Source organism: Pectobacterium quasiaquaticum (genome assembly GCF_014946775.2).
GTDB classification, from domain to species: domain Bacteria; phylum Pseudomonadota; class Gammaproteobacteria; order Enterobacterales; family Enterobacteriaceae; genus Pectobacterium; species Pectobacterium aquaticum.
Map to the genome: position 1 here is coordinate 4,090,092 of NZ_CP065177.1, position 115,343 is coordinate 4,205,434.

General features: G+C 51.9%; 99 protein-coding genes, 4 tRNA genes and 1 pseudogene (1 of these 104 only partly in view). 25 read left to right on the forward strand and 79 right to left on the reverse strand.

Features of this window, described 5'->3' with window-relative positions:
- Nucleotides 1-499 carry the end of a sensor histidine kinase gene (locus IG609_RS18725; protein ID WP_193399211.1) on the forward strand. Its footprint begins 1,220 nt before the window's first position, so the window shows 499 of its 1,719 coding nt (coding positions 1,221-1,719); the start codon falls outside the window, past its left edge; the stop codon is at nucleotides 497-499.
- Between the two features lie 115 nt (nucleotides 500-614).
- On the opposite strand, the gene asd is transcribed toward IG609_RS18725, so the two are convergent.
- A complete protein-coding gene (asd, locus tag IG609_RS18730) occupies nucleotides 615-1,718 on the reverse strand; it encodes an aspartate-semialdehyde dehydrogenase (protein ID WP_193399212.1) in 1,104 nt (367 codons plus the stop codon).
- 298 nt (nucleotides 1,719-2,016) lie between these two features.
- Here asd and IG609_RS18735 point away from each other — a divergent pair, with 298 nt between their 5' ends.
- Complete coding sequence (locus IG609_RS18735; RefSeq protein WP_014916905.1) at nucleotides 2,017-2,610, forward strand: YhgN family NAAT transporter; 594 nt, start codon at nucleotides 2,017-2,019, stop codon at nucleotides 2,608-2,610.
- Between the two features lie 375 nt (nucleotides 2,611-2,985).
- Here IG609_RS18735 and IG609_RS18740 read toward each other — a convergent pair whose 3' ends face one another.
- Entirely contained in the window at nucleotides 2,986-4,362 is a 1,377-nt protein-coding gene (locus IG609_RS18740) for a GntP family permease (RefSeq protein ID WP_193399213.1), read from the reverse strand.
- A gap of 158 nt (nucleotides 4,363-4,520) precedes the next feature.
- Between IG609_RS18740 and IG609_RS18745 the strand changes: the two genes are divergently transcribed.
- Nucleotides 4,521-5,033 carry a gluconokinase gene (locus tag IG609_RS18745; protein ID WP_193399214.1) on the forward strand — a complete coding sequence of 171 codons (513 nt, stop codon included), beginning with the start codon at nucleotides 4,521-4,523 and terminating at the stop codon, nucleotides 5,031-5,033.
- A 9-nt stretch (nucleotides 5,034-5,042) separates the two neighbouring features.
- Here the strand turns inward: IG609_RS18745 and gntR are convergent, their stop codons facing one another.
- The 5 genes from gntR to glpA form a co-directional block, all read right to left on the reverse strand.
- Nucleotides 5,043-6,038 carry a gluconate operon transcriptional repressor GntR gene (gene gntR / locus IG609_RS18750; RefSeq protein ID WP_193399215.1) on the reverse strand — a complete coding sequence of 332 codons (996 nt, stop codon included), beginning with the start codon at nucleotides 6,036-6,038 and terminating at the stop codon, nucleotides 5,043-5,045.
- 160 nt (nucleotides 6,039-6,198) lie between these two features.
- Nucleotides 6,199-6,894: a pirin family protein gene (locus IG609_RS18755; RefSeq protein ID WP_193399216.1), complete on the reverse strand. Its 696-nt coding sequence runs from the start codon at nucleotides 6,892-6,894 to the stop codon at nucleotides 6,199-6,201.
- Between the two features lie 366 nt (nucleotides 6,895-7,260).
- The gene (gene glpC / locus IG609_RS18760) at nucleotides 7,261-8,472 is read right to left on the reverse strand and encodes an anaerobic glycerol-3-phosphate dehydrogenase subunit GlpC (protein WP_193399217.1); all 1,212 of its coding nucleotides are present in this window, start codon (nucleotides 8,470-8,472) and stop codon (nucleotides 7,261-7,263) included.
- Nucleotides 8,469-9,731: a glycerol-3-phosphate dehydrogenase subunit GlpB gene (gene glpB / locus IG609_RS18765; RefSeq protein WP_193399218.1), complete on the reverse strand. Its 1,263-nt coding sequence runs from the start codon at nucleotides 9,729-9,731 to the stop codon at nucleotides 8,469-8,471. Before glpB ends, glpC begins: the two co-directional genes overlap by 4 nt.
- The gene (gene glpA / locus IG609_RS18770; protein ID WP_404825804.1) at nucleotides 9,721-11,391 is read right to left on the reverse strand and encodes an anaerobic glycerol-3-phosphate dehydrogenase subunit A; all 1,671 of its coding nucleotides are present in this window, start codon (nucleotides 11,389-11,391) and stop codon (nucleotides 9,721-9,723) included. The genes glpB and glpA overlap by 11 nt, the downstream gene beginning before the upstream one ends.
- Before the next feature lie 503 nt (nucleotides 11,392-11,894).
- Here glpA and glpT point away from each other — a divergent pair.
- Nucleotides 11,895-13,244, forward strand: coding sequence for a glycerol-3-phosphate transporter (gene glpT / locus IG609_RS18775; protein WP_116156411.1), 1,350 nt, complete (start codon nucleotides 11,895-11,897; stop codon nucleotides 13,242-13,244).
- Between the two features lie 85 nt (nucleotides 13,245-13,329).
- Here the strand turns inward: glpT and yigL are convergent, their stop codons facing one another.
- Together yigL and pldB are read right to left on the reverse strand one after the other, a co-directional pair.
- Nucleotides 13,330-14,130 carry a sugar/pyridoxal phosphate phosphatase YigL gene (gene yigL, locus IG609_RS18780; RefSeq protein WP_010294521.1) on the reverse strand — a complete coding sequence of 267 codons (801 nt, stop codon included), beginning with the start codon at nucleotides 14,128-14,130 and terminating at the stop codon, nucleotides 13,330-13,332.
- 102 nt (nucleotides 14,131-14,232) lie between these two features.
- Complete coding sequence (gene pldB / locus IG609_RS18785; protein WP_193399219.1) at nucleotides 14,233-15,270, reverse strand: lysophospholipase L2; 1,038 nt, start codon at nucleotides 15,268-15,270, stop codon at nucleotides 14,233-14,235.
- Nucleotides 15,271-15,400: 130 nt separating this feature from the next.
- Here pldB and rhtB point away from each other — a divergent pair, with 130 nt between their 5' ends.
- A complete protein-coding gene (rhtB, locus tag IG609_RS18790) occupies nucleotides 15,401-16,021 on the forward strand; it encodes a homoserine/homoserine lactone efflux protein (protein ID WP_102116914.1) in 621 nt (206 codons plus the stop codon).
- A 56-nt stretch (nucleotides 16,022-16,077) separates the two neighbouring features.
- On the opposite strand, the gene rhtC is transcribed toward rhtB, so the two are convergent.
- The 3 genes from rhtC to pldA all read right to left on the reverse strand — a co-directional run bounded on the left by rhtC (nucleotide 16,078) and on the right by pldA (nucleotide 19,592).
- The gene (gene rhtC, locus IG609_RS18795; RefSeq protein ID WP_193399220.1) at nucleotides 16,078-16,701 is read right to left on the reverse strand and encodes a threonine export protein RhtC; all 624 of its coding nucleotides are present in this window, start codon (nucleotides 16,699-16,701) and stop codon (nucleotides 16,078-16,080) included.
- Between the two features lie 43 nt (nucleotides 16,702-16,744).
- A complete protein-coding gene (recQ, locus tag IG609_RS18800) occupies nucleotides 16,745-18,574 on the reverse strand; it encodes an ATP-dependent DNA helicase RecQ (RefSeq protein ID WP_193399221.1) in 1,830 nt (609 codons plus the stop codon).
- 133 nt (nucleotides 18,575-18,707) lie between these two features.
- Nucleotides 18,708-19,592 carry a phospholipase A gene (gene pldA, locus IG609_RS18805; RefSeq protein WP_193399222.1) on the reverse strand — a complete coding sequence of 295 codons (885 nt, stop codon included), beginning with the start codon at nucleotides 19,590-19,592 and terminating at the stop codon, nucleotides 18,708-18,710.
- A gap of 251 nt (nucleotides 19,593-19,843) precedes the next feature.
- On the opposite strand from pldA, the gene IG609_RS18810 reads away from it, so the two are divergent.
- Together IG609_RS18810 and rarD are read left to right on the forward strand one after the other, a co-directional pair.
- Complete coding sequence (locus tag IG609_RS18810) at nucleotides 19,844-20,332, forward strand: thioesterase family protein (RefSeq protein ID WP_193399223.1); 489 nt, start codon at nucleotides 19,844-19,846, stop codon at nucleotides 20,330-20,332.
- 98 nt (nucleotides 20,333-20,430) lie between these two features.
- Nucleotides 20,431-21,360: an EamA family transporter RarD gene (gene rarD, locus IG609_RS18815; protein ID WP_193399224.1), complete on the forward strand. Its 930-nt coding sequence runs from the start codon at nucleotides 20,431-20,433 to the stop codon at nucleotides 21,358-21,360.
- Here rarD and IG609_RS18820 read toward each other — a convergent pair.
- From IG609_RS18820 to lptM, 9 genes and pseudogenes are all read right to left on the reverse strand, one after another.
- Nucleotides 21,329-21,433: pseudogene (locus IG609_RS18820) on the reverse strand (AbrB family transcriptional regulator); the annotation flags it as partial. The gene rarD and the pseudogene IG609_RS18820 sit on opposite strands and share 32 nt — an antisense overlap.
- 218 nt (nucleotides 21,434-21,651) lie before the next feature.
- On the reverse strand, nucleotides 21,652-22,602 hold the full coding sequence (gene corA / locus IG609_RS18825; RefSeq protein ID WP_193399225.1) for a magnesium/cobalt transporter CorA: 951 nt from the start codon (nucleotides 22,600-22,602) through the stop codon (nucleotides 21,652-21,654).
- 166 nt (nucleotides 22,603-22,768) lie between these two features.
- The gene (gene ysgD, locus IG609_RS20680) at nucleotides 22,769-22,825 is read right to left on the reverse strand and encodes a YsgD/CorL family protein (RefSeq protein ID WP_349984122.1); all 57 of its coding nucleotides are present in this window, start codon (nucleotides 22,823-22,825) and stop codon (nucleotides 22,769-22,771) included.
- 312 nt (nucleotides 22,826-23,137) lie between these two features.
- Nucleotides 23,138-25,300, reverse strand: coding sequence for a DNA helicase II (gene uvrD, locus IG609_RS18830; protein WP_193399226.1), 2,163 nt, complete (start codon nucleotides 25,298-25,300; stop codon nucleotides 23,138-23,140).
- Nucleotides 25,301-25,380: 80 nt separating this feature from the next.
- Nucleotides 25,381-26,097, reverse strand: coding sequence for a 5-amino-6-(5-phospho-D-ribitylamino)uracil phosphatase YigB (gene yigB, locus IG609_RS18835; RefSeq protein WP_193399227.1), 717 nt, complete (start codon nucleotides 26,095-26,097; stop codon nucleotides 25,381-25,383).
- Nucleotides 26,097-27,032 (reverse strand): tyrosine recombinase XerC, encoded by a 936-nt coding sequence (gene xerC, locus IG609_RS18840; RefSeq protein ID WP_193399228.1) that lies wholly within the window; start codon nucleotides 27,030-27,032, stop codon nucleotides 26,097-26,099. The genes yigB and xerC overlap by 1 nt, the downstream gene beginning before the upstream one ends.
- Nucleotides 27,029-27,733, reverse strand: a complete 705-nt coding sequence (locus tag IG609_RS18845; protein WP_193399229.1) for a DUF484 domain-containing protein — start codon at nucleotides 27,731-27,733, stop codon at nucleotides 27,029-27,031. The genes xerC and IG609_RS18845 overlap by 4 nt, the downstream gene beginning before the upstream one ends.
- On the reverse strand, nucleotides 27,730-28,554 hold the full coding sequence (dapF, locus tag IG609_RS18850; RefSeq protein ID WP_193399230.1) for a diaminopimelate epimerase: 825 nt from the start codon (nucleotides 28,552-28,554) through the stop codon (nucleotides 27,730-27,732). Before dapF ends, IG609_RS18845 begins: the two co-directional genes overlap by 4 nt.
- Before the next feature lie 77 nt (nucleotides 28,555-28,631).
- Nucleotides 28,632-28,799 (reverse strand): LPS translocon maturation chaperone LptM, encoded by a 168-nt coding sequence (lptM, locus tag IG609_RS18855; RefSeq protein ID WP_284070732.1) that lies wholly within the window; start codon nucleotides 28,797-28,799, stop codon nucleotides 28,632-28,634.
- 77 nt (nucleotides 28,800-28,876) lie between these two features.
- On the opposite strand from lptM, the gene cyaY reads away from it, so the two are divergent.
- Nucleotides 28,877-29,197, forward strand: a complete 321-nt coding sequence (cyaY, locus tag IG609_RS18860) for an iron donor protein CyaY (RefSeq protein ID WP_193399231.1) — start codon at nucleotides 28,877-28,879, stop codon at nucleotides 29,195-29,197.
- A 33-nt stretch (nucleotides 29,198-29,230) separates the two neighbouring features.
- Here cyaY and IG609_RS18865 read toward each other — a convergent pair whose 3' ends face one another.
- Nucleotides 29,231-30,403, reverse strand: coding sequence for an MFS transporter (locus IG609_RS18865; protein ID WP_193399232.1), 1,173 nt, complete (start codon nucleotides 30,401-30,403; stop codon nucleotides 29,231-29,233).
- A 45-nt stretch (nucleotides 30,404-30,448) separates the two neighbouring features.
- Nucleotides 30,449-33,007: a class I adenylate cyclase gene (locus IG609_RS18870; protein WP_193399233.1), complete on the reverse strand. Its 2,559-nt coding sequence runs from the start codon at nucleotides 33,005-33,007 to the stop codon at nucleotides 30,449-30,451.
- A 332-nt stretch (nucleotides 33,008-33,339) separates the two neighbouring features.
- Here IG609_RS18870 and hemC point away from each other — a divergent pair, with 332 nt between their 5' ends.
- The 4 genes from hemC to hemY are packed head-to-tail and all read left to right on the forward strand — an operon-like array spanning nucleotide 33,340 to nucleotide 37,362.
- Nucleotides 33,340-34,281 carry a hydroxymethylbilane synthase gene (gene hemC / locus IG609_RS18875; protein ID WP_193399234.1) on the forward strand — a complete coding sequence of 314 codons (942 nt, stop codon included), beginning with the start codon at nucleotides 33,340-33,342 and terminating at the stop codon, nucleotides 34,279-34,281.
- The gene (gene hemD / locus IG609_RS18880) at nucleotides 34,278-35,018 is read left to right on the forward strand and encodes a uroporphyrinogen-III synthase (RefSeq protein ID WP_039466161.1); all 741 of its coding nucleotides are present in this window, start codon (nucleotides 34,278-34,280) and stop codon (nucleotides 35,016-35,018) included. The genes hemC and hemD overlap by 4 nt, the downstream gene beginning before the upstream one ends.
- Before the next feature lie 23 nt (nucleotides 35,019-35,041).
- The gene (hemX, locus tag IG609_RS18885) at nucleotides 35,042-36,166 is read left to right on the forward strand and encodes a uroporphyrinogen-III C-methyltransferase (RefSeq protein ID WP_193399235.1); all 1,125 of its coding nucleotides are present in this window, start codon (nucleotides 35,042-35,044) and stop codon (nucleotides 36,164-36,166) included.
- Between the two features lie 2 nt (nucleotides 36,167-36,168).
- Nucleotides 36,169-37,362 (forward strand): protoheme IX biogenesis protein HemY, encoded by a 1,194-nt coding sequence (hemY, locus tag IG609_RS18890; protein ID WP_180787087.1) that lies wholly within the window; start codon nucleotides 36,169-36,171, stop codon nucleotides 37,360-37,362.
- A 682-nt stretch (nucleotides 37,363-38,044) separates the two neighbouring features.
- Here hemY and IG609_RS18895 read toward each other — a convergent pair.
- The 6 genes from IG609_RS18895 to purB all read right to left on the reverse strand — a co-directional run bounded on the left by IG609_RS18895 (nucleotide 38,045) and on the right by purB (nucleotide 43,585).
- Nucleotides 38,045-39,202, reverse strand: a complete 1,158-nt coding sequence (locus tag IG609_RS18895; RefSeq protein ID WP_193399236.1) for a M20 peptidase aminoacylase family protein — start codon at nucleotides 39,200-39,202, stop codon at nucleotides 38,045-38,047.
- 77 nt (nucleotides 39,203-39,279) lie between these two features.
- Complete coding sequence (locus IG609_RS18900) at nucleotides 39,280-40,041, reverse strand: amino acid ABC transporter ATP-binding protein (RefSeq protein ID WP_193399237.1); 762 nt, start codon at nucleotides 40,039-40,041, stop codon at nucleotides 39,280-39,282.
- Between the two features lie 9 nt (nucleotides 40,042-40,050).
- A complete protein-coding gene (locus IG609_RS18905; protein ID WP_011095665.1) occupies nucleotides 40,051-40,722 on the reverse strand; it encodes an amino acid ABC transporter permease in 672 nt (223 codons plus the stop codon).
- A gap of 158 nt (nucleotides 40,723-40,880) precedes the next feature.
- Complete coding sequence (locus IG609_RS18910) at nucleotides 40,881-41,672, reverse strand: amino acid ABC transporter substrate-binding protein (RefSeq protein ID WP_110163395.1); 792 nt, start codon at nucleotides 41,670-41,672, stop codon at nucleotides 40,881-40,883.
- A complete protein-coding gene (locus IG609_RS18915; protein WP_193399238.1) occupies nucleotides 41,669-42,211 on the reverse strand; it encodes a GNAT family N-acetyltransferase in 543 nt (180 codons plus the stop codon). The genes IG609_RS18910 and IG609_RS18915 overlap by 4 nt, the downstream gene beginning before the upstream one ends.
- A 9-nt stretch (nucleotides 42,212-42,220) precedes the next feature.
- Nucleotides 42,221-43,585, reverse strand: a complete 1,365-nt coding sequence (gene purB, locus IG609_RS18920) for an adenylosuccinate lyase (protein ID WP_193399239.1) — start codon at nucleotides 43,583-43,585, stop codon at nucleotides 42,221-42,223.
- Nucleotides 43,586-43,831: 246 nt separating this feature from the next.
- Between purB and IG609_RS18925 the strand changes: the two genes are divergently transcribed.
- Nucleotides 43,832-45,139: a histidine-type phosphatase gene (locus IG609_RS18925; RefSeq protein ID WP_193399240.1), complete on the forward strand. Its 1,308-nt coding sequence runs from the start codon at nucleotides 43,832-43,834 to the stop codon at nucleotides 45,137-45,139.
- Nucleotides 45,140-45,259: 120 nt separating this feature from the next.
- Here IG609_RS18925 and IG609_RS18930 read toward each other — a convergent pair.
- The 17 genes from IG609_RS18930 to trxA all read right to left on the reverse strand — a co-directional run bounded on the left by IG609_RS18930 (nucleotide 45,260) and on the right by trxA (nucleotide 60,542).
- A tRNA-Pro gene (locus tag IG609_RS18930) sits at nucleotides 45,260-45,336 on the reverse strand.
- A 43-nt stretch (nucleotides 45,337-45,379) separates the two neighbouring features.
- Nucleotides 45,380-45,466: transfer RNA gene (locus IG609_RS18935), tRNA-Leu, on the reverse strand.
- Nucleotides 45,467-45,515: 49 nt separating this feature from the next.
- Nucleotides 45,516-45,591: transfer RNA gene (locus tag IG609_RS18940), tRNA-His, on the reverse strand.
- Nucleotides 45,592-45,713: 122 nt separating this feature from the next.
- Nucleotides 45,714-45,790: transfer RNA gene (locus IG609_RS18945), tRNA-Arg, on the reverse strand.
- A gap of 177 nt (nucleotides 45,791-45,967) precedes the next feature.
- Nucleotides 45,968-46,717, reverse strand: coding sequence for a lipopolysaccharide N-acetylmannosaminouronosyltransferase (wecG, locus tag IG609_RS18950; RefSeq protein WP_193400683.1), 750 nt, complete (start codon nucleotides 46,715-46,717; stop codon nucleotides 45,968-45,970).
- Complete coding sequence (wzyE, locus tag IG609_RS18955) at nucleotides 46,714-48,102, reverse strand: ECA oligosaccharide polymerase (RefSeq protein ID WP_193400681.1); 1,389 nt, start codon at nucleotides 48,100-48,102, stop codon at nucleotides 46,714-46,716. Before wzyE ends, wecG begins: the two co-directional genes overlap by 4 nt.
- Nucleotides 48,099-49,184, reverse strand: coding sequence for a TDP-N-acetylfucosamine:lipid II N-acetylfucosaminyltransferase (locus IG609_RS18960; protein ID WP_193399243.1), 1,086 nt, complete (start codon nucleotides 49,182-49,184; stop codon nucleotides 48,099-48,101). Before IG609_RS18960 ends, wzyE begins: the two co-directional genes overlap by 4 nt.
- Complete coding sequence (wzxE, locus tag IG609_RS18965) at nucleotides 49,181-50,431, reverse strand: lipid III flippase WzxE (protein WP_193399244.1); 1,251 nt, start codon at nucleotides 50,429-50,431, stop codon at nucleotides 49,181-49,183. The genes IG609_RS18960 and wzxE overlap by 4 nt, the downstream gene beginning before the upstream one ends.
- Nucleotide 50,432: 1 nt before the next feature.
- Nucleotides 50,433-51,563 carry a dTDP-4-amino-4,6-dideoxygalactose transaminase gene (gene rffA / locus IG609_RS18970; RefSeq protein WP_193399245.1) on the reverse strand — a complete coding sequence of 377 codons (1,131 nt, stop codon included), beginning with the start codon at nucleotides 51,561-51,563 and terminating at the stop codon, nucleotides 50,433-50,435.
- 4 nt (nucleotides 51,564-51,567) lie between these two features.
- Nucleotides 51,568-52,299, reverse strand: coding sequence for a dTDP-4-amino-4,6-dideoxy-D-galactose acyltransferase (wecD, locus tag IG609_RS18975; RefSeq protein ID WP_193400183.1), 732 nt, complete (start codon nucleotides 52,297-52,299; stop codon nucleotides 51,568-51,570).
- Between the two features lie 72 nt (nucleotides 52,300-52,371).
- Nucleotides 52,372-53,445 (reverse strand): dTDP-glucose 4,6-dehydratase, encoded by a 1,074-nt coding sequence (rffG, locus tag IG609_RS18980; RefSeq protein ID WP_189644263.1) that lies wholly within the window; start codon nucleotides 53,443-53,445, stop codon nucleotides 52,372-52,374.
- Nucleotides 53,436-54,698: a UDP-N-acetyl-D-mannosamine dehydrogenase gene (wecC, locus tag IG609_RS18985; protein ID WP_193399247.1), complete on the reverse strand. Its 1,263-nt coding sequence runs from the start codon at nucleotides 54,696-54,698 to the stop codon at nucleotides 53,436-53,438. The genes rffG and wecC overlap by 10 nt, the downstream gene beginning before the upstream one ends.
- Before the next feature lie 48 nt (nucleotides 54,699-54,746).
- Nucleotides 54,747-55,877 carry a non-hydrolyzing UDP-N-acetylglucosamine 2-epimerase gene (gene wecB, locus IG609_RS18990; RefSeq protein WP_193399248.1) on the reverse strand — a complete coding sequence of 377 codons (1,131 nt, stop codon included), beginning with the start codon at nucleotides 55,875-55,877 and terminating at the stop codon, nucleotides 54,747-54,749.
- A 56-nt stretch (nucleotides 55,878-55,933) separates the two neighbouring features.
- Nucleotides 55,934-56,980, reverse strand: a complete 1,047-nt coding sequence (wzzE, locus tag IG609_RS18995; RefSeq protein WP_193399249.1) for an ECA polysaccharide chain length modulation protein — start codon at nucleotides 56,978-56,980, stop codon at nucleotides 55,934-55,936.
- Between the two features lie 21 nt (nucleotides 56,981-57,001).
- Nucleotides 57,002-58,099, reverse strand: coding sequence for a UDP-N-acetylglucosamine--undecaprenyl-phosphate N-acetylglucosaminephosphotransferase (wecA, locus tag IG609_RS19000; protein ID WP_193399250.1), 1,098 nt, complete (start codon nucleotides 58,097-58,099; stop codon nucleotides 57,002-57,004).
- Nucleotides 58,100-58,442: 343 nt separating this feature from the next.
- Complete coding sequence (rho, locus tag IG609_RS19005) at nucleotides 58,443-59,702, reverse strand: transcription termination factor Rho (protein WP_010283881.1); 1,260 nt, start codon at nucleotides 59,700-59,702, stop codon at nucleotides 58,443-58,445.
- Between the two features lie 513 nt (nucleotides 59,703-60,215).
- Nucleotides 60,216-60,542, reverse strand: a complete 327-nt coding sequence (gene trxA / locus IG609_RS19010) for a thioredoxin TrxA (RefSeq protein ID WP_010283883.1) — start codon at nucleotides 60,540-60,542, stop codon at nucleotides 60,216-60,218.
- Between the two features lie 118 nt (nucleotides 60,543-60,660).
- On the opposite strand from trxA, the gene rhlB reads away from it, so the two are divergent.
- Both rhlB and ppx read left to right on the forward strand, forming a co-directional pair.
- Nucleotides 60,661-61,950 (forward strand): ATP-dependent RNA helicase RhlB, encoded by a 1,290-nt coding sequence (gene rhlB / locus IG609_RS19015; protein ID WP_193399251.1) that lies wholly within the window; start codon nucleotides 60,661-60,663, stop codon nucleotides 61,948-61,950.
- 6 nt (nucleotides 61,951-61,956) lie between these two features.
- Nucleotides 61,957-63,453 (forward strand): exopolyphosphatase, encoded by a 1,497-nt coding sequence (gene ppx, locus IG609_RS19020; protein WP_193399252.1) that lies wholly within the window; start codon nucleotides 61,957-61,959, stop codon nucleotides 63,451-63,453.
- A 21-nt stretch (nucleotides 63,454-63,474) separates the two neighbouring features.
- Here the strand turns inward: ppx and rep are convergent, their stop codons facing one another.
- The gene (rep, locus tag IG609_RS19025; RefSeq protein ID WP_193399253.1) at nucleotides 63,475-65,496 is read right to left on the reverse strand and encodes a DNA helicase Rep; all 2,022 of its coding nucleotides are present in this window, start codon (nucleotides 65,494-65,496) and stop codon (nucleotides 63,475-63,477) included.
- Nucleotides 65,497-65,656: 160 nt separating this feature from the next.
- On the opposite strand from rep, the gene ppiC reads away from it, so the two are divergent.
- Complete coding sequence (gene ppiC / locus IG609_RS19030; protein WP_010294655.1) at nucleotides 65,657-65,938, forward strand: peptidylprolyl isomerase PpiC; 282 nt, start codon at nucleotides 65,657-65,659, stop codon at nucleotides 65,936-65,938.
- A 93-nt stretch (nucleotides 65,939-66,031) separates the two neighbouring features.
- On the opposite strand, the gene putA is transcribed toward ppiC, so the two are convergent.
- Nucleotides 66,032-70,000, reverse strand: a complete 3,969-nt coding sequence (gene putA / locus IG609_RS19035) for a trifunctional transcriptional regulator/proline dehydrogenase/L-glutamate gamma-semialdehyde dehydrogenase (RefSeq protein WP_193400678.1) — start codon at nucleotides 69,998-70,000, stop codon at nucleotides 66,032-66,034.
- A gap of 196 nt (nucleotides 70,001-70,196) precedes the next feature.
- Between putA and putP the strand changes: the two genes are divergently transcribed.
- A complete protein-coding gene (putP, locus tag IG609_RS19040; RefSeq protein WP_193399255.1) occupies nucleotides 70,197-71,681 on the forward strand; it encodes a sodium/proline symporter PutP in 1,485 nt (494 codons plus the stop codon).
- A 113-nt stretch (nucleotides 71,682-71,794) separates the two neighbouring features.
- On the opposite strand, the gene ilvC is transcribed toward putP, so the two are convergent.
- On the reverse strand, nucleotides 71,795-73,273 hold the full coding sequence (gene ilvC / locus IG609_RS19045; protein ID WP_180787063.1) for a ketol-acid reductoisomerase: 1,479 nt from the start codon (nucleotides 73,271-73,273) through the stop codon (nucleotides 71,795-71,797).
- A gap of 167 nt (nucleotides 73,274-73,440) precedes the next feature.
- Here ilvC and ilvY point away from each other — a divergent pair, with 167 nt between their 5' ends.
- Nucleotides 73,441-74,331 carry an HTH-type transcriptional activator IlvY gene (gene ilvY, locus IG609_RS19050; RefSeq protein WP_014916961.1) on the forward strand — a complete coding sequence of 297 codons (891 nt, stop codon included), beginning with the start codon at nucleotides 73,441-73,443 and terminating at the stop codon, nucleotides 74,329-74,331.
- Nucleotides 74,328-75,128 (forward strand): lysozyme inhibitor LprI family protein, encoded by an 801-nt coding sequence (locus IG609_RS19055; protein WP_193400676.1) that lies wholly within the window; start codon nucleotides 74,328-74,330, stop codon nucleotides 75,126-75,128. The genes ilvY and IG609_RS19055 overlap by 4 nt, the downstream gene beginning before the upstream one ends.
- 18 nt (nucleotides 75,129-75,146) lie before the next feature.
- On the opposite strand, the gene IG609_RS19060 is transcribed toward IG609_RS19055, so the two are convergent.
- From IG609_RS19060 to ilvL, 11 genes are all read right to left on the reverse strand, one after another.
- On the reverse strand, nucleotides 75,147-75,890 hold the full coding sequence (locus tag IG609_RS19060) for a DUF2461 domain-containing protein (RefSeq protein ID WP_039277737.1): 744 nt from the start codon (nucleotides 75,888-75,890) through the stop codon (nucleotides 75,147-75,149).
- Nucleotides 75,891-75,992: 102 nt separating this feature from the next.
- Complete coding sequence (locus IG609_RS19065) at nucleotides 75,993-76,433, reverse strand: lysozyme inhibitor LprI family protein (protein WP_193399258.1); 441 nt, start codon at nucleotides 76,431-76,433, stop codon at nucleotides 75,993-75,995.
- Complete coding sequence (locus IG609_RS19070; RefSeq protein ID WP_193399259.1) at nucleotides 76,430-77,020, reverse strand: lysozyme family protein; 591 nt, start codon at nucleotides 77,018-77,020, stop codon at nucleotides 76,430-76,432. The genes IG609_RS19065 and IG609_RS19070 overlap by 4 nt, the downstream gene beginning before the upstream one ends.
- A 140-nt stretch (nucleotides 77,021-77,160) precedes the next feature.
- Nucleotides 77,161-77,640: an Hcp family type VI secretion system effector gene (locus tag IG609_RS19075; protein ID WP_193400191.1), complete on the reverse strand. Its 480-nt coding sequence runs from the start codon at nucleotides 77,638-77,640 to the stop codon at nucleotides 77,161-77,163.
- Nucleotides 77,641-77,668: 28 nt separating this feature from the next.
- Entirely contained in the window at nucleotides 77,669-77,878 is a 210-nt protein-coding gene (locus tag IG609_RS19080) for a hypothetical protein (RefSeq protein ID WP_193400673.1), read from the reverse strand.
- Nucleotides 77,879-78,188: 310 nt separating this feature from the next.
- Complete coding sequence (ilvA, locus tag IG609_RS19085) at nucleotides 78,189-79,733, reverse strand: threonine ammonia-lyase, biosynthetic (RefSeq protein WP_193399261.1); 1,545 nt, start codon at nucleotides 79,731-79,733, stop codon at nucleotides 78,189-78,191.
- A gap of 5 nt (nucleotides 79,734-79,738) precedes the next feature.
- The gene (gene ilvD, locus IG609_RS19090) at nucleotides 79,739-81,589 is read right to left on the reverse strand and encodes a dihydroxy-acid dehydratase (protein ID WP_193399262.1); all 1,851 of its coding nucleotides are present in this window, start codon (nucleotides 81,587-81,589) and stop codon (nucleotides 79,739-79,741) included.
- A gap of 73 nt (nucleotides 81,590-81,662) precedes the next feature.
- Nucleotides 81,663-82,589 carry a branched-chain amino acid transaminase gene (locus IG609_RS19095; protein WP_193400671.1) on the reverse strand — a complete coding sequence of 309 codons (927 nt, stop codon included), beginning with the start codon at nucleotides 82,587-82,589 and terminating at the stop codon, nucleotides 81,663-81,665.
- 24 nt (nucleotides 82,590-82,613) lie between these two features.
- Complete coding sequence (gene ilvM, locus IG609_RS19100) at nucleotides 82,614-82,874, reverse strand: acetolactate synthase 2 small subunit (protein WP_010294673.1); 261 nt, start codon at nucleotides 82,872-82,874, stop codon at nucleotides 82,614-82,616.
- A 77-nt stretch (nucleotides 82,875-82,951) separates the two neighbouring features.
- The gene (ilvG, locus tag IG609_RS19105) at nucleotides 82,952-84,598 is read right to left on the reverse strand and encodes an acetolactate synthase 2 catalytic subunit (RefSeq protein ID WP_193399264.1); all 1,647 of its coding nucleotides are present in this window, start codon (nucleotides 84,596-84,598) and stop codon (nucleotides 82,952-82,954) included.
- Between the two features lie 140 nt (nucleotides 84,599-84,738).
- The gene (gene ilvL / locus IG609_RS19110; RefSeq protein ID WP_071531109.1) at nucleotides 84,739-84,837 is read right to left on the reverse strand and encodes an ilv operon leader peptide; all 99 of its coding nucleotides are present in this window, start codon (nucleotides 84,835-84,837) and stop codon (nucleotides 84,739-84,741) included.
- 407 nt (nucleotides 84,838-85,244) lie between these two features.
- Here ilvL and IG609_RS19115 point away from each other — a divergent pair, with 407 nt between their 5' ends.
- On the forward strand, nucleotides 85,245-86,771 hold the full coding sequence (locus IG609_RS19115) for a YifB family Mg chelatase-like AAA ATPase (protein ID WP_193399265.1): 1,527 nt from the start codon (nucleotides 85,245-85,247) through the stop codon (nucleotides 86,769-86,771).
- Nucleotides 86,772-86,950: 179 nt separating this feature from the next.
- Here IG609_RS19115 and fre read toward each other — a convergent pair whose 3' ends face one another.
- Together fre and ubiD are read right to left on the reverse strand one after the other, a co-directional pair.
- Nucleotides 86,951-87,652 carry an NAD(P)H-flavin reductase gene (gene fre / locus IG609_RS19120; RefSeq protein ID WP_102116967.1) on the reverse strand — a complete coding sequence of 234 codons (702 nt, stop codon included), beginning with the start codon at nucleotides 87,650-87,652 and terminating at the stop codon, nucleotides 86,951-86,953.
- Between the two features lie 52 nt (nucleotides 87,653-87,704).
- Nucleotides 87,705-89,201 (reverse strand): 4-hydroxy-3-polyprenylbenzoate decarboxylase, encoded by a 1,497-nt coding sequence (gene ubiD / locus IG609_RS19125; RefSeq protein ID WP_193399266.1) that lies wholly within the window; start codon nucleotides 89,199-89,201, stop codon nucleotides 87,705-87,707.
- A 200-nt stretch (nucleotides 89,202-89,401) separates the two neighbouring features.
- Between ubiD and rfaH the strand changes: the two genes are divergently transcribed.
- The gene (gene rfaH / locus IG609_RS19130; RefSeq protein WP_193399267.1) at nucleotides 89,402-89,890 is read left to right on the forward strand and encodes a transcription/translation regulatory transformer protein RfaH; all 489 of its coding nucleotides are present in this window, start codon (nucleotides 89,402-89,404) and stop codon (nucleotides 89,888-89,890) included.
- 96 nt (nucleotides 89,891-89,986) lie between these two features.
- Here the strand turns inward: rfaH and hemB are convergent, their stop codons facing one another.
- The 12 genes from hemB to argC form a co-directional block, all read right to left on the reverse strand.
- On the reverse strand, nucleotides 89,987-91,009 hold the full coding sequence (gene hemB, locus IG609_RS19135) for a porphobilinogen synthase (RefSeq protein WP_193399268.1): 1,023 nt from the start codon (nucleotides 91,007-91,009) through the stop codon (nucleotides 89,987-89,989).
- A gap of 17 nt (nucleotides 91,010-91,026) precedes the next feature.
- Complete coding sequence (tatD, locus tag IG609_RS19140) at nucleotides 91,027-91,809, reverse strand: 3'-5' ssDNA/RNA exonuclease TatD (protein WP_193399269.1); 783 nt, start codon at nucleotides 91,807-91,809, stop codon at nucleotides 91,027-91,029.
- Nucleotides 91,810-91,887: 78 nt separating this feature from the next.
- Nucleotides 91,888-92,640: a Sec-independent protein translocase subunit TatC gene (gene tatC, locus IG609_RS19145; protein WP_193399270.1), complete on the reverse strand. Its 753-nt coding sequence runs from the start codon at nucleotides 92,638-92,640 to the stop codon at nucleotides 91,888-91,890.
- Nucleotides 92,641-92,643: 3 nt separating this feature from the next.
- Complete coding sequence (gene tatB, locus IG609_RS19150) at nucleotides 92,644-93,240, reverse strand: Sec-independent protein translocase protein TatB (RefSeq protein WP_193399271.1); 597 nt, start codon at nucleotides 93,238-93,240, stop codon at nucleotides 92,644-92,646.
- Between the two features lie 3 nt (nucleotides 93,241-93,243).
- Nucleotides 93,244-93,504, reverse strand: a complete 261-nt coding sequence (tatA, locus tag IG609_RS19155; protein WP_193399272.1) for a Sec-independent protein translocase subunit TatA — start codon at nucleotides 93,502-93,504, stop codon at nucleotides 93,244-93,246.
- An 82-nt stretch (nucleotides 93,505-93,586) separates the two neighbouring features.
- On the reverse strand, nucleotides 93,587-95,227 hold the full coding sequence (gene ubiB / locus IG609_RS19160; protein WP_193400669.1) for a ubiquinone biosynthesis regulatory protein kinase UbiB: 1,641 nt from the start codon (nucleotides 95,225-95,227) through the stop codon (nucleotides 93,587-93,589).
- Entirely contained in the window at nucleotides 95,224-95,865 is a 642-nt protein-coding gene (gene ubiJ / locus IG609_RS19165) for a ubiquinone biosynthesis protein UbiJ (RefSeq protein WP_193399274.1), read from the reverse strand. The genes ubiB and ubiJ overlap by 4 nt, the downstream gene beginning before the upstream one ends.
- 12 nt (nucleotides 95,866-95,877) lie before the next feature.
- Nucleotides 95,878-96,633, reverse strand: coding sequence for a bifunctional demethylmenaquinone methyltransferase/2-methoxy-6-polyprenyl-1,4-benzoquinol methylase UbiE (ubiE, locus tag IG609_RS19170; RefSeq protein WP_102116977.1), 756 nt, complete (start codon nucleotides 96,631-96,633; stop codon nucleotides 95,878-95,880).
- Nucleotides 96,634-96,820: 187 nt separating this feature from the next.
- Nucleotides 96,821-98,380, reverse strand: coding sequence for a DNA recombination protein RmuC (gene rmuC, locus IG609_RS19175; protein WP_193399275.1), 1,560 nt, complete (start codon nucleotides 98,378-98,380; stop codon nucleotides 96,821-96,823).
- A gap of 220 nt (nucleotides 98,381-98,600) precedes the next feature.
- Nucleotides 98,601-99,974 (reverse strand): argininosuccinate lyase, encoded by a 1,374-nt coding sequence (gene argH, locus IG609_RS19180; RefSeq protein WP_039278778.1) that lies wholly within the window; start codon nucleotides 99,972-99,974, stop codon nucleotides 98,601-98,603.
- 61 nt (nucleotides 99,975-100,035) lie between these two features.
- Nucleotides 100,036-100,809, reverse strand: coding sequence for an acetylglutamate kinase (gene argB, locus IG609_RS19185; RefSeq protein WP_039278775.1), 774 nt, complete (start codon nucleotides 100,807-100,809; stop codon nucleotides 100,036-100,038).
- Between the two features lie 37 nt (nucleotides 100,810-100,846).
- Complete coding sequence (gene argC, locus IG609_RS19190; protein ID WP_193399277.1) at nucleotides 100,847-101,851, reverse strand: N-acetyl-gamma-glutamyl-phosphate reductase; 1,005 nt, start codon at nucleotides 101,849-101,851, stop codon at nucleotides 100,847-100,849.
- Nucleotides 101,852-102,053: 202 nt separating this feature from the next.
- On the opposite strand from argC, the gene argE reads away from it, so the two are divergent.
- Complete coding sequence (gene argE, locus IG609_RS19195) at nucleotides 102,054-103,205, forward strand: acetylornithine deacetylase (protein WP_131526237.1); 1,152 nt, start codon at nucleotides 102,054-102,056, stop codon at nucleotides 103,203-103,205.
- A 54-nt stretch (nucleotides 103,206-103,259) separates the two neighbouring features.
- Complete coding sequence (locus IG609_RS19200) at nucleotides 103,260-103,973, forward strand: GntR family transcriptional regulator (RefSeq protein ID WP_193400207.1); 714 nt, start codon at nucleotides 103,260-103,262, stop codon at nucleotides 103,971-103,973.
- 3 nt (nucleotides 103,974-103,976) lie between these two features.
- Here IG609_RS19200 and IG609_RS19205 read toward each other — a convergent pair whose 3' ends face one another.
- Genes IG609_RS19205 through IG609_RS19220 form a run of 4 tightly spaced genes read right to left on the reverse strand, consistent with a single transcriptional unit; the run spans nucleotide 103,977 to nucleotide 108,546 of the window.
- Nucleotides 103,977-106,106 (reverse strand): ATP-binding cassette domain-containing protein, encoded by a 2,130-nt coding sequence (locus IG609_RS19205; RefSeq protein WP_193400667.1) that lies wholly within the window; start codon nucleotides 106,104-106,106, stop codon nucleotides 103,977-103,979.
- The gene (locus IG609_RS19210) at nucleotides 106,103-107,200 is read right to left on the reverse strand and encodes a HesA/MoeB/ThiF family protein (protein ID WP_226373217.1); all 1,098 of its coding nucleotides are present in this window, start codon (nucleotides 107,198-107,200) and stop codon (nucleotides 106,103-106,105) included. The genes IG609_RS19205 and IG609_RS19210 overlap by 4 nt, the downstream gene beginning before the upstream one ends.
- The gene (locus IG609_RS19215; protein ID WP_193400211.1) at nucleotides 107,175-108,302 is read right to left on the reverse strand and encodes a ThiF family adenylyltransferase; all 1,128 of its coding nucleotides are present in this window, start codon (nucleotides 108,300-108,302) and stop codon (nucleotides 107,175-107,177) included. The genes IG609_RS19210 and IG609_RS19215 overlap by 26 nt, the downstream gene beginning before the upstream one ends.
- A 49-nt stretch (nucleotides 108,303-108,351) precedes the next feature.
- Nucleotides 108,352-108,546, reverse strand: coding sequence for a hypothetical protein (locus IG609_RS19220; protein ID WP_072036076.1), 195 nt, complete (start codon nucleotides 108,544-108,546; stop codon nucleotides 108,352-108,354).
- A 378-nt stretch (nucleotides 108,547-108,924) separates the two neighbouring features.
- On the opposite strand from IG609_RS19220, the gene rdrA reads away from it, so the two are divergent.
- Nucleotides 108,925-111,288 (forward strand): antiviral RADAR system adenosine triphosphatase RdrA, encoded by a 2,364-nt coding sequence (rdrA, locus tag IG609_RS19225; protein WP_193400213.1) that lies wholly within the window; start codon nucleotides 108,925-108,927, stop codon nucleotides 111,286-111,288.
- Between the two features lie 2 nt (nucleotides 111,289-111,290).
- Nucleotides 111,291-113,840, forward strand: coding sequence for an antiviral RADAR system adenosine deaminase RdrB (gene rdrB / locus IG609_RS19230; protein ID WP_193400214.1), 2,550 nt, complete (start codon nucleotides 111,291-111,293; stop codon nucleotides 113,838-113,840).
- Between the two features lie 97 nt (nucleotides 113,841-113,937).
- Here rdrB and IG609_RS19235 read toward each other — a convergent pair whose 3' ends face one another.
- Nucleotides 113,938-115,137 (reverse strand): starvation-sensing protein RspA, encoded by a 1,200-nt coding sequence (locus IG609_RS19235; protein WP_193400664.1) that lies wholly within the window; start codon nucleotides 115,135-115,137, stop codon nucleotides 113,938-113,940.
- Nucleotides 115,138-115,343: the final 206 nt, after the last annotated feature.

Sequence of the window (115,343 nt, forward strand, 5' to 3'; positions counted from 1 at the left end):
GCTGTCCCTATCGACGTTTTTCCGTAAAAACCTCAAGCGCAGCAACGATGAAGTGTCGCTCAATGACGAGTTGGAGCACGTTAACGCCTATCTCGAAATCGAGAAAGCGCGCTTTGCCGATCACCTGACGGTAGAAATCTCGCTACCGGAGGCGCTGCGTGAGGCACGGTTACCCGCGTTTTCCCTGCAACCGATTGTCGAAAATGCGATTAAGCACGGTACTTCGCAGATGATTGAACACGGACACATCCACATCAGCGGACGCCTGCACGCCAACACGCTGGAACTGTCAGTAGAAGATAACGCAGGCACCTATCAGCCCCGCAGCGGCGGCGATGGGCTAGGCATGAATCTGGTCGACCGCCGTATCAAAGCACGCTACGGCAACCGCTATGGCATCACGGTGGTCAGCGAAGCGGATAAATTTACCCGTGTCGAAGTGCGCGTCCCGCTGATCTCACCCCGTCAGGCATTGGAGCAGTTGGATAGCGTGGCGTGATGGAGAGAACGTCAGATACCGTAATAAGAAGAGTGTCAGGCCCGTCATTGAAATGTGGCGCAACATCGACCGATGTTGCGCCAGAAAAGTAGAAGAACGATAGCAAGATAACTAACTACAGCAGGATGCGCAGCATACGGCGCAGCGGTTCAGCAGCTCCCCACAGCAGCTGATCGCCGACCGTGAAGGCGGACAGGTATTCCGGCCCCATGTTCAGCTTACGCAGACGACCCACCGGCGTGGAGAGCGTGCCCGTTACCGCAGCAGGCGTCAGCTCACGCATAGTGATATCGCGATCGTTCGGCACCACTTTCACCCAGTCATTGTGGGTTGCAAGCAGTTGTTCGATTTCCGACAGCGCCACGTCTTTTTTCAGTTTGATGGTGAACGCCTGGCTGTGGCAGCGCAGGGCGCCAACGCGGACGCAGAGGCCGTCGACAGGAATGACGCTACTGGTGCTCAGAATCTTGTTGGTTTCCGCCTGACCTTTCCACTCTTCGCGGCTCTGGCCATTATCCAACTGTTTGTCGATCCACGGAATCAGGCTACCTGCCAACGGCACGCCGAAGTTATCCGTCGGCAGCGAACCGCTACGGGTCAACGCGGTCACTTTACGTTCGATATCCAGAATCGCAGAGGCCGGATCCTGTAACTCTTTCGCCACTTCACCATGCAGCGCACCCATCTGGGTCAGCAGCTCACGCATATGGCGCGCACCACCGCCAGAAGCCGCCTGATACGTCGCAGCAGAAACCCACTCCACCAGGTTGTTCGCAAACAGGCCGCCCAATGACATCAGCATCAGGCTGACAGTACAGTTGCCGCCGGCAAAGGTTTTGATGCCTTTATCCAGACCCTGCTGAATCACACCGTGGTTAACCGGATCCAGAATAATAATCGCGTCATCTTTCATACGCAGTGAGGACGCGGCGTCGATCCAATAACCCTGCCAGCCACTTTCACGCAGCTTTGGGTAAACTTCATTGGTATAATCACCGCCCTGACAGGTAATGATGATGTCCAGCGCGCGCAGTGCTTCAATATTATAAGCATCCTGCAACACGCCTTGATGACCACCCAGCGCGGGTGCAGGCTCGCCATGCTGAGAGGTCGAAAAGAATACCGGGTGAATCACATCAAAGTCGCGTTCTTCGACCATGCGCTGCATGAGAACCGAGCCGACCATACCGCGCCAGCCAATAAAACCAACATTTTTCATGGTAACTGTCCTGCTTTGGGGGTAACAAAAAGAATTCTGGCTAACGTCGATAGCGCTTAGTGATTGCTGACTCAGTGATCTGCCGCAGAGGCTTGCGCGTGTCGTGTCGTAAACCCGTAAATAATTGTGTCGTTCAGCCTTACAAAATGTACATCAAGTCGCAAGTGAATTTATTCGATAGTACGCCGTTTTTCAGCAGTCATTCTAATATCATCAACCTGGCACAGGATAATCACGTTGGTCAGTCCATGAAGATGGCCCCGGTCAGGAAACAAGGTTTTGGGAGTAACAAACCAACATGACAGAAATGATCTCCGCAACAGTGCTGCTGTTGCTCATTATGGATCCACTCGGCAATCTGCCGATTTTCATGTCCGTACTCAAGCACCTCGACCCTAAACGCCGACGTGTAGTGCTGATCCGTGAAATGCTAATTGCACTCGGGCTGATGCTGATCTTCCTGTTCGCCGGTGAACGCATTCTGGCATTCCTGAATCTTCGCACCGAAACCGTGTCGATTTCCGGCGGTATCGTGCTGTTCCTCATCGCGATTCGTATGATTTTCCCTTCGCAGGAAGGCAATAGCAGCGGTCTGCCAGCCGGCGAAGAGCCGTTTCTGGTGCCCATGGCAATTCCACTGGTAGCGGGGCCGTCGATCCTCGCGGCGCTGATGCTGCTGTCTCACCAGTATCCCAACCAGCTACCTCACCTGACGCTGGCGCTGTTTATCGCCTGGACGATTTCATTCATCATCCTGCTGATGTCGGATGTGTTCTTGCGCTTGCTGGGTGAGAAAGGCGTGAGTGCGCTGGAGAAATTGATGGGATTGATTCTGGTCATGCTATCGACGCAGATGTTCCTCGATGGCGTGCGTGCTTATATGAAGTTATAGCAGCTCCGTTTCCCCCTGTGTCTTATGCATAAATGTGCAAATTAGTGTGGGGGTTGACGTTATCTGGCGTAAAAATTATGCAGCGATGGGCATGACCACCGAGTGAGCGGCAAGGACGCCGCGAAAGGCTGTGCCGCGCCGAGAGCGCGTCACAGTCGGCTCGAAAAGTGGTCATGAACGCCGATGGCACCGCGTAGCGGCATAATTTAGCCAGAAGCCTGGGGTCATGGGCCGAGCGGCGTTTGAGCCGCCCCATGTCGGGCGCGTGCTACGAAGTAGCATGAAAATAACGACATTATCGCGCACGAAACCGTCTCTTGGTCGGCATAAAAATGTGACTAAAAGCCTCCCTCCGCAAGGAGGGGGCTAAACACATCAGAGAAGAATACTTCCCACTAACGCTATCAGGAACGCGATGGTGCCGAGCAGCGTTTCCATCACCGTCCAGGTTTTCAGGGTCGTTTTCTCATCCATTTCAAGGAAACGACTGACTAGCCAGAAACCCGAGTCGTTCACATGCGACAGCACGGTCGCCCCGCCCGCAATCGCCACTACGATAAAGCACAGGTCAAACTGGCTTAATCCTGTGGTCGCCGCCACTGTGGGCGCCATCAGCGCTGCCGTCGTCGTCAGTGCCACCGTTGCAGAACCCTGCGCTACACGCAGTGCCATCGACACCACAAATGCAGCAACGATAACAGGCATGCCCGTATCTGCCAGTGCACCGGATAGCGCGTTGCCAATTCCGCTGGCACGCAGAACACCACCGAACATGCCACCTGCGCCAGTTACCAGAATAATGGCGCAAATTGGCCCTAATGCCCCATCACAAATTTTTTCCAGATGCGCTCGGCTTTTGCTGCCGCTAAAGACCATCAAAGCAAAAAACACCGTGATCAGTAACGCAACAGGGGTTTTCCCTAGCATACGCAAGAACTGAACAACACCGTTATCACCGCTCACTATTCCCATCACCGTTAGCGTATTCAGCCCGGTATCGAGAAAAATCAGCACTAATGGCAGCAGCAGAATACTCAACACCACGGAAAAGCGCGGTGGTTTAACAGCGGTATCCGTTTCAACCGCAGACAAGAAGCTTGCAGGCAGTTTGATGTCGAATTTTTTACCGGCGTACAACCCATAGAGGTAGCCGCCGAAATACCAGGTCGGTAGCGCGATGAGGCCCCCGATAATCACCAGCAGGCCGATGTTGGCGCCTAACAATTCACTCGCAGCAACGGGGCCGGGATGTGGGGGTACCAAGGCGTGCATAGCGGCAAACGCGCCCGCCGCAGGAAACGCATATTTTAGCGTCGAGCCACCGAAGCGCTTTGCCACGCTGAAAATAATCGGCAGCATAACAACCAGACCGGCATCAAAAAAGATCGGGAAGCCGAACAGCAGAGAAGCGACCCCTAGCGCAAAAGGTGCACGATGTTCGCCAAATTTATTAATCAGCGTATCCGCCAGCACATTCGCGCCGCCGGTCACCTCTAACAGGCGGCCAATCATTGCCCCTAGTCCAACCAGCAGGGCAACGGATGCCAGCGTACTACCGAAACCACTCAGCAGCGTCGGCACAATCTTTTCGTAAGGTGTTTTTGTTACCAATGCTGTTACCAGACTGACGAGTGTCAGCGCCAGGAACGCATGGATTTTAAAGCGCATAATCAGCACCAATAACAGTGCGACTGCACCAGCGGCAATGGTCAACAACACACTGGCGCTATAGGCGGAGGTGATTTCTGTCATCGTTAATAATCTCTTTAGGGCACTCGGTCTGGGTTGGCTAATTGTTTGTGAGGTGTATCACATCATCATTTGATACCGGTAACATGATACGGGTAACATGTTAAAGTATGGAACCATTAAGTATCATTTAATTTACAGTTTGGGATAGAGATCAAATTATGTCAGGTCGAAGCATTATTCTGATGGGCGTATCAGGCAGTGGAAAATCCTCAGTTGGCGCTGAACTTGGCCGCGCCATTCAGGCAAAATTTATTGACGGCGACGATCTGCACCCGCGCGCGAATATCCAGAAAATGGCCAGCGGCACGCCGTTGAATGACGACGACCGCGCACCATGGCTGGAGCGACTCAGCGATGTTGCCTACAGCCTGGCGCACAAAAACGAGACCGGCATCATCGTCTGTTCCGCGCTGAAAAAGCGTTACCGCGACCGCCTGCGCGAAGGCAACGAAAAGATGGTGTTTATCTATTTGAAAGGTAGCTTTGAGCTGGTTCTGGAGCGTCACAAAGCCAGAGCAGGCCACTTCATGCCGACAGAACTACTGAAAAGCCAGTTCGATGCGCTGGAAGAACCGGATAGCGATGAGCCGGATGTCCTGAAAGTCGATATTGACGGCACCCGGGAAGACGTCGTGCAGCGCTGCGTTGACGCACTGCGCGCGGCAGGCTAACGCAGCGGCTTAGAGGCTTTCGCCGTCCAGCACGGTAAAGCCGACATCGACCCTCTCCTGCGTCACTGGCTCGCCCCGCAGACGAGCCAGCAGTTGTTCGGTGCCGACGCGTCCCATATATTCACGCGGTGTCAGTACGCTAGCCAGCTTCGGCACCATCGCCTGACCAATGTCGTGCCCGTGGAAACCGGCTACGCCAATGTCATCCGGCACGCGCAGCCCCTGCCGCTGGCATTCGAACATCGCGCCGACGGCTAAGTCATCATTGGTGCAAAACACGCTGTCGACCTGCGGGTATTCCGCCTGCGTCTGCCGCAGCAGTTCGCCACCAAGCGAATAGGAAGACGCCCGCTCACTCATCACGCAATAGCTCTTGAGCCCGCTTTCCCACATCGCTTGCTCGTAGCCCTGACTGCGCATAATCGTACGCTCATCCTGACGCGCACCGAGATAGACGATATGACGATGCCCCAGCGCGACCATACGCAGCGTCATCTGTCGAGCGGCTTCAACGTTATCAAACCCGACAGCCATATCCAGACAGGGCGAGACGGAATCCATCAGTTCGACGACCGGAATACCAGCAACGTCCAGCATCTGGCGCGTTCGCGGCGTGTGGGTACGTTCAGCCAGAATAAGCCCATCGATGTGATACGACAGCAGGGAAGTCAGACGCTGTTCTTCTCTGTCAGGATGATAGCCATAATGCGCCAGCATGGTCTGGTAGCCGTGCGCTTCCGCCGTGCGTTCAATCCCGCGCAAGACTTCGGCGAAAACCTGATTGGTTAATGACGGCAGCAGTACGCCAATCGCTCGGCTGGTGGAGCTGGCGAGCATATTCGGCGCGAGGTTGGGGATATAGCCCAGCTCATCCAATGCAATAGCGATCTTTTCCTGCAACGCGGCGGATACCTGAGCGGGATTACGCAAATAACGGCTTACCGTCATTTTGGTAATACCCACGCGGTCAGCAACGTCCTGGAGAACGGGTCTTTTTTTCTTCATCGTCGACTAAAATGCCTGAAAAACAGTAATCTAAGTCTAACAAAAAAAGCATTAAGAAAGTAAAGACTGAGGGCAGAATCTGAATGATGTAATCAGGTCGTGATAAATAAAAAGCCCGCGTCCTTTCCTACGCGGGCTTCTTCACTTTTTTCATTCGCCATCATACTGGCGGCAGATCAAACAGCAGGATTTCGCTGTCCTCGCTGGCGTGTACGGAGATCGCCGTTTCGTCCCACACTGCAAACGCATCGCTAGCTTCCGCTTTCTGGCCGTTAATCTCTACCGTACCGCGCACCACCTGAATCCAGACGCGGCGACCGGCCTGAATCTGGTACACCGATTGCTCCTGCGCTTTCAGCGCCCAGCGCCACAGCGTCATGTCCTGAAAGACTTTCAGCGAGCCTTCACGCGCATCCGGGGACAGCACCAGTTGACGCCCTTGCTGCACATCAAAGCGTTTCTGCTCGTAGCGCGGCGTCAGCCCGGTTTTTTCTGGGATAATCCAGATTTGATACAGGTGCAACGGTTCGTCTTTGCTGGCATTGTATTCAGAGTGGCGAATACCCGTGCCCGCGCTCATAATCTGGAACTCGCCCGCTGGCACCTGCTCTTTATTTCCCATGCTGTCCTGATGTTCAACCGCACCGGACAATACATAGGTCAGAATTTCCATATCTTTATGCGGATGCGTGCCAAAACCCTGACCGCCTTCGATAACGTCTTCATTAATCACGCGCAGTGCCGAAAACCCCATGAAATCAGGATCGTAATAATCGGCAAATGAGAATGTGTGCCAGCTGTCAAGCCAGCCGTGATTCGCATGTCCGCGATCTTGCGCTTGACGTAAATAGATCATGTTATTTCCTCCCGCGTTTTTGATAAGGAAAGTGTAACGGGCGGCGATAAATAAGATAGCGCAAAAAACTCACCGCTCTGTTCGAAAAATCAGAACGGGATGACGGGCTGGAAGGAAATTGCAAAAAAAAAGCCAGCACCCGAGCTGGCTAAATAATACTGGAAGCAATGTGAGCAATGTCGTGCCTTCACAGGGAAACCGGATCGTCATGAACACCATCAATAACTAATACAGGCGCATGGCATCGTTCCCCAGAATGCACGACAATAATAATCATTATCATTCGCACTTGTAAAGTGCTTTTTGCGATAAGTTCTTATTCTCAATACGAACTGAGTGACAGCCCGTTTTGCTCCCTGCCACCTTTTACTCTGGCTGCGCCAATGCCCTTGCCAGCAGGGTGATCGGGTGTTCACACTTTTTACTGGTCGACATCTCAATCTGCCATTTACAGGTTTCGCAGTCCGTCACCACGATATCAACTCCGCTCTCTTCAATCTGCTGAAACAGCGGTGCGCCAATACCTTGCGACGTGGCGTAATTCTCTTTCTTGAAGCCGTAGGTACCCGCAATGCCGCAGCACTGGGAATCCAACATCACCAGCTCAAGACCGGGGATGCGTTGCAGCAGCGCCAGGGTATACGCCGTCCAGCCCATTCGTTCCAGATGGCAAGGCGTGTGATACGCCACCCGCAGCGGCAATTTACCCAGAGGCAGCGTTCGTCCTTCTTCTTCCAGCAGGCGATAGAGCTGGCGCGTCACCAGTTCGACACCATCGCGCACATGGCCGTTATCCACGCCCAGCAAATGTGGATACTCGTCCCGCAGCGTGAACGTACAACTGGATGACGTCGCGACCACCGGCAGGGATTTCTGATTAATCGCCTCATCCAGCGATTTGATATTCGCGTGCGCCTGCTTTCTGGCCTTGTCGTGAAAACCATTGGCGATCAGCGGCACGCCGCAGCATTTCTCTTTATTCAGCAACTGGACGCCAATACCCATCGCGTTAAAAACCTGAACCAGATCTTTACCTAGCTGTGGATGGTTGTAGTTCACATAGCAGCCGTGGAAGTAAGCGATCTGCTCATCATAGGCCTGCTGTTTTGCTGCCTGTTGGCGATACCAGCGCCGGAAGGTGCCGAACGAGTATTTCGGCAACTGGCGACGATGGTCGATTTTCAACGCTTTATCCAGCAGTTGGCGCACGGGTTTCAGGCTGGTCGCCGTATTCACCAGCGGCGCAAACGGCGTGGCAATCGACCCCATGAGATCGGTATGGCTCAGAATCGCATCGCGCAGCGTCGGCTTGTGGGTGCTGTGCGTCCCCTTTGCGCGCTGAATAATGTCGCCAATTTTGACATCCGACGGGCACGCGACCTCACAACGTTTGCAGTTGGTACAGTATTTCAGCGCATCATCATACAGCGCCGGATCTTTGCGCCGCAGGCGTTCGCCGTCCGGCCCAGCCTGCTTCGGGCCAGGATAAAGCGGGTTCACGCGCGAAACCGGACAGTACGTGGTACAGACCGTACACTTGATGCAATCTTCAAAACTGTTATCGCTAAGCAGGCTCATGGGTTGCCCTCCTTCAAAATCTGTTCGGCAACATAAAGTGCGCTGAGCAAGGAAACCCCCGCTCCACATCCCTGCACAATCGGGTCGAAGCCTTCCAGCACCGCGCCAATCGCGTACAGATTGTTGACCGTTTCGCCCCCAATGCGCGGATGCAGGTGTTCGTCGACAATTGCGCCAAATTGCATATAAGGCTGTGGCGCAAACACATCCTGCTGGCTCCAGCCCTCGCGCTGGTCAGCGAATCGAACGTCCAGCCCAAAGACCGGTTCGGTCACCCGATCAAACTGCGTCACCAGCCCATTACTGAAAAAGCTGCCGCTCGCCAGCACCGTGTGCTTCGCCCGCAGCGGAATATCGCGATGGTGGTGGCTATGAATCGCAATCTCTTGCGGCGACAGCGAGGCGCGCACTGCACGATCGCCCGGCATCACCATGCCACCCAGTTGGCGAAAGCGCTGCGACAGCGCCTGATGCAAACGTAACCCGAGTAATGACGGCGGCAATGTCGGCAATAGCAGCACCGGTTTACCTAACGCATCAGCAAGTTCATTGATGATTTCAGGGCTGTCCAAGCCCAGACAGGCTGGCATGATGATGGCATCGTTACCGTGAGCCAGAAGCGACAATTCCTCCAGCAGCGCCGAGCGATTTTCCGGTCGGTCGAGCACGCGGGCGATATTGACCGCACGGAATTCGCTGGGGTTATGACGCAATCGATCCAGCACGGGCAGCTTGAGTTCATCACTGCGTGCCGCGATCCCCTGCGTCTGCAGCGTGCCGGCCACAATACGGGACTGAAAATCCAGAAAACCTTCGATACCCGCAATCAGCGGATTGTCGCCAAAGCGGGAATCCGGCAGACCACGCGTGACGCCATCGACCGGGCTCAGCCAGCAGGCGCGAAACTTACCTAGCGGCGTCATGCGCCAGTGGTTCTGGTGATGATTGCCTTGCAGGGTGATATTGCTGCGTTCCAGCAATGCTTCAATCTGTGGCAACAGGGCCGCCACTGCCGTCGCGCCCATACGGGAATAAGGATGATGAGGAGCCTGACGCGCCAACTCATCCAGCGCATCGAGCGGCTGGCTCACGGGCTGCCCGTCAGGGAGATGGGAAAGTAAATCCAGCGCACCGGAAGAAAAATGCAGCGCATTCTGCCCCGCGCTGACAATCGCACAGCGTTTTCCCTGCTCCGCTAAGCGAATGCCGCAGGTCAATCCCGCCAGCCCGCCGCCGATAATCACAACGTCATAGCGCATGACGATCCTCCTGACTGTCGCTGGCCGTCAGGCCGCACAATCCCTGATAAATCCAACTGGTAAACTCGCTTTCGCGCAGCGCATTGCCCCACGCAACTGGGCGAATCCCTTTCCAGCGTTCGTTCAAAAACTGGCTGAGCTGCGTGAGCGACTGCTCCGGCGTCGCGGTGCCCAGACGGCACAGCAGACCCGCCGCACGACAGGCACAGAGTTCACCCTGACAGGTGCCCATACCCACGCGGGTGCGCCGACGTAAATCAATCAGGTTATTCACCTGTAACGATTCCACGGCGTAGCGTACTTCCCCCGCCGTCACCGCCTCACATTCGCACACCAGACTGCGGTCCAGACGCTCACCGGACAGCATTCGCTCGGCACGTTCACCGTGACGATAAATCGCCGAACCGCGCAGCGGTGCAGAGAGCGGTTTTGCCGCAGGATAAGCTGACAGAGCGTGAGGAGCGGTTCTCACCTCATCCAGCGACTCAGAGCCGGGCAGCGGCGTCTGTGCCGTTGAGCAGGCCACCTCATGACCCAGCTTTTTGCAGATGGAGTCAGTCACCCATTCCGCCATCAGGCGGTAGGTCATCAGCTTGCCGCCGGTGATGGTAATAAATCCTTCCAGCCCGTCGCGGCTGGCATGGTCGAGCAGCACAATGCCGCGACTCACGCTGCGTCCGCTGGGGTCGCTATCGCTGGCAACCAGCGGTCGAACGCCCGCATAGGCGCGTAGAATGCGCGTACTCGCCAACGTCGGCGCTAGCATCGAGCCTTCCCGCATCAGCGTTTCCACCTCAGCAGGCGTCACGAGCATATTGTCGATTTGATCGTAATCGATGTGGGTTGAGGTGGTGCCAATCAGCGAAATGGTATCGCCCGGCACCAGAATGTCGGCGTCCGCCGGTTTACGGCAGCGGTTGATCACCATGTTGTTGATGCGGTGCCCAAGAATCAACAGCGCGCCTTTTGCTGGGAACATGCGCACACGCAGATCGGCATATTCCGCAATGTGTTGCCCCCAAATACCGCCCGCGTTGACCACCACCTGTGCATAAATTTCTGTTTCTACACCTTTTTTATGGTCGAAAACGCGCACGCCGGTAATACGATCGCCATTGCGAATCAGCCCGATGACCTCGTGATAGGTCAACACTTCCGCGCCGTTCTCGCAGGCATCGATCATGTTGGCCGCCGTCAGGCGAAAAGGATCGACCGAACCATCCGGCACGCGCACCGCGCCAATCAGCGTCGGATTTGCTGCCGGTTCCAGTCGTAACGCTTCCTGCGGGTCCAACGCCTGCGCGCGAATTCCCGCCTGCTGACAGGCGGTAATAAACTGCGCCTGCCAACCGAGATCGTCTTCTGGCAAGGTGATAAACAGACCGTCGGTAGGCTCAATACAGTGGCGAGCTATCCGCCGGAGAATCTGGTTTTCTTCAATACATTCGCGGGCAGACTCGCCATCGGTTACTGCATAGCGGGCACCGCTGTGTAATAAGCCGTGATTACGCCCGGTCGCGCCGGTCGCAATGTCATAACGTTCAAGCAGCAGGCAGCGCAGTCCACGCAGGGCACAGTCTCGTGCCGTACCCGCTCCCGTCGCACCACCGCCGATGACAACCACGTCAGTTTCACGCCAGTTCCCCGTATTTTGCATCATGTTCTCGCTCCAGGCGGATGGTATCCCCGTCATACTTCAAGCTGCTTGTGCGTTGGCCGCCCTTACTCACCCCAGTCACTTACCTGAGTAAGCTCCTGGGGATTCGCGCGGTTGCCGCGTTACAAGGCCATAAATGGGCCTTGCCCTAAAGGGTCAACGCAGAGCGTTGTTCAAAACGCTAACGTTTTGTCACGCAGCTCGAATTATTTAGGGCGTATATGTTGCTATTGGGACACAGAAAGAAGGGTTAATGTTTGATAAAGAGCAAAAACGAGCACAAAACGAAAATCAATGGGTGTATAAAAACAATAAGTGTGATTTTCATCACTAAAACCACACTGTGGAATTTTCCAATTCTGTTAACATGAGCGCAAAAATCGTCACAGTTTCATAAAAGTGTAACATTAGCGTCATGAATCACACTCATTTGTACGCTAGCCCCATACAATATCGTTCGTAATAGAACAAAAAAGCTCTCGTTTTTTTTCGCATTGGAGATATCTATGCTGAGTATTTTTAGGCCTGCCGCCCACCAGCCACGCGTGTCGCAAGAACACGTCGATCCGCTCTATCGCCGCCTGCGCTGGCAGATTTTCATGGGGATCTTTTTTGGCTACGCCGCCTACTATCTGGTACGTAAAAACTTCACACTAGCCATGCCTTATCTGATTGAACAAGGCTTCTCGCGCGGTGACCTTGGGTTCGCGCTGTCGGGTATTTCCATCGCCTACGGCTTTTCCAAATTCATCATGGGTTCGGTATCTGACCGCTCCAACCCACGTGTATTCCTACCTGCGGGTCTAATTCTGGCAGCAGCCGTCATGTTATTCATGGGCTTCGTACCCTGGGCAACCTCTAGCATTGCTGTCATGTTCGTCCTGCTGTTCTTGTGCGGTTGGTTCCAAGGGATGGGCTGGCCACCGTGTGGACGCACCATGGTTCACTGGTGGTCACAAAAAGAACGCGGCAGTATCGTGTCCGTATGGAACTGTGCTCACAACGTCGGCGGTGGGCTTCCGCCTCTGCTGTTCCTGTTGGGTATGGCCTGGTTTAACGACTGGAAAGCCGCACTCTACATGCCGGCCTTCGCCGCTATTCTGGTTGCGCTTATCGCATTTGCACTGATGCGTGACACACCGCAATCCTGCGGTCTGCCACCGATTGAAGAATACAAAAACGATTATCCTGCTGATTACAATGAAAAAGCGGAAGAAGAACTGACGGCTAAGCAGATCTTCATGCAGTACGTTTTCCCGAACAAACTGCTATGGTACATCGCGATCGCCAACGTTTTCGTTTACCTGCTGCGTTACGGCATCCTCGACTGGTCCCCGACCTATCTGAAAGAAGTTAAACACTTCGCACTGGATAAATCTTCCTGGGCTTACTTCCTGTACGAATACGCGGGTATTCCGGGCACGCTGCTGTGCGGCTGGATGTCCGACAAGGTCTTCAAAGGCAACCGTGGTGCAACGGGCGTGTTCTTCATGACGCTGGTGACAATAGCCACCATCGTTTACTGGATGAACCCAGCCGGCAACCCGGGTGTGGACATGGCCTGTATGATCGTTATCGGCTTCCTGATTTACGGCCCAGTCATGCTGATTGGTCTGCATGCACTGGAACTGGCACCGAAAAAAGCAGCAGGTACCGCAGCGGGCTTCACCGGCCTGTTCGGTTACCTCGGTGGTTCCGTTGCCGCTAGCGCCATCGTCGGCTACACCGTTGACTTCTTCGGTTGGGACGGTGGCTTCATGGTGATGATCGGCGGCAGCATTCTGGCGGTACTTCTGTTGGTTGTTGTTATGCTGAATGAGAAAAAACATAAAGCAGAGTTAGCCAGTCGCGCCTAACCCACTCTTGTAGCATCCCTCTGGCGGCGTCATGATGACGCCGCCTTCGTTTGTGCCATAAATCACAGCACAACCTCAGCGCTGATTACTTCAGAAACAGTTCACGCAGGTAATTCGGCACCGCGCTGTCCGCGTTAGAGCCAATCACTTCGCGATCCGGCAACATATCTTTCAGGCGCTGATGCGCGTTCTGCATCACGCAACCTTTACCCGCCATCGACAGCATTTCGTAGTCGTTCATGCCATCACCAAACGCCACACACTCTTTGAGCGAGAAGCCGATAATCTTCGCCACTTGTTCCAGCGCATGGCCTTTAGACACGCCGCCCGCCATCACTTCCAGACAGGTAAGCGTCGAAAAGCTCACGTTAACGCGGTCGCCCCAGCGCGCATTGATCGCTTCTTCCAGCGGTAACAGCTGTTCATGGGAATCACAGGTAAAGAACACCTTGCTGACGCCATCGGTTTCGAGCAGTGCAGGCTCGAACAGCTTGTATTTAAAGATCGACTCTTTGAAGAAGCGCTCTTCTTCCGCGCGCGGACGGTTCATAAACCACTCATCATCGCGGTAAACGTGCGTCAGCATATCGGGGTTATTGTGTACGACGCTGTAGAGGTCGCGGGCGATATCCTGATCCAGGTTGTGGCTGAAAATCAGCTCGCCCTGTGAGTTGTGCACGCGCGCACCATTCGAGGTAATCATAAACGCGCTGATGCCGAGGTTATCGCGGATCTGCGCAACATCCATGTGATGCCGTCCGGTCGCAAACACAAAGTGAATCCCTTTTTCCGTCAGCAGCCTGAGGGTTTCTTTCGCATACGGGGACAGCGAGTGGTCAGGTGACAGCAGTGTGCCATCTAAATCGGAAGCAACGACATGGTACATAGCGATGAGATCTCACTTCTGGTGTGTTGTGGCGGCACGCGCCGCAAAAAATTAACGAGGTTGCTGGCAGCGTCCGTTGAACGGCGTGCCAACAGTCTAAAATTAATGATAACGCGCAAAGTGCGCCAGAATCAGCGTAAATGCCTGAGCGCGGAGGTGATCCGTTTCAAAGAGAATCTCATGCCGCGCACCGGGGATAACCTGCAAAACACCGTTTGAATTGGCGTTACCGCTCTGTGCCAGTGCCTGACAAAACGCATTCTGGCTGCGGTTATCCACCACGCGCTCTTCTCCCGCCTGTAACAGTAGAAGCGGCGTGGTGACGGCACTGGCCTGAGCCAGTAGCTGTTTCCCCGCCTGTATCGCCTCGCGCACCCAATGATAGGTGGGGCCGCCGATGCGTAAATCCGGCGAATCCGCATAAAAGCGAATGCCACGCTGGTAGCGTTCACGGCTGTGCGTCAGCACATTCATCCGGTAAGGCAAAGGACGCCACTGTCCGGTGCCGATGGCGTAATAATCACGTATCGCTGGGCGACGCTCCGCCCAATCGACGATCCAACCAGCAACGCAGTGAGGAAGCGGCAAACGAATACCAAACATCGGCGCACACAGCGCCACGGCATCAAACGTGTCAGGTTGGCGAATCAAAAGCTGCGCCAGAATCGCGCCCCCCATTGAATGCGCTAAGGCAAATCGGCGGGTATAGTGTTTCGGGCCAATATGCTGCTGACACAGCGTTTCGGCATCATCGACATAATCACTAAAGCGCAGCACGTGTCCACGGTGGCCGTCTTGCAATACTCGCCCCGACCGCCCTTGCCCACGGTGATCCATGATGAGTACATCATAGCCGCTATGAAAGAGGTCATAAGCCACTTCGCTATATTTGACATAGCTTTCGATACGGCCTGAAAAGACAACGACAATCTTGTCGTGCTGGGGCGCGGTAAAGCGAACAAACCGGATCGGTACATCATCAACGCCAGAGAATTCGCCCTCTTCGCGCTGACGCCAGAAATCCAGTAATTCTCTGGTAGCAAAAGCAGCAAACTGCGCTTCTCGCGTTAACAGGTTCGAGGTTAACCCTTCAGGCGTTAACCGTTCCGACGTAAACAACGTGTTGTGGCGTTGAATCATCACACCTCTCCGGTGACGCGGGAAAACAAAGCTAGCGGAAGAACATGACAAGCAGTGGAGCACAAGCGTATTGTGACATAAAAAACAGACAGACTCTCGTAATACAGAACGTGATTCAGGGGCATGCTTCATGACATTGGACTGGTGGTTAACTTACTTACTCACAACGCTTATTCTCAGCCTGTCGCCCGGCTCTGGTGCCATCAACACCATGAGCACCGGAATTAGCCACGGCTATCGCGGCGCGGCAGCTTCAATCTGTGGTTTACAGGTCGGGCTGGCGATTCATATCGTGCTGGTCGGCATTGGGCTAGGCGCGTTGCTTAACCAGTCAGTACTGGCTTTCGATGTATTGAAATGGCTGGGCGCGGCGTATCTGATCTGGCTGGGGATTCAGCAATGGCGCGCCGCAGGCGCACTTGACCTTCAGGCGATCGCCAGCGCCATGCCGCGTCGTAGGCTCTTTAAACGTGCGGTGCTGGTGAATCTGACCAACCCGAAGAGCATCGTGTTTCTGGCGGCGCTGTTCCCGCAATTCATTATTCCCCACCAGCCGCAGGCCGCACAGTATCTAGTGTTGGGCGTCACCACCATTGTGGTCGATATTATCGTGATGATTGGTTACGCCACGCTAGCCACGCGCATCGCCGGATGGCTGAAAGGCCCACGGCAGATGAAGACGCTCAACCGGATATTTGGTTCACTGTTCGTGCTGGTTGGCGCGTTACTCGCCACCGCGAGAAAGGCCTGATTAAGGCAGTGCGCCGTATCGGCTAGCGGTGCACGCCTATCATTCTGAGGGAAAGGTTAACGAGAGAAAATCAGGTGCAGGCCGAACCCGGTAAACAGCACGCCCGCCACACCATCCACCCATTTCGCCAGACGCTGATAGCCACGACGCATTGCCGGTAGGGCGAAAACCATCGCGACCAGACTGAACCAGATCAGCGTTTCAATCGAGATCAATGCGAACAGCCCCCAGCGAGCACCGCTGCCGACGCTGTCGCCGACAAACAACGAGAACACGCTGCCGAAATAGACCAGCGCCTTCGGATTCGCCAGATTCGTCAATAGTCCACGCATGAAGGTTTTGCCGCGCTGAGGCAGTACCACCGCCTTCTCCTGGGTGATTTCAATCTGTGCTTTACTGCGCGCAGAGCACAGCATCTGCCAGCCCATCCAGCACAGGTACAACCCGCCGCCGACGGTAACTGCCGTATGGAGCCAGGCCATTTTTTGCAATAGCAGGTGCAGTCCCAGCAGCGCGATAGCCGCCCAAACCATCACGCCCAGAGAAATACCTAACACGCCCATCATCGCTTCACGGCGGGAACGGCTGGCCGCAGTCTGTGAAACGAAAAAGAAATCCGGCCCCGGGCTCATCAGCGCAATGAAATGCACCAGCGCCACCGTCATAAATAACATCAGCATGTGGGTTTTCCTGTTTTTTTAATGCAGTCAGACAAGACGAGCATCACTCGTCATCATTATTATCGACATGATCGCGAATCATGTTCATGAAAGGCGCACCGAAACGTTCGAGTTTACGGTGTCCAACCCCGTTGATATTCAACAACTCACCGGCGGTGATCGGCATCAGCTCCGTCATCTCCAGTAGCGTGGCATCACTGAACACTACGTAAGGCGGAATATTGTCTTCATCCGCGATGGATTTACGCAGTTTGCGCAATTTGGCAAACAGCTTGCGGTCGTAATTTCCACCGTAAGATTTCTGATTCGCGCGAGGCTTCAGGTTAATCACACGCGGCACGGCAAGCTGTAACGGCATTTCCCCCCGTAACACGGGGCGCGCAGATTCGGTAAGCTGTACAGCGGAATGCATTGTGATGTTCTGGTTCAGCAAGCCCAGATGAATCAACTGGCGCAGCACGCTAACCCAATGCTCCTGCGATTTATCTTTACCAATGCCATAAACCGGTAGTTTGTCATGGCCGAAGTCACGGATACGTTGGTTATTCGCCCCGCGCAGCACCTCGACGACATACCCTAAACCGAAGCGCTGCCCGACCCGATACACGCAGGAGAGCGCCTTTTGCGCTTCGACCAACCCGTCATAGCGCTTTGGCGGATCGAGACAAATATCACAGTTGCCGCAGGCCTCTTGGCGTCCTTCACCGAAATAGTTCAGCAGCACCAGACGGCGGCAGGTCTGCGCTTCGGCAAATGCGCCCATCGCATTGAGCTTATGACGCTCGATATCCAACTGCGGCCCAGCCGGTTTTTCTTCTAGGCAGCGGCGTAGCCACGCCATATCCGCCGGATCGTAGAACAGCGCAGCTTCGGCGGCGAGGCCATCACGCCCAGCTCGCCCCGTTTCCTGATAGTAGGATTCGATGTTGCGCGGAATATCAAAATGCACCACGAACCGCACGTTAGGTTTGTTGATGCCCATACCAAAGGCGACGGTCGCGACCACCACCTGGAGATCGTCACGCAGGAACGCTTCCTGTACCTGTGCACGTCGCTCGTTATCCAATCCAGCGTGATAAGCGCCTGCGCTCAGCCCACGGGCCTGCAAGCGTGCGCTAATGTCCTCCACGCGGGAGCGGCTATTGCAGTAGATGATGCCGCTTTTTCCACGCTGCCCCTGCACGAACATCCAGAGCTGGTCGAGCGGCTTGAACTTTTCCACCAGCGTGTAGCGAATATTCGGGCGATCAAAGCTGCTGATCTGAATCAGCGGCGACTGGAGATCCAACAGGCGAACGATATCGTTACGCGTGGCCTCGTCGGCGGTAGCGGTCAGCGCAATAAAAGAAAGATGAGGGAAACGCTGTTTAATCTGCCCCAGCGCCCGGTATTCAGGGCGGAAATCGTGCCCCCATTGGGAAATGCAATGCGCTTCATCCACCGCGATCAGGGAAATCTGCCAATGGGCAAGATGATCGAGGAAGCTGTCCGTCGTCAGGCGTTCAGGCGCAATATAAAGCAGCTTGATTTGACCGGTACGACAACCCGCCATCACCTCAAGCTGCTGCTCGCGCGTCTGCGTAGAATTCAGGCAGGCTGCCGAAACGCCGTAAGCCTGAAGCTGATCGACCTGATCTTTCATCAGTGAAATCAACGGAGACACCACCAGCGTCAGCCCGTCCATTACCAGCGCAGGGATTTGATAGCACAGCGATTTGCCGCCGCCTGTCGGCATGATAACCAGACAGTCCTGCCCACTGAGCGTCGCGCTGATAATTTCCTGCTGACCCGGTCGGAATTGCTGGTAGCCGAACGTGTCCCGCAGAACCTGAACCGCCAGCGCTTCCTTATTCAATACTTCCGCCGTAGACACGCCGTCCCCAATTCAATGAAATCAAACAGGCGCTATTTTCAGCGTCGTTAGGTAAAACTGCAATCGTTAGTTTGGTAAAACGACAAGGGTTAAAACGACAATCGCTAAAACACCAGTCACTGAAACACGATCGTTAGAACATGTCGTTCAGCGTCACACCAACGCCAAAGCGGGTCTGACGGTGGTTGTAATCAATCAGGGATTCGCCATAGCCGCTAAACACCTTGGTGTAGAAACGGACATGACGCGTCAGCGGGTAGCTCCAGCCCAACTCACCGCCGCCGTAGCCGCTGTTCCAGTTATAGCGCCCTTCTGCGCTAAACACGCTGTCGCCCCACACATAGCCGACGCGTAAGCGGTAATGACCCATGTATTTGGTGATATCAGGGTTATCGTCCTCACTATCGGAGAAACGCACCCACGGCTTCACATCAACCTGCCAGTTGCCGTTCTGCGCCATCAGGCGCGCATAAGCGCGATTCCAACTGCGCGACGTCGGTTCAGAACGGCCGTTAGACTGGTGGTTAAAGCCCATTTCCACATCCCGCAGCGTCCAGCCCGCGAAGGTGTAGTTCGTCGCCCAGCCCAAAAAGATCTGCGGCTCATAGTTGGTTTCACGGAACGGAGAAGACTCACTCTTATTAGACAACTGCCACCACGAGCGCTGCGTATAGGACGCCCCCAGCAACGAGTTATCACCCAGAATGCCACGCCAGATCGGGAACCCCAAACTCAACTGGTAATGCACTTCATCTTTACGTGCTTCTTCACCCCAGTTATAGCTCTGTATCGCCGTTTTATTGATGTTACTGGTATAGGTATACAGTATGTAGTTGCTCTCGTAAGGATAGAGAACAAACGGGGTATTATGCTCTTCTAACAGGCTGGCAATAATGCTGCCACGTACCGCAGGTTGATTTGGCGCAGGCGCGTTTGTTACGTCTTCCGCATGAGCCTGAGCCTGAGCCTGAGCCTGAGCCATCAGTAATGCTGCCAGTACGAATCCTATTTTACGCATTCATTTTCTCCGACATTTTTTGTACGACGTCCGTTTTAACCGACGCTCGTTTTAACCAATGAGTGATGAGTATTTCCCCACGCAAGCCGGCCATTCTACACAGTTCAACGACGTTTGAATTATCGTTCTCCCGTTTCTTGGCCTTTTCTGGCAAGAAACAAAATCAATGCATAAAATAAACATCCACATAACGCAAATGCATCAAATAAACCACATTTAATGTGTATCTCTTATCAGAGCGGGAAACAACTATGGCTGACGTACCATCATTTCAGGGAACCACACTAACCAGAGAAACCGTGCGCCAGCTCGTTGGCGAGATTTTCATTTACAAGATGCCATTCAACATCGAATTAGGTCTTGAATTACAGCAGTTTGAAGCCGACAAAGCCATCTTGACGTTCGCTCGGCAAGATAAGCTCATCGGCAATGCGGCACAAAAGATTCTGCATGGCGGCGTGATTGCTGCCGGGCTGGACGTTGCAGCCGGATTGGTCTGCGTCGGCAACACGCTGCTGCGTCATGAGACGATCAGCGATCAGGAATTCCACCACCGCCTCGCCCGCATGGGAACGATTGATATGCGGGTAGATTATCTGCGGCCGGGCTATGGAGAACACTTCACCATTACCAGCACGCTGCTGCGCGGTGGCAATAAAATCGCCGTCGCCCGTGCCGAATTGCATAACGAACAGGGTTCGCATTTAGCCAGCGCCACCGCAACCTATATTGTCGGGTAACCTTTACGTTAGAAAAAATTGTCATCAACACTTTACGTGAAAGCGCTCACAGTTTTGGGTAGACTTAGTGTTTTCCCGCCGTCCTTATCGAGTCACCCATGAACGCGCAACAAACCCGTGAGGGGATCTTTTTCGCCCTCGCCGCGTATTTTATTTGGGGAATTGCTCCCGTTTACTTCAAGCTACTTGAGCACGTTCCACCCAATGAAATACTGATGCACCGTATTATCTGGTCATTCTTCTTTATGTTGATCCTCCTGACGGTCGGTCAGAAATGGCGTCAGGTGAGCCTTGCCTGCCGCAACGTCAAGCATCTGTTTTTGTTGGCATTAACGGCGGTGCTTATCGGCGGTAACTGGCTGTTGTACATCTGGGCGGTCAATAATCATCACATGCTGGAAGCCAGTTTGGGGTATTTCATCAACCCGCTGGTCAACGTCATGCTGGGTATGATCTTTCTGGGCGAACGCTTCCGCCGTCTGCAATGGCTGGCTGTGCTGCTCGCCGTGACTGGCGTACTGGTTCAACTGTGGACGTTTGGCTCGCTGCCCGTTATCGCGCTCGGACTGGCATTCAGCTTCGCATTATATGGCCTGCTGCGTAAGAAGATTGGTATCGACGGGCAAACCGGCATGCTGATCGAAACGCTGTGGCTGCTGCCAATAGCGGTCATTTATCTGTTTTTTGTTGCCGACACACCAAGCAGCCACCTGACAGCCAATCCCTGGTCGTTGAACCTGCTGCTGCTCTCGGCGGGCATCGTCACCACCGTGCCGTTGCTGTTTTTCACCTCAGCGGCGATGCGCCTGCGCCTGTCAACGCTAGGCTTCTTCCAGTATCTCGGCCCTACCATCATGTTCATACTGGCAGTGGTGTTCTACGGTGAAACATTCAGCAGCGACAAACTGATTACTTTTGCCTTCATCTGGGGTGCGCTGGCGCTGTTTATTCTGGATGCACTTTATACACAGCGTAAGCTACGGCACACGCCAAATACAGTTTCCCAGCCTCAACACGACGGGAAATAAAGCGCGATAAGATCGGGCTGAACAACAGTGTCGAAAACAGCCACAGCGTCTGTATGGCGATGACAAATGCCAATAGTCCGAGACATGCCTTTCATGCACACGACCTGTATTTAGTAATAGAAAGTAATAATAGAAAGTAAGAACAGAAAGACTCTCCGCCATTCTAAACAAGGTGGCCGGAGAATGAACTGGTGCGGAAGAACAAACAAGAATAGCAAGCCGGAGAACGATAAGAGGAAGGACCATCAACGCGCCTGACGGGTCACTCCCATCAGACGCATTCGGACAGGTTTAGAGCCAGTTCTTACGTTTGAAGTAGAGGTACGGCGCCAGTCCAGCGAGAATCATCAGCACAATCGCGCCCGGATAGCCAAACGACCACTTCAGTTCCGGCATAAATTCAAAGTTCATCCCGTAGCTGGACGCCACCAGCGTCGGTGGCAGGAATACCACGGAGACCACCGAGAAGATCTTGATAATCCGGCTCTGTTCGATATTGATGAAGCCCATCGCCGCCTGCATCAGGAAGTTAACCTTCTGGAACAGGGATTCGTTGTGCGGCAGCAGAGATTCGATATCGCGTAAAATTTCACGTGCCTGCTCCAACTGGCCGGATGGCAAGCGGGCTTTACGCACTAGGAAGTTCAGCGCACGTTGGGTATCCATCAGACACAGGCGCACTTTCCAGCCCACGTCTTCCAGCTCCGCCAGCGTGGACAGCGCGTCGTCGTATTCTTCACCCTGACGCCCTTCCATAATAATGCGGCTCAGCGATTCCAGATCGCTGTAGATATTCTCGATTTCGTCCGCCAGTTGCTCAATTTTTGTCTCAAAGAGATCGAGCAGCAGTTCGTAAGCATTGCCGTCCACCATAGTCTGGTTACGTGCACGCATGCGATACAGGCGGAATGCAGGCAGCTCACGCTCGCGCAAGGTGTACAGACGACCATCGCGAATAGTAAACGCTACGGTCGAGTTACCGGCGTGGTCCTCAGCATCTTCAAAAAAGAAAAAGGAGTGAATGTGCAGGCCGTCTTCATCTTCAAAAAAACGTGCCGACGCTTCAATGTCTTCCAGTTCCGGACGGGTTGCCAGGCTTTGTCCCAGTTCGGTTTGTACTTTTTCACGCTCATCGTCTTCCGGCTCGATCAAATCGACCCAAATTGACGTGGTGAGATCATCGGAGTCATCCAGTTCCAGACGAGATAAACGGCAATTATCCAGTTTAAATGCGCTCAGCATGGGCCATAGCTCCCCTTTCAGTAGCAGAGATGGACAACGCGATTGAAGCACAGAAACAGAGGTGAGATGTCACCAGCAGGTTTCAGTCCGTTCGACGGATCTGACTCGTAGCGACAAAAACAGCATCGCTGACAACCACGAAGGGTATCAGCAGAGGAAGATAGCCTTAGAAGTTGTACCTAATGAACAGGTGAGTGAGCCAGTATCGACTGGGTGTGTCCAAGGCGTTAGTCCTCCGAGAATAATGATGCGCGCATGTTACGCTGAGATGAAAAAGACTTCAACTTTAAAACCGCGGCTGAAACACGCTGTAAAATATTGGTCAAATGGATAAGGTTTATCCAATAAATTCGGCGCGGAAAGTGGTAAAAACACAGTCCTCAGCGTAAAAAAGAACAGCGTTTATCTGTCAGGCGTTGTCGGGCAAATAGGTGATGGCACGGACAGAGAAGCTGGGTGCACCGGCGAAATTAGGGGCGCTGACATGAATATAAGCGCCGGTAATCCCGTCATACTCCCATCGGCATCGTGACGATCACACCGTTTCCAGTCTGGCATAAGCGGCGACTAGCCATTTAATGCCTTGCCCTTGAAACGCGACCTGAAGACGGGCGTGATCGCCGCTGCCTTCCAGATTCACGATCGTACCTTCGCCGAATTTCGCATGGCGAACCCGCTGCCCTAATTTGTAGCCGCTGTCGTTTTGCGTTATCGGCGTGCCGAGGCGCTGATGATTAACCGGACGGGAGACGCTGGCGCGTAACCGCACTTCTTCAACACACTCTTCCGGCAGCTCGCCGACAAACCGGGAAGGCCGGTGATAGGCTTCTTTGCCGTATAAACGGCGGGATTCCGCGTAGGTTATCGTCAGTTTTTGCATCGCACGCGTGACGCCGACATAAGCCAGACGACGCTCTTCTTCCAGACGCCCGCCTTCATCCAGCGACATCTGGCTAGGGAACATGCCCTCTTCCATCCCGACGATAAACACCTGCGGGAATTCCAGCCCTTTCGCCGAGTGCAGCGTCATGAGCTGCACCGCGTCCTGATTGGCGTCAGCCTGACCTTCGCCTGCTTCCAGCGCGGCATGCGACAGGAAAGCCTGAAGCGGCATCAGATCCTGATCTTCTTCCTGATAACTGAACTGGCGCGTAGCCGTCACCAGTTCTTCCAGGTTTTCTACTCGCGCCTGCCCTTTCTCGCCTTTTTCCTGTTCGTACATGTTCCACAGGCCGGAATCCTTAATCGCTCGGTCGGTTTGAATATGCAGCGGCAGTTCAGAGGTTTCATAGGCCAGCGCATCAATCAGTTCGATAAAGCGCTGTAGCGATGCCGCCGCGCGGCCCGCCAGCACTTTTTCCTGCAACAACGCCCGCGTGGCTTGCCACAACGTCAGTTGACGATCGCGCGCCGTCTGACGCACCACGTCCAGCGTGCGATCGCCAATGCCACGCGTCGGCGTATTCACCACACGCTCGAACGCCGCATCATCGTTACGATTAGCGATCAGGCGCAGATAAGACAGCGCATCTTTAATTTCCTGACGTTCGAAGAAGCGCATGCCGCCGTAGATACGGTACGGCATACTCTGCTGTAACAACGCCTCTTCCAGTACACGCGACTGGGCGTTGCTCCGATACAGAATGGCATTATCGCTCAGCGCCCCACCATTTTCCTGCCAGGCTTTAATCCGGTTGACGACATAACGCGCCTCATCCAGCTCGTTGAACGCGCAATACAGCGAGATGGGCTCGCCCTCTGCGCCATCGGTCCACAGGTTCTTGCCGAGTCGCCCGCCGTTGTGGGCAATCAGCGCATTCGCCGCTTTCAGGATGTTGCTGGTCGAGCGATAGTTCTGCTCCAGACGGATCGTTTCTGCACCGGCGAAATCTTTCAGAAACAGCTGAATATTTTCGACCTGCGCCCCGCGCCAGCCGTAAATCGACTGATCGTCATCCCCGACGATCATCACCTTGGCGCTGTCGCCCGCCAGCATACGGATCCAAGCGTATTGGATGCGGTTGGTATCCTGGAATTCATCCACCAGAATGTTAGTAAACCGTTCGCGATAGTGGTTCAGCACATGTGGCTTGTTCAGCCACAGTTCGTGTGCGCGCAGCAGCAGTTCGGCGAAATCCACCAGCCCGGCACGATCGCACGCTTCCTGATAGGCCTGATACACGCGCTGCCACGTTTGTTCGATAGGGTTGCCGTAGCTTTCAATGTGCTGCGGGCGCAGTCCTTCATCTTTCTTCCCGTTGATGAACCACATCGCCTGACGCGGCGGCCACTGTTTCTCATCCAGGTTGAGAGCCCGAATCAGACGCTTCAGCAGACGCAGCTGATCTTCGCTGTCCAGAATCTGGAAATCCTGTGGCAGATTGGCATCCATATGGTGCGCACGCAGCAGGCGGTGTGCCAGCCCGTGGAAAGTGCCAATCCACATGCCGCCCTGGCTGGTGCCGATCAGGTGATCGATACGGTGGCGCATCTCCGCCGCTGCTTTGTTGGTAAACGTCACCGCCATGATGGAGTACGGCGAACAGTTTTCGACGGACAAGAGCCAGGCAATGCGATGAACCAGTACCCGAGTTTTGCCGCTGCCTGCCCCCGCCAGCACCAATAAATTGCTGCGCGGCGCGGCTACCGCGGCACGCTGTTTGTCGTTGAGGCCATCAAGCAGATCAGAAACGTCCATAGGTACGGGTTATCCGGTGAGGGAAACACCGCATCGACAAGGGCGTTTCCACTGGTGATTTATACAGATTAATGCAGTGATTATAGCAATGCCGACAGCGATGCCAACCGCGAAATTTCAATATGCGGCAGCAGTCGGGCGTCGCCAATCTGCGTCAGGCTGCCTTCACGCAGGTTAATCCAGCAGGCCTGCATACCGCAGCGGATCGACCCCGCCACATCGGTGGTGAGATCGTCACCGACATGCAGAATCTCATGCACAGGCAAATTGAGCTTTTGCGCCGCCAGATGGTACATGTCATCAAACGGCTTAGCACGGCCGTGCGGGCCTGCGCGCAGGATAAACGAAAAATAGCGATCGAGGCCAAAGCGGTGCGGCTCAGCGTTACCGTTGGTGATGGCAGCCAGCGGTACTTTCTCGGCTAACGCCGCTAACGTCTGGTGCGTCTCTTCGGTAATCGTAATCTGGCTGCGCCAGTGGGCAAAGTTTTCCATTGCCGCTTTTGCGCCATCCTTAGCCTCTGCCGCGCTCAGGCCGCGCTCTAACATTGCCAGTTCAGCCGCACGGCGACGCCATTCAGTCACGTCGTGATAGATGTCCGGTTCGCGCTCAAGCAAGGTCTGGCGTAAGTTCTCAAAATCATCCGCCTGAAAATCACGAAGCGCCGGATGATACTGTTGCAGAAAGCGGATTGACTCTTGCCCCGTGCGCCGAATGACGTCTGCGTTATCGTAGAGCGTGTCATCCAGATCGAACGTGAGCGCTCGGATCGGGCCAAGAGATCGGTAAAAATGCATCAGGGTTTCCCTCGTTTGGCGCGTGGATGCGCGGCATCGTACACGGAGGCTAAATGTTGAAAATCAAGATGGGTGTAAATCTGCGTCGTGGTAAGGTTAGCGTGGCCAAGTAGCTCTTGCACCGCCCGTAAATCCCCGCTGGATTCCAGCATGTGCGTCGCAAAGGAGTGGCGCAGTTTATGCGGATGAACATGGCTATTGATGCCCTGCTTAACTCCCCATTCGGCAAAGCGCTTCTGCACATTACGCATCGAAATCCGCCGCCCCTGATTAGAGATAAACACAGCATCATCCTGTGGGCCAAACAGCTCGCGCAGCGCTAGCCAGCGTTCCAGCCAGGATACCGCCGTTTTTCCTATCGGTAATTTGCGCTCTTTACTGCCTTTCCCCATGACCCAGATTTCACCGCTGGCTAAATCAATATGCTGATAATCCATACCAACCAGCTCCGCCAGACGCAGCCCCGCGCCGTACATCACTTCCAGCATCGTGCGGTCGCGCACCGCAAGGGGATCGTCTAAATCGATCTCCAGCAGCCGATTAACCTCATCCACATCCATATTCTTCGGTAATGGCCGTCCGGCTCGCGGCGTGGATACCCCTTTAGCGGGATTCGCTGCCAGCACGCCGCGTGACACCATCCAGTCGAGAAAACTGCGTAATGCCGATAAACGTAGCGCCAGACTGCTGGAATGGAGCCCATCGCGCTTACTGCGGGATACCACGGAACGTACGCCAGAGGCGTCCAGCTTGCGCCAGTCAGCCACACCCGTCGCGGAGAGTATTGTGATAACCGCAGACAGTTGGCGTAAATAGCTGGTCTGCGTCAGCAGGCTTAGCTGGCGCTCTACTTTTAGGTAGCGCAGGAACGCATCAACATCGGTTTGTAACAGCGAAGAAGAAGGCGTTTCCGATGGCGCGGGCTGCTGGTTCATACCCGCTCAACCCAACGCGCCAGCATCGCTGGCAGCATCATAGCCATTTGCTGGAGCAGCACGGTCCCCATGCCATGCTGATAATGGTGGCTGTCGCGGCTGCTGAAAATCAGCACGCCCAAATCGTGATGATTACCCATCAACGACAGCGCGACCGACCCTATCTGTCTGGCCTGCGGCAGTAGAAGCAACAGCTCCGGCCCGTTCAGACTGCCAAGATAGTGGTTATGTTGTCCGAAACGCTGAATGCGAAGCGGCTCAAAAGTGGAGCGATTTAGCCCAAGGTGGGTAAAACCAGACGGCGCGCCAAGGCGCCATTTATCGCTGAACAGACGAACCGTTGCGCCCGCCAGACCAAGCTGACGCGCCCAGCACTGCAAGCGATCCAACATGTCCGTCAGGCTGTCCGCTGACGCCAATTCGGTTTGTAACCCAAGCAGGCGATTGAACAGCACTTCGTTCACCCCCGCCTGTTCCATCAACAGCGTTATTTCTTCCTCAAGCTGAGTAATGTGGTTACGCTGGCGTGCCAGTTGCCACTCTACCAGCGACACGGTTCCCCTGACAGGGTGAGGAATGCGCATCTGCTCGACGGGACGCGCATTGCGGATAAAAAAATCAGGATTCTGTTGCAGGAACTGCAAAACCATCTCGTCACTGAGTGCGATCTCGCGCTCTGCCTGTTCCTCGACATTCTTCATAAATGAATAAATCCATCGTAGACATGCGTTGCAGGCCCGGTCATGAATAACGGATGTCCCGGCCCATCCCACTGGATATCTAACCCCCCGCCCGGCAGAGATACGCGAACGTTCGCGGACAATAATCCCTGCTGGATCCCTACCGCCACAGCAGCACACGCGCCGCTACCGCACGCCTGTGTTTCTCCCGCACCGCGTTCGTACACCCGCAGACGGACAGTGTGGCTATCAACAATTTGCATAAAACCGATGTTGGCACGCTCGGGAAAACGCTCGTGGCTTTCCAGCAGCGGCCCCAGCGTTGCCACCTTCGCCGTGTCCACATCCTCAACCTGAATCACACAGTGCGGGTTACCCATCGACACCACACCACACAGCACCGTGTGCTCGTCGGCGCGCATGATGTAGGTTTTCTCCGCTTTGACCGCGCGGAAAGGCACCTGTTGCGGCTCGAAATTGGGTTCGCCCATGTTGACGCGCACCAGTTCGTCATCGGTCACCGACAGCACCATCCGGCCTGTCTGCGTACTGACGGCAATATCACGCTTGTTGGTCAACCCTTTCAGGCGAACAAAGCGAGCAAAGCAGCGCGCGCCATTGCCGCACTGCGCCACTTCGCTGCCATCCGCGTTAAAAATGCGGTAATGAAAATCCAGTTCAGGATCGTAGGGCGGCTCGACGACCAGCAGTTGGTCAAACCCTACACCACAGTGTCGATCCGCCAAACGGCGAATCAATTCGGGTGAAAAATAAACGTTTTGCGTAACGGCATCAACAACCATGAAATCGTTGCCTAACCCGTGCATCTTAGCGAACTGCATTGTCCTGACTCCCCCGCTTGCTTAACCGGGCGCGATAAACATCTACGTGACCTGTTATTTATAATTGCCGTCACGCATTAAGGACGCATTGACGTTTTCTTTTGCGGCGGCTGGCTCTCATTTTGCTGAGTCGTTGACGCACCGGATTTGCCATCGGTAGGCATATAAAGCGGACCTTTCAGACCACAACCGAATAAACTCACTACTGATAACACCAGAAAAAACTGGCGAAACACGTTTTTCATCACGTTAAGACCTGTCATTAATACTTGTATGCTCTCTATAATCGCAGGTGGATCATGAAAATCAATAGGAATCGAAAATGAACGATAGCGAGTTCCACCAATTTGCCGACGAACTCATGCTTCAGTTGGAAGAAACGCTGGATCGGTTTGAGGGTGATGCCGACATCGATTACGAAACTAACGGCGGCGTGATGACGCTGAGTTTTGAGAACGGCAGCAAAATCGTGATTAATCGGCAGGAACCGCTACACCAAATTTGGCTGGCGACCAAAACGGGCGGTTACCACTTCAACCGTCAGGCGGAACGCTGGGTATGCGATCGCAGCGGTGAAGATTTTATCGCGCTGCTGTCAGCATCCTGCTCGGCTCAGGCTGGGGAAACCGTTCACTTCGGGTAACTGTCTTTCAACGACCTCGCGGCGCTCCACACATCAGCGCCGCCCCAGAACGATCAACCCCAGAACCAGCAACAACAGCATACAGATACCTACCATATTGACCAACGGCCAGCCGTTGGTCAGCGCCATCAGGCTACCGGCAGACAACGAGGCCAGCGCGTTAGGCACGTAAATCGCCAGCGAATTAATCCCCTGCAAACGGGATTTATGCACGGAATGGGTAAACGCATTCAGCATGAATGTCCCGCCGTTGAACATAAACGCCCACCCGATGCCGAACAACATCAGTGCAAAGAGGAAGTGCCAGAACGTCAAACCACTCAGCGCTACCGCTACCCCAACAACGTTGCACACCATGCCAATCACCACGACCTGAACCGGCGTCAGCCGCTTCGCCAGCAGCACTAACAACAGCGCAGGCGCATACATAGCCACAAAATGCCATTGCAAAACCGTCGCGCTGTAGCTAACAGAAAAGTGGTGCTGGTGCATCGCCAGCGGCACAGAATTCATTAAGAGCGTCATCACCACAAACCCGACGGAACAGCTTGCCGTTCCCAACACAAACGCCCGGCTTTTCAGAATCGCCGCCAGCGGTTCACTACGCTGGGTGCTGGGCGTGGTAACGGACATTGGAGGCAGTTTAAGGCCAAGCAACAACAGAGACGTGATAACGCAGATCAACGCTGCCGCGATAAAACTGCCGAAAAATGGGTACGGTGCCCAGAGCTGAGAAGATTGGCTCGCCGCAAACGGGCCGAGAAAACCGCCTAGGATACCGCCGCTGATCACCCACGATATCGCACGATTTTTCTGCTGATTGTCGATAAATATCTCAGCCGCGGCGAAGCGATAATACTGGTTGAAGGCGCAGGACATCCCCAGAACAAATGTCGAAAACACAAAGAGGGAGAAACTGTGTAGCAGAATCGCCAGCGCCGCCAAAAGCGCGCCCGCCAGCCCGATCAGCGTGCCGATGATGAACGCATTGCGCCTGCCATATTTCGTCATCAATGAGGAAACGGTGTAGATCATGAGCGCCGCACCGCACACCGTCGTGGTAATCGGCAGCGTGGTCAACAGAGGAACCGGCGTCATTAATACGCCAACCAGCGTGGAACACAGCGTCATCAGCGAAATAATACTGCCGGTCAGCCCTTGTCCGAGCGCCAGTAGTATCAGGTTTCGGCGTTGCAACGAATCCATCAATACATCCCTTTCTGAATACGCTGAAAGCCGAGTGCCAGAACGTTATAGAATCTGTAGCCGCGGCTTCATCGTCATCACCTCATCATCTACCACGGACGTAATGGACAGATGAGAAAGTGCGCGGCTGCGGAATGGGATCACCTGCGTGCGACCGTCCAGCTGTACGATTTGGTAGAACTGCGGCAGGTTGAAATTGATAAAGCTGGAACCGTAGGTAAAGCGATCGTGCGACGATGAATAGAAGCGGCTGACATCGCGCACCAGTTCCTCTTTACTGCCTTCACAATGGTGATACACCTCGACGCGATTAGACTCATCCAGAATATAGATATTAAAGCCCTGATTTTCTGTCAGATCCTCAAAGAAGAACTGGATAATCCCTTCGCTGGCGACGCCATCGACTACCGGCGGTAAATGTATATGGTTGGTTTCAACCTGAACAGGCTGGCCTTGCAGTTTGTTGTTGGAAATCGCGCCATAAAACTCGACCGCATTTTCCAACTTCTGCACCGATACACTCAGCCGCTCGAAGAACAAGCCCCAGGTTTGCCCCGCCACTTTCACCGCTTTGAAACGCCCTGGCTCTTGCTGACGCGTACTGGTCAGGCGCAGTTCAATGCATTCGGACACCAACTGCTGAACTCGGGTACGAATCAGCCCGCGCAGGTGCTGGCTGTAGCAGAAGACTTCCAGTGATTCCGGCAGCGCCGCATCCTGATGCATTTTGCCCAGAATGGTTTTCAGCGCTTCCAACACCGCCTGTTCGCCACTGAAATGCAGCGTACGCACTTCGTTCCACGAGTTGCGATACAACAGGTCGATACTACCAACCAGACACTGCTGCTGCTGGCCGAAGCTAAAGACATCCAGATGACGGAAATCGAAATGCACCACCTGATTGCGGAAGGCCGCCGTCGGATCATGTTCCAGATTGACGATAATCGCCAGATGACGAATTTCACACGGGCTGTACAGCGCCTTCGGCGTGGGAGCAGGCAGACGCAGCGGGAAGTGGCTGGCTACGTCGTCCACCAGTGCTTGCAGGCGCGTAATGTCACACAGTTCGTTGCCTTTAATATACAGGCGCGTGCTTGGCGTCAGCAGGCCATTAAAATACGCCCACGCCACCAGCTTGTTCAGATAGCGGTTATATTCCAGCGGCTGATGGCTGACAATCGCATCCATCGATGGTGCCTGATTGTACAGGTACCAGCCAGAGCGGTTCGCGCGACCCGCCGGAACATAGATAAAGGTTAAATTCGGCTCCGACAAATCAGGCGAAATTTGTGGGTTCAGCAGGGTAACTTTACCCGGCAGCGCTTCAAACGCAGCATACAGTTTACGGGTCAACACACCGATATCCTGCGGGCTGGCGCTGACGCTCAGATTATTGCGGCGGGCGAAGCGAATCAGGTTGCGATAGGTCTGCATCATCGCATCCAACAGCTCATTATGTGCTTCGCGTACCTGTTCGATTTTCCAGTTAGCGCGGTTATCCAGCATGGCCAGATGTTCGTCGCTCCATCCCCATTCTTGCACCAGTTGGCTCAGAATCTGGCGACGCCAGCCGACACAGGCTTTTTCTCTGGAGAGTTTTTCACAGACTTTTAAGTAGAAACATCGACGCGCCAGATCGAGGCGCGTGGGATCGTTGATCGCCGTCAGATAGTGCGTCACGCGATCCAACATCATGCAGTAAGGATCGAGGCCGAAAGAGACGATCTCGCCGTCATGCAGACGTTTTTTAATTTCGGTCGACAGCAGGCTGGTGTCCGGGTATTCCCAGGAATAGGCTTCCAGCAGCAGCGTCTTCAGTACAGCTTTATAAGGGGAATCGATACTTTTATAGAGCTGCCAGAGACTCGCGCCGAAATACTCTTCCGCCGACAGCGTGCTCAGGCCGCCTAAATCCATCCACTCGTTCGGTGCCAGCGCGCCCTGCGAGTAGAGCGACAGGACATAGTCATCGTAGTGAGATTCTTCTTCGACCGGCACCATGTTCCACAGAATACGTTTACCCGCCATACGCACAGCGGTACGGTAGAATTCGTCGAGTAATAGGATGTGCTGCATGGTGCCGCAGTCTTCGCCACTCAGGCTACCGCTTTCATTGTGGCGGAAACGACTTTCATCCATCAGGAAGAAGCTGACCTCAGCGCCCTGCGCCGCGGCCCATTGCTCCAGCAGCGTACATTTCTTCTGTAGGAGCTGGCGTTCTTCGCTATCCAACCAGGATTGGTGGCACACCCAGATATCGAGATCGGAGCTACAGCTCTGCCCGATAGACGAGGTGCTTCCCATGGAATAGATGCCCGTGATCGGCAGTTCTCCCTGCGGATGAGAACAGTCAAACTGGCCCCAGCGCAACGCGATGCCATCAAGGTACTGTTGCTGCTTTTCATCAGGCGTGTGAGTGCAGATACCGTGAGGCACCTTGCCTTCAAGGTAGCCGGGCATCAACGGGTGATGATGATGTAATAAAATGGGCAGAAGACTGTAAACCTGCTGAAAAGCGGGTTTCATTGCTCCCAGAGCACGGTCAACACGCAGTTGGTTGATCGCATCCAGTCTTTGCTTCAAAGTCTCGATGTAGAAGTACAAGACGTTTCGCCTGATTTATCCCAGTGCCTAGAAAAACCCCGTGTTCCAAATCCGCATAATGAAATTAGAAGAATGTTTAGCGAATTATTGCTGGAAACGTGATCAATTTAACACCTTGCTGATTGGGCGTAAAGAAAGTAAAGAAAGTTAGACTTATCTATCTTGCTTTATTACGAATTTACCTACCCGACTGCATCAGCACGGCTTCCTATCTATGTATGCGGCACCCGAATTTCAGACCGTTTTAAAAGGCGCGCCGCGAATGCCCACAACCTGACACCAACGCACCATCAATGATACGATGGCGGAAAATGATAAAAACGGTATCAAGCATGTTAGCCAATATTATTAGAATTGCCACCCGACAAAGCCCGCTCGCTCTGTGGCAAGCACGATATGTTCAGCAGTGTCTGAACCACCTCTACCCGGATTTACACGTGGAGCTGGTGCCGATGGTCACCCGCGGCGACATCATCCTCGATACGCCACTGGCAAAGGTCGGTGGTAAAGGATTGTTTGTTAAAGAGCTGGAATTGGCGCTGCTTGAAGGGCGCGCCGATATTGCCGTCCACTCCATGAAAGATGTCCCTGTCGAATTCCCAGACGGCCTCGGTCTGACCACCATTTGTGAACGCGACGACCCGCGCGACGCTTTTGTTTCCAATCATTACGACAGCCTCGATCAATTACCGGAAGGCAGTTGTGTAGGCACCTCCAGCCTGCGCCGTCAGTGCCAGCTGCGCGCCCGACGTCCCGATCTGGTGATTCGAGATTTGCGCGGTAATGTCGGCACACGCCTGTCAAAACTGGATAACGGCGAGTATGACGCCATTATTCTTGCGGTCGCGGGCCTGAAACGTCTTGGCCTTGAAGCGCGCATCCGCTGTGCGTTAAGCCCGGAAGCGTCTCTGCCAGCCGTCGGACAAGGCGCTATCGGCATCGAATGCCGTTTGGATGACGAACATGTCCGCCAACTCCTTGCCCCGCTCAATCACCCCGCTACCGCCGCCCGCGTACTGGCTGAACGCGCCATGAATGTACGCCTTGAAGGTGGCTGTCAGGTGCCGATTGGCAGCTACGCCGAATTGGAAGGCGATACGCTGTGGCTACGCGCGCTGGTTGGTGCACCGGACGGCAGCAAAATGATCGTCGGTGAACGCAAAGGAAACGTCTCCGATGCCGAACAACTCGGGATTGCACTGGCTGAAGAGCTGTTAGCCAAAGGAGCCAGCGCCATCCTTCAAGCCGTTTATCACGGATCAAGCCCATCATGACAATTCTGGTTACCCGTCCGTCACCAACTGGCGAACAACTGGTGACCCGTTTAAGAAAGCTCGGCTATAACGCCTGGCACAGCCCGCTGATCGAGTTTTCACCCGGACGAGAACTCGCCAGTCTGCCTGCCCTATTGCAGGCACTGAGCGCCGACGATTTGGTGTTTGCGCTCTCACAACACGCCATTCATTACGCCGATCCGATGCTGGTACGTACGGGCATCAGCTGGCCTGCCCATCTCGCTTATTACGCCATCGGCCGTACCACCGCGCTGGCGCTGCATAAAATCAGCGCACACCCGGTAACCTATCCGCCTGAGCGCGAAACCAGCGAAACGCTCCTGCAACTTCCTGACCTGCAAGATGTTTCCGGTAAACGCGCATTATTGCTGCGCGGCAACGGCGGCAGGGAACTGCTAGGGGAAACGCTAACCGAGCGGGGCGCACAGGTGACCTACTGTGAATGTTATCAGCGCAGAGACGTTCACTATGACGGGCTAGAGCAAAGCCGCCACTGGCAACAAATAGGCATCGACAAACTGGTGATCACCAGCGGAGAAATGCTACAACGGATCTATACTTTAGTACCTGATTACTATCGGGCTTCCTGGTTACTCGGCTGCCAGTTGATCGTCGTCAGCGAACGGCTGGCTGAACAAGCTCGTCAGCTTGGCTGGCGTGATATCCGAGTGGCTGATAATGCCGATAACGATGCGCTCGTGCGCGCACTACAATAAACCTGATCATGGGATGTACCATTATGACGGAACACAATACCCCCACAGCTCCATCCGACGAGGTTGCTGAACGGGTTGAACCCTCGCATCAGCAGCAGGATCCCGCACCGCAGCCCAAACGTAGCGGTGCCGTGCTGGGGGCGATCGCGATTGTGATTGCACTGGCCATAGGCGCAGGCTTGTATTACCACGGCCACCAGCAGGCGCAGAAAGAAACGGCCGCGCTTCAACGTCTGGAAGCGCAGTTCAACACATTGCAGCAACAGCATAAGCAAGAGCAGCAGCAGTGGCTGGACGCTCAACAGCAGCAAAGCAAAGCGCAGGAGACTGCCGCACAGCGTCTTGAGGCGCTAACGCGTCAGTCAGACGAGCTGCGCGATAAGCTGGCGGCGCTTTCCAGCCATGACACCAATACCTGGCTGATCGCTCAGGCCGATTTTCTGGTGAAACTGGCAGGACGCAAGCTGTGGAGCGACAAAGACGTCACCACCGCAGGCGCGTTGCTGAAAAGCGCGGACGCCAGCCTGGCGGAAATGAACGATCCCAGCCTGATAGAAATCCGCCGCGCGCTGACCAACGATATCGGAGCGCTGGCAGGCGTAAGTCAGGTCGATTTTGATGGCATCATCCTGAAAGTCAATCAGCTCACCGACCAGTTGGACAACTTGCAACTCGCCGACAACAACACCGATGAAGCGCCGATGGACGCCAACAGCACAGAGCTGTCCGCTTCCTTGAGCGAGTGGCGACAAAATCTGAGCAAGAGCTGGCACAATTTCCTGGCTGATTTTATCACCATTCGCCGCCGCGACAGCGCTGCCGAACCGCTACTGGCACCGAATCAGGATGTGTATCTGCGCGAGAATATCCGTTCACGTCTGCTGGTTGCCGCACAGGCTATTCCTCGCCACCAGAATGAAGTGTACAAACAGTCGCTGGAAACGGCAGCAACCTGGGTTCGCGCCTACTTCGATACTACCGACCCCACGACGCAGGCCTTTTTAGATCAGCTCGATGCCTTAAACCAGCAGTCGGTTTCACTGGATGTCCCGATGGAGCTACAAAGTCAGGCGCTGTTGGAAAAACTGATGCAAACGCGCGTTCGTAATCTATTGGCTCAGGCGCCAGCCACACAGCAAGGGGAATGAGCATGCTAAAAGTCTTATTGCTGTTCCTGATCCTGATCGCCGGCGTGGTGATCGGTCCGATCGTCGCAGGTCACCAAGGCTACGTCCTGATCCAAACGGATAACTATGACATTCAAACCAGCGTGACCGGTCTGGTCATCATGCTGGTACTGTTCTTCCTCGCCTTTTTGGCGGTGGAATGGGTGCTCCGCCGGATCTTTCGTACCGGATCCCGCACACGCGGCTGGTTCCTCGGCCGCAAACGCACCCGCGCCAGAAAACAGACCAAAGCCGCGCTGCTCAAGCTGGCCGAGGGGGATTATTTACAGGTAGAGAAGCTACTGACGCGCAATGCCGACCATGCCGAGCAGCCCGTGGTTAACTACCTGCTGGCAGCCGAAGCCGCTCAGCAGCGCGGCGACGAATTCCGCACCAAGCAATATCTGGAGCGTGCCGCCGAGGTTGCAGATACCGATCAGCTTCCGGTGGATATTACGCGCGTGCGTATTCAGCTAGCGCGTAATGAAGATCATGCCGCACGTCACGGCGTCGACAAACTGCTGGAGGTTGCGCCCCGCCATCCTGAGGTACTGCGTTTAGCGGAGCAAGCTTTCCTGCGCACTCACGCCTATAGCGCGCTGCTGGATATTCTGCCTGCGATGCGCAAGATCAATCTGTACCCTGAAGAACGTCTACTGGATCTACAGCAGCAGGCCTATATCGGTCTGATGAATCAGGCAATGGCAGATGGCGGCAGCGAAGGGCTGAAATCATGGTGGAATAATCAGAGTCGCAAAGTACGCCATGAGATCCCGCTTCAGGTCGCGATGGCTGAGCATCTGATCGAGTGTGACGAGCATGATACCGCTCAGAAGATCATTCTCGACGGTCTCAAGCGCCAGTATGACGAACGTTTGATCCTGCTAATGCCACGCCTCAAAGCCGGAAACCCAGAACAACTGGAAAAATTACTGCGCCAGTACATCAAGCAGCAAGCCTCTACTGCGCTGCTGAGCAGCACGTTAGGCCAATTACTGATGAAACACGGCGAATGGCAGAAGGCCAGCGATGCTTTCCGCACCGCACTGGAATTACGACCGGACGCGTATGATTATGCTTGGCGCGCCGACGCACTCGACCGGTTGCGTCTGCCGGATGAAGCGGCGCAAATGCGGCGCGAAGGGCTACTGCTCACGCTACAGCAACCTGCCGACTAATCGCTACGCCACTCTTTCATAAGGCTCCTTTTGGAGCCTTTCTCTTTTTATGGGCGGTTTCATCTAGTCCGACAGAAGGCGGCTACCGAGCATTTTACTCAGACGAAAAAAAACGCTTACCGATAAACGGTAAGCGTTGAAAATATCAGGTCTGTCAGACAACAGAATGGTGCCTCACTCAACGTTATGTCCGGAAGGCCCGATGGAGATTTGCATCTTCATCTGGAGTTGGACGATAGGCACCTCAAATTGGCTCTGCGTCATTCCCAGGATTATGAAGCCGAAGCAAGCATAGAAGGTGGAATGAGCATCTACCCGCTTATTTAAGCATAAATTATGCCAATATGCATAACTTTATTATCACAGCCTCACAAAATAGAGTTAAGCATCTAATAATAAATACTATTTTTATTTATCCACAATGAGAGAAGCTAAGACACGATGGGCGGCAAAAACGAGATCGCGCTCACAAAACCTGTCGCCATTCAGAGACGATTTTGTCACGTAAAATATTAACCATTAATAATCAATGAATTAAATGTCTCTTTTTTGCGACAACATAACCCCCAGAGTGTCGTGTTTTTCCGACAGTCCTATCAAAGCTGCTGATTCAATTTAAAAAAAGGGGAAAATATCCGCGCCGGGAAACCGACGCGGACAGCGTTGACTTAATGAGAGGAGATTAGCGGGAGGACAACTGCTCTAAGCTCTGCTTCGCCACCTGATAAAGATAGTGCGCAGTCGGGAACAGCGCGCTGTCATCAACGCGGAATTTCGGGTGGTGCAGCGCATACGGTCCGCCGGAACCGACCATCATGAACGTACCCGGTAGTTTTTGTTGATAGAACGCGAAATCTTCACCAATCGGGCTGGCTTCCACGCGGCGCGCTTCAAACCCTTCGTCACTCGCCACATTCAGCGCAAACTCAACCCACTCTGGCGTGTTGATTACCGATGGCGGCCCTGCGTGCCACAGGAACTCAATTTCTGCGCCAAAGGTGCTAGCGATACCTGCAACAATCTGACGGAAACGCTGTTCAATCAAATCACGCGCGTCCTGATTGAACGTTCTAACCGTACCTTCAACGTAGGCCGTGTCTGGGATAACGTTCCAGGTGCTGCCGCTATGAACCTGCGTAATCGACACCACCGCGTTGTTGTCGGACGAGACCGTGCGGCTGATGATGGTCTGTACGGCAGAAATCAGCTGACCCAGAATGATAATCGGATCGTTGCCTTCATGCGGCTTCGCCGCATGACAGCCTTTCGCTGCGATTTTGATCTCAAAGCGGTCAACGCCCGCCGTCAATGCGCCGTCTTTCCCACCGATGACGCCAACCGGCAGCGTCGGATCGTTGTGAATGCCGAAAATGGCTACCGCATTGTCCAACGCGCCAACGGCGATGACTTCCGGTGCGCCCAGCCCAGTCTCTTCAGCGGCCTGAAACAAAATTCGCACGGTGCCTTTCAGTTCCGGCTCGATTTTCTTCAGCAGAATCGCCGCGCCAAGTGCAGCGGAAGAGTGAAAATCATGACCGCAGGCGTGCATCACCCCTTTGTTGAGCGACGTGAATTCTACACCAGACTCTTCTTCAATCGGCAGAGCATCGATATCAGAACGTACCACGACCAGTGGACCATCCTGTAAGCCGCCGACTTCAGCAACCAGACCGGTTTTCAGCGGTAGGTCGAGGATGCGAATCCCCTCTTTTTCCAATACTGCACGAATCTTCTTCGTGGTCTCAAACTCCTGATTCGACAACTCAGGATTGCGGTGTAAATCGTGGCGAAATGCCTGAATAAACTGAGCCAGAGGCTCGTGCTGAGATGCTGTTCTCATGAATACTTGCTCCACATTATCGTGCCCTGCCTGACAGGGCAGCCTTGTTCAGGCGTGCAGGTGTGTCTACGTATGCGTTAAATATCGTACTCAAGCGGCTCAGGCAGCTTGGTCAACTGACGCAGGAAACGCTGGGTTTGCGGGTTATCCGAGAAGCTAATGACCTGCTCCGCCGGACCTTCCTCAACGATATGACCGTCCGCCATGAAGATCACCCGGTCAGCCACTTCTTTTGCAAACTGCATTTCGTGGGTGACGATCACCATCGTGGTGTCATTTTTCGCCAGCTTCTGAATCACCTGAAGCACCTCGTGTACCCTTTCTGGATCCAGCGCCGAGGTCGGTTCATCAAACAAAATCGCCTTCGGATCCACCGCCAGCGCACGTGCAATACTCACGCGCTGCTGCTGTCCGCCGGATAGCGTCACCGGATACTGTGCCGCCTGCGGCAGCAGACCGACTTGCTCCAGCAGCGCCAGACCAATTTCATCCGTCTGCTTCTTCGGCATTTTTTTCACGACAATCAGCGCTTCCGTCACATTTTCCAGCGCCGTCTTGTTCTTAAACAGGTTGTAACTCTGGAATACCATCGCCGTCTGGCGGCGAAGCGCATAGGCCTCTTTAGCGGAGTAGCGACGCGTATCCAGCGTTTGTTCGCCAATTTCGATCGTACCTGACTCTGGCGTTTCCAGCAGGTTCAGGCAGCGCAGCAGCGTGGATTTACCCGAACCGGATGGACCGATAATCGCCACGACTTCGCCTTTCGCGATATCCAGACTAATGTTGTCCAACACCACCTGATCGCCAAAGCGTTTAGAAAGATTCTTTACACTGATCATGTCAGCCCCTTATCGCTGTAGCGAGTGATTCAGTTTCTTCTCCAACTGCTTTTGCAGCCAGGCGTAAACCACAATCACCATCCAGTAAATCAGACCGACAACCAGGAAGGTCTCAAAGAAACGCAGAGATTCAGCGGCAATCATTTTGCCTTCCGCGAACAGTTCGGAGACGCCAAGCGCAAAGGCCACCGAAGTATCTTTAATCAGGGAAATGAAGGTGTTCCCCGTCGCAGGCAGCGCATTCAGCATGGCCTGAGGCAACACGATGCGGCGATAGACCTGTGCTTTGCTCATGCCAATGGATAAGCCAGCTTCCGTCTGGCCGAAATCCACCGAGGCCAAGCCCGCACGAAAAATCTCAGCCATGTAGGCTGAGGTTTTCAGGCTAAAACCGATAATCGCGGCCGTCATCGCATCCAGATTGGATAAGCCAGGGAATAGCTGCGGCAGGCCGAAATAGATGATAAACAGCTGAACCAGCGACGGAATGCCGCGGAACAGCGAGATATACAGCTCGACGATTTTTACGACCACGACAATCTTGCTTTCACGGACTAACGCCAGGATAAGGCCGAGAACCATAGCAAAAAACATCGAAACCACGGCGAGGAACAGCGTGGTTGGCAAATACATTAATACCTGGGGAAAGACCTTTAACAGGTAGGCAAGATCGATATTCATGAGTAATACCATTAATGCTTCCACCGGCCATATTGCACCGGTGGAACAGGGTTATGACTATTTGCTATATAACGAACATCTGGCTACATAACAAGCCATCTGGCGACATAACGAATCATCAGGTTACGCAATGACTCGGCCGAGATAACAGTGTGAGGTTACTTAGCCGGTGATACCGTGATGTCTTCACCAAAATATTTTTCGGAGATCGCTTTCAAGCGTCCATCTGCACGCATTTTCGTTAACTCTGCATCGAACTGCTTACGCAGCGCATCACCTTTCTCGTCCTTATGGAACGGGAAGCTCACTTCTTCAATCACCAGCGGCTCGCCGACCAGTTTGAACGGCAGGTTACGCTTATTGATTTCTGCCAACAGAATCGGACGTGAATTCACGTAGCCTTCAACACGTTTAGACAGCGCATCGTTCATCGCGCCATCGCGTGTTTCATAGGTGCGAATATTCACGCTGCCGTCGGCAAACGCTTTTTTCAGGTTGTTGACGTGGTTGGAACCCAGAACCCCAGCAACCGTCTTCCCTTTCAGGTCAGCCAGTGTATTAATGTCCGCGTTGTCTTTGTGCGTCACAATCTGGCTGCCGTAGAAGCTATACGGTTGAGCAAAATTGTATTTTTCCTGACGCGCTGGAGTAATGGCTACCACGTTCGCTACCGTATCCAGCTTTTTCGCTTCCAACTGCCCCATAAGGCCGCTGAAATCGGCGGTGACCCACTCAACTTTATAGTTCAGATCTTTCGCGATGGCTTCCGTGACTTCAACGTCAAACCCGACCAGCTTGTTATCTTGCTTGAATCCACTCGGATAACTTTGGCCTGTTGAACCCACTTTCAATACTTTTTCCTGCTCAGAGCCGCTCTTCCCAGAATCACAGCCAGCAACAAGAAAGGCTGTCGTCAGCGCCAGAACAGACAACGTTACTTTTTTCATCATTTTACTGCCTCTCTTTTTGATTTTTTATCTTTCCACTGGTCATACAATGGGTTATCAAGGATTTTTTCCATCCAGATTGTCAGGTGTCCTTTTCCCAGATTCGTCTGCCCGACTTCCTTGAAACCATAATTTCTGTACATCTCAATCAGCCACGGGTGGTTTTGCGCGGTGCCAAGCGACACGGCAGGCGCTTTGAGCTGGTTAATCAGAATTTCTTCCTCAAGCCAGCTCATCATTTTCTTACCCAGTCCCTGTTTTTTATAGCCAGGGTGCGTTGCAAACCAGCCCAGATGAGGTAGACCGAACGGGCCCGGCTCAGGCCCCCACGGATAGCGGATGGTAAATGACGACACCATCTCACCGTCTTTTTCCATCACATAAACGCCGTGTGAGGCAATATGCGTACGGACCATGTCGATATCTGCATGGGCGGCGGAAAAGTTGATACCCAGTTGGCGAATCGGCTCAAATGCGGCCAGCGCCAATGCCAGAAAAGTTTCATCATCCGCAAGCGTGGCCTGACGAAATACGATACTCATGATGTCACCTTATGCTGGCAGCAGGCCGGAGTTATCTGCATAGCGAATCACGTCATCAACCTTCTGCGGCGCACTGCCAACGTAGTTAGCCGGATTCAGCCATTCGTCCAGATCGGCGGCGGTTACCTGTTCAGAAAGCACTGGATGCGCCAGCAGCACCGATTTAAAGGACTGATTCTGCTCGAATGCCTGCATTGAGCATTCATAAACCAGATGGTGAGCAGTTTGCTTGCCGAGACGTTTACCAATCTCGAACATCACTTTTTCAGACAGCAGCAGGCCGTTTTGCAGATCGAGGTTCGCCAGCATCTGCTTCTCGTTGACGGACATGCCACGCAGGATGCCAAGCGCATTCTGAAGCTGAGCGGACAAATAGATATTGATTTCCGGCAGCGCAATCCACTCCGCACGCCAGCTCATCGCATCACGCTCATGCTCAACTTTCATCGATTCATGAATCAGTGCAGCGCTCTTAAACAGCGGAGCCGTCAGGCTCGCCAGCCCTTCCAGCGCAGCTGGATTGCGTTTATGCGGCATCGTGGTTGAACCGATTTTCCCTTCGGAGAACGGCTCTTCGATTTCGTTAATCTCGGTGCGCATCAGGTTGTACAGCTCATTACCGATTTTGCCCAGCGTACCGCTGATCAGAACCGTAACAGAAGCATATTCGGAGAAGCGATCGCGGGCAGACTGCCAGCCGATATTCGGCGTATTCAGTCCCAGCTTATCCAGCGTCAAACGCTCGATTTCCGGCCCTTGTTCGCCAAAAGAGGCGTAGGTGCAGATGGCACCGTTGATGTTGCCGACAAGAACACGTTCTTTGATTTCACCCAGACGTTCGAGATGACGGATAAATTCATCCAGCCAAACGGCCAGTTTAAAGCCAAACGTGGTGGGCAGCGCCTGCATACCGTGGGTACGACCGGCCATCAGCGTATGCTGGTGTTTCTTCGCCAGACGCTTCAGTTCAACGGCCAGCAGTTGTGTATCTCTGACGACAATATCGAAAGATTGTTTCAGCTGTAACACTGTCGCGGTATCAACGATGTCCTGCGTGGTCACGCCGTAGTGAATAAACTCACCCGCGGCACCACACTGTTTCTGAATCGCGGCAATTGTCGGCATCAGAGAATGCTTCATACGCGCGGCATCTTTGGCAATCTCTTCAACGTTAAGCGCGCTTGCGTCAGCGTTTTCTGCAATGGTTTTTGCCGCATCCAGCGGAATGACACCCAGTTCACCCTCAGCAAGCGCTAGGGCAACCTCGACTTCGACCTGTTTAGTCAGGCGGTTATGCTCGGACCAGACGCCGCGCATTTCAGGCGTGCCAAAATTATTCCCTATAAGAAGAAAATCAATAAGATGTGATGCCATAATTAACTCGTTAGTGTTGGATTTATCAGGCGGGGATTTATATCGTCTTTTTAATTTTTAAAAATATAACATGCGGAAATTATGCGCTTTATACCTTCGGGATCTATCTTAGATCAAAAAGTTTGATTGCAAACTATGCATGTAGAAATGTTCGCTAACACTCTCTCCTGCTGAAAAACCGGCTTGTCACTTTTTCCCACCTACAATGAAACTCCTTATCCGTATGACCGCTGACGAAGGATTATCATGCTTTACCACACGACATTACGTACTCCCCGTAGCTTATTGATTACCATGATCATTATTTCAACCTTCTCTACTCAGGCCCTGGCTCAGGATCGCTATCTTCTGGAAAAGGTCGTTGAAGTCAGCCGTCATGGCGTACGTCCTCCAACAGAATCCAACACCACGGCACTGGAATCCGGCACGGCACGAGAGTGGCCGCAGTGGGTCACACGCGAGGGTGAATTAACCGGACACGGCTATGCCGCCACCGTATTAAAAGGCCGCTACGAGGGTGAATATTATCGTCAACAGCATCTGTTCACGTCAGGTTGTCCAACGGAGCAGCAGATTTATGTGCTCGCTAGCCCGTTACAGCGCACCCGCGCAACTGCACAAGCCTATATGGACGGCATGTTTCCGGGCTGCGGCGTTGCGACGCATGCCGTTGAGGATGAAAAACAGGATCCACTGTTCCACGGGGATAAAATGGGGATTGGCACGCTTGACCCCGAACGGGCCAAGGCCGAGGTACTGAAAGCGATGGGAGGCGATTTGAATATCGCCTATGAGCGTCTTAAGCCCAGTATCGAACTATTGAAGCAGGTCGTATGCGAAGCGGATAAGCCGTGCCCGGTGTTTGATAAACCGTGGGCGATAAAACAGGATAAAGACGGTTCGACTTCTATCAGCGGCCTGAATACGCTGGCAAATATGAGCGAGGTTTTCTTGCTGGAATACAGCGAGAATCTGCCGCAGGCGCAGGTCGCGTTTGGTCACGTCCGCAACGCACAGGATCTCATCCCGTTGATGGCACCGATGACGGCTAAATACGACTTCACCAATGATGTGCCCTATATCGCACAGCGCGGTGGCTCGCTATTCATGCAGCAAATCGCACAAGCTCTGGCGCAGGGAACGCCAGCAGAACAGGACACCACACAAGGCGAGCCACCAGCCGTGCCTTACTTGCTGTATGTCGCTCACGACACCAACATCGCCTATCTGCGCACGCTGTTGCAGTTTCATTGGCAGCTCCCCGGTGACACTGCCGATAACATTCCACCCGCGGGTAGCCTGGTATTCGAACGCTGGCGCGATACCACCACTCAGCAGCGTTTTTTGCGTATCTATTTCCAAGCACAATCGCTGGATCAGATCCGTTCTCTAACGTCGCTTGACGATCGGCAGCCGTTACTGAAAGAAGAATTGACCTCTCAGGGCTGCCAGCAGACGGAAAAAGGCACGCTATGCTCTTTCGATACCGCTTTGAAATCAATGCGAAAAAGTATCGATAGCAGCGCATTGGCACCTGTGCATTACGCGCTGTAACGCACGATATCGCAGGGAACCACAACATCTTGTCGGGTTAACGAATCCGACAAGATTTTCGCAAGAAGACAAATCGCAGACGAAAAAAAAGCACATCTTCCGATGTGCTTTCTTTTTAATTGGTCGGCGAGAGAGGATTCGAACCTCCGACCCACTGGTCCCAAACCAGTTGCGCTACCAAGCTGCGCTACTCGCCGAATGTACTGCTTTTTTTGAACATCACTGATGTTTTCGTTTGTGTGGTGCGAAGAGAGGGACTTGAACCCTCACGTCCGTAAGAACACTAACACCTGAAGCTAGCGCGTCTACCAATTCCGCCACCTTCGCATAACTCACAAACTGTCAATCAACTGCTATAATTTATAACTGCAAAATCTGGGGTGGCTAATGGGACTCGAACCCACGACAACTGGAATCACAATCCAGGGCTCTACCAACTGAGCTATAGCCACCATCACCACACTTTACATTAACGACTTATTACGCGGTACTTCCTTTTTACGGGATACTTTCTTTACGAAAAAAAGTGTACCACCGCAGCTCTTGCACACAACATACTTCATACAGAATATAATGGTGCGCCCGACAGGATTCGAACCTGAGACCTCTGCCTCCGGAGGGCAGCGCTCTATCCAGCTGAGCTACGGGCGCTTAGCGCCGTTGCGGGGCGGGATATTACGGGCTTAGCGACTGACTGTCTAGTGCTTTTTTATTGAAATGATGCGTTTGATTAGGATTTGCTCATTCCAAGCTAAATAACACAGGTTGACCACGGCTAAAAACGCGACACCGACCAGTAAAGACATCCGCGGATTGATATTAAAGAAGTTATAGACGACCGCTGTAGTGGTAGGCGACATATTTCAACAGCTTAAACTGCCGAAAAATACGGCTCGGCTGGGACAGCAAACGATACAGCCATTCCAGTCCTAAGTTTTGCCACACGAGCGGGGCGCGCTTCACATGCCCGATAAAGACGTCATACGTTCCACCCACGCCCATATACAGCGCATCGGGATAGTGGTGACGACAGTCGCGCATCAGGATTTCCTGTCGTGGCGACCCCATTGCGACGGTAACAATTTGCGCACCGCTGGCGCGGATACGTTCGAACAAGGCATCGCGCTGCTCTGGCGTAAAATAGCCATCCTGACTGCCGACAATATTCACGTTCCACTGCGCCCGCAGTTTCGCTTCCGTTTGTGCCAACACATCAGGTTTGCCGCCCACCAGAAAAACCGGCGTTCCCTCCTTACCCGCTCGTGCCATTAGCGCCTCCCACAGATCAGCGCCTGCAATCCGCGTGACGTCAGCCTGCGGGTATTTGCGCCGAATAGAGCGCACGATGCTGATACCGTCCGCATACTTGTACTCAGCGCGATCGAGCAACGCACGCAGCGCGACGTCTTTTTCCGCCGTCAGCACTTTCTCTGCATTAATCGCGACGAGCGTGCCTGTTTCAACCTGCTCGCCCGTAAACAGGTAATCAACAAACTGCGCCATATTGCGAAAGCCGTGAATGGGCAAACCACGAATGGTATACAGAGGAATGGTCTCTGTGGTTTTTAACGCTGTCATACCTGCTCCGTTATCACAGGCTCCACGGTGTTGGGTGTCGGCGCGATCGGCGTGGCTCGCCTACGCATCAGACGCTGCCGGATGAGTCCGGCGCTTTCCAGCAGCCAATAGAGCAGTTTGGCAACCAGCAGACACAGACCAAATACCAGACAGAAAAACACCACACGTGAAACAAAAGAATCGACGCCTTCACGCGTCAGCACAATAATATTGAACACCGCCCCGAAGCAGAACGCCTGCAAAATAGCGGCCTTATAACGGTTGCTGTCGTTCTTCCCTAACTCGTACACCCAGTCGAACCATTTGATAACCAGCCCTACTGCAATCGCACCGAGCGGGATAAACAGCACGCCCCCCATCACCACCAGCGAGCCCAACAGCGTGGGGGAGATCGCCAGCCCAGAGTGGTTATTCAACACTTCCCAGGTGAAATAGTTCGCGCTGTTTAACACCAGATTCGGACGATCCGGCCATAGCCAGGAGGGAATAAAGACGTAGAAATCACGGGCAATCGGTGCCAGTCCCTGGAATTCAATCTTGTCGTAGTTCTGCCACAGCAGCGCCAGATTTTCCCAGGGCGAGAAGGTGTCACGGGTTAAATAGAGGAACGTATAAAAGGCGTAATCACCGCTGACGTCCAATCCATAGCGCTTCAGCGCCAGCCAGAACATCCCGACAATCCCGAACGCACCAGCCGCAACCAGCATCCAGAGCGTAATCCAGCCGCGCACAATGCCAATAAACAGAAATAGAGCGAAGGCGATAATCACATTCGCACGCGTCCCACCAACAATCACATACGTCAGCATCCCGAACGCGACCGTTCCGATGAGGAACAGTAGCCATGCACGCTGCGTCTGGCGCAGGAAATACACCACCAGCATCGCCGGAATAAAGAAGTAGAAAAAGCGTTTCAACGCCACGCCGGATACATCGCTGGAGAATATCTGGCTGTAAGAACGCAGCTTAAACAACAAGAAGCCATTGTTGAGGAAGAAAATACCGACGGTGGCGACCGCAATCAACGCCAACAGCAGCCAGGTCAGATTGGCTTCCACCCGGTTCACCGTCAGGAGTGGCGCATGCGGCGCGGAGGCTTTCTGGCGTAACCGCGTCTTATAGCTGACGTAATAGATAGCATAGAACGCCGTCGCAGACAGCATTGCCTGAAGCAGGAACTGCACGGGAACCACTTCGACGCCAAACCGGAACACCAGCACGCAGGTAAATGGAAAGCCAAAATAGAACGTCAATAAGTAGAGCAGGGAAAACAGCACGTTAAAATTAAAACGCACCCGCCGAAACTCCATCCAGGTCAGGCTCAGGATAAAGATGACTGAAATCAGGTAGACGACAAACAGACCACCAAATTGCCCCAGCGTCATGTCGGTTCTCCCGCTGCCAACGCCAGCGCATCCCGCCAGCCTTGCAGATAATTGGGATTGAAGAATGCAATCTGGTGCTTGTCGACCGATGCCAGTTGGCGCTGCGCTTCACGCACCAACGCCTCATCCAGCTCGTCACCGTAAAACAACACGGGCAGCCCTTGCTCCGTCAGATCCTGCCAGAACGGATTTTGCCGACTGATCACGAACGGCACGCCAAACTGAATCAGCAGACATAACGTCCCGATTCCCTGCTGGCGATCGAAAATAAAATAGCCCAAATCGCAGGTGCGCAGCATGTTGAGATAATCATCAAACGCCAGTTGGTCTTTCAGTAGTTGGAAATTTTTCACGCCGAACAGCGCCAAACCGTCCTTTTCCACCTGCGCGATGTAGGACGCGTTATTCGCGGGGTAACCCATCGGCACAACGACCCGCACATTTTTCCCGAACTGCTTATGAATCGCCCGCAGCACTGCCTGATGGCGATTGGTGCGATCGCCAGAATTGCCGACCAGAATCGTCATCGGCCCTGCCAGCGGTTTATCCACCTGCATGCCCGTTAGCGCTGGATCCATTCGCGTTGGGAAGTACAGCAATGACGTCGGCACGCGGGGTGAACGCTGCTGATACCACGCCAAATCGCCACGTGTGGCAAACACGTGTCCGACACGCTTTTGTGCCATACGCCGCAGCAGATAAAACAGGCGATACTTCAGGCTGCTCGCCTCTTCATACAAATCCGCCCCCCAAACGTGCCAGTAAACCTGCTCGGACTTTATTTTTCCGCTCAGCAACGCCAGCCACAGCGTGGGATTAAACTGCCCATGCAGGAAAAAGCGCATCTTGCGGTTCGCTTTGGCTCTGGCGATGACTGCCTCAGCCAGCGTTTTCTTATCCACGCAGGTTTCGATACGCAGCGCGGGGAAATCGGCCGATGAAATACCGTCGCGGGACGCTACGATAAAATGCCGAATCTGCTGCTCGGGGAGTTCCGTCGCCAGTACGTCGTTAAAAAAACGTAAAACGGTCTGGTTATGATGCGGGATGTCAGATCCCAATACATGAATCAGTGTCGTCATGCTCGCCTACGGTAAATAATGAATACGCAACAACAAAGCAAAAAATAGACCAGGTAGGTTGCCATATAGGCCTGCGCCGCACCTTGTGCGCCATAAAGCGGAATCAACCAGTGGGAAAACCCAGTCAGCAGGAGAAACTGGCTCACTTCCGTGAGCAGATAAAAGCGCAGCGCCGCTTTCGCAATGACCAGATAGCCAAAGACGTAAGCGCCCACTTTCATTACATCGCCTACCAATTGCCAAACGAAGAGATCTCGCATTGCCATGAACTCGCTGGAGAACAGCAGCCAGATGGCAAAATCTCGCAGCAGCCACACACAAAAGCTGACGCCTGCCACAACGGGCAGCACAAACTTCAGCGAGCGGACAATCTCCTGCGACAACGCGACTTTATCCGTCAGGCGCGAGAGTGTCGGCAACAAATACACGGTAAAGGAAGCAGTAATGAATTGCAGATAAGCATCGGAAATACTGCTGACGCCCTGCCAAATTCCCACTTCATCCCAGTTGTAATGTGCCGCCAGCAGGTTACGCATCATGATGTACGCAACGGGTAGCGTCACCGCGGTCATTAGCGCCATCAGCGTAAATTTGCCCAACTGCTCGGCAATCGCGCGATCCCACGCGGGTTTTAGCGATGTCAGCGCCAGCGGAGTGCGCCGATATAGCATGATGCCTGCTGGAATCACTAGCAGCGCGGGCACCAACGCCAGCCCTGCCAGTGCGCCAACATAGCCGCCCAGTTGCAGGCAGAGCCAAAAGGCCGCTAGCCCGATCAGGCTGCCACCGATAACGGCCAGCGCGTTGCCTATCGCATCCCGATAGCCTTTGAGGATCGCCAGACATAGGTTGGCGTAGGCGATACCCATTTGGATAAACGCCAGCGCCCGCACCACATCGCGATAGTCATCATGCCCAAACAGCAAATTAGCGATAGGCGTTGCAGCGGAAAGAAAGAGAATCGCCAACAGCGTGGAGAAGCCCAGCACCAGCGTGACAGACGTACCGAGCAGCGGCCTCAGCCGTTCCGGCTGTTGCTGATACTCCGCCACGTATTTAGTGACGCCGTTGAAGATCCCGGCACCGGCTAACACGCCCAACACCGTAATAAGCTGGCGGAAATTCCCTGCCATCCCCACGCCGCTAGGGCCAAAAGCGACCGCCAGCAGTTTGACAACAACCAGCCCTGCGCCGATTTTTATCAGCGTGGAACCGGCCGTCCATATCGATGCTTTCGCCAACGACATATCAGGAGAAGAAGCTCAGAATGGTATTAATCACCGTCCGCTGATTGACGTCTGACAGGTTGTAGAACAGCGGTAAACGCACCAACCGTTCGCTTTCCTGCGTGGTATAGCGATCTTCACCAGAGAAACGACCGAAGTTCAGACCGGCTGGGCAACTGTGTAGCGGAATATAATGAAAGACCGTCATAATTTCGGCTTCTTTCATGTAATTGATAAACGCACTGCGGTCATCCTGGGAACTGAGTTTGATATAAAACATGTGCGCGTTGTAAATCCCATTGGCAGGCACGGTCGGTAGGGTAATACGCCCGGCATCGGCCAGCGATTTGAATGCCACGTAGTAGTTCTGCCACAGTTTCAGACGACGTTCGTTGATCGGCCGCGCCGCTTCCAACTGTCCCCAAAGATAGGCAGCCTGAATATCCGCCATCAGGTAGCTTGAACCGATATCACGCCAAGTGTATTTATCCACTTGCCCACGGAAAAACTGGCTGCGGTTAGTGCCTTTTTCACGGATAATTTCCGCACGCTCCACCAGCCTTGCGTCATTAATCAGCGTGGCGCCGCCCTCACCGCCCGAGGTATAGTTCTTGGTTTCGTGAAAACTGAAGCAGCCAATATGGCCGATAGCGCCCAGAGCGCGGCCTTTGTAGCTGGACATCACGCCCTGCGCGGCATCTTCCACGACATATAAATCGTATTTCTTTGCCAGTGCCATAATCGCGTCCATCTCGCAGGCTACACCTGCGTAGTGAACCGGCACGATAATGCGCGTTTTTTCCGTAATTGCCGCTTCGATTTTCGTCTCATCGATATTCATGGTATCTGGGCGGATATCGACAAACACGATCTTCGCACCGCGCAGCACAAAGGCGTTGGCGGTAGAAACGAAGGTATAGCTCGGCATGATCACTTCATCGCCGGGCTTAACGTCCAACAGTATCGCAGCCATCTCCAACGAAGCGGTACAGGAAGGCGTGAGCAGGACTTTTTTACTGCCGGAATAATGTTCCAGCCACTGCTGACAACGGCGGGTAAATCCCCCATCGCCGCACAATTTACCGCTGCTCATGGCAGCCTGCATATAATCCAGTTCCGTACCGACAACCGGTGGCGCATTAAATGGAATCATGTGTTCACCTGTATAACCAATACGCCGTGCTCTCAATCGTGGCACCACGGCGAAGATAAAGACGAAGCGCCGCTACGTTGCCAACCTGCGTCGCGACCCGAAGACGTATCAATCTTTGTTGTCGACACCACATTTCCGCCAACGCCATCAGCTGTGAACCAATGCCCCGTACCGTAACGCTCGGCCAAACGCCCAGTAGCCCGATACGGGCATCCATGTCATCCATTTTACGTAGCGTGACCCATCCTTGTGGATTGCCAGCAGCATCTTCCGCCAGTAAACAGCGGTGGTCGAACGTACCGCGCACAGCATTTTCAATCCACTGCGCATAGAAGCGCCCGCTATCCTGCGGCTGATACCACGGAGAACGAAAACGGCTCAGTGCAAAAACACGTGATGCCGCATCCCTCAGGGCAGGAATATCGTCGGGTACAGCTTCACGCCAACGCGGTAGCGGCGTCACTACCCTTTCCCGTTCCAGCGACAGACTGAGATCGACCTCGCCTTCCACCAACCGAAAACCAAGATCGGCAAGCGCATCTGCCAGCACCAGATTGTCCGCCGCAATTTTGGCCTGCGTCAGCGTCAATGCATTCAGCGCATCGAGCGTCAACGCAGGTGCAGAAGGCGAAAAATTCAGTTTACCGCTGTTCATCTGGAAGAATTCACTCTCCCAGGCCAGCGGTTCAACCGTAGCGCGAATCCTCCCCTTTCCTACTGATATCGGATGGGGCATTGTGTCGCTCCTTTCTTTTCCGCCATCTGGTTTTCCAACTTCTGCTTTTCCAACTTCTGCCACAGGGTAGGTTTAGTCGCTCAACCCTAAACGTTCGCCGGTATAAGAACCATCCTGCACGCTGCGCCACCATTTTTCATTATTCAGATACCAACTGACGGTTTTTCTCATGCCCGTCTCAAACGTTTCTTCTGGACGCCAGCCCAGCTCACGTTCAATTTTCCCAGCATCGATCGCGTAACGCATATCGTGGCCGGGGCGGTCTTTCACGTAGGTGATGAGATCGCGGTAATGTTCCACACCAGCGGGTTTCTTCGGCGCCAGTTCTTCTAGCAACGCACAAATGGTCTGCACGACTTCAATGTTTTTGCGTTCGTTGTGGCCGCCGATGTTGTACGTTTCGCCGATTTCGCCTTCTGTCACCACTTTGTACAGTGCGCGAGCGTGGTCTTCGACAAACAGCCAGTCGCGGATTTGCGCACCGTCACCGTAAACCGGTAACGGTTTGCCCGCGACCGCATTCAGGATCACCAGCGGAATCAGCTTCTCAGGGAAATGGTAAGGACCGTAGTTATTCGAGCAGTTGGTGATAACCGTCGGGAACCCGTAGGTGCGCAACCAGGCGCGAACAAGGTGGTCGCTGGAGGCTTTCGATGCGGAATAAGGGCTACTTGGTGCATAAGGCGTGGTTTCTGTAAACAGATCGTCCGTCCCGTGTAGGTCACCAAACACTTCATCGGTGGAGATATGGTGAAAACGGAACGCACGCTTATCGGCATCAGCCAGGTTCTGCCAGTAGTGGCGTGCCGCCTCCAGCATGGTATAGGTGCCGACAATATTGGTTTCGATAAACGCCGCAGGGCCATCGATAGAGCGATCGACGTGGCTTTCTGCCGCCAGATGCATCACAAGCGCAGGCTGGTAAGCCGTAAAGACACGGTCCAATTCAGCACGATCGCAGATATCCACCTGCTCGAACGCGAAGCGTGAGCTATCAGCAACGGGAGCCAGCGATGACAGGTTGCCCGCATAGGTCAGCTTATCAACAACAACGACGCTGTCCTGCGTTTCCGTCAGAATATATCTGACCAAGGCCGAACCAATAAATCCTGCACCACCGGTAATTAAAATACGTTTCAACGCCATACTCCTTTGGTATCAATAACCCACTGTTGTTTCACATCTTCTGGGTTAATCACTTTAAACTGACGGTGATCAACCAACATGACCAGCACATCGGCTTCTTTTAATGCACGGCCGGTATCGACCAGCTTTACCTGTCCGGCCAACACGGACGGCAGGTGTTTGACATTCGGTTCGACGGCTAACGTCACGCCAGTATTCCACTGTGCAATCATGGACGTGATACCCACCGCAGGGCTTTCACGCAGATCGTCAATATCGGGCTTGAACGCCAGCCCAAAGCAGGCCACCGTAACCTCGCTGGCGCGTTTATCCGTTTGCGCCAGATAATCCGCCACGGCTGCTTTTACGCGATCCACCACCCAGAGCGGCTTGCCATCGTTCACCAATCTGGCGGTATGAATCAACCGGGCCTGCTGCGGATTCTGCGCCACGATAAACCAGGGGTCGACCGCAATGCAGTGCCCGCCGACGCCAGGGCCGGGTTGCAGGATATTGACGCGGGGATGGCGGTTTGCCAATCGGATAAGTTCCCATACGTTAATGTTTTGTTCGGCACAAATCAGCGAGAGCTCATTGGCAAAAGCAATATTGACGTCACGGAAGCTGTTTTCCGTCAGCTTGCACATTTCGGCGGTGCGGGAGTTAGTCACCACACACTCACCTTCAAGAAAGATTTTGTACAGTTCACTGGCGCGCGCAGAGCACACTGGGGTCATGCCGCCAATCACGCGATCGTTTTTAATCAACTCGACCACAACCTGCCCCGGCAGAACGCGTTCAGGACAATAGGCTATATTGATATCCGCTGTTTCCCCAACCTGCTGCGGAAACGTCAAGTCCGCTCGCGCCTCGGCCAGCCACTCGGCCATTTGCTCGGTTGCACCTACGGGGGATGTCGATTCCAGAATTACCAGATCGCCTTTCTTCAGAACAGGCGCGATGGATGCCGCAGCCGCCTGAACGTAGGCCAGATCGGGTTCGTGATCCCCTTTGAAGGGGGTAGGAACGGCAATCAGGAACGCATCGGCTGGCACAGGCTTTGTCAGCGCCTGAAGGTAACCCTTTTCCACTGCCACTTTGACCAACGCATCCAGATCGGGCTCGACGATATGGATTTCGCCGCGATTAATGGTTTCGACCGCCAGTTTGTTCACATCGATACCGATGACTTTTTTCTGGCGCGACGCAAACGCAGCAGCGGTGGGTAAACCGATGTAGCCCAAACCGATTACGGAAATGGTAGTAAAGCTCATAGTGTCACCTGATAATTTTTATGTCGGGCCGTCGTCGTATAACGATGTTTAAAATCGCTCCTGGCGATTTTTTAAAGCATCAACGATGCGTTGACAGGCTTGTCCATCGCCATAAGGATTATGGGCTCGACTCATTGCCTGATACGCCTCTTCATCCGTCAACAGCATAGATACCGCATCGACAATGCTCGCCACTTCCGTACCCACCAGCTTAACCGTACCGGCTTCCACCGCCTCCGGCCGCTCTGTCGTATCACGCATCACCAATACAGGCTTGCCTAATGACGGCGCTTCTTCCTGAATGCCGCCAGAGTCGGTCAAAATCATGTAAGAACGATTCATCAGATACACGAAAGGCAGATAGTCCTGCGGCGCAATCAGCATCACATTATCAATGCTGCTCAGGATACGATTCACGGGCTCGCTGACGTTAGGATTCAGATGAACCGGATACACAATTTGCACGTCAGGATGTCGGCGAGCAATATCCGCCAGCGCGTTGCAAATACGTTCAAAACCGCCGCCAAAACTTTCGCGTCGGTGTCCAGTCACCAGAATCAGCTTCTTGTTATCGTCCAAAAAGGCATATTTTTCGTCAAGGCTGCGGCGTAGCGTGGCATCCCCGAGAATACGATCGCGCACCCAGAACAGCGCATCAATGACTGTATTACCCGTCACAAAAATATGCCGATCGGACAGATGCTCACGCAGTAAATTTTGGCGTGAATTTTCCGTCGGGGCGAAATGGTACATCGCCAAATGCCCAGTCAGTTTGCGGTTAGCCTCTTCCGGCCAGGGCGAGTACAGATTGCCAGTACGCAATCCCGCTTCTACATGACCGACGGGGATACGCTGATAAAAAGCCGCCAGACTGGTTGCCAACGTCGTGGTGGTATCGCCGTGCACCAACACCAAATCCGGTTTGAACTCCGTCATAACGGGTTCCAGTCCTGATAAAATCCGGCAGGATATCTCACTGAGTCCCTGTCCCGGTCGCATAATATCCAGATCGTAATCTGGCGTAATATCGAACAAACGCAGCACCTGATCCAGCATCTCTCGGTGCTGGGCTGTTACGCAAATTTTCGATTCAAAGGCTCCATCCTGAGCCAAGGCATGAACCAGCGGCGCCATTTTTATGGCTTCCGGCCGGGTGCCGAAAACAGTCAATACTTTCACATTGAATCTCTTTAATCAGGTTAGACGCAGGCGCTCACTGAACATCAGCAAACTGGTTAGCGCGGACGACGAGCCAATGCAACACCCGCACCCACTAGCGCGCCAATCGCCCCCCACATCACCATCAGGAATGCCCGACGTGGGCTGTCACGCTTCACCGGTTCTTCCGGCGTACGCAAATAACGATATGTCTGGAAACTGCCCTCAAGCGTTAGGCCGACGTTCAGCGTCGCCAACATCGCGCGATTTTGATCGTAATCCAGTTCATAGTGCGGGCCGCTGGTCTGCAACGTTTCCAGTCGGGCTTGAAGCATCGGCCTGCCGAGCAGGAACATTTCCGATGCGGGGATTTCATCTGTTGGCGTATCCGTCTGGCTACGGCTAATACCTTGCTGCTGAGCGATTTTCAATGCCAGTTCAACGCTGCGGACTTCGCGGTCGTAAATCGCTTTTGCTACCGCTTCCTGACGCTTGATCTGCGACTTCAGGAAAATGGTTCTTGCCGCCCAGGCCCCCTTAATCTCTTCATTCAGGTGATTAGCGGCGCGCTGGCTGGCAAACGCCACATACTGACGAAGCAGCGTGTTGGAATCCGTAGCAGTTTCCGCCACCAGCTTCACGGAATCATTGGTTTTTTTCCCATCGTCACGCGGCGTAAACTGGATATTGTTGACCAGTTCATCCAACAGAGCGGCATCTGATCTCTCATCACCTTCTAGGCGCTGCTTATAATAGTCAGTCTGCAACCAGAAATCGCGGCGAGTATCGTAAGCCGCTAATTGCATGATGAATTCATCATAAGCATCAGCCGAAATAGACGGTTGCTCGGGCTGAGGCGTAGAAAAAGATCGGGCGTCGAGGTTGCGCAGGAATTGCTGCTGCGAATAATACCCGCCCAGCATATTGACCGTCGGCTTATCGGTAATCGCTGTCGCGCTCCACTCCTGTTTCACCAAATAGGAATAGCCTAGTGCGACAACGGCAAAAAGCAGGCCAATCGCTATCGGCCACACCTTTCCACGCCACAGCAGGCGAAATAACCCACGGATATCCAGCTCGTTATCAATCAACGCATTCCCGGTAGACAAATTCTCTGATTTCATTACTTCCCCAAAATTATTTGGTCAGGATGACTGCTTTTCCTCATCGGAATGCCGCATACGCCGTTTGATTCGCTTGATAAAACGGGCGACCCGCCATGCTCGTTTCAGGCAGTAGCCATACAGTAGAAATGCAAGCAAGAATAATGCCAACATGAACCATTCGGGTATAAAAAAGAAGTGTTCTCCCAACACGCCGACCGAAGCCAACAAGGCGGCAGCAAGCGTAATCAGCACAAACGCCTGGCGAGGAGAAAAACCAGCCCGCATCATTAAATGATGGATATGCTGTCGGTCAGGCGAGAACGGACTCATCCCTTTGCGCAAGCGCCGATACATAATGGCGATCATATCAATCAATGGGATCGCGATAATCCACAGTGCAGTAACCGGATTAATTGGGTGCTGGGGGCCTTGCGTCGTTTGAATCAAGAGCCAGATAGCCGTAAAGCCAATCATCGTACTACCCGCATCGCCCATAAAGACCTTGTAGCGCCGTCCAAACATGCCGAGGTTAAGCAAAATATAAGGCAACGTCGCCGCAATCATGGCAAAACACCACAATGCCAGATTCGTGTGGCCACTTAGGTACAGCAAAATGCCCATCGCCCCAAATGAGACGCAGGACAACCCGCCGAGTAACCCATCGATCCCATCCACCATATTGAACGCATTGATCGCCGCCCAAACGGCAAACAGCGTGACCAGATAGCCAAACGGCCCCAGCCCCATCTGCCATGGGCCCAAAATGTATCCCAGACTATGTAGCGTCAAGCCAGCAAACGCCATCATCACCACGGCGACAAGCGCCTGCACAACAGCACGAATTTTCACGCTGATATCAAAACGATCGTCCAGCATGCCGATAAACACCAGCACGCCCGCGCATAGCAGGTAAAGACGGAAATTGGGGATATATTGATCGGTAATAAAGTAGGTAAAGCAGATACCCGCATACACGGAGATACCACCAACCAGAGGCACAAGCCCCCGATGGCGTTTACGGTAGTTGGGACGATCGACAAGCCCTATTTTACCCGCGATGCTGCGAGCAAAAAAAATAAAGCCAAGAGAAAACAAGAAAATAAATAGTAATTCGGTACTCATAGTGAGTAAGTTCACCGTTAACAGCTGCGCTGTAGCTGTTCAGTATAGACTCGGTTTACGCCTTATATCCTATCGCCCATGTTGAACGCCAGTACAAATTGACATGATAACCGCAGCTTCCCAGTAGAAAGCCCCTTCACATCCGACCAATCGGAGGATAAAAAAAACGCCACGACCCAGCGTGGCGTTCCCCGAGTTATCCGTAATATACCCGTCATACTTCAAGCCGCATGTGCGTTGGAATACTCGGCTCATCTCTGAGCCTCGCCCTAAGGGGCCAACGCTTTGCGTTGTTCAAAACGCCAGCGTTTTGTCCTGCAACTCGCATTATTTAGGGTATATAGATGAACGCTCGGATTTATGAACGTTTCATCATATCGAAGAATTCATCATTGGTTTTCGTCATCGCCAACTTGTTGATGAGAAACTCCATCGCATCGATCTCACCCATTGGGTGGATGATCTTGCGTAGAATCCACATCTTCTGCAATTCTTCAGAGGTGGTAAGTAGTTCTTCTTTACGCGTACCAGAACGGTTGTAATCAATCGCTGGGAACACGCGTTTTTCTGCAATTTTACGCGCCAGGTGCAGTTCCATATTACCTGTACCTTTAAATTCTTCGTAAATCACTTCATCCATCTTAGAACCGGTATCAACCAGCGCAGTGGCAATGATTGTCAGGCTACCGCCTTCCTCAACGTTACGCGCCGCACCGAAGAAACGCTTCGGACGATGCAGGGCGTTAGCATCCACACCACCGGTCAACACTTTGCCCGAAGCCGGAACCACGGTGTTGTAAGCACGCGCCAGACGAGTAATAGAGTCCAGCAGGATGATAACGTCTTTCTTATGCTCAACCAGACGCTTCGCTTTTTCGATCACCATTTCAGCAACCTGAACGTGACGAGAAGCGGGTTCGTCAAACGTTGACGCCACCACTTCGCCTTTCACCAGACGCTGCATCTCGGTCACTTCTTCCGGACGTTCGTCAATCAGCAGTACCATCAGCACGCAATCAGGATGGTTGTAAGCGATGCTCTGCGCGATGTTCTGCAGCAGCATGGTTTTACCCGCTTTTGGCGGTGCAACGATCAGACCACGTTGACCACGGCCGATCGGCGAAGCCAGATCCAGCACACGCGCCGTTAGATCTTCTGTCGAACCATTACCACGTTCCATACGCAGACGAGAGTTTGCGTGCAGCGGCGTTAAGTTTTCGAACAGGATCTTGTTGCGGGCATTTTCAGGTTTGTCGTAGTTGACTTCGTTAACTTTCAGCAGTGCAAAGTAGCGTTCACCTTCTTTCGGCGGACGAATTTTGCCAGAAATAGTGTCACCAGTGCGAAGGTTAAAACGGCGGATTTGGCTGGGAGAAACGTAGATATCATCGGGGCCTGCGAGGTAGGAGCTGTCTGCGGAGCGAAGAAAGCCGAAGCCATCCTGCAATATCTCCAGCACACCATCGCCGAAAATATCCTCGCCGCTTTTGGCATGCTGTTTCAGAATAGCGAAGATAATATCCTGTTTGCGCATGCGGGCCTGGTTTTCCAGTCCCATATTTTCGCCAAGAGTAATTAACTCAGAAACTGGCGTATTCTTTAATTCGGTAAGATTCATAGTGGTGGGTTCTTTAACTCGGGGTAAATCTCGAACGATAACGTGAATGGTATGGCAGGATCATCCGTGCCTCTATAACAGCCTTCAACCACCGGATTCCTGTCTGGTTTCACACCTGAAGCGCATGACATCCGCGCAAAACAACATCCGCATAAACGATATCCGCATAAATCAACGGCAGGAGATCGAAGACACATAAAACCAAGTATTATAAAACTAGTAGACTGCCTAAATCGGATCACAAAGGTGTTGTAAAACAATTACTTTACTTTGCAAAAAAATCATTTTGTAAAATGATCATTTTGTAAAACAACGACTTTTCGATTTAGACACAGAATAATGCTTTAGACTCTAACTTTTAGGCTTAAGCCTAAGGACTTAAACATAGGCAAGTACGATATGCAGTGATGAAGAATCTAGCACGCTTCCCGACGAGCGGCAAGCAGTCAATATGAGAATTACATATTGCCCAATTGCGCCCGTCGACAATCCCCTTTCGCAGGGGTCAGCTAATTACAGATTCGCCGTCAGGAACTCTTTCAGTTGCCCTTTGGACAGTGCGCCGACTTTCGTCGCTGCGACTTCGCCGTTTTTAAACAGCAGCAGAGTAGGGATACCACGAATACCATATTTCGGCGCAGTCGCTGGGTTTTCATCGATGTTCAGTTTGGTAACCGTCAGTTTACCTTCAAACTCTTCGGCAATTTCATCTAGAATAGGAGCGATCATTTTGCAAGGACCACACCACTCAGCCCAGAAATCAACCAAGATTGCGCCCTCAGCTTGCAATACTTTCGTGCCGAAGCTGTCATCAGTCAGGTGAATTATTTTATCGCTCATATTTTACTCCGCAGGATTATTTCTACCTTGTTGGTGTAGCATTAACCAACAACGGGTTGACTTTATTTCACCGGATACGCTTTCGTAAAGCAATAGTTAGCTGATATTCTACCACACTATGAGCAAAACACACTTAACTGAACAGAAGTTTTCCGACTTCGCCCTGCACCCGCAGGTTATCGAAGCTCTTGAAAGTAAAGGGTTTCATAACTGTACGCCTATTCAGGCGTTAGCTCTGCCATTGGCTTTGTCAGGGCGTGATGTTGCGGGTCAGGCGCAAACCGGTACCGGCAAGACGCTGGCTTTTCTTGCGTCTACTTTCCATTATTTGCTTTCACACCCTGCAAATGCAGAGCGTCAGACCAACCAGCCACGTGCTTTAATTATGGCACCAACCCGTGAACTGGCTGTCCAGATTCACTCTGATGCAGAAGCGCTGTCTCAGGCAACTGGGCTAAAATTAGGTTTAGCCTACGGTGGCGACGGCTACGACAAACAGCTTAAAGTGCTGGAAAGCGGCGTTGATATTCTGATCGGCACCACCGGTCGCCTGATCGACTACGCCAAACAGAACCATATCAATCTCGGCGCGATTCAGGTTGTCGTGCTGGACGAAGCCGATCGCATGTACGATCTCGGCTTCATCAAAGACATTCGCTGGCTATTCCGCCGCATGCCCGCAGCGGCACAGCGCCTGAACATGCTCTTTTCCGCTACGCTCTCCTACCGGGTGCGTGAACTCGCGTTTGAACAGATGAATAACGCCGAGTACGTGGAAGTCGAACCGGAGCAGAAAACCGGCCATCGTATTACAGAAGAACTGTTTTATCCGTCCAACGAAGAAAAAATGCGCCTGCTTCAGACACTGCTGGAAGAAGAGTGGCCGGACCGCTGCATTATTTTCGCAAATACCAAGCATCGCTGCGAAGACGTCTGGGGCCATCTTGCTGCCGATGGCCATCGCGTTGGGTTGCTGACAGGCGACGTCGCGCAGAAAAAACGCCTGCGTATTTTGGAAGAATTTACCCAAGGTAATCTGGATATTCTGGTGGCAACGGACGTGGCAGCACGCGGTTTGCACATTCCTTCTGTGACCCACGTTTTCAACTACGATCTGCCGGATGACTGCGAAGACTACGTTCACCGTATTGGTCGTACGGGCCGTGCGGGACAAAGCGGATTCTCTATCAGCCTGGCCTGTGAAGAGTACGCGCTGAATCTCCCAGCTATCGAAACCTATATCGGTCACGGTATCCCAGTCAGCAAATACAACAGTGACGCACTGATGAGTGATTTACCTGCGCCGAAGCGTTTAACGCGTCCACCGCGTTCCAATAATGGCCCGCGCCGACACAATGCGCCGCGCCGCAGCGGAGCGCCCCGTAATAACCGTAAACGAGCGGAATAACCGTCGATGCTGAGCTCTTCTTCACTTTACGCTGCCATCGATCTCGGCTCGAACAGCTTCCATATGCTGGTCACCCGGGAAACCGCAGGCAGCATTCAGACGCTGGCGAAAATAAAGCGTAAAGTCCGCCTTGCGGCAGGACTGGATAAGCAGAATCGGCTCTCGCAGGAAGCGATGCAGCGCGGCTGGCAGTGCCTACAATTGTTCTCCGAGCGTTTGCAGGACATTCCTCAAGATCAGGTGCGCGTCGTCGCGACCGCAACCCTGCGGCTGGCAACGAACGCTGACGAGTTTCTGCAACGGGCTCAGGAAATTTTGGGCTTGCCGATTCAGGTTATCAGCGGTGAAGAAGAAGCACGCTTGATTTATCAAGGCGTGGCACATACGACAGGCGGCCCAGATGCGCGCCTTGTTGTAGATATTGGCGGCGGCAGTACCGAACTGGCAACGGGAATCGGCGCAAAAGCGACCCAGTTGATCAGCCTCCCGATGGGATGTGTAACCTGGCTGGATCGCTATTTCAGCGACCGCAATCTGGAAGCCGGTAACTTTGAACGCGCTGAACAGGCGGCACGTGACATGCTGCGTCCTGTCGCGACTTCTCTGCGCGAGCAGGGCTGGCAAATTTGCGTCGGTGCTTCCGGCACAGTCCAAGCGCTACAGGAAATTATGGTCGCGCAGGGAATGGATGAATACATTACTCTGCCGAAGCTCAGACAGCTTAAAGAGCATGCGATTCAGTGCGATAAGCTGGAAGAATTGGAAATTGATGGCCTGACGCTGGAACGCGCGCTGGTTTTCCCCAGCGGATTAGCCATTCTGCTGGCGATCTTCCAGGAGCTTGACATCAAAACGATGACGCTGGCCGGAGGCGCGCTGCGTGAAGGACTGGTCTATGGCATGTTGCATCTGCCCGTCGATCAGGATATTCGTCATCGTACGTTAGCAACACTGCAGCGCCGCTATCTGCTGGATACCGAACAGGCTAAACGCGTTAGCACACTGGCGGACAACTTTCTGCAGCAGGTTGCCCGTGACTGGCAGTTAGATAGCCGATGTCGCGAGTTACTGCGCAGCGCCTGTCTGGTTCATGAAATTGGTTTGAGCATCGATTTTCGCCAATCGCCCCAGCATGCAGCCTACTTGATTCGCCATAGCGATCTCCCTGGCTTTACACCCGCCCAGAAGAAATTGTTAGCTACGCTCCTGCAAAACCAGATTAACCCTGTCGATTTAATGCCGCTCAGCCAGCAAAATGCGCTGCCGATCAATCAGGCACAGCGCCTTTGCCGCCTGTTGCGTCTGGCGATTATTTTTGCCAGCCGCCGCCGCGATGACACGCTGCCAGCAGTACGGTTGCGCGTAGAAGGCGAAGCATTGCGTTTGATTCTGCCCGCTGGCTGGCTGGCTCAGCACCCGTTAAGGACAGAAATGCTGGAACAGGAAAGCCGCTGGCAGAGCTACGTACACTGGCCGCTGATGCTGGAAGAAACCCCAGCTTAACGGATATAAAAGGGGGGATGATTATTCCCCTTTTGCTTTTGCCAACATCGCCCGAATATTAGCGACGTTCGTCTGACCTTTCTGCATACGCTCTTGTGCGCTCACCACTTTTCTTTCCGTTTCCCACACCACATCATCCTGCGGCAGTTCAAGCAGGAAGCGACTCGGCTCAGGGCGCACCAACTCACCATACTGGCGGCGTTCTTTGCACAATGTGAAGAACAGTTCACGCTGAGCACGCGTAATCCCCACGTATGCCAGACGGCGCTCTTCGTCGACGTTATCTTCATCAATGCTGCTCTGGTGCGGCAACAGACCTTCTTCCATCCCAACTAAAAAGACGTACGGGAATTCCAAGCCTTTGGACGCATGTAGCGTCATTAGCTGAACCTGATCCAGTTCCTCTTCACTCTCTCCCCGTTCCATCATGTCCCGCAGCGTGAAGCGCGTTACGACCTGCGTTAGCGTCATCGGCTCATCCAGATCGGATCCTTCCAGCATTTCCGTCATCCAACTGAATAGCTGATTGACGTTCTTCATCCGCATTTCTGCGGCTTTTGGGCTCGGCGAGGTTTCATACAGCCAGCTTTCGTAGTCCAGCCCATGAATCAGGTCGCGCACGGCGGCAACCGGTTCACGCTCTGCCAGACGGGCGATTTCCGCCAGCCACTGGGTAAACCGTTGCAGGGACTCCAACCCACGACCGGTCAGCGTCTGGCTCAGCCCGAGATCAAAACTCGCGCTGAACAGACCTTTATTGCGCTGCCCTGCCCACTCGCCTAGCTTCTTCATCGTCGCCGGGCCAATCTCACGCTTGGGCGTGTTCACAATACGTAAGAACGCGCTGTCATCGTCCGGGTTGGTCAGTACGCGCAGGTAAGCCAGTAAATCTTTGATTTCAGGTCGGGAGAAAAACGACGTGCCGCCGGAGATACGATACGGAATACGGTTCTGCATCAGCATCTTTTCAAACAGACGCGATTGATGGTTGCCACGATACAAAATGGCATAGTCGCCGTACTGGGTCTTTTTAATAAAGTGATGAGCAATCAGCTCACCAACGACCCGCTCCGCTTCGTGATCTTCATTGTTAGCGGTAATCACTTTGAGTTCATCACCGTAACCCAGCTCCGAGAACAGACGCTTTTCAAAAACGTGCGGGTTATTGGCGATGAGAATATTGGCGGCTTTCAGAATACGTCCGGATGAGCGGTAGTTTTGTTCCAGCTTGATCACGTCAAGCGCGGGGAAATCCTGCTGTAGCAACACCAGATTCTGCGGTCGCGCACCACGCCAGGAGTAAATTGACTGATCGTCATCGCCTACGACGGTAAAACGCGCGCGGGTGCCAACCAGTAGCTTAATAAGCTCATACTGGCTGGTGTTGGTGTCCTGATACTCATCCACCAGCAGGTAACGTAAGCGGTTCTGCCAGCGTTCACGTACCTCTGCGTTCTGCTTCAGCAACAGCGTGGGCAGCAAAATCAGATCGTCGAAGTCCAGTACGTTGCAGGCACGCAGGTGGTCGTGATAGAGCGAATAGCAATGCACAAACAGCTTGTCGCGTTCGGAGCGAGCGGTTGCTGCCGCACCGGCAGGATCGATCAGATCGTTTTTCCAGTTTGAGATCGTCGAGATCAGCTGTTGCAGCAGAACCTTATCGTTTTCCAGCCACTGTTCCGTCAGCTCTTTCAGCAGCGCCATCTGGTCCTGATCGTCAAACAGGGAAAAATTGGATTTCATGCCCAACGCGACGTATTCACGTTTGATGATCTCCAACCCCAGCGTATGGAAGGTCGCGATCATCAACCCACGCGTTTCTTTACGCCCCAGCGTCTGTGCCACGCGCTCCTTCATCTCTCGTGCCGCTTTGTTGGTAAACGTCACAGCGGCAATGTGCTTAGCCTGATAGCCACACTGGCGAATAAGGTGCGCGATTTTGTTGGTGATAACGCGGGTCTTGCCTGAACCTGCGCCCGCCAGCACCAGACAAGGTCCGGTGACGAATTCGACGGCGTGTTGTTGGCTGGGGTTTAAGCGCATAACAATCTTGCTCACTCATAAAACGGAAGGCGATTGTAGCAGAAAGCCGTATCGATCTTGACCAGGGATTTGTTATTAAGGAAAGCACATCGCAGTCCACATCTTGCGTTGCAAATGTTACATTGCGCGCCGGAATCTCTTTTGCAAAAAAGGTAATAACATGGCAAATACCGCAGCAGCCCTACACATCCTGGTAGACACTGAGCAGGAAGCTAATGACATTCTTGCGCAACTGGAAAAAGGTGCAGACTTCCAGAAACTGGCACAGAAGCACTCAACCTGCCCGTCAAAACGCAACGGCGGCGATTTAGGTGAGTTTCGTAAAGGCGACATGGTGCCAGCGTTCGATAAGGCAGTGTTTTCCTGCGAATTGCTGAAACCGTTTGGTCCAGTGAAAACCCAGTTTGGCTACCATGTGATCAAAGTGCTTTACCGCAATTAAGCTGCACCGCCACTCAGTCGTCACGCCGACGCACCGAACATAAAAAGCGCGCCGACCTTCTGGTTTAGCGCGCTTTTTCTATTTAATGCCTGACTACCCTATCGTCATCAGGCTGGCATTGCCGCCCGCAGCGGCGGTATTGATACTCAGAGAACGTTCGATCAACAGACGTTCCAACTGAATGTGGGTATCGCCCTGCGCATAGCCTAACGGCTGGATAATCGGGCCGTCGCGCGCTGCAAGCACCTCACTCAACTGCCGTAACCGATCGGCATCCCCATGATAAATGACACCATGAAAAGACACCCCGTGCCGCTGCCAGTCGGGCGTGAACTGAATATGCGACTGCACGCCTGCGGGTAAACGGCCATAAAGCATTTTCTCGTGCTCACCTTCCGGCCACAGCAGTTTCCCGCCCGTCGCCAGCACCGCCGCCGTCTGAATCAAGCGATCGTCCTCATTATCCGCCAAACACAGAATCCGCTCACGCGGCAACAGCGTATAGGAATTACGTTCCCCAGTCGGGCCAGGCAGCAGTCGCGTTGTCCCGCTGACGCTATATTCTCTGTAGCGCTGGCATAACGTCGCCAGCCCGTGACGCTCCTCGGCAATCGCCCAGTCTTCCAGCGCCTGTAGCCCCGCCAACAGCGACGCTCGGGCAGATGCATCCAGCGCCTGCTCATGGTTCTGTTGTGCGAATTCTGCCGCAAGCGCGTCGTCTGGCCGATGTGCCAGCAAGCGATACAGGTAAAGCGGCCCGCCCGCCTTTGGCCCGGTTCCCGATAAGCCTTCCCCGCCAAACGGTTGAACGCCGACAACGGCACCGACCATATTGCGGTTCACATATTGATTACCCACTTTCGCCTTGCCCGTCACACGCAAGATAGTTTCATCAATGCGGGTATGCACACCCAGCGTCAGACCGTATCCCGCCGCGTTGATCTGCGCAATCACTGCATCCAACTGCTGGCTTTGATAGCGAACGACGTGTAAAACTGGACCAAAAACTTCTTTTTTCAGCTCGTCTATCTTGCTCAATTCTATCAGGGTCGGTTTCACAAACATCCCGTGCCGCCACGTCTCCTCATCCTGCGGATACGCTGCCTGAAATACCGTATGGCCTTTCGCCCGCATCGTCTGGATATGCAGTTCCACGTTCTCTTTCGCATCCGCGTCAATCAGCGGACCGATGTCGGTCGATAACCGCTCAGGGTTCCCCATTCGACACTCCGCCATCGCGCCACGCAGCATAGCCAGAGTGCGATCCGCAATATCCTCTTGCAGGCACAGCAGGCGCAGCGCCGAGCAACGCTGTCCAGCGCTGTCGAATGCAGAAGCGATAACGTCATTCACCACCTGCTCCGTCAGCGCAGACGAATCGACAATCATCGCATTCAAGCCACCCGTTTCGGCAATCAGCGGCGTCAAACGCCCCTGTGGATCGAGCCTACCCGCAATGCTGCGTTGCAGGGTTTTAGCAACAGTCGTCGATCCAGTAAACACCACGCCGCGTACCCGTTCATCGTTCACCAACGCCGCACCAATCGTTTCTCCCTGTCCGGGCAGCAGTTGCAGCACGCCCAGAGGAATGCCCGCCTCATGCAAAATACGCACCGCCTGCGCCGCAATCAGCGGGGTCTGTTCAGCGGGCTTCGCCAGCACGCTGTTTCCAGCCGCCAGTGCGGCAGAAATTTGTCCGGTGAAGATCGCCAGCGGGAAATTCCACGGACTGATGCAAACCACTGGCCCCAGCGGACGATAGGTATCATTGGTGAACGTGTCACGAACCTGAGCCGCGTAATAACGTAAGAAGTCCACCGCTTCGCGCACTTCCGCAATCGCGTTACTGAAGGATTTACCCGCTTCCCGCACCAGCAGCCCGAGCAGGCTTTGCAACTGCCTTTCCATCAGCGAGGCAGCCTGATTCAATATCGCGGCCCGCTCTGCGGGCCGCGTCGCAAACCAGATAGTGCCCGCATGCACCGCGGCTTCTACCGCCTGCTCAACATCTGCCACGGAGGCATCGCGAACATAGCCCACCACATCATGTACATCGGCGGGATTCACGACAGGCCTTTCTTCACTTGCCTCGCTTTCCCCCTCAATCATCGGCGCGGCGTACCACGGCTGTGACGCGTGATTTAGCAACGCGCTGGAGAGAGAAGCCAACCGGTGCTCGTTCGAGAGATCCAGTCCGCTCGAATTTTGCCGTTCCCGCCCATATAGCTGACGTGGCAGAGGAATCTTGGGATGCGGTGCGCCCATGCTCCATTCCACTTTTGCCAGCGCCTCTACGCCACGAATCGGATCGGTAATCAGCGTTTCCAGCGCCATTGAGGTATCTGCAATGCGGTTAACAAATGAGGTATTCGCGCCGTTTTCCAGCAGGCGTCGCACCAGGTAAGCCAGCAGCGTTTCATGGGTTCCGACCGGAGCATAAATACGACACGGACGGTTCAGCTTGCCGTCAGCCACCGCGCCCACCACCTGATCGTAGAGCGGTTCACCCATGCCATGCAGGCATTGAAACTCATACTGACCGGGATAATAATTGTTGCCCGCCATGTGGTAGATCGCGCTTAGCGTCTGCGCGTTGTGCGTGGCAAACTGCGGGTAAATCAGATTCGGGACGGCCAGCAGCTTCCGAGCGCACGCCAGATACGACACATCGGTATAAACCTTACGCGTGTAGACCGGGTAGCCTTCCAGCCCGTCAACCTGCGCGCGCTTGATTTCACTGTCCCAGTACGCCCCTTTCACCAGACGAATCATCAGCCGCCGACGGCTGCGCTGTGCCAGCTCAATCAGCGCATCAATCACATACGGGCAGCGTTTCTGATAAGCCTGAATGACAAACCCAACGCCGTTCCACCCCGCCAACTGCGGCTCCATGCAGAGTTTTTCCAGCAGATCGAGCGAGATCTCCAGTCGATCGGCTTCCTCCGCGTCAATATTGATCCCAATATCGTATTGGCGCGCTAGCAACGTCAGCATCAACAAACGCGGATAAAGTTCCTCCATCACACGGTCATACTGCGGCCGGCTATAGCGGGGATGCAGCGCCGACAGCTTGATGGAGATACCCGGCCCTTCGTAAATCCCACGCCCGTTCGAGGCTTTGCCGATAGCATGAATCGCCTGTTGATAGGCCGTCAGATAGGTAGCGGCATCGTGCTCCGTCAGCGCGGCTTCACCTAACATATCGTAAGAGTAACGGAAGCCTTTACTCTCCCGTTCGCGGGCATTCGCCAGCGCTTCACCCATGGTTTCTCCCGTGACAAACTGCCCCCCCATCAGCCGCATAGCCATATCGACGCCTTTGCGGACAAGCGGTTCACCGCTTTTCCCGATGATGCGGTTCAGCGAATTCGACAGGTTCACTTCGTTGTGCGTCGCCACCAGCTTTCCGGTAAACAGCAGCCCCCAAGTTGCAGCATTTACAAAGAGTGACGGGCTGCGGCCAAGATGCGCCTGCCAATTTCCCCGACTGATCTTGTCGCGGATCAGCGCATCACGCGTGGATTTATCAGGAATACGCAGCAGCGCTTCGGCTAAACACATCAGCGCCACCCCTTCCTGAGAAGAAAGTGAGAATTCCTGTAACAGCCCTTGCACAATGCCCACACGCCCGTTTCCAGCTTTCTGATCGCGTAATTTCCCTGCCAGTTGATAAGCCAGTTTCTGCGTTAACTGCGACATTTCATCAGTAAGTCTTGCTTGTTCGAGCAAGATAGGCACCAGTTCATTTTCGGGGCGGCGGTAAACAGAAGTGATGGCGGCGCGGATAACGGACTGCGGAAGAATGTGCTCGGCGAAATCAAGAAAGGGTTGGTGGGTTTCTTCTTCCTGAGATTGCGGCATAATCTCTTCCGCTTCAATGTGGCTGACGTTCGCCCATGGCGGTGTTTCAGGCGTGTTGGGGCCACTTTCGAGGCGTTCGAGGTAATGGAAAATAGCCTGTTTGATCAGCCAGTACGGTGTGCGATCAATACGCTGTGCTGCCGCCTTGATGCGCTCGCGCGTTTCCTTATCGAGTTTTACACCCATCGTGGTAGAACCCATAGAGTCCACTCCTGTCATGAGAAGATGCACATCGGGATAACGCAAATATCAATCATGCTGCAACTTTGTGCAACCTTGTTAACAAATGGATCAGTTGCAGTCCATCATCACCGTCAGACCTCGTTCCGGCCTGAGTGATTACTATAAAACACAGCGTCGCCGTAACAGCGGCACGAAAAAGAATGTGGAGAGTTGAATGACAATAAGCACACCCATGCTGGTGACGTTTCTGGTGTATATTTTCGGGATGGTCCTCATCGGCCTGTTTGCCTACCGCGCCACCAATAACTTTGGCGATTACATTCTAGGCGGGCGCCGGATGGGAAGCGTGGTTACCGCGCTATCGGCTGGCGCGTCTGACATGAGCGGCTGGCTGTTGATGGGGTTACCAGGTGCCATTTTCATTTCCGGCATTTCTGAAAGCTGGATCGCGATCGGCCTAACGTTAGGCGCGTACCTGAACTGGAAATGGGTCGCCGGACGTCTGCGCGTACACACCGAAGTCAACCACAACGCACTTACGCTACCCGACTATTTCACCCACCGCTTTGAAGATAACAGCAAATTACTGCGTGTCATCTCCGCGTTAGTCATCCTGATTTTCTTCACCATCTATTGTGCATCCGGCATAGTTGCAGGGGCTCGTCTGTTTGAAAGCACCTTTGGCATGAGCTATGGCACTGCATTATGGGCAGGCGCAGCGGCCACCATCGCTTATACCTTTATCGGCGGCTTTCTGGCGGTAAGCTGGACGGATACCGTTCAGGCCAGCCTGATGATTTTCGCCCTGATCCTAACACCAGTGATCGCCATCCTATCCCTTGGGGGAATCGATAGCTCGCTGATGGTAATTGAAGCGAAAAATCCGGCCAATCTGGATATGTTCAAAGGGCTGAATTTTGTCGCCATTATCTCGCTGATGGGCTGGGGTCTCGGCTATTTCGGCCAGCCACACATTCTGGCGCGCTTTATGGCTGCGGATTCACACCACACGATCCACAACGCGCGCCGTATCAGTATGACCTGGATGATTCTTTGTCTGGCCGGTGCCGTAACAGTCGGCTTCTTCGGCATCGCCTACTTCCACAATAATCCGGATCAGGCGGGCAATGTGACGCAAAACAGCGAGCGTGTCTTTATCGAGCTGTCCATGCTGCTGTTCAACCCGTGGATTGCCGGCGTGCTGCTGTCAGCGATTCTTGCTGCCGTGATGAGTACGCTGAGTTGCCAGTTGCTGGTCTGTTCCAGTGCCATCACCGAAGATTTATACAAGCCGTTCCTGCGCAAAAATGCCAGCCAGAAAGAGCTGGTCTGGGTGGGCCGCGCCATGGTGCTGTTAGTGGCTATCATCGCTATCGCGCTGTCTCTTAACCCTGAAAACCGCGTACTGGGTTTGGTGAGCTATGCCTGGGCAGGCTTCGGTGCCGCATTCGGGCCAGTGATTTTGATTTCTCTGCTGTGGCCACGTATGACGCGCAACGGCGCACTACTCGGTATGATTGTGGGGGCGGCCACTGTGCTAATCTGGAAACAGTACGCTTGGCTGGGTCTGTATGAAATCATCCCCGGCTTCATCTTCAACAGTCTGACTATTTTCATCGTCAGCCTACTGGGTAAAGCGCCATCAAAAGCGATTACCGACCGCTTCAATCAGGCGGAAGCAGAATACAAGTCCGTTTGATAAAACACATACGTTTGCTATTGCTACAAAAGTCCGCCGATAAAAGCGTTCGTTGATAAAAAAGAGGGCACAGCCAATGCTGTGCCCTCTTCTATTTCGATCACCGATGGAAATTAACCCGCAACGGCGATACGCTTCATGTCTTTCATGTAACCGCGCAGCGTGTGGCCTACGGTTTCGATTGGGTGATTACGGATCGCTTCGTTAACATCACGCAGTTGCGCGTTGTCCACTTCGGTGCCCGCGACCGCTTTGCCCAGATCGCCCGGCTGCAGGGATGCCATGAACGCCTCTTTCAGCAACGGAACGGCAGCGTTAGCAAACAGGTAGTTACCGTATTCAGCGGTATCAGAGATAACCACGTTCATTTCATACAGACGCTTACGCGCAATGGTATTGGCGATCAGCGGCAGCTCATGCAGTGATTCGTAGTAAGCCGACTCTTCGATGATGCCAGAGCTCACCATGGTTTCAAACGCCAGCTCAACGCCCGCTTTCACCATCGCAACCATCAGCACGCCATTATCAAAGTATTCTTGCTCAGCGATTTTACCGTCGAACTGCGGTGCGTTTTCGAATGCCGTTTTACCGGTCTCTTCACGCCAGGTCAGTAGTTTCACGTCATCGTTCGCCCAGTCAGCCATCATGCCGCTGGAGAATTCGCCGGAGATGATGTCATCCATGTGTTTCTGGAACAGCGGCGCCATGATGCCTTTCAACTGCTCAGACAACGCGTAAGCACGCAGTTTCGCTGGGTTAGACAGGCGATCCATCATCAGCGTGATCCCACCCTGCTTCAGCGCTTCGGTGATGGTTTCCCAGCCGAACTGAATCAGTTTTTCTGCATAAGCCGGATCGGTGCCTTCAGCAACCAGTTTGTCGAAGCTCAGCAGAGAACCCGCCTGCAACATACCGCACAGAATGGTCTGCTCACCCATCAGGTCAGATTTCACTTCCGCAACGAAAGAAGATTGCAGAACGCCAGCACGGTGACCACCGGTTGCCGCAGCCCATGCTTTAGCGATGGCCATGCCTTCGCCTTTCGGATCGTTTTCTGGGTGAACCGCGATAAGCGTTGGTACGCCGAAACCACGTTTGTATTCTTCACGTACTTCCGTACCTGGGCACTTCGGTGCCACCATCACGACGGTGATGTCTTTACGGATTTGCTCGCCCACTTCAACGATGTTGAAACCGTGAGAGTAGCCCAGCGCTGCCCCCTGTTTCATCAGCGGTTGTACTGCCTGAACCACGGCAGAGTGCTGTTTGTCCGGCGTCAGGTTAACCACCAGGTCAGCCTGCGGGATCAGATCTTCATAGGTGCCAACGGTGAAGCCGTTTTCGGTTGCTTTGCGCCATGATGCACGTTTTTCGGCAATCGCTTCAGCACGCAGGGCGTAAGCGATATCCAGGCCGGAATCACGCATGTTCAGACCCTGGTTCAGCCCCTGAGCACCACAGCCGACGATCACCACTTTTTTCCCTTTCAGGTAGCTCGCCTCATCGGCAAATTCATCACGCCCCATGAAGCGGCACTTGCCCAATTGATCCAGCTGCTGACGCAGGTTTAATGTGTTGAAATAGTTAGCCATGTCGTGCTCCGTATACGGTTTTGTTTGTCTGTTATTCGAGAAAGGATTCCCACCAGAGGGGAATTCACTATGACCCCATCATATGACAGGAATTGCGTTGCTTAAATTGATATATTAACAACGTCACATTGCACTATTTGCAAGATCAAAAACGGGGCCTGTATCGCATGGATTTACGTGATCTCAAATTATTCCTGCATCTGGCGGAAAGTCGGCACTTTGGCCGTACCGCCAAGGCGATGCACATCAGCCCGTCCACGCTGTCACGGCAAATTCAGCGGCTGGAAGAGGATTTAGGACAGACGCTGTTTCTGCGCGATAACCGTACCGTGCAGCTTACCGATGCCGGAGATCACCTGAAGCAGTTCGCCCAGCAAACGTTGCTGCAATACCAGCAGCTACGCCACACGATAGACCAGCACGGGCCGTCGTTAAGCGGCGAACTGCGGATCTTCTGTTCCGTCACCGCCGCCTACAGCCACCTGCCGCCGATACTGGATCGCTTTCGGGCGCTGCACCCGCTGGTGGAAATTAAACTGACGACAGGCGATGCCGCCGATGCCGTTGAGAAAATTCAGTCGAACGATGGGGATTTGGGGATTGCGGGACGCCCGGAAGCGCTGCCTGTCAGCGTTGACTTCATGCCGCTCGATAAACTGCCACTGGCGTTGATTATCCCGGCACTTCCCTGCCCCGTGCAGTCGCTGGTGCGGCAGGCAGACCCAGACTGGTCGCAGATTCCGTTTATCCTGCCGGAACACGGCCCAGTGCGTAAGCGCATCGATCTGTGGTTCCGACGCAACCACATCACTAACCCACAGATTTACGCCACCATCTCCGGGCACGAAGCGATGGTATCGATGGTTGCGCTGGGCTGCGGCATCGCGCTGATTCCAAATGTAGTGCTGGAAAACAGCCCGGAACCGGTACGCAACCGCGTCTCTGTCTTTGTCGAACAGGTGATGGAGCCGCTTGAACTCGGCGTGTGCGTACAGAAAAAACGGCTTAGCGAACCGCTGATTGCCGCCTTTTGGGACATATTACAGGATACCCCATGAAGATAGCCTTCACTGCCATCATCGCCGCTGGGGTGACGTTGGCCTCCCTCAGCCACCATGCGCAAGCCGCCAGTTTCCCCTGCGAAAAAGCCGCCTCAACGCAGGAGACGCTGATTTGCGCCAGCCCGCTGCTCGGGCAGCTCGATGAAGAACTGGCACAGGTCTGGAAGACCTCCCGCGCGTTCCTGACGGCGTACGACAACAGCGCGCCGTGGGAAAAAACGCTCAACCAGTTTCAACGCAGTTGGCTGACCACACGCGATCAATGCAAAGACGAAGACTGTTTGCGCCAGCGTTATCAACAACAGCTAAATCGGCTGCGCTATCTGAATGACATCGCGCAGCACGCACTCCCTTCCCCGATTACACCCGTGAAAAGCACCGCTTGTTTCCACGGTTCATTCAGCTATGAATATGTGATGTCAGGGCTTTCCGCCGAGGAATATCGCGATCTGGGGGATTATTTTCGGGAAATGTATGACCAGAAAGCGCCCTACCACGCCGTCAGCCTGACGATGACCAACCAGCGCGGCAAGATTGAAGGCGGCGCATCCATTGCATTTCGCTACGGTAACAAGCTGGATGATTCCGCCTTCACGGCCCGTCAGATGAGCGATGTACAGGCGATTGGCAAAGGTGAAAGCAGCTTCGGTCAGCAGGTGAAAATACTACTCACCTGCATTGACGATGATCATCTACAAATCGCCACCTTCGGCAGCAATCGGGAAGAAGGTTACCTGTTTAACACTTTGCTGGAGCGCGATAAAACGCCAGTGGAGCCGCAGAAAACACAGTAAGGTTGGCTATCTCTGGCTCTAACGTTCGAACCACTTATCCGCCGAAAATGCCCGCGTATCGGACTCCGTTTCCTGCGCGGCCTTCTTCATGGTTTCGACGTTCATCAGGTAATGATAGAGCGGTTCAAGCTGGGTAAAACCCTGTGACAGAACCGTCACCAGATCGCCGGAAAACAGCGCGTCCATATCCTGTCGGGTAGATATTGCGGCAAACGACTTACGGTTATACCAGTCAGCCAGTTCCGGCTCCTGCTCTTTAATCAGCGGGCGTTTGTAGCTTTCGCCTTCCAGCGTGAAGGTCTTTCCCAGACAGCTTGCTACTTCAAGAAACTGCGACGGATTACCGCGCAGCGTCTGACGGAACAGGTCCATCGTATTCCGCGTCGCGCTGTAATAGCCCAGCCCGTAACGCCAGGTATCCGGCGTGATTTCAAAGAAATACACCGGCGCGTCCGTCCAGTCTTTACGAGTACGTTTGAAAGTGAGCCACATATGGCTGCGATAGCGTGATTTATCGTGAGAAAAGCGCGTGTCGCGATGAATACGGGAGAGGGTCTTACCGATAGCGGGACGCGTTTCAAAATGGTCGTCAATCTGCAACATCGTCAGACTGAGCTCATCCACCAACGTACGGAACGGCGCAACCAGTTGCTCATCGTAAACCGCACGATGCTCGTCAAACCACGCTTTATCGTTGTACTGACGAACCTGCTGAAGAAACGTTAAACCCGCTTGAGAAAAACCCGTGAATTGCGTTGCCATAAAGAAATGCCATCCCTGTTACTAATCAGATGACATAAAGATAACGCCGCCGACGGTGAAACACCATCGGCGGCGTGACACACTTATCTAAAAGATGAGTAATTAAAGTATGTTGGGCTCACCATCTAGCGTCTCAATCCGTCTGTAATTTTCTACAGCATGACAAAGACGATTACTGGAAAAATAAATAGGACTATCTTTTATGAATGCCAATTGCTTATATGAGCAACGACGGGAAGCATAATTTTTCCATGCAGTTTGATCCTTCTTGAAAGACTTAACAAGATCTTCAAAATTTTCAAAAGAATCAAGTTTAGATAGAGCCTCTGTTATTTCTTTATTTCTCTTCTCCAGTTTTTCTGTCGAATCCGAGAGCATCAGATTAATACATAGGTCCACTTTATTATAACCGCCATCTTTCATCAGATCTTTACACAGCGTTTTTTCCATTACGTCAAATTTTCTCCAGTAAATCTCACCAAATGCAGGAGATATACCGTTCACAGAAAATAGTATCAAAATACAGAAATAGATATTTTTCATTTTTTCATCCTTAAATAACTCGCTCGATTTCTTCCGGCCTCATACTTTAGCAAATCTGGCTCGCTCTCTATTAACTTTATTAACAGATCGATATCATTCTTTGCTGCTACTGGAATAGTCTTCTCCCCAGGAATCCCTTGATAGGCAAGATCTACCAGAATGTCTCGAATAGCGGGGTGAAGTTCATCCCAATTCACTCTACCGGGTACATCAGCGGAATAACGTGCATATCGCTTTTTCGCTATGTCTATATACCCACCATAAACCATATTAAACAATTCTACCTGCTGTTGATGTGTAATCACGCCAATTTTTTCTTTGTACTCTTTTACGAAAGTAGCGGCAGCTCCGCCCTTGAGCCCAGCCCCCGTCGCGATTAAACTCGCTTTTTCACTCCCAATACCCACTCTGAGCATATCCGAATAAATTTCGCCCTTGGTTCTCTTCCCCATATCATAGCCGCGCCCCAGCGTCACACCAGATTTGGGATTTCCTGGCCAGTGAACGACCCGGCTAAAAAAAGGACTATTGGGAACATCATCCCCTTCCCCATCAAAGGTTATTTGTCCTTGAGGTACTCTTAGCATTGAGTAAATTCCTTTTTATTAATATGCAGTACCAATATACAAAATTATTTAGCATCTCTTTGGCTAGTGATTAATTAGTTAATAAAAAAGCCATAAATAACATAATTATCAATGGCTGTATGTTTTATTGCCAAATAAAACTAAATACCACTATCATTCCAGATACTATAACCTGATGTTCCCGCAACTTTGTGCTCCCATGATATGGAATTATATTTTAATAAAACCTTCTCGTATGGCATGACGTCATTGTCATTAATCGAATGCGGATAACTACAAGAAATGTCAACAATACGGGCATCTGTTAATTTAATGACATAAAACAACTCTAATTGCCCGGCGGCATTTATCCTATACAAAAAGAAATTTGCACTTAGCTTTTCATTGGAAGAGGTAGAAACACCAAGCAACGGTGACGATTTATCGATAAGTTTAATTATTTCAACGGGGTGACAGGATAGATTATCAGCATGACTCATTGAGTGACTTAAACTTAACACCTGAATCTGATCTTCATGACCAATTTGGCTTCTATTACCAATTGACTGTAATGTTGAACAGCCAGAAGAAATTAATCCTTGCTTATCACCCGTCAACTCCAAATAGATAATACTCGACATTTTTAGCAGCCTCTAAGAATAAATATGATCAATGCACTGATGGTGTATCAAGCTTGAGTGAAAGTTTTCGTCCATCTGACGTCTTCATTTCCACAAGATTACTTTGAGTCACCTGCATCAGAGAAAGGCATAGTTTCATCATCAATGCGAGTATTTCTTCAGGAGGTAACGAACTATTAATAAGGCTACTCTTTAATTGTTCATTTAACTGAATGGCAATTTTTTCTTTATTTTTCACACTCGATCTCCATGTGTTATTCCAATTTTCACCAAACTAACCTAGAAAATAATTATTATCAAGATTTAAAGGAATTAGAAAAACAAACAATTAATTTGAAAATAATAATAACAAAATACAATTAGATTTATTCAACAATGCCTTGAGACACCTGCTGAAGAAACGTTAAACCCGCTTGAGAAAAACCCGTGAACTGCGTTGCCATAAAGAAATGCCATCCCTGTTGCTATCAGATGACATAAAGATAACGCCGCCGACGGTGAAACACCATCGGCGGCGTTAAGGGAAACTCAGCTCGTAATCAACTAACTTAACCCGCTAAAAAGAAACGGAACGCCGGATTATTGGTTTCATCGTGACATTCATAGCCGAGCGCCTGTAGGTGCTGCTCGAATTCCCGATCGCCAGCATCCAACTCGAACGCGGCCAGCACGCGACCAAAATCCGTGCCGTGGCTGCGGTAATGGAACAGTGAAATATTCCAGTGCGCTCCCAGCGTATGCAAGAATTTCAGTAATGCGCCCGGCGACTCTGGGAACTCAAAGCTGTACAGCCGTTCCTGGAGCGGTTTGGAAGGGCGTCCGCCGACCATATAACGAACGTGCAGCTTCGCCATTTCATCATCGGACAAATCCACCACTTCATAACCGTCTGTGGACAGCTCGGCGATAATCTCCTGCCGCTCCGCATAGCCACGCGTCAGACGCACACCGACAAAAATGCAGGCATCTTTGGCATCCGCATAGCGGTAGTTAAATTCGGTAACGGAACGACCACCCAGCAGTTGGCAAAACTTCAGGAAGCTGCCCTGCTTCTCGGGGATCGTCACGGCCAGCAAGGCTTCGCGCTGTTCACCCAGCTCGCAGCGCTCAGAAACATAGCGTAACCCGTGGAAGTTGACGTTCGCGCCGGACAGAATATGCGCCAGACGTTCACCCTGAATCTGATGCTGTTGGATGTATTTCTTCATCCCCGCCAACGCCAGCGCGCCGGACGGTTCAGCAATCGCGCGGACATCCTCAAACAGATCTTTCACTGCCGCACAGATGGCATCGCTGTCGACGGTAATCACGTCATCCAGATATTCCCGACACAGGCGGAACGTTTCATCGCCAATGCGCTTCACCGCCACGCCTTCGGCAAACAGCCCGACACGCGGCAGATCGACCGGTTGTCCGGCATCCAGTGCCGCACGCAGACAGGCGGAATCTTCCGCTTCAACGCCGATCACCTGAATCTGCGGCATCAGCTGTTTGATCAGTACGGCAACACCTGCCGCCAAACCACCACCACCGACCGGCACAAACACGCGATCCAGATGCGCATCCTGCTGTAGCAATTCCATCGCCAGCGTGCCCTGTCCTGCAATCACCGCAGGGTGATCGAACGGCGGCAGAAAGGTCATATGCTGCTGTTGTGACAGCTCAATCGCCTTCGCCTTGGCCTCATCAAAGTTGGCACCGTGTAGCAGCACTTCGCCGCCAAAACCGCGCACGGCATCCACCTTGATATCAGCCGTAGCCACCGGCATCACAATCAGCGATTTAATCCCCAACTTGCTGGAAGAGAGCGCCACACCTTGCGCATGGTTACCGGCGGACGCCGTCACCACGCCGTGGGATTTTTGCTCATCGCTCAGACCCGCCATCATCGCGTACGCGCCGCGCAGCTTGAAGCTGTGCACCGCGTGCCTATCTTCACGTTTTACCAGAATGACATTACCCAGCCGCGAAGAGATCTTTTCCATCTTCTCCAGCGGCGTAACCTGCGTGATTTCATACACTGGCGAGCGTAAGATCGCCCGCAGGTATTCCGCGCCCCCCGGCGCGGCAGGAAGAGGTTGTGACACAGCCATCAGCTTTAGCCTCCCAGCTTGCTTTTATCCCGCACAGCGCCTTTATCTGCACTGGTTGCCAGCATGGCGTACGCGCGCAGCGCAAAAGAGACCTGACGTTCACGGTTATGTGGCGTCCAAGCCTGCTCGCCTCTTGCCTCTTCCGCTTCGCGGCGGCTTACCAGTTCATTCTCTGCGACGTCCAGCACGATGCTGCGGTTTGGGATATCAATGGCAATCATGTCGCCATCCTGCACCAAACCAATGGTGCCACCGCTTGCGGCTTCAGGAGACGCGTGGCCGATAGACAACCCTGACGTACCACCAGAGAAGCGGCCGTCCGTGATCAGCGCACAGCTTTTACCCAAGCCCATCGATTTCAGGTAGGTCGTCGGGTACAGCATTTCCTGCATTCCCGGCCCGCCTTTTGGCCCTTCGTAGCGAATAACCACTACATCGCCCGCCACGACTTTTCCGCCCAGAATCGCTGCTACCGCGTCATCCTGGCTTTCGTAGACTTTTGCTGGGCCGCGGAAAATCAGGCTATCTTTATCAACGCCAGCGGTTTTCACGATGCAACCATCTAGCGCAATGTTGCCGTACAGCACGGCCAACCCGCCATCCTGACTGTAAGCATATTCACGCGAGCGGATGCAGCCTTCCTGACGATCGGTATCCAGTGAATCCCAGCGGCAATCCTGAGAAAACGCTTTAGTCGTGCGAATACCCGCAGGGCCAGCGGAATACATGCTTTTCACACTGTCATCCTGCGTCAGCATCACGTCGTAGGCTTCCAGCGTTTCCGGCAGTGTTTTGCCCAGCACGTTGTTCACTTCACGGTTCAGCAGACCCGCTCTGTCCAGTTCCCCCAGAATACCGATCACGCCGCCCGCGCGGTGTACGTCTTCCATGTGGTATTTCTGCGTACTCGGCGCCACTTTACACAGGTGTGGCACCTGACGTGACAGCCTGTCGATATCGGTCATGGTGAAGTCCACTTCACCTTCCTGCGCCGCAGCTAACAGATGCAGAACGGTATTGGTGGAACCGCCCATCGCGATATCCAGAACCATGGCGTTTTCAAATGCGGCTTTATTGGCGATGTTGCGCGGTAATACGCTTGCATCATCCTGCTCGTAGTAACGCTTCGCCAGACCGACAATGCGTTTGCCCGCGTTCAGGAACAGTTGCTTACGGTCAGCATGCGTCGCCAGCAGAGAACCGTTACCCGGCTGAGACAGCCCCAGCGCTTCGGTCAAACAGTTCATGGAGTTAGCGGTAAACATACCGGAACAGGAGCCACAGGTCGGACAGGCTGAACGCTCCACCTGCTCGCTCTGCTCATCCGAGACTTTCGGATCTGCCCCCTGAATCATGGCATCCACCAGATCCAACTTGATGATCTGATCGGATAATTTGGTTTTCCCTGCTTCCATCGGGCCACCAGAAACAAAAATCACCGGAATATTCAGACGCAGCGACGCCATTAACATCCCCGGGGTGATTTTGTCGCAGTTGGAAATGCACACCATGGCATCCGCACAGTGGGCATTGACCATGTATTCCACGGAGTCGGCGATCAGTTCACGGGAAGGCAGGGAATAGAGCATGCCGCCGTGTCCCATCGCGATACCGTCATCAACTGCAATGGTGTTAAATTCTTTCGCGACGCCGCCGGAGGCTTCGATCTGCTCGGCAACCAGTTTACCCAGATCGCGCAAGTGCACATGGCCCGGCACGAATTGGGTGAAGGAGTTAACCACTGCGATAATCGGTTTACCAAAATCGTCGTCGGTCATCCCGGTGGCACGCCACAAGGCTCGGGCACCGGCCATATTACGGCCATGCGTGGTTGTGGCTGAACGGTACTTAGGCATGCTCTTTTACTCCAAAAATTACGAATTTGGCGATGACGGAACGTGTCACCGCCTGACTGTCTGTCTTGACTGCTTACTGATTTATCGGATCCAACCAGCCCCATTTATCTTCGGTTTCACCCGTAAAGAGGCCAAAGAACGCCTGCTGCAAGGCTTTGGTAACTGGGCCGCGTTTGCCAGCACCGACCTGAATGCCGTCGACGCTGCGCACAGGGGTAATTTCTGCCGCCGTGCCGGACATGAAGACTTCATCCGCCAGATACAGTGACTCGCGGGACAGCACCTGCTCACGCACTTCATATCCCGCCTCTTTCGCCAGCTTGATGATAGCGTCACGTGTAATGCCCGGCAGCGCCGAAGAGGTAAACGGCGGCGTGAAGATAATACCGTCCTTCACTTCAAACAAGTTCTCGCCCGCACCTTCGGAAACATAGCCGTGGACATCCAGCGCGATCCCTTCCTGATAGCCGTGGCGACGCGCTTCGCTACCCACTAGCAGAGAGGACAGATAGTTGCCACCCGCTTTCGCGGCGGTTGGAATGGTATTCGCCGCCACACGATTCCAGGATGACACCATCGCATCAATACCCGCTTCCAGCGCTTCTTCACCCAAATACGCGCCCCACGGGAAGGCCGCGATGATGACGTCGGTTTGATAACCGTCTGGCGGGTTAACGCCCATACCCACATCACCAATAAACACCAGTGGACGAATATACGCGCTGGTCAGGTTATTTTTACGCAGCGTTTCACGACAGGCTTCCATCAGCTCATCTACGCTTTGCGCGACGGGCATACGGTAAATTTTTGCCGAATCACGCAGGCGCTGCATGTGCTCACGGTGACGGAAAACCACTGGGCCCTTATGTGAATGGTAGCAACGAACGCCTTCAAAGACGGAGGTGCCATAATGCAGGGCATGCGACATAACGTGTACTTTTGCTTCAGCCCATGGAACCATCTCGCCATTGAACCAAATGTAGTCCGCTTTTTTTGTCATTCTTCTTTTTCCTTATTCTTTGCGTTAGGCGCTGATCTGCTGTGATGTCGTCATCGGTTGAATGTCAACGCAGGCAATATCCAACAGCTTGCTCAATTGCGTTGACAATAAATCCACCGAACGATGGCTGGCAACGGTCAGTTCAATATTAATGTGATCGGCATTGGTGGTTTGCACCATATTCATCGCGCAAACTTTGAAACCGCGATGGCGGGTAACACGCAATACACGCTCCAGAACCTCGGGACGAAAGCGCGCCTGAATCGAAAGTTGATGGTGTGTCATTCTGTTGTCTCCAGCACTTATTCTGTGTAAGTCGGCCATTATTCGGTTTTGTCGAGCTTAGTTTGGTGTTGTCGAGCCTACTCGGTTTTATCAAGCATCGTTTCGTTACCCGCACCCGGCGGAACCAGTGGCCAGACGTTTTCATATTCATCGATCGATACGTGCAGTAAATAGGGTCCTTCGCTGTTAAACAGGGCATCCAGCGCGACATCAATTTGATCTTTACGGGTGATGCGCTGGCCGGGGATATCAAACGCGCTTGCCAGCGTCAGGAAATCAGGGTTATCGGAGAGGTCGGTTTCGCTATAACGTTCATCAAAGAATAACTGCTGCCACTGACGTACCATGCCCAACCGTTGGTTATCCAGCAGCACGATTTTCAACGGCAGCCGTTTTCGTTTGATAGTGCCCAGCTCCTGAACGTTCATCATGAAAGAACCGTCGCCGGAAATGCAGATAACCATATCATCCGGGCGCGCAACCTGTGCGCCTACCGCAGCGGGTACGCCGAAGCCCATCGTGCCGAGGCCGCTGGAGGTGATGAAATTCTCAGGGCGGCTGAACGTCATATGCTGTGCAGCCCACATCTGGTGCTGGCCCACATCGGTCGTGACCACAGTATCCGCATCCATTCGTTCGGAGATCGTTTTCAGCAGCGCAGGCGCATAAATCGCCTGACCGGGATGATCATAACGCCACGGGTATTCCGCCTTCATCATGGCCGCCTGCTGGCGCCACGCGCTGACGTTCAGCGGCTGTTGCAGCGCCGGTAATATCGTTTTCAGATCGCCTTGCAACGCGACATTAGCATGACGCAATTTGCTCAATTCTGCTGGGTCGATATCCATGTGAATCACGCTAGCATGAGGCGCGAAGGCGTTCAGTTTGCCGGTCACGCGGTCATCAAAACGCGCCCCGACCGCGATTAACAAATCGCACTCCTGCACAATCAGGTTCGCCGCCTTCGTGCCGTGCATACCAATCATACCAAGGTAATAGGGATGATTGGCATCCACGGCTCCCAGCCCTTTCAGCGTCGAAACGGAAGGGATATCCGTTACGCTCAGGAATTCACGCAGTGCCGGAACCGCATTCGCCATGCCGACCCCACCGCCAACGTACAGCACCGGTTTTTGCGCTTTCGCCAGCAGAGCGTACGCCTGCGCAATATCTTGATCGGGGAAATCGACATCGTTAACAACAGGCGCAAAGTTTGGAGTGAAATCTCCCATCGCCAGCTGAATATCTTTAGGAATATCGACCAGAACAGGGCCTGGGCGACCGCTGTTAGCAATCGCGAATGCTTCTGCCATCACTTCCGGTAGTGATTCGAGAGACTCAACCAGAAAACTGTGTTTCGTACAGGCCAGCGACAGCCCCAGCACGTCAATTTCCTGGAAAGCATCGGTGCCAATCAGCGCTGACCCAACCTGCCCAGTGATCGCCACCACAGGCACGGAATCCAGCAGCGCATCGGCCAAACCGGTGATCAGGTTCGTTGCCCCCGGGCCTGACGTCGCAATGCAGACGCCCACGTTACCCGTGGAGCGGGCATAGCCAATCGCCGCCATCACCGCGCCTTGCTCGTGGCGACACAGCAGGTGTTTCACGCCGCCGTCATAAAGTGCATCGTAGACTGGCATTATCGCGCCCCCTGGATAACCAAAAACAGTTTCCACTCCCTGCGCTCGCAACGCTTGAACCACCCACTGTGCTCCATTCATAGTTATTTCCCCGATATCTTATGGGAATAACAGAATTTTATGCTGATGTTCATTTTCTGTTCCTTTCCGTTATAGATTATGCCCAACAAAAAACCCCCGACCTTTCGGTGCGGGGGTTTTCTTGAATCAGGCCTTGATTTCTAAGCCATTCTTCGTCCAAGTGCAGCCCCGCACGGTGGGATAATAATCACCACCACGCTAATCACGACTAGGCTAATCACTAGGGATAGGGCTTTCATAATAGGTTGTTCATTAATCTTATGTCGAACGAATGCCTACAGAGTTATCACAGTCAGACATGGCCTGACAACCATTTTTTTTCATTGCCACCTGTAAGGATTACCTATGATACGGAAAAAAATACAACGTAATCATAAGGTAAAAGCACACCAAATTATTTTCGCCCGTTGGCGTAAAAATGAGCGCTGTATGAGAAACGTGGCAGATGAAAACAGGTGTCGTCGATCGTCGGATAACGTTAAGCAATCGGTTCACCTTAGATAATTGCGATACATCGCGCACAAATTTTACTCATTACTGAAACAGAGGATTATTTCATGACACCGCCGCGCAGATTGGCGAAAACAGCCTCTACTTCTTCTCCCTTGCCAGACATGATGCAAACCATCAGCAAAGGGGAAATAGCATGTCATTGGCAGTTACCTATACTCGGGCAATGATTGGTGTACAAGCGCCGGACGTTTATATCGAAGTTCACATCAGCAGCGGGCTACCGGCGCTAACGCTGGTGGGCTTACCAGAAACCACCGTCAAGGAAGCGCGCGATCGCGTGCGCAGCGCTCTCATCAATTGCGGATTTACGTTTCCGGCAAAGCGCATCACGGTCAACCTCGCCCCCGCAGACCTGCCAAAAGAAGGAGGACGCTACGATCTGCCGATTGCTCTGGCGATTCTAGCTGCCTCAGAACAAATCGATGGTGAAAAGCTAAGCCGCTACGAGTTTCTTGGCGAACTCGGCCTGTCTGGCACCTTACGTGGCGTCAATGGCGCGATTCCCGCTGCATTGGAAGCCATAAAAGCAGGCCGCCAGCTTATCCTGCCAGATGACAATAAACGGGAGATGACCCTGATACCGCAGGGTGAAGCGCTAATGGCTGGGCATTTGTTGGACGTGTGTGCTTTTCTCAGTGGAGAAGAGGAATTGCTCAGTTGCTCCGACATAACGCACATTCCACCGATCGAGGAAGATACGCTCGATCTGAAGGATATCATCGGTCAGGAACAGGCTAAACGCGCGTTGGAAATCGCGGCGGCAGGAGGCCACAATCTGCTCTTGCTGGGGCCCCCAGGAACCGGGAAAACCATGCTGGCAAGCCGATTAGGCAATCTGATGCCACCATTAAGCGATGAAGAAGCGCTGGAAAGCGCCGCCATCAACAGCCTAATCAACATTGATGCCACCATGACGCGCTGGCGAGCCAGACCATTCAGAGCGCCTCACCATAGTTCTTCCATGGCTGCGCTCGTGGGCGGAGGGTCGCTGCCCAAACCCGGAGAAATCTCGCTCGCCCACAATGGTGTACTATTTCTGGACGAACTACCGGAGTTTGAGCGACGAGTACTGGACTCACTACGAGAGCCGCTGGAGTCCGGTGAAATTATCATTTCCCGCACTCGGGCTAAAGTGTGCTACCCAGCACGGGTGCAGCTCGTCGCCGCAATGAATCCCAGCCCCTCAGGACACTATCAGGGCGTTCATAACCGGTTGCCGGCACAACAAATACTGCGCTATCTCAGCAAACTTTCCGGTCCCTTTTTGGATCGCTTTGACCTTTCAATCGAAGTCCCTTTGCTGCCACCAGGGGTGTTATCTCAGCAGCATTATCAAGGCGAAAGCAGCGCGACAATTCGTGAGCGCGTGCTGATCGCACGGCAGATACAGCTGAAGCGGGCAAATAAAATCAACGCGCTACTCACTTCACGTGAAATAGAAAAACACTGCGGATTGGAGATGGCTGATGCGACCTATCTGGAAGAGGTGATGAACAAACTTGGCTTATCCGTACGTGCGTGGCACAGGATATTGAAAGTCGCGCGCACGATCGCTGACCTCGGCGATAGGGACAATATAGAGAGAAAACACCTTGCCGAAGCGCTGAGCTATCGCTGCATGGATCGATTGCTCATCCAGCTCCACAAAAACCTTGAATAGCGAGAGCGCTAATCTCAGGACGAGATTTATATCTGCGCAATCAGAGCGTACAGGGATGCATTTAGAGCGTCTTTACGATCTATCCGTTACTACAGCCATACAAACTTTGTCAGCAGCCTCAAATCCCACAGCCGTGGGATTTTTATTTTACAGCTTATGTATTACTACTCGCGACTGCTTTAAATAAACGAAAACGCATCGCTGAACATATGCGCGGTCAGTGCGCCGCGCTCATTACAAAAACGCTCGCGTGCAATTTTCGCCATTTCAAAGCGACCGGCAATATAGATATCCTGCTCTGCCAACGAGCCGTAATCCTGTAATACCGCACTCAGAACAGTCCCCGTTCTACCATCCCATCCTGCTTCCGGCTGCTCGACCACCGGCACTACGCGCAGAGTAGGGTGCTTGGCCGCAAAGCCTTCAAGCTCGGTTAAGTCATACAGATGCTGGGATTCACGTCCGCCCCAGTAAATGGCGATATCACGCTCGGGTTGCTGCGCCAGCGCGGTCAGCAGAATAGAACGCACATACGAAAATCCGGTTCCCCCCGCAATCAACACCAGCGGGCGCGTACTCTCTTCCCGCAGCCAGGCTTCGCCATGTGGGATATCGACCGTCAGCGCTTTTTCCCTGTGAATCCGTTCCATCACAGCCATTGCGTAAAGATTCAGTTCGGACGCCCCAATGTGCAACTCAATAAAGTTTTTATCCATCGGGGTCGATGCCAGTGAAAAAGGACGTTTATCTCGATCGCCCATCACTACCATCAAATACTGGCCAGCCCGAAAGGAAAACGGCGCTTCAGGTAACAAACGCACGCGATAAACCGTATCGGTTATGGCTTCGACCGAAGTCACTTTACAGCTCAATGTTGTCATGCATTCCCTCTATAGGGTCATAAAAGCAAAACTGAGAACAGAGCAGCAGCCCTTAACGCCGAGGCTCTCTGTCACTAAAAATGGCCAGTTCATCCCATATGTCATCAACGCGGGCACAAACCTGTGGGTCTTTCTTGATGGGACGACCCCACTCGCGCTGCGTCTCGCCAGGCCATTTATTGGTGGCGTCCAGACCCATTTTGGAGCCCAGGCCAGAAATCGGCGAGGCAAAATCAAGGTAATCTATCGGCGTATTTTCTACTAATACAGTATCGCGCGCCGGATCCATACGCGTCGTGATCGCCCATATGACGTCGTTCCAGTCACGCGCATTAATGTCATCATCGCAGACAATGACAAATTTCGTATACATGAACTGGCGTAAAAAAGACCAAACGCCCATCATGACGCGTTTAGCATGGCCTGGGTACTGTTTCTTCATGGTAACGACAGCCAGACGGTAAGAGCAACCCTCCGGTGGCAAATAAAAATCAACAATCTCAGGAAACTGCTTTTGCAGGATCGGCACGAAAACTTCGTTCAACGCCACGCCCAGCACGGCAGGCTCATCCGGCGGCCGGCCCGTGTAAGTCGAGTGATAAATGGCATTCTGACGCTGAGTAATATGCGTGACGGTAAAGACCGGAAAATTATCGACTTCATTGTAATAGCCGGTGTGGTCGCCATAGGGCCCTTCTGCCGCCATTTCTCCGGGTTCAATATACCCTTCAAGAACAATTTCCGCACTGGCAGGGACTTCCAAATCGTTCGACAGGCACTTCACCACTTCAGTCTTATGCCCACGCAGTAAACCCGCAAAGGCATATTCCGATAGCGTATCGGGCACAGGCGTCACCGCACCGAGAATCGTCGCAGGATCAGCGCCCAATGCGACAGACACCGGAAAACGCTGCCCAGGATTTTCCTGACACCACTCCTGGAAATCCAGTGCGCCACCGCGATGAGATAGCCAGCGCATGATCAATTTGTTTTTACCCAGCACCTGCTGGCGATAGATCCCCAGATTCTGCCGCTCTTTATGCGGCCCGCGCGTCACGGTAAGCCCCCAGGTAATCAGCGGGGCGGCATCTTCCGGCCAACACTGCATCACCGGAATCCGACGAAGGTCAACATCATCCCCCTGCCAAACCTGTTCCTGACACGGCGCAGAAGACAGGCGTTTAGTCGGCATATTCAATACCTGACGGAACTTCGGCATTTTATCCACCAGATCGCGGAACCCTTTCGGCGGCTCCGGCTCTTTCAGAAACGCCAGCAGTTTACCCACCTCACGTAATGCGCTGACGTCTTCCTGCCCCATGCCCAATGCAACACGTTTCGGCGTGCCAAATAAATTGCACAGCACCGGCATGTCATAGCCTTTGGGGTTCTCAAACAGGAGAGCAGGGCCTTCCGCACGTAGCGTTCGGTCGGCAATTTCCGTCATTTCAAGGTAGGGGTCGATGGGCTGGGTAATGCGTTTTAACTCCCCTCTCTCTTCCAGCAGTGAGAGGAATTCGCGTAAATCACGGTATTTCATGCTATTCATCGGGGGCAGTCTATCGTTCTGGCTATTATAAAGTCTCTTCGCCAACCTGTCGCTTCCCGCTGCGCCTATTTATGGCAAGAATCTACTCACCATCAAGAATTCAATCGCCGTAATGTGGTAACAAAAATATCTGACGAAAATTTTTTATCCGTGTTCGCTTTTGTTATGCTTGCTCGTCGGAATCATAAGTCTGCGAAATTATGGAAGCCTGGTACTTACTGTATTGTAAACGTGGTCAACTGCTGCGAGCGAAAGAGCATCTGGAACGTCAGGATGTCACCTGCGTGAGCCCGATGATCACGCTGGATAAGATTGTGCGTGGTAAACGAACCGAAGTATGTGAACCGCTGTTCCCGAACTACCTGTTTGTGGAGTTCGACCCTGAACGCATCCACACCACCACTATCAGTGCGACACGTGGGGTGAGCAACTTTGTGCGATTCGGCGCGCTGCCAGCGACCATTCCGCAGCAGGTTATCGATGAATTGTCACTTCGCCCTATTCAGGGAATTATTGACCCAATGACGCCACAGCCCGGCGATAGTGTGGTTATTACCGACGGTATTTTCTCTGGTCTTCAGGCTATTTACACAGAACCTGACGGCGAAGCTCGCTCAATGCTGTTGCTGAATATGTTGAATAAACAGGTCAGACAGAGCATCGATAACCGCGAGTTTCGCAAAGCCTAGTCTTTATAAAAAACATCGCCCTTCGAAAAACGTAGCTTGACGCCTCTGCTCTTTACCTTATCCGGCGCGTTTATCACGCGCCGGATAAGAACAGACCTAGCGTTGCATATGCTGATCGTGTAGCCACTGTGCGACACGCTTGGCAAAATAGGTCAACACACCATCTGCACCTGCGCGTTTAAAGCACAGCAGAGACTCCATCACTACTGGCTGTTCTTGCAACCAGCCGTTCTGAATCGCCGCCATGTGCATCGCATATTCGCCAGATACCTGATAAGCAAACGTCGGCACACCAAAGGTATCTTTAACGCGACGCACCACGTCCAGATAAGGCATCCCAGGTTTGACCATCACCATATCCGCGCCTTCCTGCAAATCCTGCGCAATTTCTTGTAAGGCTTCATCGCTGTTAGCAGGATCCATCTGGTAGGTTTTCTTGTTTCCACCTTTCAGATTGCCAGCTGAGCCCACGGCGTCACGGAAAGGCCCGTAATAGCACGACGCATACTTAGCCGAGTACGCCATGATCTGGGTATTGATCAGGTTTTGCGCTTCAAGGGTATCGCGGATAGCACCGATGCGACCGTCCATCATGTCGCTAGGCGCAATAATTTCGGCTCCAGCTTCAGCGTGTGACAACGCCTGACGCACCAAAATCTCCTTGGTGACGTCGTTAATCACATAGCCATCTGCATCGATAATCCCGTCCTGCCCGTGCGTGGTATAGGGATCGAGCGCCACATCCGTCAGCAACCCCAGCTCAGGGACGGCGTCTTTCAGTGCGCAGATCGTGCGAGGAACCAGACCATCTGGGTTATAGGCTTCTTCGGCATAGAGTGATTTCTTATCCGCCTCAATGACGGGGAACAGCGACAGTACCGGAACGCCGAGCTTAGCGATCTCTTCGGCTTCTTTCAGAAGCACGTCGATAGTCATCCGGTATACCCCCGGCATGGAGGGAACCTCCTGACGATGATTTATCCCTTCCATTACGAAAACGGGATAAATCAAATCATTCACCGTCAGTTGATTTTCAGCAACAAGGCGACGGCTGAAATCATGGCGGCGAATGCGACGCATACGTCGGCCGGGGAACGTGCCGGGAAAAGCAGTGCTCATGTCATTATTCTCCTGAATCAGGCCAACCGGAAAACCCGGCGGGCATTTTCATCTGTTGTCTGTCCCAACCATGTGGCGTCTTCTCCACGCCACTCCGCAATCTGGCGAATAATATGAGGCAGATAACAGGGTTCGTTACGGCGGGAGGCCGGTTTAGGGTGTAAATCCCGGGGTAACAGATAAGGTGCGTCGGTTTCCACCAACAACCGATTGGCAGGAATATGCGGCAGTAAGGCGCGCAGCTCAAGCCCGCGGCGCTCATCGCAAACCCAGCCAGTGATGCCAATCATCAACCCCGCAGCCAGACACTCATCCAATTCATGACGATTGCCAGTAAAGCAGTGGACCACGGCGGCAGGTAACTGGCTCAGCCATGGCATCAGCAGAGAAATAAAGCGGGGATGTGCGTCGCGGCAGTGAAGGAAAACCGGCATGGACCGTTCAGCCGCTATCGCTAACTGTGCGCTGAATGCCCGTTCCTGTTCTTCTGGAGTCGAAAAGTTACGGTTGAAATCCAACCCGCATTCACCAATAGCAACCACGCAAGCAGCGTTTGCCATTTGGTGGAGTTGTTCGGCGATAGCGTCATTCCATTGGCTGGCATCATGCGGATGAACACCCGCCGTTGACCAACAGTAATCGGGATAGGCTTGCGCCAGTAACATGGCCTGATGGCTTTCCTGGGCGTTGGTGCCCGTGATCAAGATGCCACTGACACCCGCTTGCTTTGCCCGGATGACGACCTGCTCCCGATCTTTTTCAAACTGAGAACTGGTTAGGTTGACACCGATATCAAACATGACTCTCACTCTGGCGAATAAAAAATAAGACCTCTCAAAGAGAGGTCATTTTACCGTCCTGCCGCAGGGAACCGTTCGTTACTGCGATGGATCTTCCGCTTCAGCTCGTCGGCCTTTGCCAACATAAAACCGTGCGAAGAATACACCGATTTCAAACAGCAGATACATCGGAACCGCCAGTAGCGTCTGTGAGAAAACGTCCGGCGGCGTCAGCAGCATCCCGACAACGAATGCGCCCACCAAAATATAAGGGCGTTTCTTCTTCAGATCTTCTGGCGTCACCACACCACTCCAGCAGAGCAGCACGATGGCAACGGGCACCTCAAACGATACGCCGAACGCCATGAACAGCGCCATAACAAAATCGAGGTAGTTATTGATGTCTGTCGCAATCAATACGCCAACCGGCGCGGTTTTTGCAAAAAAACCAAACGCCAGCGGGAACACCACAAAATACGCGAACGCCATGCCCGAATAAAACAGCAGACTGCTGGAAACCAGCAACGGCATCATTAAGCGACGCTCGTGTTTATACAAAGCTGGAGCCACAAATGCCCACACCTGATACAGCACCAGCGGCGCAGCGACAAACACTGAGACAATCATCGTCAGCTTTATCGGCGTAAAGAAAGGTGAGGCGACATCGGTCGCGATCATGCTGGCACCCGCAGGCAATTGCTCAATGAGCGGTGCAGAAACCAGTTGATAAATGTCGTTGGCAAAGAACACCAGCGCAATAAATACCGCCAGCACACTGATAATGCTGTTCAGTAGCCGCTTGCGTAGCTCAATCAGGTGGCTAATTAGCGGTTGAGTCTCTTCATCGGCCATAAACTAACGACTATCACTCGGTTGGCGGGCAGAAACAGCAGAAAACTGGGCCTGCTCAGGTTTGACATTATCGTTGCCGACAGCGTCAGCACTTGCGGCGTTGCGATCACCATGGTGGTGTTCAGCAGCAGCGCTTTCAGGTTTAGGCTGGCTGCCTGGAGGACGTGGACGTACAGCGGTTTCCGCTTCAATAACCCCATCATAGGCTGCTTCGGGATCGTTCAGCGGGGTGCTGTGCTGCGGTTCCACCGTCGCGCGATGCCCCTCTGGCGTTTGGTGCCCATCTGCCTTTTGCGGCGACACTGTCTCGGTATAGCCACGTTTCATCGCTTCTGCCGCCTCTTTAAGTTCATCCATTGAGGCTTTCAACTCAGGCGACAGATTCTGCACACTGGCTTTTTCGACTTTCTTCAGGCTTTCCTGAAACTCCTGGAGTTTCAACTCCTGCGACAGTTCATTCTGAACCGTAGACGCCAGCGAACGCAGCGTCCTGATCCAGCTTGCAACCGTTCTGACTGCCACAGGCAAACGCTCTGGCCCGAGAACAATCAGGCCGAGAACCATCACCAATAGCAGTTCACCAAAACCGATATCGAACACAGATTACACCTGCTCTTTATGCTGGCTCTTCGTGTCACTCTGTTTGGTTTCTGACGGGTGGTCAGTGATCGACTTAGTCGAAAAATCCGCATCTTGCTGAGTTTTATCTGCGTGATTAGAGGCTTGATCATCCCCCATCGCTTTCTTAAAACCTTTGATCGACGCACCCAAATCTGAACCCAGTGTTTTTAATTTTCCGGTCCCGAATACCAGCACGACGAGAACGACAACAATCAGCAACTGCCAAATACTAATACCGCCCATAACATTTACCTCTTTTCAAAAAGGGGAACGACAGAATTCCCGTAATTATATCGAGTAATTCTGGCGTACATCATGATCTGCTTCAACGAGTTCGACGCCAGCCGATAATCCAAGCGACGATCCCTGCGGCCATCAGTCCTGCGGGAACCCTATCGGCTTCAACACGGCTGATCAGTAATAACGTACCACTGATTAGCAGCGTTGCGCCAATACCCAGAAGATATCGTGACTGTCCTTGACGAGAGTGCTGTGTCTTCAACTCATAGGCCAGCTTATCGACGCTTTGCTTTAACATCTTATGCTGACGTAGCCCGTCATAAAACAGCTCAGGGACTTCCGGCAGTTTTTCAGCCCAGAACGGCGCCTTTTCTTTAAGCGCACGGAAAACCGCAGACAAACCGACCTGTTGTTTCAGCCAGTTTTCCAGAAACGGCTTGGCAGTTTTCCACAGGTCAAGCTGCGGATAAAGCTGCCGACCCACACCTTCAACATACAGCAACGTTTTTTGCAGCAGCACTAGCTGCGGCTGTACTTCCATATTGAAGCGACGGGCCGTATTAAACAGATTCAATAATACATGGCCGAACGAAATTTCTGCCAACGGCTTCTCAAAGATCGGCTCACAGACCGTGCGAATGGCAAACTCAAAATCGGCAACATTCGTGTCCGCAGGCACCCAGCCCGAATCCACGTGCAGTTCGGCAACTTTGCGATAATCGCGGTTGAAGAAGGCAATGAAATTCTCAGCCAGATAGCGCTTATCTTCTTTATTCAACGAACCGACGATGCCGCAATCAATACCAATGTATTGCGGGTTCTCTGGGTGATCGTAGCTGATAAAGATATTGCCGGGGTGCATATCTGCGTGGAAGAAACTATCGCGGAACACCTGCGTGAAGAAAACCTGAACGCCGCGTTCTGCCAGTAATTTCATATCCGTGCCATTGGCTGTCAGCGCGTCGACATCAGAAACAGGAATACCGTAAATTCGCTCCATGACCAACATACTTTCACTGCAATAATCTGAATATATTTCCGGCACATACAGCATCGGGCTATTATCAAAATTACGCCGTAGTTGAATGGCATTTGCCGCTTCACGCAGCAAGTTCAGCTCATCAAGCAGCGTTTTTTCATATTCCAGCACCACTTCGCGCGGGCGCAGACGGCGGCCATCCGGCAACAGGCGCGGCAACCAGCCAGCCAGACGTTTCATCAGGCGCATATCCGCCTTGATGACAGGCAAAATATCTGGGCGGATGACCTTGATAACGATCTCTTTTCCCGTGCTTTTCAGGCAGGCGGTATGCACCTGTGCAATCGATGCAGAGGCCAGAGGTATAATGTCAAAATAGTCAAACCACTCTTCAAGGGGGATTCCGCCCATCGACAGCTCAATTTGCTCGCGCGCCAACTTGCCGTCAAATGGCTCAACCTTATCTTGCAACATCGCTAGCTGATCGGCGATAGCGGGCGGGAACAAATCGCGGCGCGTCGACATCATTTGTCCAAACTTAATCCACACGGGCCCCAGTTCCTGCAGCGCTAAACGCAGGCGTTCCCCCAAAGGCATGTTGCGGTGGAGATTAGGTAACCAGAACAGCAGGCGACGACCCGCACGCAGCGGAAACGTCAGGCGCATCTTAGGAATGAGTTCATCCAGACCATAGCTCAACAGCACACGCACAATGCTGTAAAGGCGGCGTAATTCACCAGGCGTCATCGTAAAGCCTCCAGCTTCACCAGCCGTTCGGACAACGTATCGGCGGATTTATCCAACGCAACAATTTCCTCATGGAACCAAGCGTTTTCCAGTTTTCCCGGGGCCAGTCGCCACTCTTCCGTTAGTGTCTCAGATAAGAAATGTTGCTGCTGATGGAATGAGCGTCTCAGGAAACTCAGGGTTTTCTGTGCAGTTTGGGTAAGCCCCTGAGCAACAATATCGCCCAGATAGGGGGACAACCACTCCGCCGGATCGAACTCCGCCAGATCAACCAGCACGATGAACTGTTGAACAACTTGAATATCGCCTTCTATCACCAGCTCGCCGCTGCGCATCAGCGACGATAGCTGTTGACGATCGCGTAATTTCATCAGAACCGGAACGCGTGTTTTCAGGCAGCAATCCGCTGGCTCGCCCCATTGGCTAATCACGTCCAGCCGCTGTTCGTTAAACACCAGCACCAAGGGCATATCCAGCTCAGCAAGCTCGATCTGAAGTGTTTTCCCCTGTAAGCGCTGGCGGGCAGACTTCATACTTCGATCGCAAGAAAAACCACGATCGCAAGAAACCGTATCGTGAAAAAGCAGCTGATTCAGTGCGGTTTCCAGCGTAGCAGTCAGAAAAGACGTTATCAGCATTGGCGTTTCCAATCAGAATTTAAACCCACGATGCAGCGCAACGATTCCACCGGTGAGGTTGAAATAGTTAACACTGTCAAAACCGGCATCGCTCATCATCCCTTTCAGCGTTTCCTGATCGGGGTGCATGCGGATAGATTCCGCCAGATAGCGGTAGCTCCCAGCATCACTCGCCACGGCTTCGCCAATCCTCGGCAGGATATGAAATGAATACGCATCGTAAACAGTGCTCAGTTGTTTAATGATCGGCTTGGAAAACTCCAGCACCAGCAAGCGACCACCCGGCTTCAGCACGCGGTACATGGAGCGCAGCGCTTTGTTTTTGTCCGTCACGTTGCGCAGACCAAAGGAGATAGTAATGCAGTCGAAGAAGTCATCAGGGAACGGCAGCGCTTCAGCATTGGCCTGCACGTAGTTGATGTTGTCGATAATGCCTTTGTTACGCAGTTTTTCGCGGCCCACTTTCAGCATTGATGCGTTGATATCCGCCAGAATGACCTCACCACCTTCGCCAACCATGCGGGAGAATTTAGCGGTTAAATCCCCCGTGCCTCCGGCAAGATCCAGAACACGCTGGTTACGTCTTACTCCACTACATTCGATAGTGAAACGCTTCCAGATTCGGTGGATACCAAAGGACATCAGGTCATTCATCAAGTCATACTTTGCTGCTACAGAATGAAAAACTTCAGCCACCATGACTTCTTTTTCATCCCTGGCGACAGTCCGAAAACCAAAGTCGGCCGTATTCTCCTGCTCACTTGCCATCTTATCCGCCTACTATTTCAGTCAAATTTCGGGTCTACCCATTTATGGTGAGAGTGTACCAGACCCGTATAAAAACCCCACTGCACTAATTTCACATAGCATGGTGCCAAGCCCGCGAAATCCATACCTATTTATATCCGTCATACTTCAAGCTGCTTGTGCGTTGGCTTCACGCAACTCGAATTATTTAGGATAGGTTACGGGTCGCTAAGGGGGATTCCCCTTCTTCACCCTCCGTTTTCACGGTTGGTGAAACAGCATCGGGTGCTACGGAATCCGGTAATTCATCGCGTTCAGCGTGCTCATGGGCCGTTGCTTTTTCTGCTAATGACGGGCTGATTGTGCGTTTGATTTCTACACCCAGCGCACGGAACCCCTCAGCCTGGCCAATAAGGTTACCACGCCCAGAGGAAAGTTTATTCATCGCCTGACGATAAGCGCCCTGCGCTTTATCCAAACCTTGCCCCAGCGCTTCCATATCATCGACAAACAACCGCAGTTTATCGTACAGCCGCGACGCTTTTTCAGCGATCTGCTGTGCATTGCGGCTCTGTTGTTCATAGCGCCATAAATTGGTGATAGTGCGTAATGCCACCAGCAGCGTGGTCGGGCTGACCAGCATAATATTGTGCTTTAGCGCCTCGTTGATCAATTCGGGCTGGCGATCGATAGCAACCAGAAAAGCGGGCTCGACTGGGATAAACATCAGCACGTAATCTAGCGAACGCAGCCCCGGAAGCTGCTGGTAATCTTTACTGCTCAACTGCCGAATATGGCTGCGAACCGAGAGCAAATGTTCGTTCAGCGCCGCATTACGTTCGATGTCATCGTCGCTATTGAAATAACGCTCATAGGCCACCAGCGACATTTTGGCATCGATCACGACATCTTTGCCCTGCGGTAAGCGCACGATGACATCCGGTTGCAGGCGGCTATTTGCCCCCGTTTGCACGCTGACCTGCGTTTGATACTCATACCCCTCACGCAGGCCGGAGGCTTCCAGCACGCGGCTTAGCACCACTTCGCCCCAGTTCCCCTGCGTTTTATTATCGCCCTTCAGCGCTTTCGTCAGGTTGATGGCTTCGTGTGCCATCTGTGCGTTCAGTTGTTGCAGGTTGCGGATTTCGTGCGCCAACGTGTGACGCTCACGCGCTTCCGCCCCAAAGCTGTCCTGAACCTGACGACGGAAACCATCAAGCTGCTCACGCAGCGGCATCAGCAGCTTATCCAGACTCTGTTTATTTTGTTCATCCACTTTGCGGCCGCTGTGTTCAAAAATCCGGTTCGCCAGATTTTCAAACTGCGTCGTCAACCGCTGTTCGCTATTTACCAGCAACCGCTGCTTTTCTTCCGCCGCCATACGGGTTTCTTCCAGCCGAATGGTGACTTCCCGCAGCTCCGCTTCCTGTGCGCTATTGATTTCACGCAGCGTCCGCAGTTCCTGATTGAGCTGCACGCACTCCGCGCGGAGTTCACTGAGCTGTTGCAGCTTTTCATGGCTGGCAGAGAGTTGAGCGTGGACCGTGCGCAGCTCCAGCTCGTTTTGCCGTAGCCGCTGTTCGTCCAGTTGCTTTGCCTGCTGCTGTTCGCTGAGCGACTGCTGAGTCTGCTGCAATGTCTGCGCCAGCAACCGCTGTTCGGTGTCATGCCGCGACAACTTCTGCTGATAAATCAGGCTGGCAATTAACCACCCGACCAACAGACCCACTGCACTGCCGCCCAGACCATAAAATATGCTGATATCCACTTTGCCTCCGCAGGCCTTTCACGCTGTCGGTCAAGGTAAAATGATACTGTATGGATGTCCAGAAACAAATCTGGTGGGAGAAGACGCTGAGCAGAAAAATGCGAGCCGCATTCCATATGAAAATGGATAGATGATAATTTGCAGAATAATCAGATCGGTAACGGTGGAATTCCCCCAACGCGAAACACCACGCTGGGGGAACAGAACAGAGGTGGGCGAGTTAAGCTAAGCGCTGCTTCGCATCACTAATCGCTTTAGCGACCTGCTGCGGTGACACGCCACCTTGTGCAGCACGCTTATCTAGGCAGGATTGTAACGCCAGAATCGGGTACACATCCTCGCCAATCACAGCGCTGAATTTTTGCAGATCGGCCAGCGGCAACGCTTCCAATGCTTTGCCCTGACGAATGGCTTCAACCACCGCTTCACCCACGATATGGTGCGCTTCACGGAATGGAACGCCTTTCGCGACCAGGTAATCCGCCAGCTCTGTCGAGTTCGCGTAGCCTTGCTCGGCTGCTTCTTTACAACGTGGACGCTTCACCTGAATGCCTTCCAGCACCAGACCCGCCATCATCAGGCAGTCGTGCCAGGTATCCAGCGCGTCAAACAGCCCTTCTTTGTCTTCCTGCATGTCTTTGTTATACGCCAGCGGCAGGCCTTTAAGCGTCATCATCATGCCGGTTAACGCGCCCTGTACGCGACCACATTTACCGCGAATCAGCTCCAGTGCATCCGGGTTTTTCTTCTGCGGCATCAGGGAAGAACCGGATGTCACACGGTCAGACAGCTCAACGAACGCCGCTTCACCGCTGTTGAAGAAGATCAGATCTTCGGCAAAACGAGACAGGTGGATCATGCCGATCGACGCATCAGACAGCAGTTCCAGTACATGATCGCGATCGGAAACCGTATCCAGACTGTTACGCGTGGCCGAGGCAAATCCCAGCCAGCCCGCCAGTTGCTCACGGTCGATCGGATAAGCCGTTCCCGCCAGCGCGCCACAGCCCAGCGGGCTGACATCCAGACGCTTCAGCGTATCTTCCAGACGGCTTTCATCACGCGCCAGCATTTCGTGGTAGGCAAGACACCAGTGTGCAAACGTCACCGGCTGTGCGCGCTGCAAGTGGGTGTAACCCGGCATCACCGCATCCTGATTGGCTTCAGCCGTCGTGACCAGCGCCTGACGCAGCTGGCGTACCGACAGCAGCAGCTCTGCAATCTGCGCTTTGCACCACAATTTCAGGTCGGTCGCGACCTGATCGTTACGGCTACGACCGGTATGCAGTTTTTTACCTAAATCGCCGACTTTCTCAATCAGGCGCTGTTCAACCCAGCTGTGAATGTCTTCTGCATCGCTTTGCAGGATCATCTCAGGGTCAGCCTGTACCTCAACCAGCAACGCATTCAGCGCCTGTTCCAGTTGCTGCTGCTCCTGCTCGCTGAGCACATTGACCGTCACCAGCGCTTTCGACCAGCCGATCGAGCCAACGATGTCCTGTTCCGCCAGACGGTAATCAAACCGCAGTGAGTCATTAAATTGTTTAAAACGCTGATCTGCTGCCTGACTAAACCGACCGCCCCACAAAGCCATAACGATTACTCCCAGAATTTAATTCATGTTGGTATCGCATCATGCCATACCCAGAAACGACTTACGCCAGAATACGTGTACCAATCGCCACGCCGTTGAACAGCGCAGGTAGCTGCTCGGCATGACGCCAACTAGCGATATCAACCGGACGCCCCAGCGCACGCGCGGCATCCAGCGCGGCGTTGACCTTAACAATCATGCCGTCGGTAATAATGCCCTGAGCAATCAGTTGCTCGGCTTTCTCCGCCGTCATTTCAGCAATACGCTGGCCTTTACCGTCCAGAATGCCACTCACGTCAGACAGCAGGATTAAATCCGCGCCCAGCGTTTGCGCCAGCGCCGTCGCCGCCTGATCGGCGTTGACGTTCATCAGGTCGCCCTGCGCCGTAATACCAATGGAGCTGACGACAGGCAGGTAGCCCGCAGACAGCAGCGTATTCAGCAGCGCAGGCGATCCCGCTTCCGCTTTGCCCACAAAGCCCAAAGACTCATCGAGCTGCGTGACCGTCGTGCTGCCGCCATCGCCCAGACACAGACCAACTGCGTTGATATCATGCTTCTTCGCCCATGACAGCAGCGTCTTGTTGGCGGATCCCGCCAGCGCACCGGTGATGATGTCGATCTGATCGGCTGGCGTGACGCGCAGGCCGTTTTTCTTCACGACTGGCAGCGCCAGCTTCTTCATCAGCTCGTCCACCAGACAGCCGCCGCCGTGCACAATCACCAGCGGACGCTGATGCTCCTGACGGTAAGCCACCAGTGCGGTGAACAGACGCTCCAGCGCTTCTTCGCTATCCAGTAAAACGCCACCTAATTTGATAATTAACGGATTCATTATGCTTCGCGCCTCGAAATGTCGGGACCAGTAGTCATTAAATTAACGATTGGGTTTCAGGGAAACCAAAACGAATGTTCATGCATTGTACAGCCTGTGCCGCCGCGCCTTTCAGCAGATTATCTTCGGTTGCCACCACGATGAGGTGTTCACCGTCAACGGAGAAACCGATATCGCAGAACGGCAGGCCGACAACGGATTTCAGCGCCGGCACGCCCTTGTCATACAGGCGAACCAGCGGCTTATCGTGATAGGCGTTGTGATAGGCTTCGGCAACATCCTGCTGGGTGACGCCCGGTTGCAGGCGGCAGGTGATGGTTTCCAGAATACCGCGAGCGAAGTTGCCCAAATGCGGCGTGAAGATCACTGGCGTGCCGAGGTGCGTTGAAATTTCAGGTTCATGACGATGGTTGAAAATACCGTACGGTTGCAGGCTGACTTCGCAGAAGCTGTTGGTCATCGACGCTTTACGCCCTGCCCCACTCACGCCGCTCACGGCATTAATCACCGGCCACTGGGCTCGGTTCAGCAATTGCGCGTCCAGCAGCGGTTTCAGCGCCAGTTGCGCAGCCGTTGGATAACAGCCCGGCACGGCAATCAGCTGTGCCTGCTTCACGCTTTCAGCACGCCATTCGGCCAGCCCGTAAACCGCTTTTGCCAGCCAATCGGGGTGCTGATGCTCAAAACCATAGTAACGACGATAAAATTCGGCATCCTGTACGCGGAACGCGCCGGACAAATCAAAAACGGTGCAGCCTGCCGCCAGAAAAACAGGGGCCAGATCGTGGCTGACTTTGTGGTCGGTCGCCAGAAAAACGACATCCACGCCTTTCGCTGCTTCTTCCGCATCGGTCAGCGGTTTTACCGGTACATCAATGATGCCTTTGAGCTGCGGATGTAAATCAGAAATCAATTTTCCTGCATCGACACTTTGCGCAGAAACCATCAAAGCGGTTATGTTCATCTGTGGGTGACGGTTCAGGTAGAGCGCAAGCTCAGCGCCGGTATAACCACTTGCACCAACAATCAACGTATTCAGCATGGGATCCGTATACCTTCTTACTTATCTATGGAACAGGTAACCGGGCTCACCAGCGTCGATACGCTGTTCACCCGCGAAACTCAGTGAAAGTGACGAATCGCCATCGCCGTACCTTTGGGTTTCCTTTCGCCGAGCATTATTGTATTTTTATTCAAAATAAATGCATGAATATTGATACTATCCTAACCAGAGGCTGTCAACAGTGAAGATGAATTTACCCCCTTTTATTGAGCTATATCGGGCATTGATAGCCACACCGTCCATCAGTGCCACCGACAGCGCGCTCGATCAAAGTAATCATACCTTAATCAACCTGCTGGCAGGCTGGTTCGGCGATCTCGGCTTCCATGTGGAAGTCCAACCGGTTCCCGGCACCCTCAATAAATTTAATATGCTGGCGCGGATTGGTGAAGGAAAAGGTGGCTTATTGTTGGCAGGCCACACCGATACCGTCCCGTTCGACGACGGTCGTTGGACGCGCGACCCGTTCACGCTGACCGAACATGACAACAAGCTGTACGGCTTGGGTACAGCGGATATGAAAGGCTTCTTTGCCTTTATTCTGGATGCGTTGCGCGATATCGATCCGACCAAGCTGACAAAACCGCTCTATGTGCTGGCAACGGCAGATGAAGAGACGACGATGGCCGGTGCCAAGTATTTCTCTGAATCCACGCAGATTCGCCCGGACTGCGCCATCATCGGCGAACCGACGTCGCTGCAACCGGTGCGCGCCCACAAGGGCCATATGTCTAACGCGATCCGCATTCAGGGGCAGTCCGGTCACTCCAGCGATCCTTCACGCGGCGTGAATGCAATCGAACTAATGCATGAAGCGATTTCCCACCTGCTGGTATTGCGTAACACGCTACAGGAGCGCTATCACAACCCGATTTTCCACATTCCTCACCCGACCATGAACCTCGGCCACATTCACGGCGGCGATGCCGCTAACCGCATCTGTGGCTGCTGTGAACTGCATATGGATATCCGTCCGCTACCGGGCATTACGCTCAACGATCTGGACGGACTGCTGTCAGAAGCGCTTGAGCCTGTCAGCCAGCGCTGGCCGGGCAGGTTAACCATCAGTGAACTGCATCCGCCGATTCCTGGCTATGAATGCCCACCAGACCACCGTCTGGTGTCCGTCGTAGAGAAGCTGCTGGGGACGAAAACGGAAATCGTGAACTACTGCACCGAAGCGCCGTTTATTCAGACGCTGTGCCCGACGCTGGTTCTGGGGCCAGGATCAATCGAGCAGGCGCACCAGCCGGATGAATATATTGATACCAAGTTTATTAAACCAACGCGGGATCTGATCTCGCAGGTGATTCATCACTTCTGCCACCACTGATCCAACGAAAGCGGCCTTGTCAGCCATGCTGACAGGGCTACTTTGAGACAGCTCATGAAAAAGAAAGACTTCATCGCGCAGGATTTACTGAGCAAAATCTATCAGCACACCGATCCGCTGCCGGAAAAGCTGCCGCCGGAACGCCAACTGGCGGAAGAATACGGCGTGTCACGCTTTACCCTCCGTCAGGCGCTGGAAAAGCTCGCCAGCATCGGCGCGATCCATATGGTACAAGGCTCGGGTAACTTCATTAATCAGGGCGTACGCAGCAATCCGCTGGTATATAACTCGATTACCGAAAAGAAATTTAATCAGATTTCATTCCGTCTGCTTAGCCTGCATAAGCGGCTGCCGACGCGGGAAGAGCAGCAGGTTTTTGCTATCAGCGAAAATACGTTCATCTGGGAATTCAGCCGGTTACGCTACGTCGATAACCGTAAGGTGCAGATCGAGATATCGAAGATGCCCGCCGCGGATTTCCCAGACATGAGCCAGAAGATTATTGAAAGCTCAATTCAGCAGTATGTGCTCAGCAAGGGCTATGCGATTTCACACTACCTGACGCATTATCAGGCGGTTAACGTCACCAAAGCACAGGCTGAGCTGCTGGGCTGCAAGAAAGGCACGGCGGCGATGCATATTCTTAATCGCGGTATTTTACAGGGCGGTCGCGTGTACGAAGCGAGCGATATCATCGACATCAACTACGCCTGCACCTACGTCATCCCCTTTAACCGCGATAACCTGAATTTCCGCCAGTCGCCGTAACGCTTAAATTTTTTCCTGAGCTAGGATTTGTCCACCTTGTTCACCGGAACCTGGGCCAATAGAGACCTTAAAGTCAGCATAATCTTCCGCCTCAGGGCGATGTTCAATAACGACGATTGCACCAAATAAAGAAGACTTTTGGTAGATAAACCCCAAGACTTTCGACGCAGTCTCGGGATCAAGGCCTGCCGCAGGCTCATCGATAAAGAGTAACTTATTACTTTTCCTTTTTTTCGATAACATCTCACACAACTTTATTCTACGCATTTCACCACCGGAGAGTGACTGCGTTTTTCTATTTAGTTTTAAATGAGATAATCCTAAGGTGTCAAGCGTCACAAGTATGTGATCAATTTTTGGATCGTTAAAATAGTTAAGAAGATCTTTCAACTCAGTATTATAGATATCAATGATATTCATACCATTAACAACCGTATTTACCTCATCCGAGTTCGAGTCAAAAAGCATTCCATTACATTCATGGCAGGTAATATAAATATCTTTTTCAAATCCCCTTTCATATTTTATAACACCTTTACCTTCGCAGGTCTTACATCCACCTCCATTTCCTTTTTTATCTATGCTGGGTAGAAAAAAAACATCGTCCAGTCCCGTTTTTTTTGAAAAATAGCTAGCAATGGATTTATTTAACTCAGTTATAGATGCCACTGAAGAGCGGCCGGTATAAGAGGGTAATCTTTGACTAATATAAGTTGATTCAGTAGTATCACAAATAGCCTTCGCTAAAGATGATTTTCCTGAACCCGATACGCCAGAAAAAATAGTGACACATTCTTTTGGAAAGCTTACACTTTGATTAATTATATTGTTTTTATTAAGTTCTTTAAAATGATGGAAGTCAGAAATTTTATTCCTGTCATTTACGTTTTTTAATGGTTGAATAGCTTCACATTCACATATTACACCACCTGCAGAACCTGCGAACTTACCAATGTGAATGCTTTTATCTGCATGATCAATAAAATGCTGGCTATGTTCTACTAGTATTACAGTGTTTTTCTCCGCTATTTTTTGTATTTTTGATAAAATATCAGGATAATCTACAGGGTTAACCTGAGATGATATTTCGTCAATAACAATAAGCATACCTGTTGTATTTGACGTCAGTAACCGGCTGAACATAAGTTTTTGCAATTCACCACCTGAAAGGCTAGGAATTGAACGTGATAAATTCAAATATCCTAACCCGACATTGTTAATTGAGGATAAGACTCTAAACAATGTTGATTCACTAGACTCATTTTCAAGTACAGTACATAATGCTGATATCGGTAATAATAAAAAACTCTCAAAATTTAACCCAACAACATCCAGTTGTGCTAGTTTTTTATTTATTCTACTTCCTTGACAGGAAGGACATGGGATTTCTTTTTGATATTGAGAAGCTGATTTATTTCGTACCATATTAGCATTGGCATATAACATTACACCTTCATAAAAAGCTTTTTTCTGTTTTATTTTTCCTTTCTGTTTACATTTGAATGTTATTTTTTCATCACTCACCCCGTAGAGAATAATTTCTTTATCTTCTTGAGAAAGTGAAGAAAAATCACTTGAAATATTAATACCATTGTTCTGACAGTAGGCTAAGAAAAGTTGATTATGATAATCAGACAACGCTCCACTTCTCCAACAGGAAAAAGGTTTCTCATCTAATCTACGATATTTATCTATTAATTCATTCTCATCAATTTGAATGATGTCACCGCGGCCAAGACAATGAGGACAAGCATTCTCATACTTATTCAATTTTAACTGATGATAATCAGGTATTGATAAATTACTCTTAACCTTTAACGACGACAATGCTTGCGGAATATTTAAATATGAATATATTGTTGAACGAGGGTTGTTATTAGTATTTCGCTGCGGCAACGCAACTGCTGGCTTTAACCCATCATAGTGTGTGATCTTATAATCACCCTCATTCAAATAACCATTCTCTATGGAATCAAACTCATCTTTGCATAATTGATAAATGGATGAGAATGCTAAAGAACTTTTCCCTGCGCCTGAACGCCCATAGATGACAGTCATTTTGTTTATAGGTATATTAACATTTATGTTTTTCAGATTATGTGTTTCTATTCCTTCAAAAACCATTTCGCTCATTTTTTATCTCCACACCATTCACACAGTGGATTACGGGGAACATCCTTGACGTTAAAAGATAGCGTTCGGAGGCTAAACTCAACTCTTTTACTTGTCTGTTGCAAATATTCCTTCTTTCCGCTGAGTAATTTTATCGCATCCAAACTCGCAAGGCTTGCAGCCATACCAGATAATGGGGAGTACGAGCCCAATTTACGTTTTGTTCGATGTAATTTCTTAACATTAGCGAGATCTTTGCTGTTTATATTATTTAAATAAAGATTAAAGCAGTTAAAACATGATGTCTCATAGGGGATAATAGTTTGGCCAATCAGTGTTTGATGCAAGTTATATCCACCGCCGACAATATGCGGTATACGATGAAGCATGCAATAAGATGAAATTATTTTGCTAGTATAATCAACATTAGGTTCATCAGCACAATTAATAATTAAATCAATATCCAATGGCAATTCATTTCTTTGAAAGAAGCCATCATCAATTGTATCAAAAATCGTTTCGACGCTAATATTCGGTGAAATATTTTTTAAACTTTCACGTAACGCTTCACTTTTTTTTATTCCAATATCATTCTCAAAAAAATATTGACGATGTAAATTACTGAGATCAACAGAATCATGATCAACAAAAAGCAGTGTTCCTACGTCACAATGGGCAAGATAGGTTGCCACATTGCTCCCGACGGCGCCAACACCAACAATCATAACCTTTGAGGATTTAATTCGATTAATACAGGAAAGCACTTCACTGGTTGTATGACAGTAATCTTCAAATGTATTAATCAATCTATATTTATTATCCGTAATCTCATCAGGATATGAACAGTCCTCGCGAATCAGGACATTATTTACATTTAAAAAATTAGTAATATTATCGAGCTGTTCAACATTCAAGCCAGGAAATTTTTCTACTATTGATTTTAATGAAGTTTTTCCATCAAACATTTGTAACAGAGGAATTAATTTTGGGAATTTAATTTTTATCTTTACACTTTCTCTGACATTAGATTTAAAAAATTCCGCCATGTCGTCTTGAACAACAATGCCGACACTTTGGCGTAATCTAAAATTACCCATTACAGATTTTGCATCCATCTTGCTTTACCAATTCAAATTGAGTCATCAGGCCGCTGTTTGGAAGATATTCATAGCGATGATTGTTGTAAGAAAATGCGGAGTCATCTAAAAGAAAATGCAGTAACTGCATACAGCATAGATTAGCGGAAAAACCGCTCATCATTGCCAGCCCTCCAGGGCCACCGGGAATATAATGATTACTCTGCACTGCCGTTGAAGAAGCCAAAGACTGACTCTCTACCATACTGTACACTGGTTTCCACCCTTTTAGGGCTTTTGAAAAGGTGTTCTGGGCACAATCGATACAGGGCGTTCTCGGTGGAAAAATTAACTCTCCTGAACTCATCAAATGGGCATCAAATCCGCCAGCAACATAAAGTGGTATATTCTTTGATTGGGTATATCGTCCCAATTTCAATGAAGTATGGCCTATATAAGGTTCATCACATGTGTTAATAACTAAGTCAGCATCGTCAGGAATTAAGGTTGATAAATCACTGTTGGGTACAAGCTTCTCAAAAATTGTATGAATTTTAATATTTTTATTAATATTAGTTAAGAACTCAGAAAGCACCTCTACCTTAGGCTTTCCAATGTAATCATCGCTATAATAGCAGTGTCTTACTGCATTCGAGGCGGATATCGATTTATAGTCGATCAAAGTAACATTATTAATACCTGCACGAACAAGAATTTCAATAATTTTAGCGCCTACGGCACCACAGCCGAACAGAACAATTTTTTTTATTTCTAATAAAGATTGGGTTTCTTTACCTGGACGATCCAAAACGAAATCATCCCAAAACGTAATTTGCCTAGAGAAACGTAAGTCGTCATTTTCTTTATTTTTCACATCGAAGACGAGATGCTGTTTTAAAAGAAAATCCATTAATTTAGCTATTTCATCGAACCGAACATTCCCCATAGAATGGACGATATCATCAATACTTTTTTCACCGTCTAGGCTGGCAATAAAGCTCGCAACATGCTTATTCGTTTTAATTTCTATTCTGTCACGCGTAGTCATAATATGGAACGTTAAGAGAACCGTATCTTCCTTATCATTCTCTGATATAAAAATATCAACTGTCTCTTTTATCTTATATTTTTTTCTGTTCATCCCTTATTCCTAATAAAATCGCCCATTAAGGGCGATTCCAAACTAAAGATTAATACTGAAGCACACCAGCATTCACCTCAAGGTACTTCTCCCACGCATCAAGACCGGAGTTTTGGTCATCATTGCCTGCGCGAGTACAAACACGAGTGCAGCAATCGCTGCGCTCACCGGAACACCCACCGGTATACTGTGCAGTCGCATTGGTGTTGCTAACGACTTCAAATGACAAATCTAAACATTCCATAATAAAACCTTTATATTTAAATCAGTTACATGATTCAGGTCTATTCTTTAACGGCAGCGGACGTTCGATAAAAGAAAAAACCTCAGCCCGAAGATGATGATAGAAGCATGACGCGACGATCAATAAGATGCTAGCATACCAGTGCCGTTGATGAAATATTCATATTCGATACTCTCTGTTATATTAAAGTAAAATTATTATCACACTATTAATTTCATTGTTTAATCAATTTGCAGGGAGTGACAGTGACCCTTTGATAAAGTCAGTTTTCAATTTTAGTCTCTGTTTTTTTATGTTAGTTTTGTTTTTTCGAAGTGGATTAAAACTCCAATACGTTAGTTGATTATTTCAAAGATATTTATTAGAGATAAATTAATTATGGGCAAAATAATTCTTGACCTTGATCTAACTGAATATGAAAGTGACTTCATTTATGAAAGTGACCTCATGCTAGATGAATCTACGGTTAAAAGTAGTGGTTTGTGGCAAAAAGCGGCAAATTTTAGGTTAGCCGATAAGCTAAGAACAATGGGGCTGACAGCAAGAGAATATAAAAGAAAGATAAAAAATAGCGAAGATCAAAAAGAAAAATTAAGCTGTTACCATCATTCTATTTTTATCAGTGGTACTCGAGGGGCAGGAAAAACAATTTTTTTACGTAACATTGAAACCATCTGGAATACACACAAAAAACCGATTTCAGACCCACCTAATTTATATTTCATCGACACGATAGATCCAACATTACTGCATATTGAAGATAATTTCTCTGAGGTGATTATTGCATCTATTTATGCCGCAGTAGAACAAAAATTTAAAAGTATAGTCAATAAAGGGTGCCATCAAGATAAATTCATAAAAGCATTAAAAAACCTAACAAACGCACTAGGAAACAGAGCTGACTTTGAAGACCTTAGGGGTATTGATCGTATTCAAAAATATCGTTCTGGGATCCACCTGGAAAGGTACTTTCATCAATTTTTAATCGCCAGTGTAGAGATTCTTGACTGTGATGCTTTGGTGCTCCCTATCGATGACCTTGATATGAAGATCGATAAGGCATTTAGCACATTAGATGATATTCGCTGCTTGCTTTCCTGCCCACTAATATTGCCCATTGTGAGCGGTGATGACGCTCTTTACCAACATACCACAACCATGGAATTTGAAGGGATTTTAGCAAAAGATGAAAAATCCAGTAATTTTGAAGAGGGGAAAATAGCAGCAAAAAATCTATCGCATGCCTATTTGACAAAAATTTTCCCAATTCATAACCGGCTACCGCTTCAACCTATCTTTCAACTATTACCCGACCTAGTCATAAAATATAATGGTAAACCGGAAGAGTATACAAATTACCATGATAGCTTTATTTCATTCTTTTATGCCTTTTGCCATGATGCTGAATATAGAGAAGGAAAGGTTTCTAGCAAGACAGAATGGTTGGAACCTGCGAATGCACGTGAGCTGGTTCAACGCATAAGGCTTTTCCGTCCTATTGATTTAAAAAAACAGAATAATGATTTAAAAAAACAAAATAAAATTAGAAGAGATCTATGGCAAAAATTTAAGGGGCTAGCGGAGATAAGGCGACAAGGTCAAGCACTTGTCGATGCAATATCCTATATTGATATTATCGATAACAATCTTGATATTGTCGAAAAAAATGATGAAACGTCCAGTGGTAATGAAAGAATACTTTTCCTATATAACCTAATATCTTTTAATCCATTTATACAGAATACGATGTATGACTGGGGAAAGAGTGATTTTTATCATATTCAAAATCGGTGTCGTGCTAAAGTGAATGGCAGTGAAAATGCCATAGACTCTGCAATAACAATAGCCAAAGAAAACATAAAATCTATCAATACTCTATGGGAGATGCCCCCGATAGAGTTTAAGAAATTTTACTTTGAAACAGAGGGTGATGATACCATCCTACAAGGTAATACAAAAAAATTAGCATTAATTTATAGCTACAGCGATGATGAAAAACGTCATAATGTTCTTTTTGGACGAGCATTTGAGATACTATTTTGGTCTATGTTATCCGTAACAGGAAATCTTAACCACAATAATTACAATAATTTATTCAATGGTATATTGAAACGTTTACATTTTTATTCCTATATGGTTTTCGATGTGGAAGGAATTGGAATGGAGTTGGCGTCTAATGAAAAAGGTGATGGTGACAACGAAATAACAGAAGAAATCATTAGATGGATTGAAGATAATAAAGAAACACTGAAATCATTTAATAACACCAATCTCATACCCCTATTAAGTGAAGTTTTTTACAATGTTTTTTCACAACTTCACAGAATGAAAGCTGATCCTAAGTTTATTATCCGAAGAGAACTTTTCACGGATCTCACCATTCGGTTCGAGTATATATTCATGAATTCTCTTCTATGCTGCCTAAAAACAGAAAAGATCATGATGCCAGATGTCGCAACAATGGCCCCATCTGAAGATATAAGGAATAGGGGTGATTTTTTATTAAAAAATAAAAACCTAACGAATAATATTGATGGGGTTTTGACGTTAGAAGATAAAACAAACTCGAAGGAAAATCCTAAAATAGCGTACTATAAAAATATAAAAGATAACAAACTCCCAGAAATTAGCCTTTTACTAGAAGTCATGTGGAAACATCCACTTTTTGAACTTCCTTACAAAGCACAGACAGAATCTCATTCATGCTATCGAATCAAACGCGATCGCATGTTTGGAGGGTAACAATGTATACCCAAGATCCACGCTGGCTCGTACCCTGTGCTTATCTGGCATCAGACAGACTATTTCATTTCTATTTACAGCAGCATATTCATCAAGTCATCAATCTGGATGTGGCCTCTGAGGAAAAACGCCTGTTGGCTCTGGCAGTAAAAGACTACCAATTTTCCTTTGGTAACCATCTTCGCAAAGAGGATATTGCCAGTAACCTGCAACAGTGGCAGCTACCCTCACCTCAGCAGGATAGTTTCAGCCTATTGGCTCAGCTTGCTGATAGCTTTCTCATTTGGCAGGGGGACTGTTTTGAAGTCCGTCAGGAACATCTGGATGCCTGGCTGAAACTCTGCTCGGTGATTGACCCTGCGTGGATCATTGCCTGTGCTTATGTACGATTAGTTCAGCAGCAGGTGTTGGACGAGTGGGAGCTGGTTACGCTATTGACCAAACGTCAGTGCGCCTTTGCATTTCCCGCAGACCAAAGCGACACGCGTTATGCCGATAACCATGTGCATTTTAACGGGCATGGCTATACGTCATTATCTATGCTCAGTTTTATGATGGGGGATGCGCGTTTAAAATCTACGCTCATCTGGCCACAGCGTGAAGAGTATCGCCTGTTTGAAAGTGAGCACCTGGAGAAAAACCAGTTACCTGCGTGGATTTCAGGGTACAGCGCTTGTCTGCTGGAGCAGATTTACGCTGGCACAACAGCAGAGATCGATTTAACCCAACTTGGTCTACCTGAACAGAAGAAGTGGCTACTGCGTGAATACGTTGAGTCTTATGGTATCAATAATGCCCAACAACGGGTACTGCATCATGCCGCATCGCCAACCGACTACCCCGGTCACCAGCGATGGCTCCTGTTCTGCTGCGGCCTAATGTTACAAAGACGCACAGTCGGTTATCAAAGCGGCCTGGAGAACCTGATTAGAGCTTGTATGATTCTGCGTAACTATATGGTGGTATCTGCGGTTGGGTTAGGCCAATTTGTCGAATTTTTCGGCACAGACGTTCGTCGCCCAGATAAGTCCTATTTTAAAGAGCAGGTCGTGCGTTACGATCTACCTGCTACCGTATCGCGTGAATATCGCGTCTCTCCGGACGAGGTAATAGGGGATACCGAACGGCGTCCCAATATTTATCACCACAAGCTGAGAGATTTTTTTGCACAACACCAGCGCTGGCATGTGCCTGAACAGGCACATTTGGTCGTTCATTTTACCCGTAGCATCCCTAAAAACTCATCTCCACACGATAAACGCTGGCAAAGCTTTCGCGCCAAACTATTACAGCAAGTCCGCGCCTTCGAAAAGTTCTCGGCATCAGTAACACTTCAGGAAGTTATCTACCAGCCGGATATCAGTAAGCCAGCACAGAACATTGATGTTCGCCGACTGGTACGTGGTTATGATGTTGCAGGAAATGAGAATGAACTGCCGATTGAAGTGTTTGCTCCCGTTTTGCGCGTATTACGCGCTGCTAAACACCCCGCGGGCATGTTGTCATCCATTCGTTTGCCACGCCCTTTCATTACTGTACATGCCGGTGAGGATTACAGCCACCTGCTCAGTGGCCTGCGGGCGATAGACGAAGCGGTAGAGTTTTGTCAGTTACGTGAAGGTGACCGAATCGGGCACGGGTTAGCGCTGGGGATAGATGTCACACTTTGGGCACAACGCCAACGCCGTGCGTACCTTACGGCAGGGCAACATCTGGATAATTTAGTGTGGGCCTACCATCAGGCAGTACAGCTCTCTCAACACACTGCTGAACATATTCCGGTGATGCACCAGCTACGCGACAAGATTCATCACTGGTCACAGCAGATATTCAACGATATCTATACGCCTAATCAGCTTTACCGTGCCTGGTTATTAAGGCGCAACTGGATTGATTATCAGGACATGCAGGCTGATTTGGCTAATCGCAAGGAGTGGGCTCCCGATATCGTCTGGCTGATGGAGGAACAACACAACGATAAAGAAAGTAAAACAGCAAAAACGCTCTGGCAACGTTATCTGAATAGCGGATTAGAAGGACATGAGCAAGACTGGATCAATCGCATCATTTCTGTTAACTGCCAGCCAGACACGGGAGAGTGTTTTTCGCCAAAAAGACAAGAAGACGAGGATCTTCTTTCACTAGGAGAACTTCTGCTATACGGAGCAATACAGGATTTCCTGATGGAAAAATACAGCCGACTCAGCCTAGTTGTTGAAGCCTGCCCAACCTCGAATATTTATATTGGGCGTCTTGAAAAATACCACGAACATCCTCTGTTTCGCTGGAACCCGCCGCAACCGGACTGGTTGAAACCTGGCGGAAAATTTAATCGCTATGGTTTACGATCTGGACCATTATCGATCTGCATTAATACTGATGACAGCGCCCTCATGCCAACAACCATAGCGAATGAACACCGTATTATGAGAGAAACCGTCATACGGTGCTTTGATATTGGTAGCTGGATGGCCGATGTATGGATTTCGGCGATACGAGAAAAAGGCGTTTCACTTTTTAAAACCAACCACATAGAACAAAACATGGATTAGTGATTATCCACAATAATGACCGGCTCAACATTGCCTTGCCGCATACTGGCAAGGCTTAAATCTCGATAACCTGACCTTCCGCCAGTCGCCGTAAGACTCAAGGCGTATGCATCGTGCCATCCGGCAGGCGGCTTTGCGTCCACTCGTGCGGACGATAGACGACGGGGAACTGCCGTGCCGCGTCCAGATCGATCCCAACGCCGATACCGGGGCGTTCAATCGGATACAGGTAGCCGTTTTCCGGCTCCACCGCCTGCGGGAAGACCTTGCGGGTATTTTCTGGGTAAGCGACAAATTCCTGAATAGCGGCGTTGTGCAAATGGATATTCAGATGAATGTTGACCGCGGCGCCGATAGGCGTCATATCCGGCGGGCAGTGCCACGCCAGACGAACGCCAAAGTTCTGACAGAATGCGCCCAACTTCAGTGCCGGCGTAATCCCGCCAATCTGTGAGACATGGCAGCGGATGAAATCAACCTGACGATTAATCACCAGATTCTGCCACTCGGCGGGGTTATTAAATAGCTCCCCCGTCGCCAGCGGCACCGCGCTCTGGCTGCGGATCTGCGCCAGCCACTCATTTTGCGCAGGCGGCAAAATGTCTTCGATAAAATAGGGACGATACACTTCTACCGCTTTAGCGAACTGCACGGCCTGATTCGGGAACAAACGCTCATGAACATCATGCAGGATGTGGAAACGATCGCCGTATTTCTCACGCAGCGCACGGAACATGGCGAGCGTGTTGGCCATGTACTGATCCTGATCGTAATAGGCTCCCTCCGTCGGCTGCCGCGTGCTGTGCAGCGCATCGGGATTGCCGCCATAGAATCCTAGCTGACAGCGGATATGGCGATAGCCCTGCCCATACAGCCGATCCACTTCCTGATAAAGCCCGTCCAGCGTATCGCTGGCTGCATGGCTGTAAGCGGCAATGGCATCGCGGGATTTCCCACCAAACAGGTGATAGAGCGGCATATCCGCCAGCTTGCCCTTGATATCCCACAGCGCCATATCGACGCCCGCCACCGCATTGTTGATAACCGGCCCGTTACGCCAATAGGCGTTGACCATCATCATGTGCCACAGGTCTTCAATGTGGTTAGCATCTCGTCCTAGCAGCAGCGGTTTGAGATACTCGTCCACCATCGCTTTGACGGCCAGCGGGCGCTGCTGGAAGGTCGCACAGCCATAACCCGTCACGCCTTTATCCGTGTGAACCACCACCGTCACTAAATTATGGCGGTCAGGGCGGGTAACAAGACATTCAATGTCAGTAATGATTGTCGGCAACACAAAAATATCCTCCAGAGCATTTACCGGAATAGCGCTACCCGGCAAAAACACAGTCTAAAATTAGTTTCTTTTTTTGTTTTCTACTTATTTTTTCTTTTATTGTAAACCTCTTATTTAAAAGATTTATTTTGGTTTGAAAAACCCATCTAATTGATTAAAAAACCAGACCAATTATCGAATAATGGCAACAAATATCCCCTTATAGA

What these genes read in the sequence shown, in the direction of transcription:
- asd (WP_193399212.1), bottom strand. Translation starts at nt 1,718, where the DNA reads ATGAAAAATGTTGGTTTTATTGGCTGGCGCGGTATGGTCGGCTCGGTT.
- IG609_RS18735 (WP_014916905.1), top strand. Translation starts at nt 2,017, where the DNA reads ATGACAGAAATGATCTCCGCAACAGTGCTGCTGTTGCTCATTATGGAT.
- IG609_RS18740 (WP_193399213.1), bottom strand. Translation starts at nt 4,362, where the DNA reads ATGACAGAAATCACCTCCGCCTATAGCGCCAGTGTGTTGTTGACCATT.
- IG609_RS18745 (WP_193399214.1), top strand. Translation starts at nt 4,521, where the DNA reads ATGTCAGGTCGAAGCATTATTCTGATGGGCGTATCAGGCAGTGGAAAA.
- gntR (WP_193399215.1), bottom strand. Translation starts at nt 6,038, where the DNA reads ATGAAGAAAAAAAGACCCGTTCTCCAGGACGTTGCTGACCGCGTGGGT.
- IG609_RS18755 (WP_193399216.1), bottom strand. Translation starts at nt 6,894, where the DNA reads ATGATCTATTTACGTCAAGCGCAAGATCGCGGACATGCGAATCACGGC.
- glpC (WP_193399217.1), bottom strand. Translation starts at nt 8,472, where the DNA reads ATGAGCCTGCTTAGCGATAACAGTTTTGAAGATTGCATCAAGTGTACG.
- glpB (WP_193399218.1), bottom strand. Translation starts at nt 9,731, where the DNA reads ATGCGCTATGACGTTGTGATTATCGGCGGCGGGCTGGCGGGATTGACC.
- glpA (WP_404825804.1), bottom strand. Translation starts at nt 11,391, where the DNA reads ATGATGCAAAATACGGGGAACTGGCGTGAAACTGACGTGGTTGTCATC.
- glpT (WP_116156411.1), top strand. Translation starts at nt 11,895, where the DNA reads ATGCTGAGTATTTTTAGGCCTGCCGCCCACCAGCCACGCGTGTCGCAA.
- yigL (WP_010294521.1), bottom strand. Translation starts at nt 14,130, where the DNA reads ATGTACCATGTCGTTGCTTCCGATTTAGATGGCACACTGCTGTCACCT.
- pldB (WP_193399219.1), bottom strand. Translation starts at nt 15,270, where the DNA reads ATGATTCAACGCCACAACACGTTGTTTACGTCGGAACGGTTAACGCCT.
- rhtB (WP_102116914.1), top strand. Translation starts at nt 15,401, where the DNA reads ATGACATTGGACTGGTGGTTAACTTACTTACTCACAACGCTTATTCTC.
- rhtC (WP_193399220.1), bottom strand. Translation starts at nt 16,701, where the DNA reads ATGCTGATGTTATTTATGACGGTGGCGCTGGTGCATTTCATTGCGCTG.
- pldA (WP_193399222.1), bottom strand. Translation starts at nt 19,592, where the DNA reads ATGCGTAAAATAGGATTCGTACTGGCAGCATTACTGATGGCTCAGGCT.
- IG609_RS18810 (WP_193399223.1), top strand. Translation starts at nt 19,844, where the DNA reads ATGGCTGACGTACCATCATTTCAGGGAACCACACTAACCAGAGAAACC.
- rarD (WP_193399224.1), top strand. Translation starts at nt 20,431, where the DNA reads ATGAACGCGCAACAAACCCGTGAGGGGATCTTTTTCGCCCTCGCCGCG.
- corA (WP_193399225.1), bottom strand. Translation starts at nt 22,602, where the DNA reads ATGCTGAGCGCATTTAAACTGGATAATTGCCGTTTATCTCGTCTGGAA.
- uvrD (WP_193399226.1), bottom strand. Translation starts at nt 25,300, where the DNA reads ATGGACGTTTCTGATCTGCTTGATGGCCTCAACGACAAACAGCGTGCC.
- yigB (WP_193399227.1), bottom strand. Translation starts at nt 26,097, where the DNA reads ATGCATTTTTACCGATCTCTTGGCCCGATCCGAGCGCTCACGTTCGAT.
- xerC (WP_193399228.1), bottom strand. Translation starts at nt 27,032, where the DNA reads ATGAACCAGCAGCCCGCGCCATCGGAAACGCCTTCTTCTTCGCTGTTA.
- IG609_RS18845 (WP_193399229.1), bottom strand. Translation starts at nt 27,733, where the DNA reads ATGAAGAATGTCGAGGAACAGGCAGAGCGCGAGATCGCACTCAGTGAC.
- dapF (WP_193399230.1), bottom strand. Translation starts at nt 28,554, where the DNA reads ATGCAGTTCGCTAAGATGCACGGGTTAGGCAACGATTTCATGGTTGTT.
- lptM (WP_284070732.1), bottom strand. Translation starts at nt 28,799, where the DNA reads ATGAAAAACGTGTTTCGCCAGTTTTTTCTGGTGTTATCAGTAGTGAGT.
- cyaY (WP_193399231.1), top strand. Translation starts at nt 28,877, where the DNA reads ATGAACGATAGCGAGTTCCACCAATTTGCCGACGAACTCATGCTTCAG.
- IG609_RS18865 (WP_193399232.1), bottom strand. Translation starts at nt 30,403, where the DNA reads ATGGATTCGTTGCAACGCCGAAACCTGATACTACTGGCGCTCGGACAA.
- hemC (WP_193399234.1), top strand. Translation starts at nt 33,340, where the DNA reads ATGTTAGCCAATATTATTAGAATTGCCACCCGACAAAGCCCGCTCGCT.
- hemD (WP_039466161.1), top strand. Translation starts at nt 34,278, where the DNA reads ATGACAATTCTGGTTACCCGTCCGTCACCAACTGGCGAACAACTGGTG.
- hemX (WP_193399235.1), top strand. Translation starts at nt 35,042, where the DNA reads ATGACGGAACACAATACCCCCACAGCTCCATCCGACGAGGTTGCTGAA.
- hemY (WP_180787087.1), top strand. Translation starts at nt 36,169, where the DNA reads ATGCTAAAAGTCTTATTGCTGTTCCTGATCCTGATCGCCGGCGTGGTG.
- IG609_RS18895 (WP_193399236.1), bottom strand. Translation starts at nt 39,202, where the DNA reads ATGAGAACAGCATCTCAGCACGAGCCTCTGGCTCAGTTTATTCAGGCA.
- IG609_RS18900 (WP_193399237.1), bottom strand. Translation starts at nt 40,041, where the DNA reads ATGATCAGTGTAAAGAATCTTTCTAAACGCTTTGGCGATCAGGTGGTG.
- IG609_RS18905 (WP_011095665.1), bottom strand. Translation starts at nt 40,722, where the DNA reads ATGAATATCGATCTTGCCTACCTGTTAAAGGTCTTTCCCCAGGTATTA.
- IG609_RS18910 (WP_110163395.1), bottom strand. Translation starts at nt 41,672, where the DNA reads ATGATGAAAAAAGTAACGTTGTCTGTTCTGGCGCTGACGACAGCCTTT.
- IG609_RS18915 (WP_193399238.1), bottom strand. Translation starts at nt 42,211, where the DNA reads ATGAGTATCGTATTTCGTCAGGCCACGCTTGCGGATGATGAAACTTTT.
- purB (WP_193399239.1), bottom strand. Translation starts at nt 43,585, where the DNA reads ATGGCATCACATCTTATTGATTTTCTTCTTATAGGGAATAATTTTGGC.
- IG609_RS18925 (WP_193399240.1), top strand. Translation starts at nt 43,832, where the DNA reads ATGCTTTACCACACGACATTACGTACTCCCCGTAGCTTATTGATTACC.
- wecG (WP_193400683.1), bottom strand. Translation starts at nt 46,717, where the DNA reads ATGACAGCGTTAAAAACCACAGAGACCATTCCTCTGTATACCATTCGT.
- wzyE (WP_193400681.1), bottom strand. Translation starts at nt 48,102, where the DNA reads ATGACGCTGGGGCAATTTGGTGGTCTGTTTGTCGTCTACCTGATTTCA.
- IG609_RS18960 (WP_193399243.1), bottom strand. Translation starts at nt 49,184, where the DNA reads ATGACGACACTGATTCATGTATTGGGATCTGACATCCCGCATCATAAC.
- wzxE (WP_193399244.1), bottom strand. Translation starts at nt 50,431, where the DNA reads ATGTCGTTGGCGAAAGCATCGATATGGACGGCCGGTTCCACGCTGATA.
- rffA (WP_193399245.1), bottom strand. Translation starts at nt 51,563, where the DNA reads ATGATTCCATTTAATGCGCCACCGGTTGTCGGTACGGAACTGGATTAT.
- wecD (WP_193400183.1), bottom strand. Translation starts at nt 52,299, where the DNA reads ATGCCCCATCCGATATCAGTAGGAAAGGGGAGGATTCGCGCTACGGTT.
- rffG (WP_189644263.1), bottom strand. Translation starts at nt 53,445, where the DNA reads ATGGCGTTGAAACGTATTTTAATTACCGGTGGTGCAGGATTTATTGGT.
- wecC (WP_193399247.1), bottom strand. Translation starts at nt 54,698, where the DNA reads ATGAGCTTTACTACCATTTCCGTAATCGGTTTGGGCTACATCGGTTTA.
- wzzE (WP_193399249.1), bottom strand. Translation starts at nt 56,980, where the DNA reads ATGAAATCAGAGAATTTGTCTACCGGGAATGCGTTGATTGATAACGAG.
- rho (WP_010283881.1), bottom strand. Translation starts at nt 59,702, where the DNA reads ATGAATCTTACCGAATTAAAGAATACGCCAGTTTCTGAGTTAATTACT.
- trxA (WP_010283883.1), bottom strand. Translation starts at nt 60,542, where the DNA reads ATGAGCGATAAAATAATTCACCTGACTGATGACAGCTTCGGCACGAAA.
- rhlB (WP_193399251.1), top strand. Translation starts at nt 60,661, where the DNA reads ATGAGCAAAACACACTTAACTGAACAGAAGTTTTCCGACTTCGCCCTG.
- ppx (WP_193399252.1), top strand. Translation starts at nt 61,957, where the DNA reads ATGCTGAGCTCTTCTTCACTTTACGCTGCCATCGATCTCGGCTCGAAC.
- rep (WP_193399253.1), bottom strand. Translation starts at nt 65,496, where the DNA reads ATGCGCTTAAACCCCAGCCAACAACACGCCGTCGAATTCGTCACCGGA.
- ppiC (WP_010294655.1), top strand. Translation starts at nt 65,657, where the DNA reads ATGGCAAATACCGCAGCAGCCCTACACATCCTGGTAGACACTGAGCAG.
- putA (WP_193400678.1), bottom strand. Translation starts at nt 70,000, where the DNA reads ATGGGTTCTACCACGATGGGTGTAAAACTCGATAAGGAAACGCGCGAG.
- putP (WP_193399255.1), top strand. Translation starts at nt 70,197, where the DNA reads ATGACAATAAGCACACCCATGCTGGTGACGTTTCTGGTGTATATTTTC.
- ilvC (WP_180787063.1), bottom strand. Translation starts at nt 73,273, where the DNA reads ATGGCTAACTATTTCAACACATTAAACCTGCGTCAGCAGCTGGATCAA.
- ilvY (WP_014916961.1), top strand. Translation starts at nt 73,441, where the DNA reads ATGGATTTACGTGATCTCAAATTATTCCTGCATCTGGCGGAAAGTCGG.
- IG609_RS19055 (WP_193400676.1), top strand. Translation starts at nt 74,328, where the DNA reads ATGAAGATAGCCTTCACTGCCATCATCGCCGCTGGGGTGACGTTGGCC.
- IG609_RS19060 (WP_039277737.1), bottom strand. Translation starts at nt 75,890, where the DNA reads ATGGCAACGCAATTCACGGGTTTTTCTCAAGCGGGTTTAACGTTTCTT.
- IG609_RS19065 (WP_193399258.1), bottom strand. Translation starts at nt 76,433, where the DNA reads ATGAAAAATATCTATTTCTGTATTTTGATACTATTTTCTGTGAACGGT.
- IG609_RS19070 (WP_193399259.1), bottom strand. Translation starts at nt 77,020, where the DNA reads ATGCTAAGAGTACCTCAAGGACAAATAACCTTTGATGGGGAAGGGGAT.
- IG609_RS19075 (WP_193400191.1), bottom strand. Translation starts at nt 77,640, where the DNA reads ATGTCGAGTATTATCTATTTGGAGTTGACGGGTGATAAGCAAGGATTA.
- ilvA (WP_193399261.1), bottom strand. Translation starts at nt 79,733, where the DNA reads ATGGCTGTGTCACAACCTCTTCCTGCCGCGCCGGGGGGCGCGGAATAC.
- ilvD (WP_193399262.1), bottom strand. Translation starts at nt 81,589, where the DNA reads ATGCCTAAGTACCGTTCAGCCACAACCACGCATGGCCGTAATATGGCC.
- IG609_RS19095 (WP_193400671.1), bottom strand. Translation starts at nt 82,589, where the DNA reads ATGACAAAAAAAGCGGACTACATTTGGTTCAATGGCGAGATGGTTCCA.
- ilvM (WP_010294673.1), bottom strand. Translation starts at nt 82,874, where the DNA reads ATGACACACCATCAACTTTCGATTCAGGCGCGCTTTCGTCCCGAGGTT.
- ilvG (WP_193399264.1), bottom strand. Translation starts at nt 84,598, where the DNA reads ATGAATGGAGCACAGTGGGTGGTTCAAGCGTTGCGAGCGCAGGGAGTG.
- ilvL (WP_071531109.1), bottom strand. Translation starts at nt 84,837, where the DNA reads ATGAAAGCCCTATCCCTAGTGATTAGCCTAGTCGTGATTAGCGTGGTG.
- IG609_RS19115 (WP_193399265.1), top strand. Translation starts at nt 85,245, where the DNA reads ATGTCATTGGCAGTTACCTATACTCGGGCAATGATTGGTGTACAAGCG.
- fre (WP_102116967.1), bottom strand. Translation starts at nt 87,652, where the DNA reads ATGACAACATTGAGCTGTAAAGTGACTTCGGTCGAAGCCATAACCGAT.
- ubiD (WP_193399266.1), bottom strand. Translation starts at nt 89,201, where the DNA reads ATGAATAGCATGAAATACCGTGATTTACGCGAATTCCTCTCACTGCTG.
- rfaH (WP_193399267.1), top strand. Translation starts at nt 89,402, where the DNA reads ATGGAAGCCTGGTACTTACTGTATTGTAAACGTGGTCAACTGCTGCGA.
- hemB (WP_193399268.1), bottom strand. Translation starts at nt 91,009, where the DNA reads ATGAGCACTGCTTTTCCCGGCACGTTCCCCGGCCGACGTATGCGTCGC.
- tatD (WP_193399269.1), bottom strand. Translation starts at nt 91,809, where the DNA reads ATGTTTGATATCGGTGTCAACCTAACCAGTTCTCAGTTTGAAAAAGAT.
- tatC (WP_193399270.1), bottom strand. Translation starts at nt 92,640, where the DNA reads ATGGCCGATGAAGAGACTCAACCGCTAATTAGCCACCTGATTGAGCTA.
- tatA (WP_193399272.1), bottom strand. Translation starts at nt 93,504, where the DNA reads ATGGGCGGTATTAGTATTTGGCAGTTGCTGATTGTTGTCGTTCTCGTC.
- ubiB (WP_193400669.1), bottom strand. Translation starts at nt 95,227, where the DNA reads ATGACGCCTGGTGAATTACGCCGCCTTTACAGCATTGTGCGTGTGCTG.
- ubiJ (WP_193399274.1), bottom strand. Translation starts at nt 95,865, where the DNA reads ATGCTGATAACGTCTTTTCTGACTGCTACGCTGGAAACCGCACTGAAT.
- ubiE (WP_102116977.1), bottom strand. Translation starts at nt 96,633, where the DNA reads ATGGCAAGTGAGCAGGAGAATACGGCCGACTTTGGTTTTCGGACTGTC.
- argH (WP_039278778.1), bottom strand. Translation starts at nt 99,974, where the DNA reads ATGGCTTTGTGGGGCGGTCGGTTTAGTCAGGCAGCAGATCAGCGTTTT.
- argB (WP_039278775.1), bottom strand. Translation starts at nt 100,809, where the DNA reads ATGAATCCGTTAATTATCAAATTAGGTGGCGTTTTACTGGATAGCGAA.
- argC (WP_193399277.1), bottom strand. Translation starts at nt 101,851, where the DNA reads ATGCTGAATACGTTGATTGTTGGTGCAAGTGGTTATACCGGCGCTGAG.
- IG609_RS19200 (WP_193400207.1), top strand. Translation starts at nt 103,260, where the DNA reads ATGAAAAAGAAAGACTTCATCGCGCAGGATTTACTGAGCAAAATCTAT.
- IG609_RS19205 (WP_193400667.1), bottom strand. Translation starts at nt 106,106, where the DNA reads ATGAGCGAAATGGTTTTTGAAGGAATAGAAACACATAATCTGAAAAAC.
- IG609_RS19210 (WP_226373217.1), bottom strand. Translation starts at nt 107,200, where the DNA reads ATGGATGCAAAATCTGTAATGGGTAATTTTAGATTACGCCAAAGTGTC.
- IG609_RS19215 (WP_193400211.1), bottom strand. Translation starts at nt 108,302, where the DNA reads ATGAACAGAAAAAAATATAAGATAAAAGAGACAGTTGATATTTTTATA.
- IG609_RS19220 (WP_072036076.1), bottom strand. Translation starts at nt 108,546, where the DNA reads ATGGAATGTTTAGATTTGTCATTTGAAGTCGTTAGCAACACCAATGCG.
- rdrA (WP_193400213.1), top strand. Translation starts at nt 108,925, where the DNA reads ATGGGCAAAATAATTCTTGACCTTGATCTAACTGAATATGAAAGTGAC.
- rdrB (WP_193400214.1), top strand. Translation starts at nt 111,291, where the DNA reads ATGTATACCCAAGATCCACGCTGGCTCGTACCCTGTGCTTATCTGGCA.